Origin of the sequence: Actinomadura craniellae (assembly GCF_003289645.1) — a bacterium.
GTDB lineage: Bacteria > Actinomycetota > Actinomycetes > Streptosporangiales > Streptosporangiaceae > Actinomadura_D > Actinomadura_D craniellae.
This window is the reverse complement of the sequence record NZ_QLYX01000009.1, coordinates 165,912-276,801: the sequence shown is the minus strand read 5'-3', so window position 1 is coordinate 276,801 and position 110,890 is coordinate 165,912. Positions and strand designations below refer to the sequence as shown.

At 72.1% G+C, this 110,890-nt stretch carries 115 protein-coding genes and 1 pseudogene (2 of these 116 only partly in view); 55 read left to right on the top strand and 61 right to left on the bottom strand.

Going from position 1 to position 110,890, the window contains the following annotated elements; genetic code table 11:
- Positions 1 to 521, bottom strand: partial view of an oxidoreductase gene (locus tag DPM19_RS20825; protein WP_111869619.1) — the 5' portion only. It extends 466 nt beyond the left edge of the window; the window shows 521 of its 987 coding nt (coding positions 1–521); it begins with the start codon at positions 519 to 521; the stop codon falls past the left edge of the window.
- A gap of 84 nt (positions 522 to 605) precedes the next feature.
- Here DPM19_RS20825 and DPM19_RS20820 point away from each other — a divergent pair, with 84 nt between their 5' ends.
- Positions 606 to 1,553: an AraC family transcriptional regulator gene (locus tag DPM19_RS20820; RefSeq protein ID WP_233510532.1), complete on the top strand. Its 948-nt coding sequence runs from the start codon at positions 606 to 608 to the stop codon at positions 1,551 to 1,553.
- Between the two features lie 13 nt (positions 1,554 to 1,566).
- Here the strand turns inward: DPM19_RS20820 and DPM19_RS20815 are convergent, their stop codons facing one another.
- The 12 genes and pseudogenes from DPM19_RS20815 to egtA form a co-directional block, all read right to left on the bottom strand.
- A complete protein-coding gene (locus tag DPM19_RS20815; RefSeq protein ID WP_111869677.1) occupies positions 1,567 to 2,331 on the bottom strand; it encodes a nucleotidyltransferase domain-containing protein in 765 nt (254 codons plus the stop codon).
- 177 nt (positions 2,332 to 2,508) lie between these two features.
- Positions 2,509 to 3,021, bottom strand: coding sequence for a hypothetical protein (locus DPM19_RS20810; RefSeq protein WP_146778929.1), 513 nt, complete (start codon positions 3,019 to 3,021; stop codon positions 2,509 to 2,511).
- Between the two features lie 81 nt (positions 3,022 to 3,102).
- A complete protein-coding gene (locus DPM19_RS20805; RefSeq protein WP_199485194.1) occupies positions 3,103 to 4,020 on the bottom strand; it encodes an ABC transporter substrate-binding protein in 918 nt (305 codons plus the stop codon).
- Positions 4,021 to 4,044: 24 nt separating this feature from the next.
- Positions 4,045 to 4,737, bottom strand: coding sequence for an ABC transporter permease (locus DPM19_RS20800; RefSeq protein WP_111869617.1), 693 nt, complete (start codon positions 4,735 to 4,737; stop codon positions 4,045 to 4,047).
- Positions 4,738 to 4,888: 151 nt separating this feature from the next.
- Entirely contained in the window at positions 4,889 to 5,551 is a 663-nt protein-coding gene (locus tag DPM19_RS20795; RefSeq protein ID WP_233510531.1) for an ABC transporter permease, read from the bottom strand.
- A complete protein-coding gene (locus DPM19_RS20790) occupies positions 5,548 to 6,645 on the bottom strand; it encodes an ABC transporter ATP-binding protein (RefSeq protein ID WP_111869616.1) in 1,098 nt (365 codons plus the stop codon). The genes DPM19_RS20795 and DPM19_RS20790 overlap by 4 nt, the downstream gene beginning before the upstream one ends.
- A 189-nt stretch (positions 6,646 to 6,834) precedes the next feature.
- Positions 6,835 to 7,809 (bottom strand): LacI family DNA-binding transcriptional regulator, encoded by a 975-nt coding sequence (locus DPM19_RS20785; protein ID WP_233510530.1) that lies wholly within the window; start codon positions 7,807 to 7,809, stop codon positions 6,835 to 6,837.
- 101 nt (positions 7,810 to 7,910) lie between these two features.
- Positions 7,911 to 9,035 (bottom strand): acyltransferase family protein, encoded by a 1,125-nt coding sequence (locus tag DPM19_RS20780; protein ID WP_111869614.1) that lies wholly within the window; start codon positions 9,033 to 9,035, stop codon positions 7,911 to 7,913.
- Positions 9,036 to 9,101: 66 nt separating this feature from the next.
- The gene (gene egtD, locus DPM19_RS20775) at positions 9,102 to 10,058 is read right to left on the bottom strand and encodes an L-histidine N(alpha)-methyltransferase (protein ID WP_111869613.1); all 957 of its coding nucleotides are present in this window, start codon (positions 10,056 to 10,058) and stop codon (positions 9,102 to 9,104) included.
- A gap of 27 nt (positions 10,059 to 10,085) precedes the next feature.
- Positions 10,086 to 10,823 carry an ergothioneine biosynthesis protein EgtC gene (gene egtC / locus DPM19_RS20770; protein WP_111869674.1) on the bottom strand — a complete coding sequence of 246 codons (738 nt, stop codon included), beginning with the start codon at positions 10,821 to 10,823 and terminating at the stop codon, positions 10,086 to 10,088.
- The gene (gene egtB / locus DPM19_RS35375; RefSeq protein ID WP_199485205.1) at positions 10,823 to 12,148 is read right to left on the bottom strand and encodes an ergothioneine biosynthesis protein EgtB; all 1,326 of its coding nucleotides are present in this window, start codon (positions 12,146 to 12,148) and stop codon (positions 10,823 to 10,825) included. Before egtB ends, egtC begins: the two co-directional genes overlap by 1 nt.
- Before the next feature lie 93 nt (positions 12,149 to 12,241).
- Positions 12,242 to 13,399: pseudogene (egtA, locus tag DPM19_RS35835) on the bottom strand (ergothioneine biosynthesis glutamate--cysteine ligase EgtA); the annotation flags it as partial.
- A 222-nt stretch (positions 13,400 to 13,621) separates the two neighbouring features.
- Here egtA and DPM19_RS20760 point away from each other — a divergent pair.
- Positions 13,622 to 14,776, top strand: coding sequence for an RNA polymerase sigma factor (locus DPM19_RS20760; protein WP_111869611.1), 1,155 nt, complete (start codon positions 13,622 to 13,624; stop codon positions 14,774 to 14,776).
- Here the strand turns inward: DPM19_RS20760 and DPM19_RS20755 are convergent.
- Positions 14,773 to 16,386 (bottom strand): MFS transporter, encoded by a 1,614-nt coding sequence (locus tag DPM19_RS20755; RefSeq protein WP_111869610.1) that lies wholly within the window; start codon positions 16,384 to 16,386, stop codon positions 14,773 to 14,775. The two genes, DPM19_RS20760 and DPM19_RS20755, sit on opposite strands and share 4 nt — an antisense overlap.
- A gap of 166 nt (positions 16,387 to 16,552) precedes the next feature.
- Between DPM19_RS20755 and DPM19_RS20750 the strand changes: the two genes are divergently transcribed.
- The 3 genes from DPM19_RS20750 to DPM19_RS20740 all read left to right on the top strand — a co-directional run bounded on the left by DPM19_RS20750 (position 16,553) and on the right by DPM19_RS20740 (position 18,040).
- Positions 16,553 to 17,182, top strand: a complete 630-nt coding sequence (locus DPM19_RS20750) for a TetR family transcriptional regulator (RefSeq protein ID WP_111869609.1) — start codon at positions 16,553 to 16,555, stop codon at positions 17,180 to 17,182.
- Between the two features lie 88 nt (positions 17,183 to 17,270).
- The gene (locus tag DPM19_RS20745; RefSeq protein WP_111869608.1) at positions 17,271 to 17,462 is read left to right on the top strand and encodes a DUF397 domain-containing protein; all 192 of its coding nucleotides are present in this window, start codon (positions 17,271 to 17,273) and stop codon (positions 17,460 to 17,462) included.
- A 140-nt stretch (positions 17,463 to 17,602) separates the two neighbouring features.
- Complete coding sequence (locus tag DPM19_RS20740) at positions 17,603 to 18,040, top strand: NUDIX domain-containing protein (protein WP_111869607.1); 438 nt, start codon at positions 17,603 to 17,605, stop codon at positions 18,038 to 18,040.
- Between the two features lie 59 nt (positions 18,041 to 18,099).
- Here DPM19_RS20740 and DPM19_RS20735 read toward each other — a convergent pair whose 3' ends face one another.
- Entirely contained in the window at positions 18,100 to 19,077 is a 978-nt protein-coding gene (locus tag DPM19_RS20735; RefSeq protein ID WP_111869606.1) for an aldo/keto reductase, read from the bottom strand.
- Between the two features lie 12 nt (positions 19,078 to 19,089).
- Positions 19,090 to 20,466, bottom strand: a complete 1,377-nt coding sequence (locus tag DPM19_RS20730; protein ID WP_111869605.1) for a helix-turn-helix domain-containing protein — start codon at positions 20,464 to 20,466, stop codon at positions 19,090 to 19,092.
- A gap of 247 nt (positions 20,467 to 20,713) precedes the next feature.
- Here DPM19_RS20730 and DPM19_RS35370 point away from each other — a divergent pair, with 247 nt between their 5' ends.
- The 4 genes from DPM19_RS35370 to DPM19_RS20710 are packed head-to-tail and all read left to right on the top strand — an operon-like array spanning position 20,714 to position 23,703.
- Complete coding sequence (locus tag DPM19_RS35370) at positions 20,714 to 21,151, top strand: ATP-binding protein (RefSeq protein WP_158566842.1); 438 nt, start codon at positions 20,714 to 20,716, stop codon at positions 21,149 to 21,151.
- A gap of 20 nt (positions 21,152 to 21,171) precedes the next feature.
- On the top strand, positions 21,172 to 22,281 hold the full coding sequence (locus DPM19_RS20720; protein ID WP_111869603.1) for a radical SAM protein: 1,110 nt from the start codon (positions 21,172 to 21,174) through the stop codon (positions 22,279 to 22,281).
- The gene (tmk, locus tag DPM19_RS20715) at positions 22,278 to 22,892 is read left to right on the top strand and encodes a dTMP kinase (RefSeq protein WP_111869602.1); all 615 of its coding nucleotides are present in this window, start codon (positions 22,278 to 22,280) and stop codon (positions 22,890 to 22,892) included. The genes DPM19_RS20720 and tmk overlap by 4 nt, the downstream gene beginning before the upstream one ends.
- A gap of 4 nt (positions 22,893 to 22,896) precedes the next feature.
- Complete coding sequence (locus tag DPM19_RS20710; protein WP_111869601.1) at positions 22,897 to 23,703, top strand: endonuclease/exonuclease/phosphatase family protein; 807 nt, start codon at positions 22,897 to 22,899, stop codon at positions 23,701 to 23,703.
- On the opposite strand, the gene cyaB is transcribed toward DPM19_RS20710, so the two are convergent.
- On the bottom strand, positions 23,697 to 24,245 hold the full coding sequence (cyaB, locus tag DPM19_RS20705) for a class IV adenylate cyclase (RefSeq protein ID WP_111869600.1): 549 nt from the start codon (positions 24,243 to 24,245) through the stop codon (positions 23,697 to 23,699). The two genes, DPM19_RS20710 and cyaB, sit on opposite strands and share 7 nt — an antisense overlap.
- A 336-nt stretch (positions 24,246 to 24,581) precedes the next feature.
- On the opposite strand from cyaB, the gene DPM19_RS20700 reads away from it, so the two are divergent.
- Both DPM19_RS20700 and DPM19_RS20695 read left to right on the top strand, forming a co-directional pair.
- Complete coding sequence (locus tag DPM19_RS20700) at positions 24,582 to 25,244, top strand: hypothetical protein (RefSeq protein ID WP_111869673.1); 663 nt, start codon at positions 24,582 to 24,584, stop codon at positions 25,242 to 25,244.
- A gap of 135 nt (positions 25,245 to 25,379) precedes the next feature.
- The gene (locus DPM19_RS20695) at positions 25,380 to 25,685 is read left to right on the top strand and encodes a hypothetical protein (RefSeq protein WP_111869599.1); all 306 of its coding nucleotides are present in this window, start codon (positions 25,380 to 25,382) and stop codon (positions 25,683 to 25,685) included.
- Positions 25,686 to 25,742: 57 nt separating this feature from the next.
- On the opposite strand, the gene DPM19_RS20690 is transcribed toward DPM19_RS20695, so the two are convergent.
- Genes DPM19_RS20690 through DPM19_RS20675 form a run of 4 tightly spaced genes read right to left on the bottom strand, consistent with a single transcriptional unit; the run spans position 25,743 to position 30,494 of the window.
- On the bottom strand, positions 25,743 to 26,903 hold the full coding sequence (locus tag DPM19_RS20690; protein ID WP_111869598.1) for a lipid-transfer protein: 1,161 nt from the start codon (positions 26,901 to 26,903) through the stop codon (positions 25,743 to 25,745).
- Positions 26,900 to 28,192, bottom strand: coding sequence for an OB-fold domain-containing protein (locus tag DPM19_RS36390; protein ID WP_325050266.1), 1,293 nt, complete (start codon positions 28,190 to 28,192; stop codon positions 26,900 to 26,902). Before DPM19_RS36390 ends, DPM19_RS20690 begins: the two co-directional genes overlap by 4 nt.
- Before the next feature lie 8 nt (positions 28,193 to 28,200).
- A complete protein-coding gene (locus DPM19_RS20680) occupies positions 28,201 to 29,373 on the bottom strand; it encodes an acyl-CoA dehydrogenase family protein (RefSeq protein ID WP_111869597.1) in 1,173 nt (390 codons plus the stop codon).
- Positions 29,373 to 30,494, bottom strand: a complete 1,122-nt coding sequence (locus tag DPM19_RS20675; RefSeq protein ID WP_111869596.1) for an acyl-CoA dehydrogenase family protein — start codon at positions 30,492 to 30,494, stop codon at positions 29,373 to 29,375. The genes DPM19_RS20680 and DPM19_RS20675 overlap by 1 nt, the downstream gene beginning before the upstream one ends.
- A 266-nt stretch (positions 30,495 to 30,760) precedes the next feature.
- On the opposite strand from DPM19_RS20675, the gene DPM19_RS20670 reads away from it, so the two are divergent.
- Both DPM19_RS20670 and DPM19_RS20665 read left to right on the top strand, forming a co-directional pair.
- Positions 30,761 to 31,345, top strand: coding sequence for a TetR family transcriptional regulator (locus DPM19_RS20670; RefSeq protein WP_111869595.1), 585 nt, complete (start codon positions 30,761 to 30,763; stop codon positions 31,343 to 31,345).
- A gap of 96 nt (positions 31,346 to 31,441) precedes the next feature.
- Positions 31,442 to 31,669, top strand: a complete 228-nt coding sequence (locus DPM19_RS20665) for a DUF397 domain-containing protein (protein WP_111869594.1) — start codon at positions 31,442 to 31,444, stop codon at positions 31,667 to 31,669.
- Positions 31,670 to 31,693: 24 nt separating this feature from the next.
- Here DPM19_RS20665 and DPM19_RS20660 read toward each other — a convergent pair whose 3' ends face one another.
- The gene (locus tag DPM19_RS20660) at positions 31,694 to 32,641 is read right to left on the bottom strand and encodes an NAD-dependent epimerase/dehydratase family protein (RefSeq protein WP_111869593.1); all 948 of its coding nucleotides are present in this window, start codon (positions 32,639 to 32,641) and stop codon (positions 31,694 to 31,696) included.
- Between the two features lie 253 nt (positions 32,642 to 32,894).
- Between DPM19_RS20660 and DPM19_RS35365 the strand changes: the two genes are divergently transcribed.
- Together DPM19_RS35365 and DPM19_RS20655 are read left to right on the top strand one after the other, a co-directional pair.
- Positions 32,895 to 33,068, top strand: a complete 174-nt coding sequence (locus DPM19_RS35365) for a hypothetical protein (RefSeq protein WP_158566841.1) — start codon at positions 32,895 to 32,897, stop codon at positions 33,066 to 33,068.
- Positions 33,069 to 33,070: 2 nt separating this feature from the next.
- Complete coding sequence (locus DPM19_RS20655) at positions 33,071 to 33,793, top strand: peptidoglycan-binding protein (RefSeq protein ID WP_111869592.1); 723 nt, start codon at positions 33,071 to 33,073, stop codon at positions 33,791 to 33,793.
- A 40-nt stretch (positions 33,794 to 33,833) separates the two neighbouring features.
- Here DPM19_RS20655 and DPM19_RS20650 read toward each other — a convergent pair whose 3' ends face one another.
- Positions 33,834 to 34,997: a cytochrome P450 gene (locus DPM19_RS20650; protein ID WP_111869591.1), complete on the bottom strand. Its 1,164-nt coding sequence runs from the start codon at positions 34,995 to 34,997 to the stop codon at positions 33,834 to 33,836.
- A complete protein-coding gene (locus tag DPM19_RS20645) occupies positions 34,994 to 35,746 on the bottom strand; it encodes a glycosyltransferase family 2 protein (RefSeq protein ID WP_111869590.1) in 753 nt (250 codons plus the stop codon). The genes DPM19_RS20650 and DPM19_RS20645 overlap by 4 nt, the downstream gene beginning before the upstream one ends.
- Positions 35,747 to 35,823: 77 nt before the next feature.
- Here DPM19_RS20645 and DPM19_RS20640 point away from each other — a divergent pair, with 77 nt between their 5' ends.
- The 8 genes from DPM19_RS20640 to DPM19_RS20605 all read left to right on the top strand — a co-directional run bounded on the left by DPM19_RS20640 (position 35,824) and on the right by DPM19_RS20605 (position 45,148).
- Entirely contained in the window at positions 35,824 to 37,023 is a 1,200-nt protein-coding gene (locus DPM19_RS20640; protein WP_111869589.1) for a cytochrome P450, read from the top strand.
- A 27-nt stretch (positions 37,024 to 37,050) separates the two neighbouring features.
- The gene (locus tag DPM19_RS20635; protein ID WP_111869588.1) at positions 37,051 to 38,211 is read left to right on the top strand and encodes a steroid 3-ketoacyl-CoA thiolase; all 1,161 of its coding nucleotides are present in this window, start codon (positions 37,051 to 37,053) and stop codon (positions 38,209 to 38,211) included.
- 19 nt (positions 38,212 to 38,230) lie between these two features.
- Positions 38,231 to 39,229, top strand: a complete 999-nt coding sequence (locus DPM19_RS20630) for an MBL fold metallo-hydrolase (RefSeq protein WP_233510529.1) — start codon at positions 38,231 to 38,233, stop codon at positions 39,227 to 39,229.
- 174 nt (positions 39,230 to 39,403) lie between these two features.
- Positions 39,404 to 40,642: a cytochrome P450 gene (locus tag DPM19_RS20625; RefSeq protein WP_111869586.1), complete on the top strand. Its 1,239-nt coding sequence runs from the start codon at positions 39,404 to 39,406 to the stop codon at positions 40,640 to 40,642.
- A 99-nt stretch (positions 40,643 to 40,741) separates the two neighbouring features.
- On the top strand, positions 40,742 to 41,974 hold the full coding sequence (locus DPM19_RS20620; protein WP_111869585.1) for a cytochrome P450: 1,233 nt from the start codon (positions 40,742 to 40,744) through the stop codon (positions 41,972 to 41,974).
- 12 nt (positions 41,975 to 41,986) lie between these two features.
- Positions 41,987 to 43,276: a glycosyltransferase family 4 protein gene (locus DPM19_RS20615; RefSeq protein WP_233510528.1), complete on the top strand. Its 1,290-nt coding sequence runs from the start codon at positions 41,987 to 41,989 to the stop codon at positions 43,274 to 43,276.
- Complete coding sequence (locus DPM19_RS20610) at positions 43,270 to 44,049, top strand: class I SAM-dependent methyltransferase (RefSeq protein WP_199485204.1); 780 nt, start codon at positions 43,270 to 43,272, stop codon at positions 44,047 to 44,049. The genes DPM19_RS20615 and DPM19_RS20610 overlap by 7 nt, the downstream gene beginning before the upstream one ends.
- Positions 44,039 to 45,148, top strand: a complete 1,110-nt coding sequence (locus tag DPM19_RS20605) for a prenyltransferase (protein ID WP_111869583.1) — start codon at positions 44,039 to 44,041, stop codon at positions 45,146 to 45,148. Before DPM19_RS20610 ends, DPM19_RS20605 begins: the two co-directional genes overlap by 11 nt.
- Positions 45,149 to 45,168: 20 nt before the next feature.
- On the opposite strand, the gene DPM19_RS20600 is transcribed toward DPM19_RS20605, so the two are convergent.
- Positions 45,169 to 45,810, bottom strand: coding sequence for a class I SAM-dependent methyltransferase (locus DPM19_RS20600; RefSeq protein WP_111869670.1), 642 nt, complete (start codon positions 45,808 to 45,810; stop codon positions 45,169 to 45,171).
- Between the two features lie 289 nt (positions 45,811 to 46,099).
- Here DPM19_RS20600 and DPM19_RS20595 point away from each other — a divergent pair, with 289 nt between their 5' ends.
- From DPM19_RS20595 to DPM19_RS20585, 3 genes are all read left to right on the top strand, one after another.
- The gene (locus DPM19_RS20595) at positions 46,100 to 46,291 is read left to right on the top strand and encodes a ferredoxin (protein ID WP_111869582.1); all 192 of its coding nucleotides are present in this window, start codon (positions 46,100 to 46,102) and stop codon (positions 46,289 to 46,291) included.
- 193 nt (positions 46,292 to 46,484) lie between these two features.
- On the top strand, positions 46,485 to 48,317 hold the full coding sequence (locus DPM19_RS20590) for an endonuclease/exonuclease/phosphatase family protein (RefSeq protein WP_233510527.1): 1,833 nt from the start codon (positions 46,485 to 46,487) through the stop codon (positions 48,315 to 48,317).
- 115 nt (positions 48,318 to 48,432) lie between these two features.
- Positions 48,433 to 48,618 (top strand): hypothetical protein, encoded by a 186-nt coding sequence (locus tag DPM19_RS20585; RefSeq protein ID WP_111869581.1) that lies wholly within the window; start codon positions 48,433 to 48,435, stop codon positions 48,616 to 48,618.
- Between the two features lie 289 nt (positions 48,619 to 48,907).
- Here the strand turns inward: DPM19_RS20585 and DPM19_RS20580 are convergent, their stop codons facing one another.
- Positions 48,908 to 51,433, bottom strand: coding sequence for a hypothetical protein (locus DPM19_RS20580; RefSeq protein ID WP_111869580.1), 2,526 nt, complete (start codon positions 51,431 to 51,433; stop codon positions 48,908 to 48,910).
- 138 nt (positions 51,434 to 51,571) lie between these two features.
- Here DPM19_RS20580 and DPM19_RS20575 point away from each other — a divergent pair, with 138 nt between their 5' ends.
- The gene (locus DPM19_RS20575; RefSeq protein ID WP_111869579.1) at positions 51,572 to 52,240 is read left to right on the top strand and encodes a cupin domain-containing protein; all 669 of its coding nucleotides are present in this window, start codon (positions 51,572 to 51,574) and stop codon (positions 52,238 to 52,240) included.
- 9 nt (positions 52,241 to 52,249) lie between these two features.
- On the opposite strand, the gene DPM19_RS20570 is transcribed toward DPM19_RS20575, so the two are convergent.
- The 8 genes from DPM19_RS20570 to DPM19_RS20535 all read right to left on the bottom strand — a co-directional run bounded on the left by DPM19_RS20570 (position 52,250) and on the right by DPM19_RS20535 (position 60,360).
- Complete coding sequence (locus tag DPM19_RS20570) at positions 52,250 to 52,864, bottom strand: GTP-binding protein (protein WP_111869578.1); 615 nt, start codon at positions 52,862 to 52,864, stop codon at positions 52,250 to 52,252.
- On the bottom strand, positions 52,845 to 53,171 hold the full coding sequence (locus DPM19_RS20565) for a DUF742 domain-containing protein (protein ID WP_233510526.1): 327 nt from the start codon (positions 53,169 to 53,171) through the stop codon (positions 52,845 to 52,847). The genes DPM19_RS20570 and DPM19_RS20565 overlap by 20 nt, the downstream gene beginning before the upstream one ends.
- A gap of 85 nt (positions 53,172 to 53,256) precedes the next feature.
- Positions 53,257 to 53,673, bottom strand: a complete 417-nt coding sequence (locus DPM19_RS20560; RefSeq protein ID WP_111869576.1) for a roadblock/LC7 domain-containing protein — start codon at positions 53,671 to 53,673, stop codon at positions 53,257 to 53,259.
- Entirely contained in the window at positions 53,670 to 56,222 is a 2,553-nt protein-coding gene (locus DPM19_RS20555) for a nitrate- and nitrite sensing domain-containing protein (protein WP_111869575.1), read from the bottom strand. The genes DPM19_RS20560 and DPM19_RS20555 overlap by 4 nt, the downstream gene beginning before the upstream one ends.
- A 270-nt stretch (positions 56,223 to 56,492) precedes the next feature.
- Complete coding sequence (locus DPM19_RS20550; protein ID WP_111869668.1) at positions 56,493 to 57,035, bottom strand: GTP-binding protein; 543 nt, start codon at positions 57,033 to 57,035, stop codon at positions 56,493 to 56,495.
- Between the two features lie 40 nt (positions 57,036 to 57,075).
- Complete coding sequence (locus tag DPM19_RS20545) at positions 57,076 to 57,456, bottom strand: DUF742 domain-containing protein (RefSeq protein WP_111869574.1); 381 nt, start codon at positions 57,454 to 57,456, stop codon at positions 57,076 to 57,078.
- A 7-nt stretch (positions 57,457 to 57,463) separates the two neighbouring features.
- The gene (locus tag DPM19_RS20540; protein ID WP_111869667.1) at positions 57,464 to 57,880 is read right to left on the bottom strand and encodes a roadblock/LC7 domain-containing protein; all 417 of its coding nucleotides are present in this window, start codon (positions 57,878 to 57,880) and stop codon (positions 57,464 to 57,466) included.
- A gap of 2 nt (positions 57,881 to 57,882) precedes the next feature.
- On the bottom strand, positions 57,883 to 60,360 hold the full coding sequence (locus tag DPM19_RS20535) for a sensor histidine kinase (protein WP_158566840.1): 2,478 nt from the start codon (positions 60,358 to 60,360) through the stop codon (positions 57,883 to 57,885).
- A 283-nt stretch (positions 60,361 to 60,643) separates the two neighbouring features.
- Here DPM19_RS20535 and DPM19_RS20530 point away from each other — a divergent pair, with 283 nt between their 5' ends.
- Positions 60,644 to 61,507 (top strand): sirohydrochlorin chelatase, encoded by an 864-nt coding sequence (locus DPM19_RS20530; RefSeq protein WP_233510525.1) that lies wholly within the window; start codon positions 60,644 to 60,646, stop codon positions 61,505 to 61,507.
- A 25-nt stretch (positions 61,508 to 61,532) separates the two neighbouring features.
- On the opposite strand, the gene DPM19_RS20525 is transcribed toward DPM19_RS20530, so the two are convergent.
- Complete coding sequence (locus tag DPM19_RS20525; RefSeq protein ID WP_111869571.1) at positions 61,533 to 62,342, bottom strand: enoyl-CoA hydratase/isomerase family protein; 810 nt, start codon at positions 62,340 to 62,342, stop codon at positions 61,533 to 61,535.
- On the bottom strand, positions 62,339 to 63,241 hold the full coding sequence (locus tag DPM19_RS20520) for an SDR family oxidoreductase (RefSeq protein ID WP_111869570.1): 903 nt from the start codon (positions 63,239 to 63,241) through the stop codon (positions 62,339 to 62,341). Before DPM19_RS20520 ends, DPM19_RS20525 begins: the two co-directional genes overlap by 4 nt.
- A 192-nt stretch (positions 63,242 to 63,433) precedes the next feature.
- Between DPM19_RS20520 and DPM19_RS20515 the strand changes: the two genes are divergently transcribed.
- From DPM19_RS20515 to DPM19_RS20505, 3 genes are all read left to right on the top strand, one after another.
- Positions 63,434 to 64,105 (top strand): AIM24 family protein, encoded by a 672-nt coding sequence (locus DPM19_RS20515; protein WP_111869569.1) that lies wholly within the window; start codon positions 63,434 to 63,436, stop codon positions 64,103 to 64,105.
- A 149-nt stretch (positions 64,106 to 64,254) separates the two neighbouring features.
- Positions 64,255 to 67,920, top strand: a complete 3,666-nt coding sequence (locus DPM19_RS20510) for a multifunctional oxoglutarate decarboxylase/oxoglutarate dehydrogenase thiamine pyrophosphate-binding subunit/dihydrolipoyllysine-residue succinyltransferase subunit (RefSeq protein WP_111869568.1) — start codon at positions 64,255 to 64,257, stop codon at positions 67,918 to 67,920.
- A 64-nt stretch (positions 67,921 to 67,984) separates the two neighbouring features.
- A complete protein-coding gene (locus DPM19_RS20505) occupies positions 67,985 to 68,164 on the top strand; it encodes a DUF6104 family protein (RefSeq protein ID WP_111869567.1) in 180 nt (59 codons plus the stop codon).
- Between the two features lie 3 nt (positions 68,165 to 68,167).
- Here the strand turns inward: DPM19_RS20505 and DPM19_RS20500 are convergent, their stop codons facing one another.
- Both DPM19_RS20500 and DPM19_RS20495 read right to left on the bottom strand, forming a co-directional pair.
- The gene (locus tag DPM19_RS20500; protein WP_146778928.1) at positions 68,168 to 68,662 is read right to left on the bottom strand and encodes a hypothetical protein; all 495 of its coding nucleotides are present in this window, start codon (positions 68,660 to 68,662) and stop codon (positions 68,168 to 68,170) included.
- Positions 68,663 to 68,664: 2 nt separating this feature from the next.
- Entirely contained in the window at positions 68,665 to 69,717 is a 1,053-nt protein-coding gene (locus DPM19_RS20495) for a hypothetical protein (protein WP_146778927.1), read from the bottom strand.
- 185 nt (positions 69,718 to 69,902) lie between these two features.
- Here DPM19_RS20495 and DPM19_RS20490 point away from each other — a divergent pair, with 185 nt between their 5' ends.
- From DPM19_RS20490 to DPM19_RS20480, 3 genes are all read left to right on the top strand, one after another.
- Positions 69,903 to 70,742, top strand: coding sequence for a DUF4097 family beta strand repeat-containing protein (locus DPM19_RS20490; RefSeq protein WP_111869564.1), 840 nt, complete (start codon positions 69,903 to 69,905; stop codon positions 70,740 to 70,742).
- Complete coding sequence (locus DPM19_RS20485; protein ID WP_111869563.1) at positions 70,739 to 71,512, top strand: PadR family transcriptional regulator; 774 nt, start codon at positions 70,739 to 70,741, stop codon at positions 71,510 to 71,512. The genes DPM19_RS20490 and DPM19_RS20485 overlap by 4 nt, the downstream gene beginning before the upstream one ends.
- A gap of 153 nt (positions 71,513 to 71,665) precedes the next feature.
- The gene (locus DPM19_RS20480; protein WP_111869562.1) at positions 71,666 to 72,172 is read left to right on the top strand and encodes a P-loop NTPase family protein; all 507 of its coding nucleotides are present in this window, start codon (positions 71,666 to 71,668) and stop codon (positions 72,170 to 72,172) included.
- A 93-nt stretch (positions 72,173 to 72,265) separates the two neighbouring features.
- On the opposite strand, the gene DPM19_RS20475 is transcribed toward DPM19_RS20480, so the two are convergent.
- Genes DPM19_RS20475 through DPM19_RS20460 form a run of 4 tightly spaced genes read right to left on the bottom strand, consistent with a single transcriptional unit; the run spans position 72,266 to position 75,902 of the window.
- On the bottom strand, positions 72,266 to 73,234 hold the full coding sequence (locus tag DPM19_RS20475) for a zinc-binding dehydrogenase (RefSeq protein ID WP_111869561.1): 969 nt from the start codon (positions 73,232 to 73,234) through the stop codon (positions 72,266 to 72,268).
- A gap of 52 nt (positions 73,235 to 73,286) precedes the next feature.
- Positions 73,287 to 74,066 carry an amino acid ABC transporter ATP-binding protein gene (locus DPM19_RS20470; protein ID WP_111869560.1) on the bottom strand — a complete coding sequence of 260 codons (780 nt, stop codon included), beginning with the start codon at positions 74,064 to 74,066 and terminating at the stop codon, positions 73,287 to 73,289.
- On the bottom strand, positions 74,063 to 74,986 hold the full coding sequence (locus DPM19_RS20465) for an amino acid ABC transporter permease (RefSeq protein ID WP_111869559.1): 924 nt from the start codon (positions 74,984 to 74,986) through the stop codon (positions 74,063 to 74,065). The genes DPM19_RS20470 and DPM19_RS20465 overlap by 4 nt, the downstream gene beginning before the upstream one ends.
- Positions 74,987 to 74,990: 4 nt before the next feature.
- On the bottom strand, positions 74,991 to 75,902 hold the full coding sequence (locus DPM19_RS20460) for an ABC transporter substrate-binding protein (protein WP_111869558.1): 912 nt from the start codon (positions 75,900 to 75,902) through the stop codon (positions 74,991 to 74,993).
- 340 nt (positions 75,903 to 76,242) lie between these two features.
- Here DPM19_RS20460 and DPM19_RS20455 point away from each other — a divergent pair, with 340 nt between their 5' ends.
- Positions 76,243 to 77,427, top strand: coding sequence for an NAD(P)-dependent malic enzyme (locus DPM19_RS20455; RefSeq protein WP_111869557.1), 1,185 nt, complete (start codon positions 76,243 to 76,245; stop codon positions 77,425 to 77,427).
- A 209-nt stretch (positions 77,428 to 77,636) separates the two neighbouring features.
- Positions 77,637 to 78,191: a CGNR zinc finger domain-containing protein gene (locus tag DPM19_RS35830; RefSeq protein WP_199485193.1), complete on the top strand. Its 555-nt coding sequence runs from the start codon at positions 77,637 to 77,639 to the stop codon at positions 78,189 to 78,191.
- Here DPM19_RS35830 and DPM19_RS35825 read toward each other — a convergent pair.
- The gene (locus tag DPM19_RS35825; RefSeq protein WP_267900905.1) at positions 78,143 to 78,475 is read right to left on the bottom strand and encodes a S24/S26 family peptidase; all 333 of its coding nucleotides are present in this window, start codon (positions 78,473 to 78,475) and stop codon (positions 78,143 to 78,145) included. The two genes, DPM19_RS35830 and DPM19_RS35825, sit on opposite strands and share 49 nt — an antisense overlap.
- 125 nt (positions 78,476 to 78,600) lie before the next feature.
- Here DPM19_RS35825 and sodN point away from each other — a divergent pair, with 125 nt between their 5' ends.
- From sodN to DPM19_RS20430, 4 genes are all read left to right on the top strand, one after another.
- Positions 78,601 to 79,002 carry a superoxide dismutase, Ni gene (sodN, locus tag DPM19_RS20445; protein WP_111869556.1) on the top strand — a complete coding sequence of 134 codons (402 nt, stop codon included), beginning with the start codon at positions 78,601 to 78,603 and terminating at the stop codon, positions 79,000 to 79,002.
- 77 nt (positions 79,003 to 79,079) lie between these two features.
- The gene (locus tag DPM19_RS20440) at positions 79,080 to 79,553 is read left to right on the top strand and encodes a GNAT family N-acetyltransferase (RefSeq protein WP_111869555.1); all 474 of its coding nucleotides are present in this window, start codon (positions 79,080 to 79,082) and stop codon (positions 79,551 to 79,553) included.
- A gap of 171 nt (positions 79,554 to 79,724) precedes the next feature.
- Positions 79,725 to 80,153: an ATP-binding protein gene (locus DPM19_RS20435; protein WP_111869554.1), complete on the top strand. Its 429-nt coding sequence runs from the start codon at positions 79,725 to 79,727 to the stop codon at positions 80,151 to 80,153.
- Positions 80,154 to 80,190: 37 nt separating this feature from the next.
- Positions 80,191 to 81,006, top strand: coding sequence for an RNA polymerase sigma factor SigF (locus DPM19_RS20430; protein ID WP_111869666.1), 816 nt, complete (start codon positions 80,191 to 80,193; stop codon positions 81,004 to 81,006).
- 33 nt (positions 81,007 to 81,039) lie between these two features.
- Here the strand turns inward: DPM19_RS20430 and DPM19_RS20425 are convergent, their stop codons facing one another.
- Positions 81,040 to 81,441, bottom strand: a complete 402-nt coding sequence (locus DPM19_RS20425; protein ID WP_111869553.1) for a hypothetical protein — start codon at positions 81,439 to 81,441, stop codon at positions 81,040 to 81,042.
- 67 nt (positions 81,442 to 81,508) lie between these two features.
- On the opposite strand from DPM19_RS20425, the gene DPM19_RS20420 reads away from it, so the two are divergent.
- Positions 81,509 to 82,426 (top strand): diacylglycerol/lipid kinase family protein, encoded by a 918-nt coding sequence (locus DPM19_RS20420; RefSeq protein WP_325050267.1) that lies wholly within the window; start codon positions 81,509 to 81,511, stop codon positions 82,424 to 82,426.
- A gap of 290 nt (positions 82,427 to 82,716) precedes the next feature.
- Positions 82,717 to 82,971 (top strand): WhiB family transcriptional regulator, encoded by a 255-nt coding sequence (locus tag DPM19_RS20415; protein ID WP_111869552.1) that lies wholly within the window; start codon positions 82,717 to 82,719, stop codon positions 82,969 to 82,971.
- A 94-nt stretch (positions 82,972 to 83,065) separates the two neighbouring features.
- Here DPM19_RS20415 and DPM19_RS20410 read toward each other — a convergent pair whose 3' ends face one another.
- Positions 83,066 to 84,571, bottom strand: coding sequence for a PAS domain-containing sensor histidine kinase (locus DPM19_RS20410; RefSeq protein WP_111869551.1), 1,506 nt, complete (start codon positions 84,569 to 84,571; stop codon positions 83,066 to 83,068).
- A 90-nt stretch (positions 84,572 to 84,661) separates the two neighbouring features.
- Here DPM19_RS20410 and DPM19_RS20405 point away from each other — a divergent pair, with 90 nt between their 5' ends.
- Together DPM19_RS20405 and DPM19_RS20400 are read left to right on the top strand one after the other, a co-directional pair.
- Positions 84,662 to 85,870: an 8-amino-7-oxononanoate synthase gene (locus DPM19_RS20405; protein WP_233510524.1), complete on the top strand. Its 1,209-nt coding sequence runs from the start codon at positions 84,662 to 84,664 to the stop codon at positions 85,868 to 85,870.
- 83 nt (positions 85,871 to 85,953) lie between these two features.
- Positions 85,954 to 86,625, top strand: a complete 672-nt coding sequence (locus DPM19_RS20400) for a GntR family transcriptional regulator (RefSeq protein WP_111869663.1) — start codon at positions 85,954 to 85,956, stop codon at positions 86,623 to 86,625.
- 51 nt (positions 86,626 to 86,676) lie between these two features.
- On the opposite strand, the gene bioB is transcribed toward DPM19_RS20400, so the two are convergent.
- Together bioB and bioD are read right to left on the bottom strand one after the other, a co-directional pair.
- Entirely contained in the window at positions 86,677 to 87,675 is a 999-nt protein-coding gene (gene bioB / locus DPM19_RS20395; protein ID WP_111869550.1) for a biotin synthase BioB, read from the bottom strand.
- Positions 87,676 to 87,714: 39 nt separating this feature from the next.
- Complete coding sequence (gene bioD / locus DPM19_RS20390; RefSeq protein WP_111869549.1) at positions 87,715 to 88,446, bottom strand: dethiobiotin synthase; 732 nt, start codon at positions 88,444 to 88,446, stop codon at positions 87,715 to 87,717.
- 139 nt (positions 88,447 to 88,585) lie between these two features.
- On the opposite strand from bioD, the gene DPM19_RS20385 reads away from it, so the two are divergent.
- Genes DPM19_RS20385 through DPM19_RS20375 form a run of 3 tightly spaced genes read left to right on the top strand, consistent with a single transcriptional unit; the run spans position 88,586 to position 91,611 of the window.
- Complete coding sequence (locus DPM19_RS20385) at positions 88,586 to 89,410, top strand: hypothetical protein (protein WP_111869548.1); 825 nt, start codon at positions 88,586 to 88,588, stop codon at positions 89,408 to 89,410.
- A gap of 55 nt (positions 89,411 to 89,465) precedes the next feature.
- Positions 89,466 to 91,115, top strand: a complete 1,650-nt coding sequence (locus DPM19_RS20380) for an acetolactate synthase (protein WP_111869547.1) — start codon at positions 89,466 to 89,468, stop codon at positions 91,113 to 91,115.
- Positions 91,108 to 91,611 (top strand): GNAT family N-acetyltransferase, encoded by a 504-nt coding sequence (locus DPM19_RS20375; protein WP_233510523.1) that lies wholly within the window; start codon positions 91,108 to 91,110, stop codon positions 91,609 to 91,611. Before DPM19_RS20380 ends, DPM19_RS20375 begins: the two co-directional genes overlap by 8 nt.
- Before the next feature lie 8 nt (positions 91,612 to 91,619).
- Here DPM19_RS20375 and DPM19_RS20370 read toward each other — a convergent pair whose 3' ends face one another.
- From DPM19_RS20370 to DPM19_RS20335, 8 genes are all read right to left on the bottom strand, one after another.
- A complete protein-coding gene (locus DPM19_RS20370; protein ID WP_111869545.1) occupies positions 91,620 to 92,009 on the bottom strand; it encodes a thioesterase family protein in 390 nt (129 codons plus the stop codon).
- Complete coding sequence (bsaP, locus tag DPM19_RS20365) at positions 92,006 to 92,191, bottom strand: biotin synthase auxiliary protein BsaP (RefSeq protein ID WP_111869544.1); 186 nt, start codon at positions 92,189 to 92,191, stop codon at positions 92,006 to 92,008. The genes DPM19_RS20370 and bsaP overlap by 4 nt, the downstream gene beginning before the upstream one ends.
- A 46-nt stretch (positions 92,192 to 92,237) precedes the next feature.
- Positions 92,238 to 92,450, bottom strand: coding sequence for a biotin/lipoyl-binding carrier protein (locus DPM19_RS20360; RefSeq protein WP_111869543.1), 213 nt, complete (start codon positions 92,448 to 92,450; stop codon positions 92,238 to 92,240).
- A gap of 51 nt (positions 92,451 to 92,501) precedes the next feature.
- The gene (locus DPM19_RS20355) at positions 92,502 to 93,839 is read right to left on the bottom strand and encodes an acetyl-CoA carboxylase biotin carboxylase subunit (RefSeq protein ID WP_111869542.1); all 1,338 of its coding nucleotides are present in this window, start codon (positions 93,837 to 93,839) and stop codon (positions 92,502 to 92,504) included.
- A 150-nt stretch (positions 93,840 to 93,989) separates the two neighbouring features.
- On the bottom strand, positions 93,990 to 95,264 hold the full coding sequence (locus tag DPM19_RS20350; protein ID WP_233510541.1) for an HD-GYP domain-containing protein: 1,275 nt from the start codon (positions 95,262 to 95,264) through the stop codon (positions 93,990 to 93,992).
- A 5-nt stretch (positions 95,265 to 95,269) separates the two neighbouring features.
- Complete coding sequence (locus tag DPM19_RS20345) at positions 95,270 to 96,643, bottom strand: HD-GYP domain-containing protein (protein ID WP_111869541.1); 1,374 nt, start codon at positions 96,641 to 96,643, stop codon at positions 95,270 to 95,272.
- A gap of 266 nt (positions 96,644 to 96,909) precedes the next feature.
- The gene (rsrA, locus tag DPM19_RS20340) at positions 96,910 to 97,209 is read right to left on the bottom strand and encodes a mycothiol system anti-sigma-R factor (protein WP_111869540.1); all 300 of its coding nucleotides are present in this window, start codon (positions 97,207 to 97,209) and stop codon (positions 96,910 to 96,912) included.
- Positions 97,210 to 97,267: 58 nt separating this feature from the next.
- Positions 97,268 to 97,930 carry a sigma-70 family RNA polymerase sigma factor gene (locus tag DPM19_RS20335; protein WP_407642564.1) on the bottom strand — a complete coding sequence of 221 codons (663 nt, stop codon included), beginning with the start codon at positions 97,928 to 97,930 and terminating at the stop codon, positions 97,268 to 97,270.
- Positions 97,931 to 98,221: 291 nt separating this feature from the next.
- Between DPM19_RS20335 and DPM19_RS20330 the strand changes: the two genes are divergently transcribed.
- On the top strand, positions 98,222 to 98,995 hold the full coding sequence (locus DPM19_RS20330; protein ID WP_407642562.1) for a class I SAM-dependent methyltransferase: 774 nt from the start codon (positions 98,222 to 98,224) through the stop codon (positions 98,993 to 98,995).
- A gap of 23 nt (positions 98,996 to 99,018) precedes the next feature.
- Here DPM19_RS20330 and DPM19_RS20325 read toward each other — a convergent pair whose 3' ends face one another.
- On the bottom strand, positions 99,019 to 99,786 hold the full coding sequence (locus DPM19_RS20325; RefSeq protein WP_199485191.1) for an SOS response-associated peptidase: 768 nt from the start codon (positions 99,784 to 99,786) through the stop codon (positions 99,019 to 99,021).
- Between the two features lie 47 nt (positions 99,787 to 99,833).
- Between DPM19_RS20325 and DPM19_RS20320 the strand changes: the two genes are divergently transcribed.
- The 3 genes from DPM19_RS20320 (at position 99,834) to rsgA (ending at position 102,764) form a co-directional block, all read left to right on the top strand.
- Positions 99,834 to 100,415, top strand: a complete 582-nt coding sequence (locus DPM19_RS20320; protein WP_111869536.1) for a DoxX family protein — start codon at positions 99,834 to 99,836, stop codon at positions 100,413 to 100,415.
- Positions 100,416 to 100,500: 85 nt separating this feature from the next.
- The gene (gene aroA / locus DPM19_RS20315) at positions 100,501 to 101,772 is read left to right on the top strand and encodes a 3-phosphoshikimate 1-carboxyvinyltransferase (RefSeq protein ID WP_111869535.1); all 1,272 of its coding nucleotides are present in this window, start codon (positions 100,501 to 100,503) and stop codon (positions 101,770 to 101,772) included.
- On the top strand, positions 101,769 to 102,764 hold the full coding sequence (gene rsgA / locus DPM19_RS20310; protein ID WP_111869534.1) for a ribosome small subunit-dependent GTPase A: 996 nt from the start codon (positions 101,769 to 101,771) through the stop codon (positions 102,762 to 102,764). The genes aroA and rsgA overlap by 4 nt, the downstream gene beginning before the upstream one ends.
- Here rsgA and DPM19_RS20305 read toward each other — a convergent pair.
- The 3 genes from DPM19_RS20305 to DPM19_RS20295 all read right to left on the bottom strand — a co-directional run bounded on the left by DPM19_RS20305 (position 102,761) and on the right by DPM19_RS20295 (position 105,167).
- The gene (locus tag DPM19_RS20305; RefSeq protein WP_111869533.1) at positions 102,761 to 103,657 is read right to left on the bottom strand and encodes a phenylalanine 4-monooxygenase; all 897 of its coding nucleotides are present in this window, start codon (positions 103,655 to 103,657) and stop codon (positions 102,761 to 102,763) included. The genes rsgA and DPM19_RS20305 overlap by 4 nt on opposite strands.
- A 194-nt stretch (positions 103,658 to 103,851) precedes the next feature.
- Positions 103,852 to 104,694 (bottom strand): hypothetical protein, encoded by an 843-nt coding sequence (locus DPM19_RS20300; RefSeq protein ID WP_111869532.1) that lies wholly within the window; start codon positions 104,692 to 104,694, stop codon positions 103,852 to 103,854.
- Positions 104,695 to 104,720: 26 nt separating this feature from the next.
- Positions 104,721 to 105,167, bottom strand: a complete 447-nt coding sequence (locus tag DPM19_RS20295; protein WP_111869531.1) for a winged helix-turn-helix transcriptional regulator — start codon at positions 105,165 to 105,167, stop codon at positions 104,721 to 104,723.
- Between the two features lie 114 nt (positions 105,168 to 105,281).
- Between DPM19_RS20295 and hisN the strand changes: the two genes are divergently transcribed.
- From hisN to lhgO, 3 genes are all read left to right on the top strand, one after another.
- The gene (gene hisN, locus DPM19_RS20290; RefSeq protein ID WP_111869661.1) at positions 105,282 to 106,064 is read left to right on the top strand and encodes a histidinol-phosphatase; all 783 of its coding nucleotides are present in this window, start codon (positions 105,282 to 105,284) and stop codon (positions 106,062 to 106,064) included.
- A 77-nt stretch (positions 106,065 to 106,141) separates the two neighbouring features.
- The gene (locus DPM19_RS20285; protein WP_111869530.1) at positions 106,142 to 106,333 is read left to right on the top strand and encodes a hypothetical protein; all 192 of its coding nucleotides are present in this window, start codon (positions 106,142 to 106,144) and stop codon (positions 106,331 to 106,333) included.
- 13 nt (positions 106,334 to 106,346) lie between these two features.
- Positions 106,347 to 107,519 carry an L-2-hydroxyglutarate oxidase gene (gene lhgO / locus DPM19_RS20280; protein WP_233510522.1) on the top strand — a complete coding sequence of 391 codons (1,173 nt, stop codon included), beginning with the start codon at positions 106,347 to 106,349 and terminating at the stop codon, positions 107,517 to 107,519.
- Positions 107,520 to 107,565: 46 nt separating this feature from the next.
- Here the strand turns inward: lhgO and DPM19_RS20275 are convergent, their stop codons facing one another.
- A complete protein-coding gene (locus tag DPM19_RS20275) occupies positions 107,566 to 108,813 on the bottom strand; it encodes a phytase (protein ID WP_111869529.1) in 1,248 nt (415 codons plus the stop codon).
- Positions 108,814 to 108,892: 79 nt separating this feature from the next.
- Positions 108,893 to 109,285: a DUF732 domain-containing protein gene (locus DPM19_RS20270; RefSeq protein WP_111869528.1), complete on the bottom strand. Its 393-nt coding sequence runs from the start codon at positions 109,283 to 109,285 to the stop codon at positions 108,893 to 108,895.
- A gap of 240 nt (positions 109,286 to 109,525) precedes the next feature.
- Here DPM19_RS20270 and DPM19_RS20265 point away from each other — a divergent pair, with 240 nt between their 5' ends.
- Positions 109,526 to 110,890: the 5' portion of a M28 family metallopeptidase gene (locus DPM19_RS20265; RefSeq protein WP_233510521.1), read on the top strand. 144 nt of this gene lie beyond the right edge of the window; only the first 1,365 of its 1,509 coding nucleotides appear in the window; its start codon is at positions 109,526 to 109,528; its stop codon lies beyond the right edge, outside the window.

Sequence of the window (110,890 nt, the reverse complement as noted above, 5' to 3'; positions counted from 1 at the left end):
AAGTCGATGTCGTCGAACACGACGGGCGAGAGGCGGTGCCCGCGCGAGGACACCGAGACCACCCGCGCCCCGCCGGCCCGGCGCAGGGCGGGCCAGAGCCGCGCCGTGAGCTGGAAGTGCCCCAGGTGGTTCGTCGCGAACTGCGCCTCGTATCCCCGCGCGTCGCGGGCCAGCGGGGAGGCCATGATCCCCGCGTTGTTCACCAGGATGTGCAGGGGGCGGCCGGAGGCGAGGAACCGCTCGGCGAAGGCGTCGACCGAGGCCGGGGCGATCAGGTCCAGCGCCTCGATCTCGACCCCGTCGAGTCCCTTCAGCGCGGCCGTGGCCTTCTCGCGGTCGCGCACCGGGACGACGACCTCGGCGCCCGCGGAGCGCAGCGCCCGCGTGGTCTCCAGGCCGAGGCCGGAGTAGCCGCCGGTGACGATCGCGACCTTGCCGGACAGGTCGATGCCCTCGATGACGTCGGCGGCGGTGGCCGCGGCGCCGAAACCGGAACCGAGGGGCTGCTGCGAAGTGGTCATGGCATGGATCTCCTAGTATCGGACTGTCTCAAATCACCGTACGTCCGGCATTTCGGACGCAGAATGCTCAGGAGTCCGCAGAACTTGCGCGCTGGTACGGATCTGAGCGCCGACCCTCTCTCCGAGACGCTCGCGCTCATCGACGCCCGATGCGTCCTCTCCCGCGGGCTCGTCGCCGGGGGCGCGTGGGCCATGCGCTTCTCCCCGCCGGGCCGGCTCAAGATCACCGCAGTGGTGCGGGGATCCTGCCGGCTGACCCTCGACGGCACGGAACGGACCGTCCCGCTGGTGGCCGGGGACGTGGTCGTGTTCAACGGCGGGAACTCCTTCGTCCTCGCCGGCGGTCCGGCCGCGCGGCCGGTGGACGCGTCGGCGGCCTTCGCGGCCTCCCCCGGCCCCGTGGCCGACCTCGGCCAGGGCCGGGACACCGTCTTCGTCGGCGGCCACATCGACCTGGGCCCGGCCGGCGACGAGCTGCTGGTCCAGGCCCTCCCGCCGCTGATCCACGTCCGCGCCACCGCGGACGAGGCCCCCGTGCTGCGCTGGCTGCTCGACCGGATCCTCCAGGAGATGACGACCGGCCGGGCCGGCTCCGGCTTCGCGTCGGACCAGCTCTCGCAACTCGTGTTCGTCCAGGTGCTGCGCACCTACCTCGCCGACTCGCAGGCGCTCCCCGCCGGATGGCTGCGGGCCCTCGCCGACGAGCGCATCGCCCCCGCCCTGCGCCTGATGCACAGCGACCCGGGGCACCCCTGGCAGCTCGGGGAACTCGCCAGGTCGGCGGCCATGTCCCGGACCGCCTTCGCCACCCGCTTCAAGGCCGTGGCCGGCGTCCCGCCACTGACCTACCTGACCGACTGGCGCATGCGCCTCGCCCGGCGCGCCCTGCGCGAGGAGGACACCCCGCTGTCCGCCCTCGCCCGCTCCCTCGGCTACACCTCCGAAAGCGCCTTCAGCACCGCCTTCAAACGCGCGGTCGGCGTCGCCCCGAAGCGCTACCGCGACACCGCCCGGGGCTCCGGGCGGCAGTGACTCGCCAGGTGGCTCACGAGACGGACGCGAAGAGCTCCTCGGCGCCGGTGATCGAACTTTCCAGCGCCGCGGGATCAGGGCGCAGCCCCGCCACGATGCCGTCGACGCCGCGCAGCCCGGCCCGCCGCAGCAGCGCCTTCTCGTTGGTCGTCCACTCGCCGCGGGCCGCGAGGATCGCGTGCGCCGTCTGCGCCGCCGCGGTGGCCAGGGCGCCGGCCACCTCGGTCAGCCGGCCGTGCGGCGCGTGGTTGGCCTTCGCGTACCCCAGGGTCAGCTGCGCGGCGCCGCGCCAGTACTTCGGCGCCGTCTCGCGCAGCGGCTCCGGGTATCCGGCGGGACGGGGCAGTTCGCCGTGCAGCACCCGGTTGACGGCGAGTTCGGCGACGACCAGGTAGCTGGGGATGCCGGCGAGGTGGAACAGCAGCGGCTCCCAGTGGAACCGCCCCCGCTCCGCCTCCGCGAGCTCGTGCTCGACGACGTCCAGGTCCCGGTAATGGACGTCCACGCGGCGCCCTTCGACGGTCAGCCAGGCCCCGCCGTTGAACACGCCGCCGCCCCAGGCGCCGAGCTCGGAGACCTCACCAGGCAGCCCGAGCACCCGCAGGTCACCGGGCTCGAACCCGCCCCGGTAGTAGATGGCGAGGTCCCAGTCGCTGTCCGGCCGGTGCGTCCCCTGCGCACGCGACCCGCCCAGCGCGACGGCCCGCACCCCGGGCAGCCCGGCAAGCCGATCAGTAAGGCGGACGAGGAAAACCCGATCGTCGTCGGTGACGTTCATGAGAGACCCGATGCGCTGGAAGTACGGCACCCGCGCCGAAAGCGATCACCCACGCCTCGCCGCCGGACCCACAGGTGAGCGGACCCAGCCGAACCTACCGCAGACCACCGCTCACTGACCGTTGAGGATGGGTGGGGTGACAGCCACGCCCGCCCGAGCCGCCGGCCTCCGCCGGGATCAGGCGTTCGTCAGGTCGAAGAGCGCGAGCGCACGGTCCGGATCCAGATAGAGGCGGCGGCTGTCTTCGCTCTGCGGAGGCGCCTGGTCGTACGCGTCGCTGTGCAACCAGCGGACGTCGCCGGGCACGAATTTCGCCAGGGCCGGCCAGACCTGCGGTTCCGACTCCGAGGCCGCTGCCACCGGCCGCCAGTCGTATCGTGCGGCGAGCGAACGCGCGTCCTCCGGGCGTAGCCGGACGACTCCCTGGTACGTCCGGTCCGTCGGCCCGGGCACGCTGCGTGAGCAGGGATTGCCGAGTGCGCGGACCTGCCAGTGGATCTCGACGTACCGTCCCAGGCCGGGCAGCTCCCCGGCGGGTTCCCAGCGGCTGGTCCGCACCTTCGCCTCGCCGGCCTTCAACTGGTCCGCACAGCGCGGATCAGAGGTGGCCATGACCGTTGCAACGATGACGGCCGCCACGACTCCGCCGATCAGCCCGACGGCCACCACGGCCCAACCCAGCCTCGCCACCACACCAGGGTAAAGGTCCGCCGGTCGACGGCGAGGCCCCCGCCGCGGGTGCGGCGGGGGCCTCGGGCCGGGTCGGTGGGGTCAGGCCAGGCCGGCCTTCTTGAGCCACTCGGCGGCGACGTCCTCGGGGTCGGCCTTGTCGACCAGCATCTTGGTGTTCATCGACAGCAGGTCCTGGGTGGTGAGCTTGGCGGAGATCGCGTTGAGCGTCGTCCGGACCGTGTCGTTGACCTTCGCCTTGGCCACCAGGGGGGTCACGTTCTGCGCGGGGAAGACGTTCTTGGGGTCCTCCAGCGCGACGAAGTTGTTCCTGGTGATCGCGGCGTCGGTGGTGAACAGGTTCGCGACCTGGATGTCGCCCTTCTTCAGCGCGTCCACGGTGAGCGGGCCGCCGGTGTCCAGCGGCTTGAACTCCTTGAACTCCAGGCCGTACTTCTCCTTGAGGCCGACCAGGCCGGCCTGCCGGGTCTTGAACTCCGAGGGGCCGCCGAACACCAGGTTCTTGGCCTGGGCCTTCAGGTCCTCGATCGTCTTGAGCCCGTACTTGGCCGCGGTCTCCTGGGTGACGGTGACGGCGTCCTTGTCCTCGGCGGGGGCCGAGTCGAGGATCTCCAGCGCCGGCGGCAGCTTCTGCTTCAGCGCGGCGTTGACGTCGGCGGTCGTCGCCGCGGTGGCCGTCTTGTCGACGTGCAGCAGCAGGTTGCCGTTGTACTCGGGGAAGAGCGTGATCGCGCCCCGCTCGAGTTCCTTGTAGTAGACCTCACGGGTGCCGATCTTGAGCTTGCGCTGGACCTTGACGCCCTTCTTCTCCAGCGCCTGGGCGTAGATCTCGGCCAGTGCCAGGTTCTCGGGGAAGTCGGCGGAGCCGATGACGACGTCGCCGCCGCCTCCCCCGCCGGAGCCGTCGTTCTTCAGCGGGTCATCGCCTCCGCCGCCGCAGGCGGTCAGGGTCAGCGCGGCGGCCAGCGCCAGCGCCGCGCCACGGATCATCCGGGACATACAGGGGTTCCTTCCTCGGGACTTTCAGTGCGAAGCGCTCAGGCGTACCCCGGGTGAGACGGAAAGCCGGTGCAGCCCGGTGAAGATCAGCTGGATCAGGAAGGCCAGCGCGATCACCAGGATCGCGCCGCCCGCCGTGGAGTCGTACTCCTGCCGTTTGAGGCCGTCGATGATGTAGCGGCCGAGCCCGCCGAGCCCGACGTACGCGGCGATGGTCGCGGTGGACACGATCTGGATCGCCGCGGTGCGCATACCGAGCAGGACCAGCGGCAGCGCCACCGGGATCTCGACCCGCCACAGCACCTGGCTGCCGGTCATCCCCATCCCCTCGGCGGCGTCCCGGATCTGCGGCTCGACCTGCCGGACGCCGGTGTAGGCGTTGACCAGGACCGGCGGGACCGCGAGCACCACCAGCGGGACGAGCGTGGGCCCGACACCGCTGCCGGCCAGCAGCACCGCCAGGATCAGCAGGCCCAGCGTGGGCAGCGCCCGGGCCCCGTTGGCGGACGAGACCACGGCGAACCCGAGCGCCGCGGCCGCCCGGCCGCGCCGCACGTGCCCCAGGGCCAGCCCCAGCGGCAACGCGATCACCAGCGTGATCGCGAACGCCAGCCCGGAGTACCACAGGTGCTCCAGCAGCCGCTGTGGGATGCCGTCGGGCCCGGACCACTGCTCGGACTGCCCGAACCACCGCAGTGCGTTGAGGATCGCGTTCATCGGCGGCTCCGGGAAGCGCGCGCCCGCAGACGCCGGGGATCGCCCGTGCTCACCGGCGACGCCGGGCGAGACGCCCGCAGGTACCGAAGGTCACCCGCGCTCACCAGCGGTTCCGGGGGGTACGCCCGCGGACACCGGGGGTCGCCCGTGCTCATTGGCGGCTCCAGGGGGTGAGCAGCCGCTGGACCAGGATGAGCAGGCCGTCGGCGGCCACGGCCAGCAGGATGGTGAGCACCACGCCCGCGATGATCGGGGTCGGGAAGTCGCGGTTGAACCCGTCGGTGAACAGCTCGCCCAGCCCGCCGATGCCGATCAGGGCGCCCACGCTGACCAGGCTGATGTTGGAGACGGTCGCCACCCGCAGCCCGGCCATCACCACCGGTACCGCGATCGGCAGCTCCACCTGCACCAGCCGGCGCAGCGGGCCGAACCCCATCGCGACGGCGGCCTGCCGGACGTGGTCGGGCACCGCGCGCAACCCGTCCACCACCCCGGGGACCAGCACCGACAGGGTGTAGAGGGCCAGCGGGATCATCACGGTGGTGTGGCTCAGCCCGGTGAACGCGATGAGCACCACGAACAGCGCGATGGCTGGCAGCGCGTACAGCAGGCTGGTGACGGCCAGCACCGGCGGGTAGATCCACCGCCAGCGGGCGCAGGCCAGCCCCACCGGCAGCGCGATCACCAGGCCGATCACCACCGGGACCACCGACAGGTAGACGTGGTCGGCGAGCATCCCGCCGATGTCGTCGGCGTTGCGGGCGAGCCAGTCCCAGCGGATCAGCGGCTCGTCGTCCGCGGGCGCGGCGATCACCGCGCGCTCTCCCGGCCGATCGCGTTCGTCAGGTCGAGCGGGCTCGCCACCCCGACCACCACCCCGTCGTCGTCGACGCCGACGGCCAGGCCGGACGGCGACAGGACGGCGGCGTCCAGGGCGGCCCGCGCCGAGTCGGCCCGGACGTTGAACGTGTGCCCCAGCGGCGCCCGCGGCATGTGCTGGAGGGACCGGTCGGTGGCCAGCCCGGACACCGCGACCCAGCCCAGCGGCCGGCGCCCGGAGTCGGTCAGCAGCACCCAGTCGGCACCGGTGGCCCGGGCCTCGGCCACCGAGGCGTTTTCCGGCAGCACGGCGCGGTCGTCCAGTTCCAGTTCGGCGGCCGGGACGAACGACAGCCGCCGGATGCCCCGGTCGTAGCCGATGAAGTCGGCCACGAAGTCGTCGGCGGGGGCGGCGAGCAGGTTCTTGGGCGTGTCGAACTGCACCAGCTTGCCGCCGGTGCGGAACACCGCGATCCGGTCGCCCATCTTGATCGCCTCGTCGATGTCGTGGGTGACGAAGACGATGGTCTTGTGCAGTTCGGCCTGGAGCCGCAGGAACTCGGCCTGCAGCTCGCCGCGGACCACCGGGTCGACGGCGCTGAACGGCTCGTCCATCAGCATGATCGGCGGGTCGGCGGCCAGCGCCCGGGCCACGCCGACCCGCTGCTGCTGCCCGCCGGAGAGCTGGGCGGGGTAGCGCCCGGCCAGCGCGGGGTCCAGCCCCACCCGCTCCATCAGCTCCCGGGCTCGGGCGCGGGCGCGCTTCTTTCCTTCCCCCAGCAGGTAGGGGACGGTCGCGATGTTGTCGGCGATCGTCCGGTGCGGGAACAGGCCCGCCTGCTGGATGACGTAGCCGATGCCCCGGCGCAGCTCGGCGGGCGGCCGGTCGCGCACGTCGGCGCCGTCGATCAGCACCCGACCCGAGGTGGGCTCGACCATCCGGTTGACGGTGCGCAGCGCGGTGGTCTTGCCGCCGCCCGACGTCCCCACGAAGACGGTGATCTCGCCGGTGGCGCACTCCAGGCTGACGTCGTCGAGGGCCACGGTCCCGTCGGGGAAACGCTTGCTGACACCCTCAAAGGTGATCACTTGGTTCACTTCCCCGTGGGCGCCGATGGACTGTGCCGGATGTCAAGATAGCGAACCGATCTTTCCCCTACCTCGCACCAGAAACATAGGAATTTTCCCTATATTACCGACCTGGATAGTTTGCTGGCGACACGCTCACCACCACCGTTCAGCGAATCCAGCGTAGTCCCCGGGTGTGACAGCGGGCCGTCACCAGTTCGGGGCCGGGCCGGTGGAGGGGCGGACGCGCAGGGACGGGGTGCGGACGATCCGGTGGTGGGCGGAGGGCTCGTCGATGGTGTCGACGACCAACTGGACGGCGTCGGTGACGATGCCCTCGATGTTCCAGTCGACGCTGGTCAGCGGCGGGGTGAGCAGGGCGGAGACGGGGTGGTCGTCGTACCCGCAGACCGAGATGTCGCCGGGGACGGCCAGGCCGAGGGCGCGGGTGGCGGCGTAGACGCCGTAGGCGATGGAGTCGGAGAAGCAGAAGACGGCGGTGGGCCGGCCGGGGCCGGCCAGCAGGGCGGTGGCCGCGGCGGTGGTCTGCGGGATCGCCTGGCCGGCGGTGACGAGGGTGGCCTCGACGCCCAGCCGGGCGGCCTCGGCCTCGACGTGGACGTCGGCGGGGCGGTCGGGGGTGCTCGGCCGGGTGGGGGTGAACACGGCGATCCGGCGGTGGCCCAGCCCGTACAGGTGCTCCAGCGCGAGGGTGACGCCGTGCCGGTTGTCGAACACCACCTCGCCCTGGTCGCGGACGCCGGGCAACGCGTCGCCGACCGACACCACCGGCAGGTGCTCGGCGAGTTCGGTCCAGAAGCCCGCCGCGGGGTCGACCGGCTGCACGATCAGCCCGTCCACCCGCTGGTCGCGCAGCCGCAGGGCCAGGGCCTGCTCGCGGGCCGGGTCGCCGGCGGCGTCGAGGATCAGGGCGTAACGGTCGCGGGCCAGCAGCGCCCGCCCGATGCCGACGGCCAGCGACTGCTGCCAGTAGTCCTCCAGCGAGCCGCAGAGCAGACCGACCATGCCGGTGCGCCCGCTGGCCAACGCCCGGGCGATCGGGTGCGCCTCGTAGCCCAGTTCGGCGGCGGCCCGGCGCACCCGCTCCTGGGTCTGCGCCGAGGTCTGGATGCCGCGCAACGCGTACGACACGGCAGCGGGCGACAGGCCCGTGGCCCGTGCCACCTCACGGATCGTCGCACGCTTGGAGCTGCGAGGCACCTTTCCACCCTAAGCCGGGGGTCCGACAGACCCCGCGGCCCGGGTCGCCGGACGGCGGCTCCGGATCAGGGGGCCGCGGCGCGGGCGGGCTCCGGCTCCGCGGGGACGGGTTCGCGGCGCGGCGGCGGGACGGTCGGGAGGGGGTCGGCGCGCAGCCGGTCCAGGGAGGCGAGCAGGCGGGGCCGCATCCAGGCCGTGCCGGGGACCTCGACCAGCCGGTAGATCGCGTACGCCAGCAGCAGGGACGCCGCCGTGAGCACGGCCAGCGCGGCCCACCGGTTCAGCCCCGGGTACACCGCGTCCAGCAGGGGCAGGGCGAGCTGCGCGTGGGTCAGGTACAGCGGGTAGGTCAGCGCGCCGAGCACGGTGAGGCCGCGCCAGCGCAGCCACGACAGCCGGCCGGTGGCGACCAGGATCATGACGATGAACAGCACGGTGATGACGGCCGCCACCACCGGCTCCTCGCCGCGCGACCAGGCGGGGGACGCCTCCACCCGCCAGGCGCCCCAGTGCAGCGACAGCAGCCAGGTCACCGCGACGAAGCCCCACAGCAGCAGCGACGGCCCCGCCCGGTAGATCAGGTAGAGCGCCATGCCCGCGATGAAGTACATGTTCCAGGTGGGGATGAGCATCACCTGGAGCAGCTTGTTGTCGGCCTCGTTGGCGAACAGCCCCAGGAACATCCAGGACGCCATGAAGATCACGCAGGTGCGGTAGGTGAGCCCGATCGCCACCAGCCCGGCGATGAGCATGTAGAAGTGCAGCTCGACCCAGAGCGTCCAGAAGACGGAGTCGATGTTGCCGACGCCCACCCCGGCCTGGAGCATCGTCAGGTTGGGGATCATCCGCGCGACGGTGCCCTGCCCCAGCCCGAAGACCTGGTAGACGAACACGCCGAACAGCACCGCGACCCAGTAGGCGGGCATCAGCCGCACCACCCGGGAGACCCCGAAGGAGCCCAGCCCGCGCCCCCACGCGCTCATCAGGATGACGAAGCCGCTGATCATGAAGAACAGGTCGACGCCCAGGTAGCCGTAACGGGTCACCTGATCCATTCCCGGGAAGGTCTCCGCCGCCGACTCGGGCCAGGGACCCTTGCCCGCGAAGCCGGTGAAATGGAAGAGCAGTACCCCCAGCGCCGCCAGAAAGCGGAGCAGGTCGAGTTCCCGGAGTCGATTTGCCTGAGCCACCCGCGAACACTGCCGAGGTCCCGTGACCGGTTCCCCACGGGGCGGTGACCGAGGGGTTAACGCCCGTCATACGGGTCGGGCCAGAACCACGGAGAAGTCCCCGGCCCGGTCGGTCCACCGGGCCGCCGGGAACAGCCCGGCCGCGCCGAGTTCCGCGGTGAGCCGGTCGGGGCGGAACTTGGCCGAGATCTCGGTGCGCATCTCCTCCCCGGCGGCGAACCCGACCTCCAGGTCGAGCCGGTCGATCCGCACGCTCTGGTCCATGATCGAGCGCAGCCGCATCTCGATCCACTCGTCGGCGGCGTTCCAGAGCGCGACGTGCTCGAAGGCCGCCGGGACGAAGTCGGCCGCCAGCTCCCGGTTGATCACGTGCAGCACGTTGCGGTTGAACTCGGCGGTCACCCCGGCCGCGTCGTCGTAGGCCCGGACCAGCCGCTGCTCGCCCTTGACCAGGTCCACCCCCAGCAGCAGCGCGTCGCCCTCCGACATCGTGGCGGCCAGCCGGGCGAGGAAACCGATCCGGGCCGCCGGGGGCATGTTGCCGATCGTCCCGCCCAGGAACGCCACCAGCCGGTTCCGCCCGGCGGGCAGCAGGTGCAGGTGCTGCTCGTAGTCGGCCGCCACGGGCCGGACGGTCAGCGCCGGGTAGTCCCGGGCGATCTGCCCGGCCGCGGCGGCGAGGAAGTCCCCGCTCACGTCCACCGGGACGTACTCCCGCAGCGTGCCGGCCGACGAGAGCGCGTCGAGCAGCAGCCGGGTCTTCTCGCCCGAGCCCGCGCCCAGCTCCAGCAGGGTCTCCGCACCGCTCAGCGCGGCGATCTCGGCCGCCTGGTCGGTGAGGATCTCCCGCTCCCGCCGGGTCGGGTAGTACTCCGGCAGCCGGGTGATCTCCTCGAACAAGGCGCTGCCCCGCTCGTCGTAGAACCACTTGGGCGGCAGGACCTTGGGGTCGGTGGTGAGCCCGGCGCGCACGTCCTCGCGCAGCGCCTTGTCGAGATCGTCGGCGGTCAGGAAGCGGTCCACGAAGGTCTCCTCGAAATGGTCGGGACGTCACAGCGGGGTGATCTGCACGCCTGTCAGGTCGGCACGGACCAGGGAACGGTCGGGCACCGGCTCCCAGCCGGGGCCGTCGTCGAGCGGTTCGGACGCGATCAGCACCGCCTCCTCGCTCCGGTGGACGAAGAGGGAGTCGCCCCAGGTGGTGGCGGCCAGCGCGGCGCCGTCGGCGGCGAGCAGGTTGTAGCGGCCGGCGGCGAGGGCCGCCACGTCCGCCACCGCGCCGGCGAGCCCTTCGGCCAGCGGTCGGCCGGCCCGCCAGTGCCGGACGGCCAGCCCGAACAGCAACGCGGAGTCCACCGGGGCGCGGGCGTCGGGCACCGTGGCGAGGTCGCCGGCGAGTTCCCGCAACTTGAACTCCACCCCGGGGAAGTCGCGCACCACCCCGTTGTGGCTGAACAGCCGGCCGTCGCAGCGGAACGGCTGGGCGCACGACTCGTCCACCGGGAAGTCCAGCGTGGCCGAGCGGACGGCCGCGACGGCGCAGCCCGCCGCCAGTTCACCGGCCACCTCCTGGAACGACCGGTCCGACCACAGCGGCTGGGCCCGCCGGAACCGCACCGGGGCGGCTCCGGCGGCCGGGTACCAGCCGACGCCGAACCCGTCGGCGTTGAGCAGGTTGCCCTGGGTCATCCGGGGCGCGTACGTCTGGCGTTCCAGCGAGTGCGTCCCCCCGTACACCAGCGCGGCCAGCGTGCGGGGCGGTCCCAGGTAGCCGAGGTGACGGCACATCAGGCGGCGTCCCGGGCGCACCGGAAGCCGGCGAAGATCTGCCGCCTGATCGGGTAGTCCCAGTTGCGGAAGGTGCCCCGGGCGGCCAGCGGGTGGGTCGCCCAGGATCCGCCGCGCAGCACCTTGTAGTCGGCGCCGAAGAACACCTCCGAGTACTCCTTGTAGGGGAACGACCGGAACCCGGGGTAGCCGCGGAAGTCCGAGGACGTCCACTCCCACACGTCGCCGACCAGCTGCCGCACGCCGTAGGCGGAGGCGCCGCGCGGGTAGGCCCCCGCCGGGGCCGGGCGCAGCGCGCGCTGGCCCAGGTTGGCACGGGTGGCGTCCGGCGGGTCGTCGCCCCAGGGGTGGCGGCGCGAGCGGCCCGCGGCCGGGTCCCAGCGGGCGGCCTTCTCCCACTCGGCCTCGGTCGGCAGCCGCCGGCCCGCCCACCGGGCGTACGCGTCGGCCTCATACCAGCACACGTGCTGCACCGGCTCGTCCAGCGGCACCGGCTCCACCCGGCCGAACCGGCGGCGCAGCCACTGCACGCCCTCGCGGAACCAGAAGCCGGGGGCGCGCCGCCCGGACGAGCACCGCCACTCCCAGCCCGCCGGGTCCCACCAGCGCTCGTCGTCGTAGCCGCCCGCCGCCATGAACGCCAGGTAGGCGCCGGCGGAGACCGGAACGGTGTCGATGTAGTAGGCGGGCAGGTCCACGAGGTGGCCGGGCCGCTCGTTGTCGTACGCCCACGGGTCGTCTTCGGCGCCCATCACGAAGGGGCCGGCCTCGACCAGCACCTCGTCCCGGCCGGGCCCGCCGTCGGCCGGCGCGGCGGCCGGGTCGGGGTCGGGCAGGGCGGCGTCCCTGCGCAGCTGGTGGGTGGCCAGCATGGTCTCGTCGTGCTGGTGCTCGTGCTGGACGACCATCCCGTACACGAAGCCGCCCGCGGTCAGCGGGTTGTCCGGGCGGAAACGGACGTCCTCCAGCGTGCCGAGCACCCGGGTGCGGACCTCGGCGATGTACGCCCGGGCCTCGTCGGGGGGCAGTAGCGGCAGCTTGGGCCGCTCGGCCCGGGGGTGCTCGAACGCGTCGTACAGGCCGTCGATCTCCGGGCGCAGCGGGTCGCCGCCGGCGGCGGCGCGCAGCAACCACAGCTCCTCGTAGTTGCCGATGTGCGCCAGGTCCCAGACCAGGGGCGACATCAGCGGGGAGACCTGGGTGAGGAGTTCGGGGGTGGCGAGGACGTCGGTGGTCAGTCCCAGGCTGCGGTCGCGGGAGGCGCTGAGCTCGGCGGCGATCAGCTCCTTCAGCGCGTCCTCGTCCTGGACGGGAGTGGTGGGCACGGCGGTTCCTCCTCTGCTGTGCCGGGCGGGCGGGGTGGTCGGTGGGGTGGTCGATGGGGTGGCGGCCGGGCCCGCGGCCGGACCGGTGGTCGGACCGGTAAGGAGGTCGTCCGCCGGGCAGCGGCCGCGTTCGACGTAGCGGGCGGCGTACTCGTCGACCAGCGGCACCAGGTCGGCCGCGCCCAGCCGGGGCAGCGCCTCCCGGGCCGCGTCGAAGCAGCTCCGGGCGGCGGCGGCCAGGGCAGGGTCGGTCAGCGCGCGGACCGCGGCGGTCCACCACCGGCCCGCCACCGGCTCGGTCGCGGCGGCGGCCGTGGCGGCGGCCCGCGGGTCGTCCAGCAGGGCGGCGGCGACCGCGACCGGAACCGGCCAGTAGCGCTCGGGCAGCGCGTCGATCATCCGCAGTTCCAGCCAGCCGCGCGGGCGCACCGGCGGGAACAGCGTGGACAGGTGGTAGTCCAGTTCCTCGGGGCCGGGTTCCCCGGTGGCCAGCCACTGCGCGAACGTCAGGCCCGGGTCGGGCCGCCAGCCGCCGTCCGGATCGCGGATCAGCATCAGCCGGGCGTCCAGGACGTACCGGGTCCAGGCTTCGACCGGGTCGTCCCCGACGGGCGCCGCCGTGCGGCCCGGGTCGAGCTCGGCCCAGATCGCGTGCCGGGTGGAGCGCAGCCCGGTACGGCGGCCCGCGCGCAGCGGCGAGTTGGCGAAGGCCGCCACCAGCACCGGTCCGAGGGCGTGCGCCAGCCGCCAGCGTTCCCGCAGGCCGGCCTGGTCGGCGCCGATGTCGACGCAGACCTGGATCGAGGCGCTGGTGCACATCATGGCGGGGCCGGCGGGGCAGCCGAAGTAGGCGTCCATGCACCGGTAGCGGTGGTCGGTGTGCTGGAGCAGCGGCGGCCGGACGGGATCGACCCCGTGCCCGGCGAGGGCGAGCCCGGCACCGGCCAGCCGGCCGGTGACCGTGGCGATGTCGGCGGCCAGCGCCCGGTGCAGGGGGGCGATCCCGCCGGGTTGCGGGGCGGAGCTGAGTTCGAGCTGGCCGCCCGGCTCGAAGGTGATCCGGCTGCCGCCCGGCAGCCGGTCGCCGGCCTGGCCGACCAGGGCCCGCACGCGGTCGAGGGGCACGTGCGCGGCGGGGTCTGCGAGGTCCACCACCAGCCACTCCGTCTCGGCGCCTACCGTGCCGGGCGGGCCCGTCTTGAAGCAGACGCCGCGTATGTGGTCGTAGACGTCCTCGACGGTGAGTGGCATCCGGAACCTCCTGTGGGACACGCTCCGATGCCCTTCCCGACTGAACCGGATCAGTAATCCGCCTAAACCAGAAAAACAGGATGAACACGCCCTGCCGTTGTGTGAAATCACAGGCCTAGGCAGGCGTGCCACCGTGCGCTAGCGTCCCGTTTTCCATAGGTTTGGCAGCTCTGCCATGATCTGCTCGGACTCCTCCCGCTCACCGTCGCGACCGGAGGTCACATGAGGGACCCGGAGCGCCTCTACGACGCCCACGCGGACCGGCTGTACTCCTACTGCTGGTCCCTGGTCGGCGACGACGCCGCCGCGGCCGTGGCCGAAACGTTCGCCGTGGCGACGCGGCACCCGCCGCGCGGCGACGCGGTGCTGTGGATGTACGCCCTGGCGCGCGACGTCTGCGTCCGGCGGGGCGCCCTCGACCGGGCCTTCGGCCGGCTCCGGGACCCCGACCCGCTGCTGCGCGCCGCCGCCGCGCTGCGCGCCGACCACCGCGAGGTGCTGCTGCTGGCGGCGGGCGAGTGGCTGGACGTCCCCGACATCGCCCGGGTGCTGCACCTGGCCCCCGACACGGTGCTGCAGATGCTGTACCTCGCCCGGACCCGCCTGGAGCGGACCGTGCTCGACATGCTGATGCGCGGGCCGGTCTCACCGCACCACCACGACGTGATCTCCGCCTTCGAGAAGGGCCGGCTGCCGGCGCTGCTGGCCCGGCGGGCCCCCGGCCGGGCGCCGGCCTGGCTGCGGGCCGACACGGTCGCCGCCTGCACGGCCGCCGCCACGCTGCCGCACACCGCCGTCGACTCCCCGGTGGGCACCGCCACCGCGCCGCTGATCACGATCGGTGCGCCCGCCGCCCGGCAGGGCCGCAAGGCGCGGCGCGCGGGCGAGGTGTTCGGGCTGGCCGCGTGCGTCGCCGCGGTGGCCGGGCTGGCCTCGATCTGGCCGTCCGGCGGGACGGGCTCCCCCGGCGACGCGTTCGGCTCCCTGGTCCCGGGCGGGAACGACGGCGTCACCGAGACGCCCGGCGTGACCCCCACCACGGCCCACTCGGCGCGCCCCCGGCTCAGCCCGCAGAACCGGACGGCCACCACCCCCCGGACCGGCGACGCACCGCCGGCCACCGGGACCGCGCCCGCACCCCCGCAACCGGGCTCCTCCCCCGCCCCGGCCGAGCCTCGGCCCGCCCCGCCGGTCACGGTGGTTTCGCCGGTCCCGCCACCGGTGGCCGGGCCGCCGACCGAGACCCCGCCGCCGGACCCGTCGCAACCGCCGACGGAGTCGCCCGAGCCGACCCCCAGCCCGCCCGGGGAACCCACCCCCACGCCCGAGCCCACCGACCCAGGCGACGACGGCGGGATCTTCCCGCTCCTGCCTTAGAGGATCGGGCCGTCCACCGGGGTGTTCCCGCGGCGGACCAGGAGGGCGAGGCCGGTGGCGGCCAGGGCGACCACGCCGGCCACGGTCATCGCGCCCTGGAAGCCGTCCATGAAGGCCAGGTGGCTGCCCTCGACGATGGCCCGCGCGGCGTCCGGCGGGGTGCCGGGCGGCACCGGGGCGACGCCCTGCGCCACGTACTCGGTGGTGCCGGCCAGGCCCTGCGTGGCGGCCGGTGGGACGCCGGCCTCCGCCAGCCGGCCGGTCAGGACGTCGCCCACCCGGGTGGACAGGATCGTGCCGAGCACCGCGGTGCCGAGCACCCCGCCGACCTGCGAGGCGGTCTGCTGGAGGCCGCCCGCCACCCCGGCGAGGTGGGCGGGGGCGTTGCCGACGATGGCCTCGGTCCCGGCCACCAGCACGAAGCCGAACGCCAGCCCGATGAGCAGGAACCACGGCCAGATCCGGCCGTAGGAGGCGTCGACCCCGATCCCGGACAGGCCGAACAGCGCCGTCGCGGTGAACAGCATCCCGGCGACCAGCGGCGGGCGCGGGCCGTACCGGGCGGTCAGCGCCCCGGCCAGCGGTGAGGCGACGATGAAAACGGCGGTCATCGGCAGCATCCGCACCCCGGCCTCGACCGGGCTCATGCCGTGCACCTGCTGCATGTAGAGCGTGATGAAGAAGATGGTGCCGAACATGGCGAAGAAGCCGAGGACGATCAGGCCGGTCGCGGCCGACAGCGAGGCCGAGCGGAACAGGCTCAGCGGCAGCAGCGGATGCGGGACCCGCTGCTCGTTGACGGCGAAGGCCACGACGAGCACCGCGGCGGCGGCGAAGGAGACCAGCGGGACGGCGGCGCCGAACCCGTCCTCGCCCGCCTTGATCAGCCCCCAGACCAGGGCGAACAGCGCGCCGGACAGCAGCGCCACCCCGGACAGGTCGAACGCTCCGGCCGCCTCCTCGTCCCGCGACTCGCGGATCACCAGCAGGCCGACGGCCAGCGCGACCGCGCCCAGCGGGAGGTTGAGGAAGAAGACCGACTCCCAGTTGACGTGCTCCACCAGCAGCCCGCCCACGATCGGGCCGCCCGCGATGGAGACGCCCACGGTGGCGCCCCAGATGCCGATGGCGGCGTTGAGCCGCTCGGCCGGGAAGGTGTTGCGCAGAATCGCCAGGCTGGCCGGCTGGAGCAGCGCCCCGGCGAAGCCCTGGAGGACCCGCCAGAAGATGACCATGCCGAGCCCGCCGGAGAGGCCGATCAGTACCGAGGAGACGGCGAAGCCGACCACCCCGACGAGGAAGACCCGCCGGCGGCCGAACCGGTCAGCGATCTTGCCGGCGGGGATCAGGGTCACGGCCAGGGCGAGCAGGTAGGCGTTGGTGACCCACTGCAGGCCGGACAGGCCGCCGCCCAGGTCGCGGGCGATCGCGGGGTTGGCGATGGACACCACGGTGGCGTCCAGGCCGACCATCATCACGCCGAGCGCGACGGCGACCAGGGTCAGCCAGGGGTGGCCGCGGGTCCGGCGAGTCCGGCGATGCGCGCCGTGGTGGTGATGGTGGTGGGGTGCCGGGTCGGGCGCCAGGACGGCGCTCGGCGAGTCGGACATGCGGTCTGACCTCTCGATATGCCTCTAACGGTGACGAGACCCCAAAGTGTCATGTACTGACATCTGTCGTCAACAGACTTGAGTCACTGAGAGACTTTAGTCATAGAGCGCACATCTTCATCCGCTGCCTGTTGTCATCGGATGACCCGAGCGTTACACTCCGCCCATGACCGTGACCGAGCCCACGGGACGGCGCGAGCGCAAGAAGTTGCGCACCCGCGAGGCCCTGATCAGCAGCGCCTTCGAGCTGTTCGCCCGCAAGGGCTTCGAGGCCACGACGGTCGAGGAGATCGCCGACGCCGTCGACGTCTCCTCCCGCACGTTCTTCCGCTACTTCGCCTCCAAGGAGGACGTGGCGCTCACGTTCCAGGAGGAGCAGCACGCCGCCCTGCTGGCCGCGCTGGCGGCCCGCCCCGCCGACGAGCCGATCATGACGGCGCTGCGGCGCACCGTGGTAGGCATCGCCCGGGCCTGCGAGCAGGGCGAGCAGGGCTTCGACCCCGACCGGTTCCAGTGCCTGCAGAGCCTGATGGCCAGCAGCTCGGCCCTGCTGGCGAGCAGCCTGGAACACTCCCAGAAGAAGCAGGCCGACCTGACCCGTGCGGTCGCCGACCGGATGGGCCTCGACCCCGCCACCGACCTGCGCCCGCACGTGGTGGCCGCGACCGCCATCTGCACCATGAACGCTGCGGCCGACGCGATGCGCGCCGGCGTCCTCGGCGACGCGTGCCTGGCCGAAACCGCCGACCGCGCCTTCGCCATCCTCGACGAGGGCTGGGACCCGCCGCGAGCCTGAGCCGCACTGAGATACCCCTCATCGGGGACGTTGCCTTGCCCGATGAAGCATCATTGCGCCTGCTCACAGAAACAATGGAGAGGTACTCATGACCGTCTGGAGGAAGTCCAGCCACAGCGGCGGCTCCTCGACCCACTCCGACTGCATTGAGGTGGCCCGACTCAACGGAGTCATCGCGTTCCGCGACTCCAAGGCCCCCGGCACCGGCCACATCACCATCCCCGCCGAGAATTTCGCCGTTCTCGTGGCACGGCTGAAGAGCACCCGGTCGAACCTCTGACGGAACAAAGGCGAGACCAGCCATCTCGTCACCAACAACCACGACTACGCGGTGGTGAGCACTGATGGCGGCGGTGTAGTTCTCCGACCACGCATTGACAACCGCCGCGTGATGATCTGCCCGTTCACTACGGTGGACGGATGGGCGAACCCGGTGAGAACCTGTCCGCCGGAGAACCGCGCGGAGCCGTCGTGATCATCACCAACCGGCGCGGGGAACTCCTGCTCCACCTCCGCGACGACATCGACGGCATCGCCTGGCCCGGCCACTGGAGCCTGCTGGGCGGCGGATGCGACCCCGGCGAGAACCCCACCGACGCCATCGTCCGCGAACTCCACGAAGAAGCCGGACTCACCGTCCACAACCCGGCCAAGCTCTTCGAAACCAAGGACGTCCACGGCTCCGGCCAGCTCATCACCTTCTTCGCCACGACCTGGGACGGCGACGAGACGCGGCTACCACTCGCCGAAGGCGTCAAGCTCCAGTTCTTCGCCCCCGAACACCTCGCCCACCTGACCATTCCCCCCTACATCCGTCAGGGCATCCTCCGCTTCCTCAGCTCCCCACCCGTCCAGTAAGGCTCACCCTGAAAACGGGTGCGACAGTGGACGAGATCAAGGTGGGCGTATGGGGGCGGTCAGGAATGGCCTCGAATGGCGTGCGGCCGGTACGGAGCTTCGAGCCTGGTGGCCTCGTCGGCGTCGAGTTCCACGTCGAGCGCGGCAACCGCGTCGTCGAGATGCCCGGTCCGGCTGGCGCCGATGATCGGTGCCGTCACGCCAGATCTGCCCAACAGCCAGGCAAGGGCGATCTGAGCCGACGGAGTCCGGCGCTTGCCGGCGATCGTGTTCAGCACGTCCACGACATCGAAGTCGGACTCGTCATAGAGCCGGTCCGCGAAGGTGTCGTTGCGGGCGCGGACCGTCTGGCCGCCTTCCCGGGTTCGAGTACCGGCCAGCAGGCCCCGGGCCAACGGGCTCCAGGGGAGGACGCCGATCCCCTGGTCCAGGCAGAACGGGATCATCTCCCGCTCCTCCTCCCGGTAGACCAGGTTGTAGTGGTTCTGCATCGAGACGAACCCTGCCCAGCCATGACGTTCGGCAGTGAAGATCGCTTTGGCGAACTGCCAGGCGAACATGCTGGAGGCTCCGAGGTAGCGGATCTTCCCTGACCTCACGAGATCGTTCAGCGCTTCGAGCGTCTCCTCGATCGGGGTCTCGGGATCCCAGCGGTGGACCTGGAACAGGTCGATATGGTCGGTGTTCAGCCGTCTCAACGAAGCCTCGACGGCGGCGAACAGGTGCTTGCGCGACAGGCCCCGATCGTTGGGTCCCTGCCCCATCGGCGAGTTGGCCTTGGTCGCGAGCACGTAGTCGTCACGGCTCGGGAAGATCTTCGCCAACAGACGGCCCGTGATCTCCTCGCTGACACCCTGCGAGTAGACGTCCGCCGTGTCGAAAAAGATCACGCCCAGGTCGGCGGCCCGGCGGACGATCGGCTCGGCCTCATGCTCGTCGAGCATCCACGGACGCCACTGCTTGGACCCGAAACCCATCATGCCGAGACAGATGCGCGAGACCTTCAGCCCCGAGCCCCCGAGCCGTGCGTACTCCATCTCCCTCCTTCGTCAGACGGCGAGCGCTTGGAACTGATCATCCAGTTCTCTCACGCATGGGAGGGTCTCCCAGTTCGCAGGGAATCTCTGCCTGACCCCCGCCGAACGCTGGATTCCCATGTCGTACCGTTCGGCTGCGGCCAGCTCGATCGACTTCGCGAGCGAGTCGCACGCGGCTTCGGCCTCGCCGGTCTCGACCAGCGCGAGAGCCTGGTGTGCGTGAGTGGCCACCTTGCGGCGCCCGTTGTGCGCGGCCCTCTGAACGGACGCGAACGTTCGGGACGCGTCGTCCGCCTTGCCATCAAGAGCGAGGATGACGCCTTGCACACTGCGCAGGTGGCCACCCATCCCTTGCCCGTAGTTCTGCCGGGAGAAGAAGCCGGTGAGAACGCCCCGATCGCGTGCGCCGAGTTCCTTGGCGGCGGTGTGGGCATCTGCCCGGGCGGCCACCAGATCGCCGAGCGCGGCGTGTTGATCGGCTCGCCAGGTCGCGAGCCAGCCTTTGGTGAAGGGGTCGGTATGCATCGACGGATCGAGAGCCTCGTCCAGGAGCGCCAAGGCGCGCCGGGGTCGGCCCCCTTGACCTCCTCTAGGCGCCGAGGAGTACAGGTAGCTCAAGGCACCGAGAGCACGAGCCCGCAGAGGCCGCTCTCCGCTGAGAGAACCGATTTCGCATGCGGTCGAGAGGTACCTGAGCGCGAGTGTGCTGCGGTGCATGTGGCAAGCCCACAGGCCGACTTGGCAGTGAACCCCGACGATCAGAGAGGTGAGGTCGGCACGAACGGAGTCGCTCATGGGTAGGTCGATGAGCTGGAGCAGGTTGTTGGCGAGGGCGATCGTGGGCGGCATGCTGATGCGCGGGTCGCCGCCACGGTAGAGACCTGCGAGCGTCTCGGCGAGTTCCTCGCTGGCCCTGATCAGGCGCCGGTCGACCCTGGCGGGGATGCCCGACCCGGCGACCCGTTCGAGGGCTTCGAGCGCGTCAGGCGTCGCCGCGTGGGCGAACGCCGTCCAGAACAGGCCCAACGCTTGGCGCCGCTTCGAGGAACTCCCCTCCTCTCCCGCATCGATCCGGTCCAGGAACGCCAGCGCCGCGCGGCGGTCCGTCTCGGCCTCTTGCGCGGCCTGCTCATACTGCCCGGCGAGCAACGTCTCAATCTCGTCGTGTGCCCTCGCGAACTCATCATGGGTGCCGAGCACTCGATCGCAGCGTGCCCAGAAGTCCCGGGCGACGTGCTGACGTCCGGTCTCGACATTGGCGACCGTGCTTCGGCTGTAGCCGGTGAGCGGAGCGAACAAGTTCTGGTTGAGGCCCTTTGACCTGCGCGCAGCGGCAAGGCGTCGTCCCAGCGCGCGGCGGGCCTCGGTCACGGAATCACTCGCGGCCATGCCCGACCTCCGTCCGGCACCTTCAATCTGTCAGCAGATTGTCGCAGATCGTGCGCAAAGCCGCTGGCGACTCGGCAACGGCGGTTTCCTCGACACGGGGCCGATGTCCAGCCGGGCACCGGCACGAACCACGAAGGCGCTTCCGCTCCGCTGCTCTGACCGCACAAACGAGTTGCTGAGCACCCTCGGGAAGCCATCACCCACCCAGGAGACCTCGCATGGCTCCGCGTCCGGATCGGTCAAACACATGCCGTCAGACTTTCGCCCCGGGAAGGGCTGCCCCGACAAGAAAACCGAGAGCCGCAAACTCGTCGCGCTCCCCGCTGCCGCCCGCGAGGCCCGTCTGCTGGTTCGGGACTCCCTTCCCCAATGGGGTCTCACTGCGTTCGCGGACGACTGCGCGGTCGCCGTAAGCGAGTTCGTGACCAACAGCGTGCGGCACGCCCAGCCCCTCGCGTTCATCGGGGTGGCGCTGCGGCTCACCGAAACCCACCTCGTCGCCGAGGTGCATGACGCCTCATTCGCCCAGCCCAAGCCCAGAAAGGCCACCGAAGACGATGAGGGCGGCCGCGGGCTCCCGCTGATCGAGGCGCTGACCGACCAGTGGGGCCACTACCAGACCGATGACGGCAAGGTCTGCTGGGCCGCCTGGAAGCTCGACGGACAACTCTCCGACGAACCCTAGAACTGCATCGGAAGGCCATTGTGAAACGCTCACTGATCATCGACACCAACGCGAACTCCTGCTATTTCCGGACGTCCGTGGCCGGCGATGGGAGGAAGGCTCTCATCCAGATCACCGAACGTTGCAATCTCCACTGCGCCCACTGCTTCGTGTCCTCCGGGCTCAAGGGCACGGACATGTCCTACGAGGACATCAGCATCAAGGTCGTTCCGAGGCTCCAGAGTGCGAGAGTCGAGCGCATCACCCTCACCGGCGGGGAGCCGTTCGTACATCCTCAGATCATGGAGATCTGCCAACGGATCACCAACCTCGGGCTGCCCTTGGGGATCTGCACCAACGCAACCCAGGCCAGCGACGAGCAGATCGAGGAACTCGCCGCCATGGGCAATGTCCATGTCAACGTGAGTCTCGACGGTTTCAGGCCTGAAAGTCACGGCAAGTTCCGGGGCAACGTCGGCTCGTTCGAGACGACCGTCGAGACGACCCGGAAGTTCGCCGAAGCCGGGCTGCTTCAGGGCTTACTCTCAACCCCCAACTCGCTGACAGACGTGGAAGAGTTCACCGCGCTCTGCGAGTTCGCGGTCGAGATCGGTGCCGGATACGTGCTCATGAACCCCCTCTCCTCATTCGGGCGAGGAGTGAAGAGCCAGGGGCGCATGGCCGCCGACGTCGGGAAAATGCGTGCGATCTTCAAGGCCACCGAGCGGTTCCGTGACCGCGGTGTCGACCTCGTACACATCCGGTTTCCGAATGACGACAAGCCGCTCTCAGGGTGCGATGCCGGGAAGCTGATCTACGTCTTCGCGGATGGGCTGACCGCTGTCTGCCCCTACCTCGTCTTCGCCGCACGGACTCCGCAGTCTCAGCACCCCGACTCGGACTTTCTCGTCGGCAACATCCTCGACGGCGAGGTCGCGAACGGCCTCGACGATTACGATCTCGCGGCCACCCTCCAGATGGGCGCCAACGGCAAGTGCGGGAGTTGCGCCCTGGAACCTTCATGCGGGAAGGGGTGCCCTGCTGCGGTGATCTCGCGCGGTCGGCTGATCGGCGAGGTGGACGTCGAGCAGTGCCCCGTTCCCGACAGTGACGATCTGCCCTTGCTTCAGATCGGCCGGCGACCGGTATGAGCGGCGTCTTCCTCGTGATCGAAGGTCCGAACGGCGTCGGAAAGTCCACCGCCGCGGTCTTGCTGGCCAAGCAGTTCCGTGATCGCCGAATCCGTGTCCACCTGACCACTGAACCCTCGGCAACGCCGCTGGGAAGGATGATCCGAGCGAGCGAATCCCAGTTGTCGGGGCGAGCGCTCGCGCTCGCCATCGCCGCCGATCGCTGCGCCCATGTGGAGCGGGAGATCATTCCAGCGCTCAACTCCGGGAAGGTCGTCATCAGCGACAGGTTCGTTCAATCGTCGCTGGTCTTGCAGAGGCTCGACCGTATGGAGTTACCGGAGATCTGGCAGTACAACCGCTTCGTACCGTCTCCCGACCTCTCGTTCTACCTCGAGGACGACCCGAACACGATCACGGCTCGATTGAAGGAACGGCAGAGGCTCTCACGACTCGAACGCACCGGTTCTCCCACCACCGAACTCGACCTGTACGAAGAGGCGTATCGCTTCCTCGGCCGACGCCGCTGGCGGCAGGCCAAGATTGACTGCCGAGGGCTTGCTCCCGACGAAGTCGTCTCCGCAATGATCAACCGGATCGAGCTCCTCGGTCTGCTCGCGAACGTGAGGTAACCCTGTGCTCGACCTTCTGACCGTCAACCTCGGCGCCGCCAGCCGCAAGCGAGCCGAAGGGCTCCTGTCATGGCTTGCCCTGCGGCCCGAACAGGTCTTCCTGCTGACCGAGACCAGCGCCGGGGCCGGCACGTCATACCTGCTCGAACGCTTTCGCCGAGCCGGCTATCACGTCGTCAAGACACCGGACGTCGGTGATCGGGGTGCCGCGCTGGTGAGCAGGGTGTCGGTGGTCTCCGAGCTGACCATGGACGTCACCGTTCCCGGGCGCGTGGCGGCTGCCGTCCTGGACACCGAGCCGAGGATCCTGGCGATCGCGGTGTACGTGCCCAGCCGGGACCGGAGCGTGGAGAAGACGAAGCGCAAGCGGGACTTCCTCGCTTCACTACTCGCCGCGCTCGACGGCATATCCGAGCAGTCGAGGGGCGCCCTCGTGCTGGGTGGCGACTACAACGTGATCGATCGTGACCACCGGCCCCGATATCGAACCTTCCTGCCCTTCGAGTACGAGTTCTTCGAGAGGCTCAGCGCGCGAGAACTCCTCGACGCTCATCTCCATCTCTCGCCGGATGATCAGCCGCACAGCTGGGTTGGTAGAACGGGCGACGGTTACCGATACGACTACTTCCATGTCGATGCAACGCTCGCCGACCGAATCATGGTGTCGGCCTACGTGCACGGTGTACGCGAGGAGCGCCTCACTGATCACTCCGCCGTGAGCCTGGCCCTCGATGCGACCATCCTGAGCATGCTGCACACCACCCGGCCGACCGAGGACAGTGAGCCGATCGAGACACTCCGTCTCTACTGAAGAAGGGCCGCGCGCACGATCGAGTCATAGGTCTCGGTCGTGCGTTCCAGGCGCGCGCCCAATGACCGGGCGAACTCGTCCAGCTCGGCCTGCACGAGTTCGCCGTCCTCGCCCTGGCCGAGAACCTTCTCGATCTCCAGGAAGGATCCCGCGTGCTCGACCTCGTCGAGGCACAGCAACAGCTCGCCGAGCCGCGCCGTCCGCCGGGTCTTCACGATCCGGACGGTCGGGTAGAAGCCCATCAGCTCGACCGCGCGCCGCATCTCCTCGCGGTCGGTGACCTCGCTCTCGTGCTCGATGCACGCCATCTCGTTGGCGACCGGCCGCTTCACGGTGAACAGGTGCCGGCCCGCCTGCGTCCGGAGCCGGGCGAACGGCACTCCGACCTTGCTCTGCCCGTAGCTCCAGCCGCCCTGCGCGAAAGCCTGGTCGTCCTGATGGACCGGTTCGGAGAGGATCACCCCGCGCGCCGCCAGCTCGCGCTCCAGGTCGTCGAGGTCGAAAACCCTGTACTTGACCTCGATCTCCTGCGGTCCGCTCATTCCCGCCCCCGCCCCCGCTCCCACGGCCACCATCCGGAGGAGCCTAGCCCGCGGACCCCTCAGGCGCTGAGGATCAGGCCGCTGGTGGGGACGCCGGTGCCCGCGGTGACCGCGACGTGTTCGACGTCGGCCACTACGAGACGCGGGACCAACCCCCTGGGAGGATCCGCGGCCATTACGGCCTCCAGGGCCTGTCCGACAGGCGGGTTACGGGCCGACCGGTGTATCGTTTTCACCGCTTATGGGCGGGGTTGTTTGACAAATGTTGAGTGGGCGCGGCTGGAGCCACACCTGCGCAAGCATGGAGGAGTGCGTCGGGTGAGCAATGTAATGGCCATGAGGTTTTCCCAGGCGAGCACCCGCGACGGCGCCCCGGCGCAGATCATGGGCGTGGTCGACTTCTCCGACGGATCTGGACCGACCCGGGTGGTCGCGCACGCGGAGCGCGAACTGCCGCCGGGCGGCATACCCGCGTACCTCGAGGCCCGCCGCAGCGGCGCGCGCTCCTTCGTCCTGTGGGCCGACGTGTACCGCAAGGAGCGGGTGGCCACCTTGGTGACCCAGTCGGCCGCCGGCGGTGTCGCGGTGTTTCAGGTGTTCGGTACGCACGGCGAACTCATCGGCACGCTCGTGCGGGAGAAGGCGCTCCGCGGCAGGGGCCTGCGCACCCGCTGGACCGTGTCCCAGCCCGGCGGCCCCGAGGCGGTGGGCTTCAAGGGCCGGATCGTCTGGTGGTGCCTGTGGTGGCTGTCGCTGCCCATGCAGGTGCTGATCCTCCTGGTCACCATTTTCGACAGCATCCCCGGCAATGAGGCTGGTGTCATGCGTCCCCCCCGGCGCATCAGGTGGCGCGCGCGCGGCCGGCTGCTGCTGGAGTTCAGATCCAAAGGCAGCAAGCTGCATCTGCACGCGCCGGAACTGGACTGGCGGCTCGGGGCTGCGCTAATCGTCCTGCTGCGCACCTTCGGTGCCACCTCGTGGGACTCCGGGAAGAAGTGACCGGCCGGTCACGTCCTGCATCGCGGGCACGGCCGCCTCGCCCGTGCCCGTCAGCGGTGAGGTTGGTGTTCCGGGGCCGCACACAGTAGAACTGGGCCCATGTACGACCAGCAGCCAGTCCCTCACCCAGCCCAGATGCCCGGTGCGTACGCGCCACCGCAGGCCCCGGCGGTCAGCGCCGGCTACCGGCGATGGGCCGGCGTTCTCCTCGGGCTCGCGATCATCATCGCGGTCCTCATGGTGGTCGCGTTCGTGGTGAGCATCGTCCTCCTCGCACTGGCGGACGCGGACACGAGGAACGCCGCCTACGGTTACCTCGCCATCGTTCTCTGGGTCGGGATCGCCGCCGCGATCCCGGTCCTGCTCGCGGTCGCCATCCCCGGTGTGGCCATGAGGCGGCGGGTGCGGCAGCAGCGGCGGGCGGGGATCATCCCTTCGTGAGCGCGACGACGCCGACGAACCCGCCGCAGGTGCCGGGAAGGCGGCGGAAGAGCGGGCTCAGGCGCTGAGGATCAGACCGCTGGTGGGCACCCCGGTGCCCGCCGTGACCAGGACGTGCTCGACGCCGGGCACCTGGTTGGCGGCGGTGCCGCGGATCTGGCGGACGCCCTCGGCGATGCCGTTCATGCCGTGGATGTACGCCTCACCCAGCTGACCCCCGTTCGGGTTGACCGGCAGCCGACCATCGATCTCGATCCCTCCATCGGAGATGAAGTCGCGCGCCTCACCCCGGGCACAGAAGCCTAGTTCCTCCAGTTGGATCATGACAAAAGGCGTGAAGTGGTCGTAGAGAATCGCCGCCTGGACGTCGCCCGGCGCCAGCCCGGAGTCCCGCCAGAGGCGGTCGCCGACCACGCCCATCGCGGGCAGCGCCGCCACGTCGCCGGTGTAGTAGCCGAACATCATCATCTGGTCGGGGCCGGTGCCCTGGGCCGCCGCCGCGATCACCGCGGGCGGGTGCGGCAGGTCGCGCGCCCGTTCCACCGAGGTCACCACGACCGCCACCCCGCCGTCGGACTCCTGGCAGCAGTCGAACAGGCGCAGCGGATCGACGATCCACCGGGACGCCTGGTGCTCCTCCAGCGTGATCGGCCGGCCGTGGAACCAGGCCCGCGGGTTGGTCGCCGCGTGCCGGCGCATCGCCACCGCCACCCGGCCGAAGTCCTCGCCGGTGGCGCCGTACTCGTGCATGTAGCGGCGGGCCTGCATGGCCACCCAGGCCGCGGGGGTGGCGAACCCGTAGGGCAGGTGCCAGGAGAACTCCAGGCCCGTGGAGCCGGTGCGCCCGGCCGGGGCCGCCTGGCCGAACCGCTGGCCGGAGCGCTCGTTGAACGCCCGGTAGCAGACCACCACCTCGGCCTGGCCGGTGGCGACCGCCATCGCGGCGTGCGCCACGGTGCCGCACGCCGCGCCGCCGCCGTAGTCCACCCGGGAGAAGAACCGCAGCGCCGGGATGCCCAGCTCGCGCTGCACCGCGATCTCGGCGTTGGCGTCCTGGGTGAAGGTGACCAGCCCGTCGACGTCGGCGGGGGCCAGCCCGGCGTCCCGGATCGCCGCCAGGCACGCCTCCGCGGCCAGCCGCAGTTCCGAGCGGCCCGAGTCCTTGGAGAACTCCGTCGCCCCGATCCCCGCGATCGCCGTCCGGCCCGAGAGCGTCATCGGTTCCCCTCCGCCAGCCGCACGGTGGCGGTCACGTGGTCGCCGAGGGACACCGCGCCGCGCACCTCGACCGTGTGTTCGCCGGTCCGCCGCCCGGTGAGGGTCAGCGTGTCCCCCGCGTAGGCGGGGGCTCCCAGCCGGATCGAGATGCCCGCGATCGCCGCCCCCGGCAGCAGGCCGGTGACGTACCGCTGCACCAGGCCCATGGTGGTCAGGATGTTCAGGAAGACGTCCTTGCCGCCCTGCGCCCGGGCGGCCGCGGGGTCGTGGTGCACCGGCATGAAGTCGCGGGTGGCCAGCGCGGCCGCGATCACGAAGGTGGGGGTGAGCTCGATGGCCAGCGCGTCCGGCGGGACGGGTTCCTCCGCCGCCGGCTCCGGTTCCAGGGCGTCCACCGGGGTCCACTGCGCCAGGACGAGGTCGTCGTCCACCCGCTCGAAGACCGCCCGGACGGGCAGGCCGACCGTCACCTCCTCCGGCGGGCAGCCGACCACGTTCCCGACCATCCGCACCCCCTCGTCCAGGTCGACCAGGGCGACCACGTAGGGCGGGGTGCGGCCCGGCACCGGCGGGTGGTGGTGCACGACGTGGCTGTGCACGCTCCCCCGGCCGGACGCCACCGTGTACCCCCGCTCGGTGGAGTGGCACCGCGGGCACATCGGGCCGGGCGGGTGCCGGAGCGCCCCGCACCCGGCGCAGCGCTGGATCCGCAGCTCCCCCGCGGCCGTGCCCGCCCAGAAGAACTCGGTGTCCCGGCTGGTCGCGGGATGCGGCACCTGCCCGGTGGGCGGCGCCGGCGGGCGGGGCCGGAACTTCAGCACCCGGAACAGCATCTCCCCGACACGCTCGCCGGTCTCGTCGTACCAGGTCTGGTACCAGGTGACGAAGTACCCCTCGCCCAGGGCCGTCCGCTTGGGCCCGGCGATCCCGGCGAACCGGGAGGCCGAGCTCAGGTGCTCGCCGTGCCGCAGCGGGCGGTCGTAGGACTGCTCGCAGTCGGTGGCGACGATGCCGGTGTACCCCTCCTCGTCCAGCAGCCGCAGCAGTTCGTCGGCGGCGCCGCGGCCGTGCACCACGCCCTGCCCGGGCATCGACCAGACCTGGATCATCGCCGGCGGGGCGACCCCCGCCACCGGGTCGAGGTACTCCGGGGTGGTGTCGCCGATCGCCTGCGTCCAGGTGCGGATCGCGGCGAGGCCGATCGGGTCGGGGCAGGGCGCGGGCGGGGACTCGCCCGCCCCGGCCAGCCGCGCCGCGAGCTTCGTCAGCCGTTCGTCCAGGTCGTTCACAGGGCTCCTCACCGGGGGGCGCGCGGCAGGCCGAGGCCGAGCATCGCGATCAGTTCGCGTTGGACCTCGTTGACCCCGCCGCCGAAGGTCAGCACCAGCGCGCCCTTGGCGCCGCGGTCGAGCCGCCGGACGAAGTCGGCGGTGAAGGGGTCGGCCGGGTCGCCGTACCGGGCGACCGCCTCGCCCACGATCCGGCCCACCTCCTGCATGCGCTCCGAACCGTAGATCTTGGTGGCGGACGCGTCCGCCGCGCCCAGCCAGCCCAGGTCCGCGTTGGCCGCCACCTGCCAGTTGAGCAGCTCGTTGACCCGCAGGTACGCGTAGACCTGGGCGAGCGCGCGGCGGACCTCGGGCTCCTCGATCGGCGGCCGGCCGGCCGGGCCGGCCGCGGTGCGCGCCCAGCGGGCGAACCGGTCGTAGGTGTGCCCGATGTTGCCCGCCGGGCCCAGCGTGACCCGCTCGTGGTTGAGCTGGTTGACGATCAGGTCCCAGCCCCGGTTCTCCTCGCCGACCAGCATGTCCACCGGGACGCGGACGTCCTGGTAGTAGGTGGAGTTGGTGTGGTGCTGGCCGTCCATGGTGATGATCGGGGTCCACGAGAAGCCGGGGTCGGCGCAGTCCACGATGAGCATCGAGATGCCCTTGTGTTTCTTGGCCTCCGGGTCGGTGCGCACCGCCATCCAGACGTAGTCGGCGTGGTGCGCGCCCGAGGTGAAGATCTTCTGCCCGTTCACGATGTAGTGGTCGCCGTCCCGGACGGCGGTGGTGCGCAGCGCGGCCAGGTCGGTGCCCGCCCCAGGCTCGCTGTAGCCGATCGCGAAGTGGCACTCGCCGGCCAGGATCCGGGGCAGGAAGAACCGCTTCTGCTCCTCGGAGCCGTATTCCAGGATGGTCGGCGCCACCGAGTTCAGCGTGATGAGCGGGTAGGTCACCTCGGCGCGGGCGATCTCGTTGGCGAAGATCTGCTGTTCCACCGGGCCGTAGCCGCGCCCGCCGTACTCCTTGGGCAGGGCCACGCCCAGCATGCCGTCGCGGCCCAGCCGCCGGCAGTGCTCGATGTAGGGCGGGCCGAACGGGTCGGCCGCGATCGCGGCGCGCTGCTCGGCGGTCAGGCAGCCGGCGAAGTACTCCCGCAGTTCGGCGCGGAGCCTGCGCTGCTCCTCGGTCAGGTCGATGAACATCAGCCCTCCTGGGGCGCCGGCGCGCCGGCGAGCAGGTCGCCGACCGCGTCGAGTTGGGCCTGCGCGCCGCCGAGCAGGTGGCCGAGGTGTTTGGCCCAGGCGAAGTAGCGGTGCAGCGGGTAGGTCACGTCGAGGCCGATCCCGCCGTGCAGGTGCTGGCAGGTGTACAGCGCCCGGATCACCGGGTCGCAGGCGTTGTATCCGGCGATCGCGAGCACCTCGTCGACGTCGTCTTCGGCGGAGACGGCCAGCCGCCAGACGCCCGCCCACATCGCGACGTCGAGCGCCCGCCGGGCGATGTAGGCGTCGCTGATCTGCATCGTCACGGCCTGGAACTGGGCCAGCGCCCGGCCGAACTGCTCGCGGGTCTTGACGTACTCGGTGGTCAGGTCCAGCGCGCCGGCGATCACCCCGGAGGCGGTGGCGACGGCCCCCGCCACGGCGTGCCGGCGCAGCGTCCGCCAGGCGGCGCCGTCGGCGGTCCCGCCGAGCAGCGCGTCCGGGCCGGCTCGGACGCCCGCCAGCCCGATCCGGTACATCGGCTCGCCGGTGGCGGCCAGGTGCGGGGTCAGGTCCAGCGTGGACGGTTCCACCAGGAAGACCCCGACCCCGGCGCCGGCCACCCGGGCGGGCACCAGGACCAGCGCGGACTCCGCGGCGTAGGGCACGAAGGTCAGCACCCCGTCGAGCACGTGCCCGTCCCCGTCGGGCCGGGCGGCGGCGACCGGGTCGCCCGCGCCCGGCGCGCGGAACGCCCCGGTCATGATCGCCTCGCCCTCGGCCAGCGGGCCCAGCAGGGCGCGCTGGGCCGGGGTGCCGTGCCGGGCGATCGGTGCCGCGGCGAGCGCCAGCGCGGGGTAGGCCGGGAGCGGGGCGGCACGCACGCCGATCTCGCGGAGGATCACCGCGAGCTCCACCGCGCCGAGCCCCGCCCCGCCGGCCTCCTCGGGCAGGCAGACGCCGAGCAAGCCCGCCTGGGCCAGCGCCTTCCAGGCCGCCTGGTCGTAGGGGGCGTTGCTCTTCTCGTGTGCCTCCAGCCGCGCGGTGGTCGCCTCGCGGGTGAGCAGCCCGGCGGCGAGCTCCCGCAGGTCGGTCTGGGTCTCGTCGAGGTCGAAGTCCACGCGTCCGCTCCTGTCAGGCTCGCTGCGTCGTCGCACGCCTCCACGGCGAAAAATAGAACAGATTCTAGTAAGTGTCCAGAGCAGGCGGGCCAGCGCGAGCGATCAGGAACAACCGCCTCTGTCAGGGACTACTAACTGGAACGTGATGTCTTGCACACGATCGAGGCGGCTTCAGGAGATAACGCGTTCTCGCCGGCCCGGTAGGCTAGGGAACAGGAACCGGCCACCCGGCCGGCACGGGAGGGGACGTGTCCGCAGAGCCGTCGATGGCACCACCGCCGCAGGGGGTGCGCTCCCGCAGCCAGCACCAGCGCCGCAAGCGCATCGTCCAGGCCGCCGCCGCACTGGCCTCCCGGGGCGGTGTGGAGGCGATGCAGATGCGCACCGTCGCCGAGCGCGCCGGGGTCGCCCTGGGCACCCTATACCGCTACTTCCCCTCCAAGATGGACCTGGTCGTCGCGGTCGTCAGCGAGGAACTCGACATCCTCGAAGGCAGCATCGAGCGCCGCCCGCCCCGCGCCGGAGCCCCGGCGCAGCGCGCCGTCGAGGTGCTGATGCGCGCCACCCGGGGGCTGATGCGCGAGCCCGAACTGGCCGAGGCGCTGATCCGCTCGCTGCTGCTGTCGGACGTCAAGACCGACTTCGGCGACCGGCTGGCCGCCATGCTGCTGCGCGCCGCGCTCGGCTCCGACGAGCAGGTGCCCGACGACGACCAGCGCCAGGTGGTGGCCCGGGCGCTGTCCGGCATCTGGACGATGGAGATGATCGAGATGCTCCGCGGCCAGGCCACCGCCGAGCGCATCCAGACCCGGCTGGAGATCTCCGCGGCCCGCCTGCTCGCCGACTTCTGACCGCTGAACGCGCTCCGGGTGTGCTGATCGCAGGCCGGTCCGGTGGCTCCGCCGATACCCTGAGTGTCGTCCAGTGACAGGAAAGAAGGGCAGTCAGTGAACGAGCCTGAGAGCGGCGAGGGCGTCATCATCGAGTTCATCGATGGCAAGGACGTCCCCGTGGGGCACAAGGACTTCGGCGAGCGCGCCGTCGTCATGCGGGAGGCCAAGAACCCCGAAGGTCCGGTCCTCTACTTCACCGAGGCCGAGTGGGACGCCTTCGTCGGCGGCGTCAAGGACGGCGAGTTCGACGACCTCCTCGAGGAGCCCCCCGCGGCAGAGTGAGCCGTCCACCGGCCGGGGCCCGCGCTACGGCCAGGTGCGGGCCCCGGCGAACGAGGTGGGCGCCGGGGCGTAGCCCAGGTCACGGCGGGCGGCCGAGATGTCGAGGGTCCGCTCGACCGCCAGGTGGCTCAGGGCGTACCGGGTGAGCCGGGGCGGCTCCGGTCGGCCGGCCAGCAGGAAGACCCCCTCCACCGCGGCGGCGACCGGCCAGGCCGCGCGCCGCGGCAGGTAGACCGGCCGGGCGCGGATTCCCCGCTCGGCCAGGACGGTGCGCAGCGCGTCGTCGAGCACCACGGGTTCGGCGTCGGTGACGTTGTAGACGCCCTGGTTCCCGCGCGGACCCCCGTCCACCGCCAGCAGGCAGGCGTCCACCAGGTTCCCGATCGAGGTCAGGCTGATCCGCTGCCGGCCGGTGCCCGCCGCGGGCAGCAGCGGGCCGCGCACCGCCGCCAGCACCCGGGGCAGCAGGGTGGTGTCCCCCGGCCCGTAGACGGCGTGCGGGCGCAGGATCACCGCGGGCCGGTCGCGCATCGCGGCGAGCACCACCCGTTCGGCGGCGGCCTTGGATGCACCGTAGGCGTTGAGGTAGCGCCGCACCGGCGCCTGGTCCTCGGCGGCCATCACCTGCGGCCGGTACGGGTCGTACACGCTGGCCGTGCTGACATGCACGAACCGCGCCGCCGGGAAGGCGGCCAGGGCGTGCCGCGTCCCGGTCAGGTTGGCGGCGAACAGATCGCGCACCGGGCCCCAGTCGGTCACCGACCCCGCGCAGTGCACCACGGCGTCCACCCGGGGCGCGCCGGGCGGCGGCCCTGCGGTGAGGTCCCAGGACCGGTACTCCGCCCCGCCCACGTGCTCGGCGGCGATGTGCGCCCGCCGCCCGTAGGCGAGCACGTCGGCGCCCCGTCCGGTGAGTGCGCGGCACACCGCGCCCCCGACGAAGCCCGAGGCCCCCGTCACTGCCACCCGCATCCGCGCTCCCTTCCCCGGTTTCACTCTCGCCGGGGACGGGGGCTCGCGTCCAACCGGCGGGCGGAACGACCAGAGGGTTACCACGAGGACACAGAATGACGACGAATAACGCCCAATCCTGCGTAGCGCAATCAATATCACCAAAGATAAGCAAGTGAGGCGACTGGGGATTGAGTAGATCAAATGGCACGGGGAAGCATCCGCTTTTGCCTGATCGCTCAAGCCGAACCCACAAAAAAGGATGTCCGAAATCATGAACGGCACCACGAACTCCGAAGAGACACCCGAACTGGAAGTCCATCAGCTGGTGGTGGAGAACGTCGACCGGAACGACCCCGGCGCGACCGAGGAGGACGAGCTGGCGGTCCTCGAAGAACTGTACGGCCCGATGAACGCCGACGGCGTGTACGACGGCGAGGAGAAGTGACCATGGCCGGTGTCGGCGACATGTTGAACGAGGCCCGCAATTCCCTCGGCCTGGGCGAGCCCAACAAGATCCACAGGTGGTACGCCACACGGAACGGCTCCGCCTTCGCGGCCGGTTCCACCCCCTGGTGCGACATGGCCATCACGTACTGGGCGTTCCACTCCGGCAACCACCGGGCCGTGTGCCCCCAGGGCGACCGCGCGTACACCGTGTGGCACGCCCAGGACTTCCAGCGGCTGGGCCGCTGGCACTCCGGCACGGACGCCAGCGTCCGGGCGGCCAAGCCCGGCGACATCGTGTTCATCGACTGGAACGGGAGCAACTCCGTCGGCGCCATCGACCACGTCGGTGTCGTGGAGAAGAACCTCGGCGGCGGGCGGGTCCAGACCATCGAGGGCAACACCGACAACCGGTGCCTGCGCCGGGTGCGCGCCGCCGACGTGATCGTGGGTTACGGTCGGCCGGCGTACAGCGGCGCCTCCTCCGACGTCGTCAGCGCGCCGAGCGGCTCGCCCCTGCTGCGCCGGGGCGCCGGCGGCGACCGGGTCTTCCAGCTGCAACGGGCCCTGCTCAAGGCCGGCGAGAAGCTCCCCACCTTCGGCGCGGACGGCGACTTCGGCGCCGAGACCGAGGCCGCCGTCAAGTCCTTCCAGCGGAAGGCGGGGATCACCGCGGACGGGATCTACGGCCCGCAGACCGCCGCCAAGCTCGCCGCGGCGCTCTGACCCGGCACCGGCCGGGGCCCGCGACCCGGCCGGCCGGGTGTCACTCCCCCGCCCGGGGCGCCGCGCGGACCGTGAACTCGCGGTAGGCCGGCAGCAGGACGCCCCGGGCCGCCCGCCGGCGGACGATCTCCAGCGGGGCCGCCGCCAGCAGGGTGCGGGCGATCAGCCGGGCCTCCGCCATGGCCAGCGGGTAGCCGATGCAGAAGTGCGGCCCCGCGCCGAACCACAGCCGGCGCAGCTCCGGCGGCCGGTCCAGGTCGAAGGGGCCGTGCGCGCGGCAGCAGTTGTGCGTGACGATCAGGACCCGGTCGCCGGGCCGGGCCGCCGCCCCGCCCACCCGGGTCGTGGCGTGGACGCTGCGGAGCATGACGGGCGTGGGGGTGGTAACCCGGGACGCCTCGTCCAGGGCCCGGTCGAGCAGGCCCGGGTCGGCGGCCACCCGGTCGAGTTCCCCGTGGTCGTGCAGCAGCGCGACCAGCCGGGGCACCAGGGTCGCGACCGTCTCGGTGCCGGTGAGGAAGAACGCCCCGGCCGCACCCCGTGCCTCCTCCTCCGACAGGCCGAGGGCGCGCATCCGGCCCATCACGGTGCTCTCGTCCCCCGCCGCGTACGCCCGGGCGGCGATCTCCCCGACCGGGTCGAGGACGGCCCGGGCCCGGGCGATCTGCCGCGGGGACAGCCGGCGGGTGCGCAGGCTCACCATCGCGACCACCCGCTCGCCCTGCTCGAAGAACCGCCGGTAGTCGTCCTCACCGCGGGCCGCCAGCCCGACGACCCGGCAGATCACCGCGCCCGCCAGCACCTTCATGGCGGCGACCAGGTCCACCTCGGCGCCGCGGGCCAGGTCCGCGGCCAGCCGGTGCAGCGGGTCCGCCAGGACCCGGGCGCACAGGTCCTCGGCGTACCCGGGGGTGAACAGGTCGGTGAGCCGGCGGCGCAGCGCGCGGTGCGCCGCCCCCTCCATGTTGAGCAGCACCGAGGGGCCCAGCACCGGGGTCCACAGCTCACCCGGCGACCCGGGCCCGTCCTTGCGGAACGTCTCGCCGTCGAGCAGCACCTCGCGGGCCGTCGCCGCGTCGTTGACCACCACCCCCAGGCCCGGGACCCGGACCGCCGGCCCGCACCGGGCCAGCCCGCGCAGCAGCGGGTACGCGAAGGGGTGCGCGGTCAGGTAGAGCCGCCGTTCCCAGTTCGGCCCCGTCACCGGATGTCCACGACGTCCGGGGTGTAGCGGTGGTCGGCGTACCAGGCGAGGGTGCCGACCAGGCCGTAGGCGCGCAGCCGGCGGACCGAGCCGTAGACCACCATGTCCCGGCGCAGGCCGTAGTCGCGCGTCAGCCGGCGCACCCGGTTGACCAGGGCGCGGTCCTCGTGCATCTCCTCGATCCGGGTGCGCGGGAAGCCGCCGCTGCGCTCGTACAGGCCGGCGGTGATCGCCACGTTGCAGCCGGGCATCATGAGGTACGGCCCGAGGTGGGCCGGGTCCCGGTTGCCGGGCCGGAACCGGCCGAACAGGGCCGCGCCCGACACCACGGCGGGCAGCAGCCGGCGCTCCCACAGCCGCAGCCGGAACTCGTCGGTGCGCGGGCGCAGCGGCCCGCTGACCATCTCCAGCCCGTCGGCGAAGGCACGCTTGACGGCCGCGACCCAGTCCACGTGCGGCAGGCAGTCGGCGTCGGTGCGGGCGATGTGGGTGGCGCCCCCGGCGATGGCCCGGCGGACCCCGGTGTCGGCCGCCGCGCCGGTGCCCTTCTGCGGCTCGGCCACCAGCCGGACGTCCGTTCCGGGATGCTCGGCGGCGAACCGGCGCACCACCCCGGCGGTGTCGTCGGTGCTGCCGTTGTCCACCACGAGCAGCGTGAAGTCGCCGTCGGACTGCCCGGCCAGCCGGCGCAGGGTCGCGCCGATCGACCGCTCCTCGTCGTAGGCCGGGATGACCACCCACAGTTTCACTCGTGCAAGGTATACAACAGCCGGCGTTCAGGGACTTACCTGGACAGTCACCTATTGTCCGGGAGAAACGGGGACGGATGAATCTCGCGGAGCGACACGAGGCCAGGCTGCTGTGGGCGGGGAACCGCGGGCTGTACGCCCTGCTCCAGGCGGCCCGGCACACCGCCCCGATCCAGCGGGTGCCCCGGCTCGGCTGGATCGTCACCGATCCCGTGCTGGCCCGGAAGGTGCTGAACGACCACGCGAGCTTCACCCTGGCCGGCGAGGGCGGGGTGGGGCATCTGTGGGCCCAGCTGTTCGGGCCGGAGATGGGGGCGCTCTTCGGCGGCGCCCGGCACACGGAACTGCGCACCCGGGCCCGTGACCTGTTCACCGAGGGGAGCGCCCGCGTCCTGGTGGAGCGCGCGCAGGGCGCCCACCTGCGCCGGCTCGGCGACCGGCTGGCGGCGGGCGGGACCGTGGACGTGGCCGACGCCACCCGGGTACTCGCCGGGCGGATGGTCGCCGACCTGCTGGGGCTGTGGCGGGGGGACGACGACGACGCGTACCGGGCGGTGTTCCGCGCCGGGGAGCGGCTGGCCGGGCTGGCGGTCGGCACCGCCGCCTCCACCGTGCTCGCCCCCGAGGTGATCGGGCGGGCCCGGGCCATCGTCGACGAGATCACACAGGGGGTCGAGGAGGGCTATCGCACGGCCGGCCCGGACACCGTCCTGGGCCGCTGCCGCGCGATGGGGCTGGGCGTCGACCTCGCCCGGGGGCTGGTCACCCTGCTGGCCATCGCGGGCACCGAGACCGGGGCTTCGGGCACCTCCCGCACGGTGGCGCTGCTGCACGACACCGGCCAGCAGCACCTGCTGCGCGCCCAGCCGCAACTGATGGAGAACGCGGTGCGCGAGGGGCTGCGGGTGGCCACCCCCGCCCCGGTGATCGGGCGGCACGTCGCGCGGGACGTCACGGTGGCCGGCCGGCGGCTGCGCGCCGGTGACCGGATCATGCTGCTGACCTACCTGGCCGACAACGCGGTGGGCCCGTTCGACGTGCGGCGCGAGTATGTGCCCGAGACCCGGCAGCTGTGGTTCGGCGCGGGCCGGCACCTGTGCCTGGGCAACGCGGTGGCGCGCGTCCAGGTGACCCGGATGGTGGAGACGCTGCTGGGCGCGGGCCGGCCGTACCGGATCGTGTCCCGGCGGGCGGCCCGCCGGGTGCTGGTGCCCACCTACACCGAGCTGTACGTGACCCTGATCACCTCCGATAAAACAAGAACAGGTTACAGTTAATACCGAATCTTGTTCGAGGAGGAGCTCATGGGCAGCCCAGTGATCGTCGAGGCGGTGCGCACGCCGCTCGGCAAGCGGAACGGATGGCTCGCCGGCGTCAAGCCGCAGGCCCTGCTGGCCCACGCGCTGGGCGCGGTGGTCGAGCGCTCGGGCGTCGATCCCGCCGAGGTCGGCCAGGTCTTCGCCGGCTGCGTCACCCAGGCCGGCGAGCAGGGCGGGCACGTGGGCCGGTACGCCTGGCTGTACGCGGGCCTGCCCTGGCAGACCGGCGTCACCACGATCGACGCCCAGTGCGGGTCCAGCCAGCAGGCCACCCACCTGGCGGCGGCGATGGTCCAGGCCGGCGTGGTGGACGCCGCGATCGGCTGCGGGGTCGAGGTGATGAGCCGCGCCCCGCTCGGCAGCAACGTGCTGCCCAGCAACCCCCGGCCCGACGACTGGTCCATCGACATGGCCGACCAGTTCGAATCGGCCGAGCGCATCGCGCGGCGGCGCGGGCTGACCCGCGCCGACACCGACGCCTTCGGCGCCCGGTCCCAGCAACTCGCCGCCAAGGCGTGGGCCGACGCCCGGTTCGAGCGGGAGATCGCGCCGCTCGACGCCCCCGTGTACGGCCCCGACGGCGAACTCACCGGCGAGACCCTGCGCGTCACCCGCGACCAGGGCCTGCGCGAGACGACCGCCGACACCCTGGCCCGGCTGAAGCCGGTCATGGGCCCGGACGCGCTGCACACCGCGGGCACCTCCTCGCAGATCTCCGACGGCGCCGCGGCCGTGCTGGTCATGTCCGAGGAGCGGGCGCGGGCGCTGGGGCTGCGCCCCCGGGCCCGGATCCGGGCCCAGGCGCTGGTCGGCGGCGAGCCCTACTACCACCTGGACGGCCCGGTGCAGGCCACCGAGCGGGTGCTCACCCAGGCCGGGATGACCATCGGTGACCTGGACATCTTCGAAGTGAACGAAGCATTCGCCTCGATAGTGCTGTCCTGGTCGCAAGTGCACGAACCGGACATGGATAAAGTCAATGTCAACGGCGGCGCGATCGCTCTAGGTCATCCGGTCGGTGCCACCGGTGCCCGACTGCTCACCACCGCGCTGCATGAGCTGGAGCGTCGCGACGGGGCGACCGCACTGGTCACCATGTGCGCGGGCGGCGCGCTGTCGACCGCCACGATCCTCGAACGGATCTGACTGCGAAAGCGAGCCCCCTGTGCGCGTACGACCTGAACCGGAGAACCTCGGCGGCGGCCTGTGGAGCGTTCCCGTCCCGATTCCGGGCAACCCGCTCGGCTACACCCTGGTCTACGCACTGGAGAGCGAACGCGGTCCGGTCCTGGTGGACGCGGGCTGGAACCATCCGGACGCCTGGGAGGCGCTGAGCGGCGGGCTGGGCGCGGTGGGGCTCGACGTCACCGACGTGTACGGGGTGGTGGTCACGCACTTCCACCCCGACCACGCCGGGCTGGCCGGCCAGGTGCGCGAGGCGTCCGGCGCGTGGGTGGCCATGCACCACGAGGACGCCGCGCTGATCCGCCGGATCCGGACCGAGGGGAGCAAGGTCGACGAGGCCTGGATGATGGCCGAGATGCGCCGGGCCGGGGCCGGCCCCGCCGAGCTGGCCGAGCGCTTCGAGCACGGGCGGATGCCCCCGCCCGCCGACCCCGACCGGGAGCTGTCGGACGGCGAACTCGTCGACCTGCCCGGCCGCAAGCTGCGGACGGTGTGGACCCCGGGCCACACCCCCGGCCACATCTGCCTGCACCTGGAGGACGGCGACCGGATCTTCACCGGCGACCACGTGCTCCCCCGGATCACCCCGCACATCGCGCTCTACCCCTACGACGCGCCGGCCGACGTCGACCCGCTGGGCGACTTCCTGGCCTCGCTGGAACGGGTGGCGGAGGTGCCGGCGGGCGAGGTGCTGCCCGCCCACCAGTACCGCTTCGCCGGGCTGGGCGACCGAGTCCAGGAGATCATCGACCACCACGAGGAGCGGCTGACGTCGCTCATGGAGATGCTCGCGGCCGGGCCCGCCACGCTCTGGCAGTTGGCCGCCGGCATGCCCTGGCGCGACCCGTGGGACCAGATGCCGCTCGGCTCCCGCCGGATGGCGACGGCTGAGGCCGCCGCGCACCTGCGCACGCTGGAGCGGCGCGGGCTGGTCCACCGCCAGGGGTCGGACGACGTGATCGGCTTCGCGCGCGGCTGACGCATGACCGGCGCGGGCCCGGGGGGACGTCCCCCCGGGCCCGCGCCGTTTTTCTCGGGGAGAGATGGGTCACACCCCCCAGGACACTTGTTGAGACTCCAGTCTCATGTTAGAACGTGTTCTAACAAAGTGCATGCTCAACGGCGCGGCAGCCCCGCCCTGGAGGGATCGATCATGGCTCCGAAGATCGATGTCATCGACCCGATCGGCTACGAGCGGAACGGCGTCCCGCACGAGCAGTTCCGCTGGCTCCGCGCCAACGATCCGGTGCACTGGCACTACGACCCCAACGAGCGGGTCCCCGGCTTCTGGGCGATCACCCGGCTGGAGGACATCATCTACGTCTCGCGGCACCCGGAGCTGTTCTCCTCGCACACGCGCACCTCGATGTTCGAGGAGATGAGCGACGCGGACCTGGCCGCGCACCAGCAGATGATGCTCTTCCTCGACCCGCCCGAGCACACCCGCAAGCGGAGCATGGTCAACCGGGGCTTCACCCCCCGGATGATCAACCAGCTCACCGACCACGTGCACGAGATCTCCCACCAGCTCGTCGACGAGATCTGCGAGCGCGGCGAGGCCGACTTCGTCGCCGACATCGCCGCCCCGCTGCCGCTGTACGTGATCTGCGAGATGGTCGGCGCCCCGCTGGCGGACCGCAAGCGGATCTTCGACCTGTCCAACCAGCTCGTCGGCTTCGACGACCCGGAGCTGAACACCTCCATGGAGACCGCGCAGGAGGCCTCCGCGGAGATCTACATGTACGCCCACCAGATCGCCGAGGCCCGGCAGGCCGAGCCGCGCGACGACATCGCCACCAAGCTGCTCCAGCCCGACGCCGAGGGGAACGTCCTCACCCAGGAGGAGTTCGACCTGTTCTTCCTGATGCTGACGATCGCCGGCAACGAGACCACCCGGACCGCGGCGGCCGGCGGCATGCTGACCTTCTTCCAGCACCCCGAGCAGTGGCGGCGGCTGCTGGCCGACCGGTCGCTGCTGGACAGCGCGGCCGAGGAGATGGTCCGCTGGGTCACCCCGATCAACCTGTTCCGCCGCACCGCCACCCAGGACGTCGAGCTGAACGGCAAGAAGATCAAGGCGGGCGACAAGGTCGTCCTGTTCTACGCCTCCGCCAACCGCGACGAGAGCGTCATCGACGACCCCGACACCTTCGACATCGGCCGCCTGGCCAACCCGCACATCGGCTTCGGCGGCGGCGGGCCGCACTACTGCCTGGGCACCCACCTGGCCCGGCTGGAGCTGAGCGTGCTGTTCGAGGTGCTGACCGAGCGGATGCCCGACCTGGAGCTCGCGGGCGAACCGCGGCGGCTGCGCTCCAACTTCGTCAACGGGCTGAAGGAACTGCCCGTCCGGTTCACCCCGTCGCCGCGGCGAAGCCGAGCCTCCCACTGAGCCGGACAGAGCATTCCCCACGGGCCGCCTGGCTGACACGATCGAGGACCGGCCGGTCTCCCGTCCGGCCGGTCCCGCCCGGCGAGGAGGCATGTGGCGATGGCGCTTCTGGAACCCGTGTACGAGATCGTCGACCCGGACCTGTACGAACGCGGCGGGATGCCGCACGACCGGTTCCGCGCGATGCGGGAGCGAGCCCCGGTGTACCGGCACCACGGCCACCCCGACTTCTGGGCGGTCACCCGGTACGAGGACGTGGTGCACGTCTCGCGGCACCCGGAGCTGTTCTCCTCGCACGAGCGGCTGGCGCTGTTCCCCGAGGTCGAGCCCGAGGCCCGGGCCCTGCAGCAGATGATGATGCTCAACCAGGACCCGCCCGACCACACCCGCAAGCGCTCCATCGTCAACCGGGGCTTCACCCCTCGGGCGATCAACGCGCTCACCGACCACATCCGCGACATCTGCCAGGACCTCGTCGGCGAGGCCGCCGGGCGTGCCCGCGCCGGGGAGGAGATCGACTTCGTCCACGAGATCGCCGCCCCGCTGCCGCTGTACGTGATCTGCGAGCTGCTCGGCGCCCCGGTGGAGGACCGCGACAAGATCTTCGACTGGTCCAACAAGCTGATCGGCGGCGACGACCCCGAGTTGCAGTCCGACCCCGAGGTGGGCGCGCAGGCCGCCACCGAGCTGTACTCCTACGCCAACGAGCTGGCCGCCCGGCGGCGCGAGGACCCGCGCGACGACATCGTCACCCGGCTGCTCCGGCCCGGCCCGGACGGGAGCGAGCTGAGCGGCAACGAGTTCGAGCTGTTCATCCTCCTGCTGTCGGTGGCCGGCAACGAGACCACCCGCAACGCCGCCTCGGGCGGGATGCTGGCGCTCTTCGAGCACCCCGACCAGTGGGCCCGGCTGCTGGCGGACCCGTCGCTGCTGCCCCGCGCGGTGGACGAGATCGTCCGCTGGGTGACCCCGGTCAACATGTTCCGCCGCACGGCCATGCAGGACACCGAGCTGGGCGGCCAGGAGATCGCGGCGGGCGACAAGGTGGTGGTCTTCTACGGGTCGGCCAACCGGGACGGGGAGGTCTTCACCGACCCCGACACCTTCGACGTGGGACGCGACCCCAACCCGCACATCGGCTTCGGCGGCGGCGGGCCGCACTTCTGCCTCGGTGCGCATCTTGCCCGACTTGAGTTGACTGTGCTCTTTCAAACACTCTTGGACACCATGTCCACCATTAAACTCACGGGTAACGTTCGCAGGCTAAGGTCTAGTTTCATCAATGGAATCAAGGAGATGCCGGTTCGTCTCGAACCGCACTCCCATGGCTGACAGGGGTGGTGCGTGAGCAGGGTCGACGACGGGCCGTTGCGCGTGGCCCTGCTTTCGTACCGGAGCAAGCCCCACTGCGGCGGGCAGGGCGTGTACCTCCGGCACCTGAGCCGGGAACTCGCGGCCCTCGGCCACCAGGTCGAAATCTTCTCCGGCCAGCCCTATCCCGAGCTGGACCGTCCCGACATCGTCCTCACCAAGGTCCCCAGCCTGGACCTCTACCGGGACGAGGACCCCTTCCGGAACCCGGGGCTGGGCGAGTACCGCGACTGGATCGACGTGCTGGAGTACGCCCACATGCGGACCGGCGGCTTTCCCGAGCCGCTGACCTTCAGCCTGCGGGTGCTGCGCGAACTGCGCCGCCGCCGCGGCGACTTCGACGTCGTCCACGACAACCAGGTACTCGGCCTGGGCAACCTGGGCATCCCGCGGCTCGGCCTGCCGCTGGTGACGAGCATCCACCACCCGATCAGCGTCGACCGCCGGATCGAACTGGAGGCCGCCCGCGGCATCAAGGAGCGCCTCGGCAAGTTCCGCTGGTACGGCTTCGTCGGCATGCAGGCCCGGGTGGCCCGCCGGATCGGCCCGGTGCTCACCGTGTCCGAATCCTCCAAGGTCGACATCGTCAAGGACTTCCGGGTCCCGGCCCGCGACATCGAGATCCTGCCGCTGGGCGTCGACACCCGGATCTTCCACCCGCGCGGCGAACGCGTCCGCGGCCGGATCGTGGCCGTGGCCAGCGCGGACGCGCCGATCAAGGGCGTGGCCACGCTGCTGCGGGCGGTGGCCAAGCTGGCCACCGAGCGGGACGTCCACGCCGTGGTCGTCAGCAAGCCGCAGCGCAACGGCCCGACCGAGAAACTGGTCCGCGAGCTGTCGCTGGGCGAGCGGGTGAAGTTCGTCAGCGGCATCAGCGACCAGGAGATCGGCGAGTTGCTGGCCAGCGCCGAGATCGCGGTGGTGCCCTCGCTGTACGAGGGGTTCTCGCTGCCCGCCGTCGAGCACATGGCCTCCGGCACCCCGCTGGTGGCCAGCCGCACCGGAGCGCTGCCCGAGGTGGTGGGCGACGCCGCGGTGCTGGTCCCGCCCGGCGACGTCGAGGAACTCGCCGCCACCCTGCACCGGTTGCACGACTCGGCGCAGGAGCGCGCCCGGGTCAGCGAGGCGGGCCTGCGCAGGGTGCAGGAGCGCTTCGCCTGGCCGACGGTGGCACGGGCCACCGTCGAGCACTACCGGGCCGCGATCGAGGCTGGGAAGGCCGGTCACCGGCCGTCCCGTACGGAAGGAGCATCGCCCTGCTGACCGTGGATTTCCAGCGGTTCCCCGTCGCTCTCGGGGACCGCGTCCTCGACATGGGGTGCGGCGCCGGACGGCACGCCTTCGAGCTCTACCGGCGAGGCGCCCAGGTGGTCGCGTTCGACCTCGACGCCGACGAGCTGGCCGGGGTGGAGAAGATGTTCGGGGCGATGCGCCTGGCCGGCGAGCCGCCGGAGGGGGCGACCGCCGAGACCGTGCGGGGCGACGCGCTCAACCTGCCGTTCCCCGACGACCACTTCGACAAGATCGTCGCCTCCGAGGTGCTGGAGCACATCCCTGACGACATGCGCGCCATGGGCGAGCTGCTGCGGGTGCTCAAGCCCGGCGGGCAGCTCGCGGTGACCGTGCCGAGCTGGCTGCCCGAGCGCATCTGCTGGGCCCTGTCGGAGGACTACCACACCGCGCCCGGCGGGCACGTGCGCATCTACACCCGCGCCGAGCTGGAGGCCAAGCTGAAGGCCACCGGCTTCCGGGTGGACGGGCACCACCACGCGCACGGGCTGCACGCCCCCTACTGGTGGATCAAATGCGCGGTGGGCGTCGAAAACAACGACAACCCGCTGGCGCAGGCGTACCACAAGCTGCTCGTCTGGGACATCGTGCAGCGCCCGCTGGCCACCCGGCTGGCCGAGCGCGCCCTCAACCCGCTGATCGGCAAGAGCGTGGTCGTCTACTTCACCAAACCCTCCAGGCCACCCGCAGCCCGCGTCCCCGGCGCCCCGGCCACCGCCGGGCAGGAGGCCGCGGATGCGGGTTGAGTCACCGCTGCCGTCCGTGCCGGGCGTGCTGACCGCCGAAGACGTCGCCGCCACCGCCCGCAGCATCGCCCGGCAGCAGGAACCGTCCGGTGCCGTCCCCTGGTTCGCCCCCACCGGCGGCGTGCCCGGTCATGTCGACATCTGGAACCACGTCGAGTCGGCGATGGCGCTGACCGTCGCCGGGCTGCGCGAGGAGGCCCGGCGGGCCTACGACTTCGTCCTGGCCACCCAGCGGCCCGACGGCTCGTGGCCGGCCAAGTGGGTGCTGGGCGAGGTCACCGAGGCGGGCGGGGAGTCCAACCACGCCGCGTACGTGGCGGTCGGCGTCTGGCACGAGCTGGTGATGACCGGCGACGAGGCGTTCGCGGAGCGGATGTGGCCGGCGGTGCGCCGCGCGATCGACTTCACGCTGGGCCTGCAGACCACCCGCGGTGAGGTGCTGTGGATCCGGCACCCCGACGGTGCGGCGGCCGACCACGCGCTGCTCACCGGCTGCTCCTCGATCTACCAGTCGCTGCGCTGCGCGGTCGCGTTGGGCGAGCGGCTGGGCCGGCCGCAGCCCGACTGGGAGCTGGCCGCCGACCAGCTCGGCCACGTGGTGGCCGCGCATCCGGAGGCGTTCGCCGACAAGAGCCGCTGGTCGATGGACTGGTACTACCCGGTGCTGGCCGGCCCGGTGCGGGGCGAGGCGGCGCGGCTCCGGCTGGAGTCCGGCTGGGACACCTTCGTGGTGCCCGGGCTGGGCTGCCGGTGCGTGTCGGACCAGCCCTGGGTGACGGCGGCCGAGACCAGCGAGCTGGTGATGGCGCTGGACGCCGCGGGCGACCGCGACCGGGCGCTGGAGCTGTTCACCCGGATCCAGTTCCTGCGGCACCAGGACGGGTCGTACTGGACGGGCTGGCAGTTCGCCAACCAGCGGCACTTCCCGGGGGACCGCTCCACGTACACGGCCGCCGCGGTGATCCTGGCGGCCGACGCGCTGGCCGGCGGCACCCCCGGCGCCATGATCTTCAAGGAGATCGCCGGCAGCGCGCTGGGCCCCGCCGAGGCCGCCGACCCGGCGGCCTGCGGCTGCCTGCTCACCCCCGTCGGCCCCTGACCCGCGCCCCGCCCCCGTGATCAGCGGGCCAGGGGGTCGCCGTCGGTGACGCGTTCCAGGACGCGCAGGGAGCCGATGGCCCGGCGCTCGGTGAAGACGCCGCTGTCCAGGGCGCGCTGGTGGACGTGGTAGGGCGCCTGGCCGCCGTCGGCCGGGTCGGCGAAGACGTCGTGGATCACCAGCGCGCCGCCCACCGCCAGCCGGCCCGCCCAGCCCTCGTAGTCGCCCTGGGCGAACCGCTCGGCGTGCCCGCCGTCGATGAACAGCAGGGCGAGCGGAGCGCGCCAGAGCCGGGAGACGGTCGCCGAGGTGCCCACGATCGCCACGACGTGATCCTCCAGGCCCGCCGCGGCGATCGTCCTGCGGAAGACCGGCAGGGTGTCCATCCGGCCCGTCAGCGGATCGACCAGGGACGGGTCGTGGTGCTCCCAGCCCGCCTGGTTCTCCTCCGAGCCGCGGTGGTGGTCGACGGTGATCACCACGGTGCCGGCCTGCCGCGCCGCCGCGCCCAGGTAGATGGCGGACTTGCCGCAGTAGGTGCCGATCTCCAGGAGCGGGCCGAGCCGGCCGTACTCCAGGGCCGTCTCGTACAGTGCGAGCCCCTCGTCCGGGGGCATGAAGCCCTTGGCCGCCCGGGCGGCCCGGCGCAGTTCCACCGGCATTTCGGGCCGCTCGCCGGGGGGCTGCGGGCCGGCCGCGATCTCAGTCACCGGGGCACCCTATCTAGCCGGGACGAACCGGTGGAGACCGCCCGTCGAACACACTTGTGACCCCCTGGTAGAACGTGTTCTACTTCCGCGGTGAGCAGGCGCATCCGCCGGGCGAGCGTGCGGGGCCGGCCCTGCCGGGGCGCATCCCGGGGGGCCGTGCAAAAAAACCGAACCTGTTTCGTTAGGTTGGTCGTACCCGGCACGGCCGACGGGACAGTCCCAGGCGAGGAGGACGGACGCGATGAGAGTACGAGTCGACCCGCTGGTCTGCGAGGCCAACGGCGTGTGCTCAGGGCTCGCTCCCGAGGTCTTCGACCTCGACGACGACGACATGCTGCACATCCTCCGGCCCGACGTCCCCGCGGAGGACGTCGACCTCGTCAGGAACGCGGTGCGCTCCTGCCCCAAGGCCGCGCTCGCCCTCGAAGACTGACCGGCACCCGCCGGCGCATCCGGTCCGGGCATCCCGGCACCACCGTGCGGGCGCCGCGCGCCGGCTGAAGCGGCCGGGCGGCGGTTCCGGCCCGGCCGGGTCCGTCGCTTCCGGACTTCCTGATCGAGTCGCCCACGGGCGCGCTTCATGCTCCAATAGGGATCTCCCGATCCCCGCCCACCATGGAGCCTGGGTGAGCCGTGCACGACGACCGTCCCGCCGGGGTCGGGCCTCCTTGCTACTCGCGGCCGTGCTGCCGGCCCTCGCCGGCGCGCCTCCCGCGCTGGCCGAAACCGGCCACCGGATCCACGACGTCCAGGGGGCCGGGCACCGCTCACCGCTGGCCGGCGCCCGGGTCGCCGGGGTGCCCGGCGTGGTGACCGCGGTGACCGGCAACGGTTTCTGGATGCAGGACCCCCGGCCCGACCGCCACGTCGCCACCTCCGAGGGCGTCTTCGTGTTCACCCGCACCCGGCCCGCCGTGGCGGTCGCGGACTCCGTGCGGGTCGACGGCCGGGTCGGCGAGTTCCGGGCCGCCGGCGCCGGCTCGGCCGACCTCGGCCGTACCGAGATCGACGCCACCGCGACCCGGGTGCTCGCGCACGGCGCGCCGCTGCCCGCGCCCATCGTGCTCGGGCCCGGCGGCCGCCGCCCGCCAGACCGGGTGATCGACGGCGGTTCGGGCAGCCGCGACATGGAGGCGTCCGGCCGGTTCGACCCCGCCGGGGAGGGCGCCGACTTCTACGAGTCGCTGGAGGGGATGCTGCTCGCGCTGGACGACGCGGTCGCGGTCGGGCCCCGGTCCCAGTACGGCGAGGTCCCGGTGGTGCCCGCCGCCGGAGCCGGGGTGCGCACCCGGCGCGGCGGCATCGCGCAGCGCACCGCCGACCCCAACCCCGAGCGGGTGATCCTCGCCGGCGCCCTGGCGGGTATCCCCCCGATGAACGTCGGCGACCGCCTGGCCGGCCGTACCGGCGGTGTTCTCGACTACGGCCGCGGCGAGTTCAGGCTGCTCCCGACGGCCTCCCCGCGGGTGCTTCCCGGCGGGCTGCGCCCGGAGCACACCCGGGAGCCGCGACCCGACGAGCTCGCGGTGGCCACGGTCAACCTCCAGGACCTCGACCCGGACGACCCGCCGTGGCGGTTCGCCTCCCTCGCCCGGGGGATCGCCGGAGCGCTGCGCTCGCCCGACCTGATCTGCGTCCAGGAGGTGCAGGACAACAGCGGGCCGCACGACGACGGCACGGTGGCCGACGACCAGACCGTGTCCGAACTGATCGCGGCGATCAGCGCCGCGGGCGGGCCGGCGTACGAGTGGCGCTCGATCGACCCCCGCGACGGCGCCGACGGCGGCGAGAGCGGCGGCAACGCCCGGGTCGGCTTCCTGTTCCGCACCGACCGGGGGCTGGCCTTCACCGACCGGCCCGACCCCGCCGCCGGCCCGTCCGGCGGCGGGGTCGCCGCGGTGGTCAGGGCCGGCGGGAAGGCCCGGCTCCGGGTCAGCCCCGGCATGATCGGGCGGAACGACCCGGTCTGGGCCGGTACCCGCAAGCCGCTCGCCGGTGAGTTCACCTGGCGGGGCCGGCCGCTGATCGCGGTGGCCAACCACTGGAGCACCGCCTCCGGCGACGACCCGCTCTACGGCCGGTACCAGCCGCCGCGACGGTTCGCCGAGTTCCGGCGGGAACGGCAGGCCCAGGCGGTGGCGCGCTTCGTGCGGTCGGTCCGCACGGCCGAGCCGGGCGCCCTGGTCGTCGTGGCCGGCGACCTCAACTCGACCGAGGACTCCCCGCCGCTGCGGGCGCTGACCGGCGGCACCGGGCTGGTGAACCCGCTGACCCGGCTGCCCCTGGCCGACCGCTACACGCACCTGGCCGACGGCAACTCCCGGGCGCTGGACCACGTCCTGCTGAGCCCGGCCCTGGCCGGGCTGCCGCACGAGGTGGACGCGGTGCACATGAACGCCGAGTTCGCCGCACAGTCCACCGACCATGACCCCGTGGTGGTCCGGATCCGGCTCGACTGACCCTGGAGGAAAGGGATTTATCCCCCTTTAGGTACTTGCCGAAATCAGGGCGACGTTTTCTTCCCGCTCCAGCGGGGATCCCCGGGCCGCAACACGAGACCCCCCGGAGGACGCCATGTTCCGCTATCGCTCGGGCATCAGCCTGATCGGGCTCATATACATCATCATCGGCGTGTTCGTCGCCTGGGACCGCGACTACATCGACGTGGAACTGCTCCGCAGGGTCGGCAGCGCGCTGCTCGCCATCTTCCTGTGGTTCCTGGTCCTGCTCGGCATCGACATGCACATCGACGCGGACTGACCCTGCCTTCCAGGGTCCCGACGAGGCAGGGTCGGCCGGTCTCCGCCCTACCCCCCGCCGGCCGGCCCGCGAGCCCCTGCCCGCCCGCGGGCAGGGGCTCCTCCGGTCATCGGTCCTTCATCGCGGTGGCCGGAATGTTCACGCCCCGCTCTCCGAGAGAGCAGGAGCACTGGCCACAGCCCGGCGTTCCGGTCCGAACATCCATGTGAACTCCTCTCCTTGCCCGGAGGGTACGCCGGACGAGCCCCACCGCCTAGAGCCGCCAAAGGCCGCTTCCGGTCCCTACCGCTCAGGGCAGGGTCGTGCGCCACAGCGTCGGCGCCTCGCCCCGGGCGTCCACGGTGACGCCGGTGAGCACCAACTCGCCGCCGAGCGGGGCCGCGGCGGTGAACCACTGGTCTCCGGGACCGTCCAGGTGGGTGCCGCGCGGGCGGACCTGCCGCCACGCCCGGCCGTCCACCGAACTCCACAGCGCCGCGTCGCCGGCGCCCGGGGCTCCGGTGGCGCCCGTGACGACGAAGCCGCGGGAGGTGGCGACGATCGCGGTGGCCCGCCCCCCACCGGGCAGCGGCTGCGCCTGCCAGGTACGCCCGGCGTCCGCCGACACCGCGACGAACGGCACGTTCTGGCCTGCCTGGACGGCATGGCCCAGCGCGACGAGCACGCCGCCGTGGGCGGCCACCCGGGTCAGTTCGCCCGACTCCGCCCCGGCGGGCAGGCCGGGTGCGGTCCCGGCGGTCCACGCCCGGCCGTCCGGGGAGGTCCACACCCCGGGCGTCGCCTTGCCGTCCCGGGTGAACGCGCCGACGGCCGCGTAACCGCCCGGGCCCGCGGGCACCGCGGCCACGCCCAGCGGCCGGGCTCCCGTGCCGAAGTCTCCGGTGCCGCGCGTCCAGGTCCGCAGGTCGGCCGAGTGCCAGCCGGCGCCCGCTCCGCCCGCCGTGCCGACCACCACGTAGCCGGCCGGGCCGTGCGCCGCCGCGCGCGGGGCCGATCCCGGCTCGCCCGGGAAGCCCGGGGCCGGGGCCCAGGTCGCGCCGTCGGTCGAGGTGCGGGCCAGCGGACGGGCCGGGTCGCCGTCGTGCCGGCCGACCGCCAGCCAGCCCTGCGGGCCGGCCACCGCTCCGGTGAGCGTCTGCCGGCCGTCCCCGCCGAGTTCGCCGCCCTGCACGCGGGCCCACGCCCGGCCGTCGGGCGCCGTCCAGATCGCCGCGTCGCCGCCGGACCCGCCGACCGCGACCAGCCGGCGGCCCGCCGGGACGAGGGCGGCGATCGTGCGCTCGGGCCGGATCGCGCCGGGGATCCGGGCCACGTCGACGTCGCCCGTCCCCGCGATCGTCAGGCGGGCGTCGTCGCCCTGCCGGCCGGCCAGCACCGGCCCGGCCGGCAGCACCGCCAGCCCGCTCGGGTCCGGCTCGGCGACGTCCTCGGGGGCGCGCTGCCAGCTCCGGCCGTCGGGGCTGCGCAGCAGGGCGAGCCGCCCGCCGCCGACCCGGATCAGGGCCGCCAGCCCCGCGGCCGAACCGGCCAGCCGGTCGAGCCCGGCGTAGTCGGCCGAGCCGATCTGCCCGGCCGGTGCCCAGGCGGCGCCGTCGGCGGAGCGGAAGGCCACGGCGTACCGGGTGACCTTGCGGGCTCGGCCCCGGCCGGTGGCGCGCTCGGCCTCCCGGGCCAGGGAGAACCCGCCCGGCCCGGCGACCGGCCCGCGCAGCGCCCCCCGCGCGCCCTGGTCCTGCGGGACCGCGCCGCGGGTCCAGGTCCGGCCGCCGTCCGCGGAGCGCCACAGGGCGGGCTCCTGCACCGTGACGGCGACCTTGCGGTTGCGGTTCCCGCGGCGGACCGTCCGGGTGGTCCGCCGGGTGGTCATGCCGGTCGCGACCGCGACCGCGCCGGACGCCGCCACCCGGTCCAGCCGGACCCCGCCGGGGGGCGCGGCCCGCTGCCAGGCGCGCCCGTCCCCGCTCGTCCACGCCGCGGCGGTGCCGCCGGCCGCGCCGACCGCCACGAAGCCGGTCCCGGTCGCGGCCAGGCCGTGCACCGTGCCGCCTGCGAAGGCGGGCCCGAGGTCCACCCGGGTCCAGGTGACCGCGTCCCCGCCGACCCAGCCGGCCGTGACGGACCCGGCGGCCTCGGGGGACCCGCCGAGCGCGACCCAGCCGCCCGGGCCGCCCGCCAGCAGCCGGGGGTGTTCGCCGGGGGGCGCCTCCGCCCCGCCCGGGGCCTGCACCCGGGCGGCCCGCCAGACGCGGCCGCCGTCGGCCGTGCTCAGGAACCAGGCCCGGTCACCGCCGCCGCCGGTCTCGGACCCGGCCGCCACGGCGACCGGTCCGGCCACGGCCACCGCGGCCAGGTCCTGGACCCGGCCGTCGGCCGCCGCCGGGTCGAGCGCGAACAGCCGGTCGGCGCGCGTCGCGCCCGGAGCCGGCGGGCGCGCCTCGTGCCCGTCGTCGAGTACCGCGTACAGCCCCACCGCGGCCAGCACCACCGTGGCCGTCCCCAGGATCAGCGGGGTCCGGGCGAGCCGCGGCGGCCGGATCCGTGGCCGGGACGGCGCGGGCGCGGCGGACGCGACCGGGGTGTCGCCGGCGGCCGGCCGCACCCAGTCGACCCCGCCCCGGTGCCAGACCGCGTGCGAGCGCTGCCAGGGCGAGAACTCGGGCGTCCCGCCGACCCGGCCGTTGCGAGCCGGTCCGGATGGCGGCTCGGCACCGGTCACCCGGGCGAACGGCTCGGTGGGATGCTCGGGGCCGCCGTCGATCTCGACCTCTCCGGGAGGGCGCCCGGTACCTTCCTGGCCTGGGGTCCTTGCCGCCACGCCCGCTCCTTACTCACCCGTCCGGCGCCGCGTGCGCGCCGGAGACTTCTCATGAAACCGCGCCGGATCCGGGCGCGGGGCGGGATTCACCCGATCGGCATTTCGAACAAATCGGGCATTTCCTATAAAGTCGGTCGGATGACGCTGCTCCTGACGACGGCCGAGGCATGGCACGACCGGTTCGATCCGGCCACGGCGCCCTGCGGCCGGGCGTCCGGCGACACCGAGGCGCTGGCGGTCGCCGACGCCCTCTTCCCCGCGGGCCAGGTCGTCGCGGTGACCCTCGATCCGGCGGACGGCGACGGCCCGATCGACCCGTCCCGCGCGGTCGCGGTGCGGTACGCGCGGCGCGGCCCCGACGGCCGGCACGTGGCGCTGCTGGCCCGCCCGGCCGCGGCCGAGGCGCTGGACCTGGCGCCGCATCCCGAGGGCGGCTGGTTCCGCGAGACATGGGCCACCTCGGTGCGGCTGAACCCGCCCGACCGGCCGGGCGAGCGGGTCAGCGCGACGGGCATCTACTTCCTGCTGCCGCCCGGCGAGGAGTCGATGTGGCATGTGGTCCGTTCCGACGAGGTCTGGCTCTGGCACCGGGGTGGGCCGCTGACCCTGCTGCTGGGCGGCTCCGGGCACGCACCGGCCGAACCGCGGGAGATCGTGCTGGGCCCCGCGATCGAGGCCGGCCAGCGCCCGCAGGCCCTCGTGCCCGCGGGCGTCTGGCAGGCCGCCCGCCCGGCCGGCCCCGAAGAGGTCCTGGTGAGCTGCGTGGTGTCACCGGGATTCGACTTCGCGGACTTCCGGGTACGGTGAGCCGGGCCGTCAGCTCCGGGCCGCAGCGGCCCGGCGCTTGGTGGTCCGGCTCAGCACGTGCTCGACCAGCTTGATCAGAACGGCCTTGCCCGACTCCCGGTCGCGGACGTCCCCGTCGATCACGGGGATGTCGCCGTCGAGGTCGAGCGCCGCCCGCAGGTCGTCGGCCGTGTACCGCTTGGCGCCCGGGAAATGGTTCACCGCAATGATGAACGGCACCCCGCGACGCTCGAAGTAGTCGATCGAAGCGAAGCAGTCGGCCAGCCGGCGGGTGTCGACCAGCACCACCGCGCCCAGCGCCCCCTGCGACAGCTCGTCCCACATGAACCAGAACCGGTCCTGGCCGGGCGTGCCGAACAGGTAGAGGACCAGGCCCGTCGGCAGGGTGATCCGGCCGAAGTCCATCGCGACGGTCGTGGTGGTCTTCTGCTGCACTTTGGAGGTGTCGTCGACGCCCACGCTCTTTTCGGTGAGCTGCTCCTCGGTGCGCAACGGCCGGATCTCGCTGACCGAAGCGACCATGGTCGACTTCCCGACGCCGAAACCACCGGCGACCAGGATCTTCACCGTGAGTGAGGCCTCGTCGCCCGCGTTCCTCGCGGGTTCAGAGCGCACGGAGTCCATCGATCACATCCTTGAGTACGCGCTCGTTGGGGAACTGCGCCACCGGCGCGGGCCGGCGCACCTCGATGAACCCGGCGTCCAGCAGGTCGCCGAGCATCACCCGGACCACTCCCAGGGCGAGGTCGAGTTCGGACGCGACCTCGGCCACCGACAGCGGTGTCCGGCAGACTTGCAAGATCGTCTCATGTTCCGGGGCCAGAGGGGACGTCTCCTCGGGTAGGGACGCGGAGGTTTCGACGACCGCGATCAGATCGAGATCATCGCGGGCGATGGCGGTCCGCCCGCCAACCAGCGCGAACGGGCGCACGACGGGCCCCGCCGCCTCGTCTGCCCACTCATGAGAATGCCGGTCCCCGCGGCGGGAGTCCAGACTCCCGCCCCTGTCGCCCCCATCATCCATCGCGCTGGGCCGCCACCCTCGGATTCGCCGACAGATGCCGCCCCACCCGGGTGACGAGCATGGCCATCTCGTAGGCGATGACGCCCACATCGGCCTCGGCGTCGGCCAGCAGCGCCAGGCAGGCCCCCTGACCAGCCGCGGTCACGAACAGGAAGGCCTCGTCCATCTCCACGATGGTCTGCCGGACCTTGCCGCCGCCGAACTCCTCGCCGGCGCCCCGCGCCAGGCTCTGGAAGGTGGCCGAGACGGCGGCCAGCCGCTCGGCGTCGTCGCGGCCGAAGCCCTTCGAGGAGGCGATGCGCAGGCCGTCGCTGGAGAGGACCACCGCGTGCCTGACCTGCGCCACCCGCTCGACCAGGCTGTCGAGCAGCCAGTTCAGCTCGCCGGTCTGGCTCGCTACATCCGTCATGTGCCGTCCTCCTCTGTCCCCGATGCTGCCTTGTCCTCCGCCGCGGACTCCCCGGCCTCTCCGTCGGAGATCCCCGCCCTGCGGGCCTCCAGCCGCCCGCGCTGCCAGCCGCGCTGCATGGCGGCCATCCTGGTCCGCAGGACCTCCGGCCGCCGCTCGTCCTCCTCGGCCGGCCCCGGTACCTCGCCGGTCCGGTCCGCCTGCCGCCCGGGTGCGGGCGATGCCGGCACCGGTGCGCCCAGCGGGACGGGCCCGGCAGGCTCCTCCGCCGATGCGGCCCGGGAGACGCGTCGCCGCGGCAACTCGTCGGGAGCCCCGGCCTGCGCGCCCGGCACCCGGTCCTGCCGCGTCCGGCGCGGCAACTCTTCAGGGGCCCCGGTCTGCGCGCCCGGCTCCCGGCTCTGCCGCGTCCGGCGCGGCAACTCTTCAGGGGCCCCGGTCTGCGCGCCCGGCTCCCGGCTCTGCCGCCGACGGCGGGGCAGGGCCTCCTGCTCACCGCTCAGCGCCATGGCCAAGTACGGCTCGGGTGCCGGCGCAGGCGGGGTCGGGGCTGGGGACGGCACGGGCTCGGGCCGGCGCACGGGCTCCGGTTCGGGAACTCCGACGCCCAGCCCGGGCGGGGTCACCCGCAGGTCGCCCGGCACCCGGCCCTCGGCGGCGGGCTCGACGATCAGTGCGGACGGGACGAGCACGATCGCGGTCGTCCCACCGTAGGGCGAGGCGCGCAGCGAGACGCGCACGTCGTGCCGCCGGGCCAACCGGGCGACCACGAACAGCCCGAGCCGCGCCATGTCGGACAGGTTGACCTCGGGCGGGTCCAGCAGCCGCTGGTTGATCTCCGCCAGCGCCTCCGGTTCCAGGCCCAGCCCGCGGTCCTCGATCTCGATCGCGTAACCGCTGGACACGACCTGGCCGCTGATCTCGACGGGCGACTGCGGCGAGGAGAACAGGGTGGCGTTCTCCACCAGTTCGGCAAGCAGGTGGATCATGTCCGCGACGGCGGTGCCCGAGAGCGCGGCCCCGGGCATCGGCAGCACCCGGACCCGGGTGTAGTCCTCCACCTCGGCCACGGCGCCGCGCACCACGTCGATGAACGGCACCGGGGTGCGCCAGGTCCGGCCGGCGGACTTGCCGGCCATGATGACCAGGCCCTCGGCGTGCCGGCGCATGCGGGTGGCCAGGTGGTCGAGCTGGAACAGGTCCGTCAGCTCGGCCGGCTCCTCCGTCCGGCGTTGCATGCTGTCGAGCAGGTTGAGCTGGCGGTGCAGCAGCGCCTGGCTGCGCCGGGCCAGGACGACGAACACCTCGTTGATGGCGCGGCGGGCCTCGAGCTCGTGCTTGGTCGCGGCGATGACCTCGCGGCCGGCCGCGGTGAACGAGGCGGAGATCCGGTCGATCTCGGTGATGGTGAGGTGCGGGCTGGGGATGGCCCGGTCGAGGTCGATCGGCTCGCCCTTGCGGACGCTGTCGGCCAGCGCCGGCAGGTAGTGGCCGGTGAACTCGGTGACCGCGTCGGCCATGGTGCGGCTCTCGGTGACCATCCGGCGGGCGATCCGCCAGGCCACCGCGGCGGAGACCAGGAACGCCAGCAGGCCGAGCCCGGTGGCCAGCCCGAGCCTGGTGAAGACGCCGATCGCGGTCTCCCGGGACCGCCGCGTCGTGTCGGCCAGCGCCTGCCGCTCGAACTCCCGCAGGCTGACGATCACCGCTTCGGAGGCGGTGTGCCAGGTCCCGGCGTCCACCGGTATCGGGCCGCGGCGCCCCTCGAAGGCCAGCAGCCGGTTCTCCAGGGTGCGGTAGCGGCTGTACTGCGGGCTGGTGACGAAGTCCTGGTAGCGGTCGCGGTCCCGGGCCTTCAGGCTCGGCTCCAGGTCCGCGTAGTAGTGCCGGTAGGCGGCGGTGAGCTGCTCGAACTGCTCGAACTCGGCGGCGGTGAACCGGCCGTGCAGCAGGGCGCCGGTGGCCAGCGAGTCGGCGCGGCCGAGGAGTTCCCGGGCGGCGCCCAGCCGGAGCAGGTTGTCGAGGTCCTGCGCGATGCCGGCGTCCTTCGGCGGAGGTGTCCCCTTGTAGACGTTCAGCGCCACGTCCACGAGCGAGCTGTAGTCGGCGAGCGCCCGGGGCCGGCCGACCTGGCGGGCGTCGATCTGGGCGCGCAGCGTGTCGACCTCACCGAGCCTGCGCCTCAGGTCGTCGAGCCGCCGCCGGGTCCCCTCGTCGACCACCTCGCGGGCCTGCGCGCCGGTGCTCCCGCGGATGTAGGCCGCCCGGGCGCGGTCGGTGGCGGCCCGCTGGGCGAGGAAGCCCGACCGGTCCAGCGAGGAGTCCCCGCCCAGGAAGGCCACGGACATCCGGCGTTCGTGCTGGAGGGCCACGATCAGTTCCTGGGTGGGCCGGACGAGGTTCTGGTCGAAGGTCCGGGCCCGGAGCATCTGCACGCTGTCGGAGTAGGTGGTCACCGCCACGTAGGCCCACAGCCCGGTGAACGAGACGAGCGGCACCACCAGCAGAATGACGATCTTGGTGCGGATCGACTGGGTGCGGGAAGCCATCACGCCTCGCGGAAACTCATGGCGGGTCCCCTCCCGTACGACATGCCAAGCGGGGGAAGGGAGCTTACTACGCCCACTATGCGTCTGACGTGATCATTCACTCCGCAACCGACAAATATCGTTGCGAGCGCGTTACTAGGGTAACTCTAGGCACATCTGACACTAGGCGCATACCGGTAGAAATAATAACTTCCATCACAACCATCGTCGATAGCGGACAGAACTTACCTTCTGCCTCTCTCTGCCCCACTACCGGACCTCGGGCCGCCCTCAGCCCGCCGGGGCGGTCTCACCCGCCTCCACCCGCAGCACGTGCTCGACGAGCGTCACGAGCACCTCCTTCACCGACTGGCGGTCGCGAGCGTCGCAGATCACCAGCGGCACCTGCGGATCCAGGTCCAGGGCGATGCGGACATCGGCCGGATCGTGGGAATCGGCGTCGTCGAACCTGTTGACCGCCACCGCGAACGGGATCTGCCGGCCCTCGAAGTAGTCGATGGACGCGAAGCTGTCGGCCAGCCGGCGGGTGTCGGCCAGCACCACCCCGCCCAGCGCCCCGTGCGACAACTCGTCCCACATGAACCAGAACCGGTCCTGCCCCGGCGTACCGAACAGGTACAGCACCAGCCGCTCGTGCAAGGTGATCCGGCCGAAGTCCATCGCCACGGTGGTGGTCGACTTGCCCTCCACCCCCGCAGTGTCGTCCACCCCGATGCTCCGGACGCTCAGCGGTTCCTCGGTGCGCAGCGGCCGGATCTCGCTGATCGCCCCGACCAGGGTCGTCTTGCCGACCCCGAACCCGCCCGCCACCATGATCTTCGTGGCGACCAGCGGAGGGCGTTCGGTGGAACTCTCAGAGCGCTCGAAGGCCACTGAGCACCTCCCGCAGCACGCCTTCCCTGGACATCAGCTCGCGCCGCAGCGGAGCAGTCAAAACGATCATCCCCTCGTCACGCAGGTCACCCAGCAGCACCCGGACCACCCCCAGCGGGAAGCGGACACCGGAGGCCACGTCCACCACCGACATCGGCCGCCGGCACAGCTCCAGCAGCTCGAAATGCTCGGGTCCCAGCCGCAGCCGGTCGTAGGCCACCCGTCCGGTGGCCTCCACGATGGCCATGAGGTCCAGCTCCGCGTCGTTGCGCGGCCGGGTCCGCCCTCCGGTCATGGCGTACGGGCGCACGATCGGCCCGGCCTCCTGGTCGAGCCACCTGTCGTCGTTCTGCCGGTTCATCCCAGGATCACTCCCATGCCAGTACCGGCCCCGGAACACGGGGATTGGCCCGGAAATGTTCACCGACACGCTTGACCAGCACCGCCATCTCGTAGGCGACCAGCCCGGCGTCCGCGTCGGACGACGTCAGCACCGCCAGGCAGGTGCCGTGCCCGGCCGCGGTGACGAAAAGGAAGAACGAAGCCGTCTCGATGACGGTCTGGCGCAGCTCGCCACCGCCGAAGTGCATGCCCGCCCCACGGGCCAGGCTCTGCACCCCCGCGGCCAGCGCCGACAGGTGCTCGGCGTCCTCCCGCTCCAGCGACCGGGACGCGCCGACCGCCAGCCCGTCCCGCGACAGGACGACGGCCTGTCGGACCACCGGCACCCGGTCGACCATCTCGTCGAGCAACCAGTTCAGCTCGGGTGTCGTGGTGTCAGTCATGATCATGTACCCCTGTTCCCGTTCCGATCAGTGGGCGTCTCCCGCCCACGCAACCAGCCCTCTTGCATCGAAGCCATCAGCGACCGTGCCTCCTCCGGCGATCGCACGACCTCCGTGCCGGGGGCGGCGGGCGGCGGCGGCGCGGCCTTGCCCTTCCGGCGCAGCTGGGGCGCCAGGTTCGCCTGGCGCGTCCGCACGGGCAGCCCGGCATGGGTCGGTCGCGGCGGAGCGGGAGGCCCGCTCTCCGGCTTCGGCTCCGGCTCCGGCCGGCGGTGCGCTCCGGGTCTCGACGGGCCGCCCCCGGTGGAGCGGCCACCCGGCGGGGTCGTCTGCCAGGATCCCGAATCGCTCGGCCCCGGATGCGGCGCGGTGTCCTCGGCCCGGGGGCCGGGCGGCTCGGGGGCCCGCGGCGGAACCGTCTGCCAGGACCCCGAATCGCTCAACCCCAGGCGCGGCGCGGTGTCACCGGCCCGGTGACCGAGCTCCTCGGGGACGCGTGGCGGAACCGTCTGCCAGGACCCCGAGTCGCTCAGCCCGGCCCGCTCCCGCTGGACGGAGGCGGGCTGCTCGCTTCCGTCGTACGCCGCGAAGTCGCCCTCGGGCACCACCACGGAGTGCGGGAGCAGCACGATGGCCAGGATCCCGCCGTACGGCGACGGCCGCAGCACGACCTTGATGTCGTGCCTGGCCGCCAGCCGGGCGACCACGAACAGGCCGAGCTGGTCGGTGTCGGCCACGTCGAACTCCGGCGGGTTCTCCAGCCGCTCGTTGCACTCGGCCAGCTTGGCCTCGCTCATCCCCAGCCCGCGGTCCTCGATCTCCACCGCGAACCCGGTGCCGACGGTCTCCGCCCGGACCACGACCTCGGTGTTGGGCGGGGAGAAGGAGGTGGCGTTCTCCAGCAGCTCCGCGAGCAGGTGGATCACGTCCGCGACGGCGCCCCCGACCAGCCCCTCGCGCGAGTCGTTGCGCACCTTGACCCGCTTGTAGTCCTCGACCTCGCCGGCGGCGCCGCGGAGCACGTCGATCATCGCCACCGGATTGCGCCAGCCGCGCCCGGGTGCCGCGCCGGACAGGATGATCAGGCTCTCGGCGTGCCGCCGCATGCGCGTGGTCAGGTGGTCGAGCTTGAACAGGTCGTCGAGGTCGTCGGGAGCGGCACGGTGCTCCAGCTCGTCGAGCATGGCGAGCTGGCGGTGCAGCAGCGACTGGTTGCGCCGGGCCAGCTTGAGGAAGATGTCGCCGACGGCCTTGCGCAGCTCGGCCTGGCCGACCGCCGCGCCGATCGCGGTGCGCTGCACCGACGAGAACGCCTGCGCCAGCCGGGCCACCTCCGTGGTGCTGCCGTGCCGCAGCGGCGGCGCCTCGGCGTCGACGTCCACCTCCTCACCGCGGCGGAGCCGGTCGACGACGCGGGGCAGCCGCCGGTCGGCGAGCTCGGTGGCCTCGGTCTGCACGCCGCCCAGCTCGCGGGACAGTCCCCGGCCGAACCGGACCATCAGGAACACCGAGAGCAGCAGCAGCACGAGCCCGAGCCCGCCGGCCAGGCCCAGCCGGATGTAGATCGACCGGTTCGTGTTGGCGGCCTCGTCGTTGATCGCCGCCTCGCCGTGCCGCGACCCCTTGAAGCCCGCCTGCGCCATGGCGAGCAGGTTCTGCTGCCACAGCCGCGGGTCGACCGCGAGCCGCGCGCTGCGGGAGGCGACGACCTGGTTCTCCAGCGCGTCCAGCCGGGCGCGGGCCGGCGACCCGAAGGCCGGGGCGTAGGCCTCGCGCAGCTTGAAGTCCACCATCTGCCCGTACGCCTCGTCGAGCAGGAAGCGCCGGTTCGCCGCCATGCTCTGGAACAGCCGGCGCTCGGCCTCGGTCATCCGGCCCCCGGAGGCCATGACGGCACCGAGGATCGACGCCTGGCGGCCGGCCATCTCCATGCTGCGCTCGAAAGTGATCATCGCCGCGGCGGGCCGGTAGAGCGTGACCTTGTCGCGCATGGACATGAACGTGGTGAGCCGGAAGAGCGAGTCGCTGAGGGCGTTGAACTCCTCCATCACCTTGAACCGGCTCGCCCCGCCGGAGTCGATCGCCTGCCGGATCTCGCCCAGCCGGGCGAACCGCTGGAAGGTGTCGTCGATGTAGATCCGGGAACCGCTGGTCGGGAACAGGGACAGGACGTCGTCCCGCCGGAACAGCGCGCTTGTCTCGGCCACGATGGCGTCGGTCCGCCTGCGCTGGGCGTCCATCGTGGCCCGGCCGTTCCCCGCGGCGGGGCCGGCACCGGCGGCGGCGCCGGCGGCGCCGGCGAACATGACGGACTCCAGTCGCTCCTGGGCGGTCTCCCGGAACATCCGCTGGAGACGCTCGCCCAGGGTTCCCTCATGTTTCTCCCAGTTGCGCTGGTCGACCGCGGCACCGAATGTTTCGTTGGCCGCGAAGCCCCACAGCGCGGTGAGGGTGATGAGCGGGACGAGAAAGAGAGCCAAGACCCTGAAGCGGATCGAACGCGTGCTTTTACGCATGGAACCTCGTAACGAGCAGACGCCAGGTGGCAGGGGGCGGGCGGCGTGATGCTAGAGAGTATGCCTTCCTTATGAAGAAAGTCACTTTCTACCGAAAGTAACCTCCCGGCGGGCACAAAACATGCCCGCCCCCTCCGCCCCACGCGCCTCACGGCCCTCCGCCGGACACCCCGCGGAACCTCAGGATGCGGGGCCAAATGTCCGCCTTCGCGCTTGCCGTCCCGCTGGAGCGTCTACGATGCGGGCCGTGACCATTGACAGCTCCCCTGACCCTGAAGGCCCTGGAAACCTGCCCGTGCGGCGCCGCGCGCGCCGCAGCGGACGCCACCGCGGAGCGGAGTCGTTCGCCCTGCCGCCGGACGCTCCCGCGCTGGTCCTGGCCGTTCCCGGACCCGAGGGCGGTCCCGGCGCGGCCGTCGCGGCGGAACTCGGGCTGCTCACCGAGACGGCGCACACCGGCCGCCCGGTCTGGATCGGTCATCTGGAGGGCGACCGTAACCCCCTTACGGACGTGCTGGCCGCCGCGGTCGCCGACCACGCCGTCGCCGAAGGGTCGCCGGCCGCCGTGGTCGTCCCCCTGCTGGTCGGCCCCCACCCCGCGGTCGACAAGACCCTCCAGGACTCGGTCGGCACGGCGCCCGGCCCCGTCGTCGTCGCCCAGTCGCTGGGCCCCCACCCGCTGATCGCCCAGGCGCTGCACGAGCGGCTCGCCGAGGCCGGGCTGGCCCGGGCGGACCGGGTGCGGATGGTGAGCATGGTGAGCGCCGCCGGAGGCATCGTCGTGGCCACCGCCGGCGGCGAGGGCGCGGTCCGTGACGCCGAGATGAGCAGCGTGCTGCTGGCCTCCCGGCTGGCCGTGCCCGTCGTCACCGGCTCGCTGGACGGCGTCCCCACGATCCGCGACGCGGCGGCCCAGTTGCAGCGCACCGGCGCCCTGCGGATCGCGATCGCTCCGGCCGTGATCGGGCCCGAGGTGGACGCCGGGCTGGCCGGCGCGGCGGTCGCCGAACTCGGCGTCCAGTCCGCCGGACTGCTGGGCGCCCACCCGGCCCTGGCCCAGCTCATCGCCCTGCGCTACGTCGAGGCCCTGGAACGGGCGCTCACCGGCTGAGCCGAGGGACGGGCGGCGGCGCCCGTCAGCGGTTCTTGAACTCCGGGCGCCGCTTCTCCAGCGTCGCGGACATCCCCTCGACCAGGTCCTCCGTGAAGAAGGCCAGGGCCTGGGTGCGGGCCTCCAGGGCGAGTTGCTGGCGCAGGCCGGGCGCGTCCAGCGCCAGGTTCAGCAGTTCCTTGGTGTGCCGCAGCCCGTACGGCGAGCGCGCCAGCAGTTCGTCCGCCAGGGCCAGCGCCCCGGCCAGGTCCCCGCCCGCCTCGGTGATCTCGGTGAGCAGGCCGAGTCCCCGGGCTTCGTCGGCGGAGAGCCGGCGCGCCCGGTAGAGGATTTCCGCGGCGGGCGCCGCGCCGGCCAGCCGGGGCAGCAGCCAGGACAGGCCGCAGTCGCCGCCCGACAGGCCCAGGTCCAGGAAGGGGACCACGAACCTGGTGGTCGGGTCGGCCACCCGCAGGTCGCAGGCGAGTGCCCAGGAGACGCCCATACCGGCCACCGGCCCGTGCAGCGCGGCGATCACCGGCTGCGGGATCTCCCGCAGCCGGGCGGTGACCTCGCCGCCGCGGGCGATGCCCCGGTAGAGCCGCTGGGCGCGTCCCTCGCCGGTGTCGCCGCCCGGGTCGCCGGACTGGATGTCCATGCCGGCGCAGAACCCGCGCCCGGCGCCGGTCAGCACCACCACCCGGGTCTGGGTGTCGCGCATGAGGTCGTTGAGGACGTCGTGTAGTTCCTCGGTCAGTGCCGCGTCGACCGCGTTCAGCCGCTCGGGCCGGGACAGGGTGATGACCAGCACCCCGTCCCGGCTCCGGTCGAGCAGGAGCGGGCTCGGGGTGCTCACTGCAGGGCCTGGAAGAGGGCCATGGTCTGCTCGCCGATGTTCTTCGGCACGGTGTAGGAGGTCCCGTCGTTGACCTGCTCCCAGTGGTCGCGGACGTCCTCGGCCGTCTGTTCGCCCTTCTGGACCCAGCCGTCGGTCTCGGCGACGAACACCCGGGCGATCTTGCCGCCGCCGACGGTGTAGATCTCACCGGTCGTCTCGTTGCTCTCGTGCGCCAGGTAGGTGACGAGCGGGGTGACCTTGTCGACGCCGAGCTGGTCGGCGAAGTCGGCCGGGATGACGTCCTCGGTCATCCGGGTCCACGCGATCGGGGCGATCACGTTGGCCTTGATGCCGTACTTGGCGCCCTCGGCGGCCAGCGTCCTGGTGAGGCCGACCAGCCCCATCTTGGCGGCGGAGTAGTTGGCCTGGCCGAAGTTGCCGAACAGGCCGGCCGGCGAGGAGGTGTTGACGACGCGGCCGTACCCCTGGTCGCGCAGGTGGGACCAGGCGGCCCGGCTCACCAGGAACGAGCCGCGCAGGTGCACCGCGATGACGGAGTCGAACTCCTCGGGCGACATGTTCCGGAAGGACCTGTCGCGCAGGATGCCGGCGTTGTTGATGACGATGTCGATCTTGCCGAACGCGTCGATCGCCGCCTGCACGATGGCCTCGGCCCCTTCGGGGGTGGCCACGTTGTCGGGGTTGGTGACGGCCTCGCCGCCGGCCTTGACGATCTCGTCGACGACCTGCTGGGCCGGCCCGCCGGAGGCCCCGCCGCCGCCGTGCCGGTCGCCGCCGAGGTCGTTGACGACCACCTTGGCACCGCGCCCGGCCAGTTCCAGGGCGTGCTGCCGCCCCAGGCCGTGCCCGGCCCCCGTCACGACCGCCACCCGGCCGTCGAACCTCAGTTCCGACATCCCTGCCTCCTGATCGATCCCGCCTGCACGTCATAGGTAAGCACTCGATTCCCCCCAGTGGTACCACTCGACCGAATCTCGTTCGGACACCGGCCCGCGCCACCGAACACCGCTCGGATGTCATCGCAGGTCGTTATGCTGACCGGCGCCGATACCGGACTTACTCCCAAGCTCCCACCGAAAGGCTCGACCATGCGCAGTTCGTTCTTCGGAAACATGGACCAGGGGCAGCAGCTGCCCGGGCACTTCGCTCTGCAGAACTCCAAGATGCTGCGGGTCCACCTGAACGGCGAGGCGCTGGCCCGGCAGGGCTCCATGGTCGCCTTCCAGGGCCAGATGGAGTTCGACTACGAGGGCTCCGGCGGGGTCGGCCGGTTCATCAAGAAGGCGCTGACCGGCGAGGGCACGCCGCTGATGCGGGTCCGGGGGCAGGGCCTGCTGTTCCTCGCCCACGACGCCGACGACATCCACCTCTTCTACCTGGAGAACGAGGCGCTGACCGTCAACGGCTCCAACATCCTCGCCTTCGACCCCACGCTGAGCTGGGACATCCAGCGGGTGCAGGGCGCGGGCATCGCGGCCGGCGGGCTGTTCAACACCACCCTGCAGGGCCAGGGGTGGGTGGCGCTCACCGCGCACGGCACCCCCGTGATGCTCGACACCGGGCGCGCCCCCACGTTCGTGGACGGCCAGTCCGCAGTGGCGTGGAGCGCCGGCTTGCACGTCGGGGTCAACCGCACCTTCAAGGCCGGGGCGCTGATCGGCCGCGGCAGCGGCGAGGCCATGCAGCTGGCCTTCCAGGGGCAGGGGTTCGTCCTCGTCCAGGCGAGCGAGGGGCCGACCGTCCCGACGCACACCCACTAGTCACGTTCGGTCACCACCAGTACAGTCGGTGGCACGGTCTCCGACACGGCCACCGAACCGGCTACCTCCTGACGACGCGCCGCCGCCGCCAGGCGAGTAGCCTTGACTCGGTTAACATTCGCGAGCTGCGGAAGAGGGCGATCTCCGCCGTGTCGACAGAGTCGTCGCAGACCAGGGCCGACCTTAAGCACACAGATTTCGGCGCCAACGAGTGGCTGGTCGACGAGCTGTACCAGAAGTACCTCGAAGACCCCAACTCCGTTGACGAAGCCTGGTGGAACTTCTTCGCCGACTACCAGCCGGACTCCCGGCCGGCGGCGCAGGCCACCCAGGCGGGGCAGAACGGCGCCCAGGTGGCTCCGCCGGCCGCGCCCCCCGCCAAGCCGGCGGCCAAGCCCGCTCCGGCGAAGGCCGCCAAGCCCGCCAAGGCCCCACAGCCGAGCGTGCCGGCCGGCGCCGAGGAGGTCCGGCTGCGCGGGGTGGCGGCGCGCACGGTCGCCAACATGGAGGCCAGCCTCGAGGTGCCGACCGCGACCAGCGTGCGCGCGGTCCCGGCCAAGCTGCTGATCGACAACCGCATCGTCATCAACAACCACCTCAAGCGCGGCCGGGGCGGGAAGATCTCCTTCACGCACCTGATCGGGTACGCGATCGTGCGCGCGCTGCACGCGATGCCGGCGATGAACGCCAGCTACGCCGAGGTCGAGGGCAAGCCGGCGCTGATCCGGCCCGAGCACGTCAACTTCGGCCTGGCCATCGACCTGCAGAAGGACGACGGCCAGCGCCAGCTGGTGGTGCCGAACATCAAGGCCGCCGAGACCCTGGACTTCCGGCAGTTCTGGGCCGCCTACGAAGAGATCATCCGCAAGGCGCGCAACAACAAGCTCACCCTGGACGACTACCAGGGCACCACGATCAGCCTGACCAACCCGGGCACCATCGGCACCGTGCACTCGGTGCCCAGGCTGATGCCGGGCCAGGGCGCCATCATCGGCGTGGGCGCCATGGAGTACCCGGCCGAGTTCGCCGGCGCCTCCGCCGAGACGCTCTCCCGCATGGGCATCAGCAAGGTCATGACGCTGACGTCCACCTACGACCACCGGATCATCCAGGGCGCCCAGTCGGGCGACTTCCTGCGGGTGGTGCACCGGCTGCTGCTGGGCGAGGACGGCTTCTACGACGACATCTTCGAGGCGCTGCGGATCCCCTACGAGCCCGTCCGCTGGGTCCAGGACATCTCCGCCAGCCACGACGAGGACGTCGCCAAGATCGCCCGGGTGCACGAGCTGATCCACGCGTACCGGGTGCGCGGCCACCTGATGGCCGACACCGACCCGCTGGAGTACAAGCAGCGCCGGCACCCCGACCTCGACATCCTCAAGCACGGCCTGACCCTGTGGGACCTGGAGCGCGAGTTCGCCACCGGCGGCTTCGGCGGCCAGGCCACCATGAAGCTGCGCGACATCCTCGGCGTGCTGCGCAGCTCGTACTGCCGCACGGTCGGCATCGAGTACATGCACATCCAGGACCCCGAGGAGCGGGCCTGGATCCAGGCCCGCGTCGAGGTCCCGCACGACAAGCCGTCCCGCGAGGAGCAGTTGCACGTCCTCGGCCGGCTGAACAGCGCGGAGGCGTTCGAGACCTTCCTGCAGACCAAGTTCGTCGGCCAGAAGCGGTTCTCCCTGGAGGGCGGCGAGTCGCTGGTCCCGCTGCTGGACTCGGTGATCTCGGCGGCGGCCCACGACAACCTCGACGAGGTCGTCATCGGCATGGCCCACCGCGGCCGGCTGAACGTGCTGGCCAACATCGTCGGCAAGTCCTACGCGCAGATCTTCGGCGAGTTCGAGGGCAACCTCGACCCGCGCAGCGCCCAGGGCTCCGGTGACGTGAAGTACCACCTGGGCGCCGAGGGCGACTTCGTGGCGGCCGACGGCTCCAAGATCCGCACCTCGCTGACCGCGAACCCGTCCCACCTGGAGGCCGTCAACCCGGTCGCCGAGGGCGTCGTCCGCGCCAAGCAGGACATCCTGGACGTCGGCGAGGCCGGCTTCACCGTGCTGCCCGTGCTGATCCACGGCGACGCGGCGTTCGCCGGGCAGGGCGTGGTGGCCGAGACGCTGAACCTGTCGCAGCTGCGCGGCTACCGCACCGGCGGCACCGTGCACGTGGTGGTCAACAACCAGGTGGGCTTCACCACCGCGCCGGAGTACTCCCGGTCCAGCGTCTACAGCACCGACGTGGCCCGGATGATCCAGGCGCCGATCTTCCACGTGAACGGCGACGACCCCGAGGCCTGCGCCCGGGTGGCGCGGTTCGCCTTCGAGTACCGGCAGACGTTCAAGAAGGACGTCGTCATCGACATGGTCTGCTACCGGCGGCGCGGGCACAACGAGTCCGACAACCCCTCGTTCACCCAGCCGCTGATGTACGACCTGATCGACGCCAAGCGCTCGGTGCGCAAGCTCTACACCGAGGCGCTGATCGGCCGCGGTGACATCACGGTCGAGGAGGCCGAGCAGGCGCTGCGCGACTACCAGGACCAGTTGGAGCGTGCCTTCACCGAGACCCGCGAGGCGGCCAAGCGCCCGCAGGAGCCGGGTTCGGTGGTCAAGCCCGAGGCCGAGGAGCGGATCCCGATCGACCACGCGTCGGCCGGGTCGGCGATCCCACACGAGGTGGTCAAGCGCGTCATCGACTCGCAGGTCGGCCTGCCCGAGGGCTTCACCGTCCACCCGCGGCTCCAGCCGATCCTGCAGCGCCGCGCCCAGATGGTCGAGGACGACGCCATCGACTGGGCCACCGGCGAGCTGCTGGCGTTCGGCTCGCTGCTGATCGACGGCCACCCGGTGCGGCTGGTCGGCCAGGACAGCCGGCGCGGCACCTTCGGCCAGCGGCACGCGGTGCTGGTCGACCGCAAGACCGGTGAGGAGCACACCCCGCTGCGCCAGTTCGGCCAGGGCGTGTCGAAGTTCTACGTGCACGACTCGCTGCTCAGCGAGTTCGCCGCAATGGGCTTCGAGTACGGCTACTCCCTCACCCGGCCGGACGCGCTGGTGCTGTGGGAGGCCCAGTTCGGCGACTTCGTCAACGGCGCCCAGTCGATCATCGACGAGTTCATCTCGTCCGGCGAGCAGAAGTGGGGCCAGCACTCCTCGGTCGTGCTGCTGCTCCCGCACGGCTACGAGGGTCAGGGGCCCGACCACTCCTCGGCGCGCATCGAGCGGTTCATGCAGCTGTGCGCCCAGGACAACATGACCGTGGTCTACCCCACCTCCCCGGCGAACTACTTCCACCTGCTGCGCTGGCAGACGCTGTCGGACCGGCACAAGCCGCTGGTGGTCTTCACGCCGAAGTCCCTGCTGCGGCACAAGCAGGCCACCTCGCCGGTGTCGGCGTTCACCTCGGGCGCCTTCCAGCCGGTGATCCCCGACACCACGGTCACCGACCCGGCGGGCGTGCGGCGGGTCGTGCTCACCACCGGCAAGATCTACTACGACGCGGTGGCGGCCCGGGAGAAGGCCGGCGACACCACCACCGCGATCGTGCGGATCGAGCGCCTCTACCCGCTGCCGATCGACGAGATCAAGGCCGAGCTGGCCAAGTACCCGGCCGACGCCGAGGTCGTGTACATGCAGGACGAGCCGAAGAACATGGGCGCCTGGCCGTTCTTCGCGCTGACGCTCCCGGCGTATCTCGGCGGCCGTGAGCTGCGGCGGATCTCCCGCCCGGCGAGTTCCTCGCCGGCGGTGGGCTCGGCCAAGCAGCACGAGCTGGAGCAGCGCAGGCTGCTGGAGTCGCTGTTCGGCGACCGGTAGGACGACCGCGAGGACCCCGGGGCACTCGTGCTCCGGGGTTCTCCTCTTGATGGGGGTTTCCACCATGTACTTCACCGATCGGGGCATCGAGGAGCTGACCGACCGCCGGGGCGCCGAGGAGGTCACCCTGGGCTGGGTGGCCGAGCGACTGCGGGAGTTCGTCGACCTCAACCCCGAGTTCGAGACCCCGGTCGAGCGGCTGGCCACCTGGCTGGCCCGGCTCGATGACGAGGACGAGGAGTAGGGCTCAGCGCCGCCCGAGCGCGTCCGGCATCTCGACCAGCGCGACGCCGTCCAGTTGGAACCGTTCGAGGTCGTCGAACCAATCGGGGTGCCGGCCGCGGCGGGTGAAGAACTTGACCGTGGTCCCCGATTCCAGGAACTCCTCGTCGATGGGAGTGCTGACGACGGCTGCCAGCAGGTCGGCGCCTGGCAGCCCGGCGGCCCGTTCCATGGCGCGCAGCGCGAAGGTCAGGCCCCGGGCGGCGGCCCGGGCGGGCAGACCCTCGTCCACCGGGAGGTCGGCGGTCGAGACGTGGATGTCGTTGATCTCGTACTCGTAGGCGCCGACGTCGGCCTCGCCGACCTCGGGATTCCAGCGGTCGCGGTACTGGACGGCCAGCAGGAGCGTCCCGGCGGGCCCGGTCGTCCAGCCCGCCTCGACGATCTCCCGGAGGTCGCCGGGCAGGTCCGGGGCCGCCTGCGCGGCGAGGAGGTCGTGCATCGGCGCGTTCGTTCGCATGGCTAGAGCCCCAGCAGGTTGAGGGCCTTGGTGATCGCGGACTGCGGGATCTGCCTGGCGATCCGGCCCGACAGCACGGTACCGGTCTCCGACACCCAGGTGCCGTCGCTCGGGTTGTAGTAGTACTTCGTCGGGTCGGCGCCCCGGCCCATGAACTGCACGTGGATCTGGGCGGCTCCGTCCTTGCCGGGGACGGGGTTCTCGACGTCGATGCGCAGCTTCCCGTTGTTGTACACCGTCTTGCTGGTGAACGCCGGGGAGGTCGGTGTGGAGGTCAGCCGGCACGCGTCCGGTGGGGCCCTGCGGACCAGGACGACGTGATCGCCGGCGCCCGGCGGGTGGACGTACGAGGCGGTCCCGGTGAAGCGCGCCGGCCGGATCGGAACACCGGGCGAGAGGCCCCTGGGCACCGGTATCGGGCAGGCCAGCGGCGGCTTCTTGCGGTCGAGGGCTTCCCTGGCGCGGCGCAGGGCGTCCTGGGCGTCGTCGCGGCGTTTGCGGGCGGCCGAGACCCGGTCCCAGATGTTCTTGAGGCGGTTGGCCAGCTTGATGGCTTTGGGGAGGGTCTTGAGGAGTTTGAAGAACTTGCCCCATGGCACGGCGGTGGCCACCAGTTCCAGGCAGGCGACGATGTCGCCCTCGCCCAGGCAGTTCTCCAGCGCCGCCAACCCGATCAGGTCCTTGAGCAGGTTGATCAGCTCGTCCTTGGCCCCGCCCCACTCGCCCTCGGCGTTCCGTAACTCGAGGTCGGCCGCGTTCGCCTCGTTCACCGCGTTGTTGTAGGCGACCACCGCCGGGTCGTCGGCCGGTAACCCCTCGGTGGGGGGCGGCGCCTCGGGCGAGGGGGCGCCCGGTAAGGACGCACCCGGCGTGGGGGACGCACCCGCCGCAGGATCGCAGTTCTCGTCGGTGACCCGGCAGATCCCCGACTCCACCCCCGCCGCGATCTTCTGCGGTAACCCCGCTACGGTCGCTGTTGCTAACACCGCGCCGATCAGCACGATCACCACGATGTAGTTGATCGCGCCTTCACCACGCTCACCGCGCCAGTGCACCGATGCCCCCAATCGATGACGAACTGAGTATTGAAACCGCTCATGAACGGTGGCGCATAGGTCCACGGACCCAATGTGGGACCCAAATCCTCACACCAGCCCCAACTCGCGATACATCTTGACTTTAGATTTTCGCGTCATATCGTGTATCCAGGAGACAGCTCCCGGGCGAAAGGGCCGCCGCGATGGCGCAGTGGACGATCGACGAACCGACCACCCTCGGTTTCGACGGGGTGGTCGCCCTGAAAGCCACGCTCGTCGCGGGCGGCGTCTCCGTCCTCGCCGGCGACGGCCCGCCCTCGCTGGAGATCACCGAGGTGGCCGGCCCGCCCCTGGTGGTGGCGCACGAGGCCGGCATGCTCTCCGTCACGCACCAGAACCTGTCGCCCGACGGCCTGCTGAAATGGCTGCGGGAGCAACTGGCCGAGGGGGTGGGCGCGGGCCGCGCGGTCATCACCGTGACGGTCCCCCACGACTGCCCCGTCCAGCTCAACCTGGGCGCCGCCGACGCGGTCGTCACCGGCCTGACCGCCCGCACCTCCATCCGGAGCGCGGCGGGCGACATCACCCTCGACGGCGTGACCGGCCGGATCGACGCGTCCACCGTCTCCGGCGACGTCGCGGCGCAGGGGCTGGCCGGCGCCGTCGGCTTCACCTCGGTCTCCGGCGACCTGGCGGTGGCGGGCGGCTCGGTCGACAAACTGACCGCCCGCACCGTGAGCGGCCGGATCTCCGCCGACATCGACCTGGTCGGCGCCGGGCAGGTTCAGGTGCACACGGTGTCCGGCGAGGTCGCCCTCCGGCTGCCGGAGTCCGCCTCCGCCGACGTCGACCTGAACTCCGCCGCCGGAGAGATCGACACCTCGTTCCCCCGGCTCGAACCGGTCGAGCGTCCCCTGCTCAAGGGCGTCGCCGGCCGGCTCGGCACCGGTTCGGGACGGCTGTCGGTGACCACGGTCTCGGGCGGCGTCACCCTGCTCAGTCGGCCCGCGGACCCCCCGCGCGCCGAGATGGAGGAACATTGACCCCCGTTTTCGGCCACGGCCGGCTCAGGTTGTACCTGCTCAAGCTGCTGGAGGAGAGCCCCCGGCACGGCTACGAGGTGATCCGGCTGCTCCGCGACCGGTTCATGGGGATCTACTCCCCCTCCCCCGGCACGATCTACCCCCGGCTGGCCCGGCTGGAGCGCGAGGGGCTGGTCACGCACGAGGTCGTCAAGGGCAAGAAGGTCTACTCGATCACCGACGACGGCCGCGCCGAACTGGACCGCCGGATGGACGAGCTCGCCGAACTGGAGGCCGAGATCTCGGCCTCCGCCCAGCAGTTCGCCCGCGAGGTCCAGGAGGACGTCCGCGAAACGGTGCGCTCACTGCGCGAGGAACTGACCCGCGCCGTCCGCGAGGTCCGCGAGCAGGGCCCGCTGGCCGCCGAGCAGACCCTCCGGGACGGCGCCCGCCGCCAGAAGGACGAATGGCGCCGGCAGAAGGACCAGTGGCGCCGGCACCAGCAGGAATGGCGCGGCCACGGCCGCGACTGGAAACGCCAGTGGCAGGAGCAGCGCCAGGCCTGGCAGCAGAGCTGGGACGACACCTGGCAGGCCGCCACCGGCACCGACGAGGAACGGGCCCGCCTGGAACTCGACGAGCTGCTGCACTCCTTCGTCGAGGAGATCCGCCAGACCGCCAAGGACCACGGCCGCGTCGACACCGAAACCCTCACCGCCGCCCGCACCATCCTGGAGGAAACGGCCGACCGCCTCTTCACCGAACTCTTCCGCCGCCGCGACCCCTCCTGATCCCTCAAGACGTACTTGACCACCACATGGAGGTCGCTTGAACCCTCAGCCAAGGTGGCGGCAACTGCGTCGAGTTGGCCCGGCTCAAGCGGGCAGGGTGAGTGCGAGCCCACGTTCGTGCAGGTGAGCCGGACGGCGCGGCAGCATGGGGACATGCAACGGGTGCTGGTCCTCGGCCGGGGTGGTGCGGGCAAGTCGACCCTCGCCCGCCGTCTCGGTGAGGTGACGGGGCTGCCCGTCGTCGAGTTGGACGCGCTGTTCTGGGAGCCCGGGCTCGCGGGGACCGCCCCGGAGCGGTGGGCGGCCGTCCAGCAGCGGCTCGTCGGGCAGGACTGCTGGATCCTGGACGGCGACCTCGGCCCCTACGACCATGCCCTGGACGTCCGGCTGCGCCGGGCCGACACCGTCGTCCTCCTGAACTTCTCCTTTCCGCGGTGCGCGTGGCGGGCGATCCGCCGGGGCCGCGAGCGCGCCGACTTCTGGCGCTGGGTGTGGTCCTACCGGCGGCGCAGCCTGCCCCGGCTCACCCGGGCCATCGCCACCCACGCCCCGCACGCCGACCTGCACCTGCTGCGCGACCCGCGGGCGGCCCGGCGGTTCCTCGAGCGCAGCACCCATGATCCTTCAGCATCCAGGGCGCCCCAGCACCCCGGATGCTGAAGGATCACGTCCCGGAGGCCACTGCTCCTTGATCCTTCAACTTTCGGTGCGCCATGGCGCCTCGGATGCTGAAGGATCACCGAGGAGAGGGGGTCAGAGGGTGAAGACGATTTTGCCGAAGAGGTCGCCCTGGGCCATGGCGGCGAAGCCGTCGCGGGCCTGGGCGAGTGGCAGGGTGCGGTCGATCAGGGGGCGGACGCCGGTGGTGGCGCAGAAGCGGGCCACCCGGACGAGTTGTTCGCGGGTCCCCATGGTGCTGCCGACCACCGAGAGCTGGAGGAAGAACACCCGGGTCAGCTCGGCGGGCGGCATCGACCCGGTGGTGGCGCCGGAGATCACGATGCGGCCGCCGGGGCGCAGCGACTTCACCGAGTGCGCCCAGGTGGCCTCGCCGACGGTCTCCATGACGGCGTCCACCCGGTCGGGCAGCCGGGCGCCCATCTCGAAGACCTGGTCGGCGCCGAGTTCGAGGGCGCGCTTGCGCTTGGCCTCGCTGCGGCCGGTGACCCAGACGCGGTAGCCGGCCGCGGCGCCGAGCGCGACCAGCGCGGTGGCGACCCCGCCGCCGGCGCCCTGCACCAGCACGGTCGAGCCGGGCTGCGCGCCGGACTTGTCGAACAGCATCCGGTACGCCGTCAGCCAGGCGGTGGGCAGGCAGGCCGCGGCCTCGAACGACAGCTCGGCGGGCTTGGGCACCAGGTTGCGCCGGGGCACCACGAGCTTCTCCGCGAAGGTCCCGTCGTGGATCTCCGACAGCAGCGACCGCTTGGGGTCCAGGGTCTCGTCGCCGCCGCCCCGGTCCGGGTCGCCGATCACCGAGTGGACGATGACCTCGTTGCCGTCCTCGTCCACCCCGGCGGCGTCGCAGCCGAGCACCAGCGGCAGCTGGTCCGGGCGCACGCCCACGCCGCGGAGCGTCCACAGGTCGTGGTGGTTGAGGGAGGCGGCGCGCACCGTGACGGTGGTCCACCCGTCGGGGACGGCCGGGTCCGGCCGCTCTCCGAGCTCGAGTCCGTTCAGTGGGTTGTCGGCGTCGATCCGGGCGGCCGTGACAGCGAACATACGGCCAACCCTAAGTCGCGGCCCCCGGCAACTGATCACCGGGGGCCCGCGCTCAGAGGACCTTGGACAGGAAGTCCTGGGTGCGCGGGTGGCTGGGGTCGTTCAGCACCTCGCGCGGGACGCCCTTCTCGACCACCACGCCGTCGTCCATGAAGACCAGCGAGTCGCCCACCTCGCGGGCGAAGCCGATCTCGTGGGTGACCACGATCATGGTCATGCCGTCGAGGGCCAGCGACTTCATCACGTCCAGCACCTCGCCGACCAGTTCGGGGTCGAGGGCGGAGGTGGGCTCGTCGAACAGCATCAGCCGCGGCTCCATGGCCAGCGCCCGGGCGATCGCCACTCGCTGCTGCTGCCCGCCGGACAGCTGCCCGGGGTAGTTGTCGCACTTGTCGCCCAGCCCGACCCGCTCCAGCAGCGCGAGCGCCTTCTCCCGCGCCGCCGCCTTGGGCTCCTTCTTCACCCGGAGGGGCGCCTCCATGACGTTCCCCAGCGCCGTCATGTGCGGGAAGAGGTTGAACCGCTGGAAGACCATGCCGATCTCGCGCCGCTGGGCCGAGACCTCGCGGTCGCGCAGCTCGTAGAGCTTGCCGCCCTTCTCCCGGTACCCGACCAGGTGGCCGTTCACCCACAGCCGGCCGGCGTCGATCTTCTCCAGGTGGTTGATGCACCGCAGGAAGGTCGACTTGCCCGAGCCGGACGGGCCGATGACGCACATCACCTCGCCGGAGCGGACCTCCAGGTCGATGCCCTTGAGCACCTCGGTCCGGCCGAAGCTCTTGTGCACCTGCTCGGCCCGGACCATGGGGCCGGAATCATCGATGACCGTCATGCGGCACCGCCCTCACCTCTGCCCAGCCCGCGCAGCCGGGGCCTGCCCCGCCGGCCGCCGGCGTCACGGTCGCTGCGGCCGAAGTGCCGTTCCAGGTAGAACTGCCCGATCATCATGATCGACGACAGGAACAGGTACCACAGGCAGGCCATGATCAACATGGGAATGATCTTGTATGTGGAGGCGTAGATGGTCTGCGCGGTGAAGGTCAGCTCCAGGTACGGGATGGCCGCCACCAGCGAGGTGTTCTTGAGCATCGAGATGGCCTCGTTGCCCGTCGGCGGCACGATCACCCGCATCGCCTGCGGCAGGACGATCCGCCGCATGGTGAGCAGCCGGGACATGCCCAGCGCGCTCGACGCCTCCTGCTGCCCCTTGTCCACCGACACGATCCCGGCCCGGACGATCTCGGCCATGTACGCGGCCTCGTTGAGGATCAGCCCCAGCGACGCCGCCAGCGCGGCGTTGACCAGCTTCTGGGTCTCCCAGGTCTGGAACTCGGGCCCGAACGGGATGCCGACGCCCACCGAGGGGATGAGCGCGCCGATGGAGCCCCAGATCAGCAGCTGGGTGTAGAGCGGCGTGCCGCGGAAGAACCACAGGTAGAGCCAGGCGGCGCCGTTCAGCAGCGGGTTGGGCGACAGCCGCATCAGCGCGAGCCCGACGCCCAGCAGCACGCCGCCGACCATCGCCGCCGCGGTCAGCCAGATGGTGTTCCGGACCGCCTTCAGCACCGGGTCGGAGAACAGGTACTTCCACTGCTCGGCCCAGTCGAAGGCGGCGTTCGTGATCAGGAAGTGCACGAACATCGCGGCCAGTACCAGGACGACCGCGGCGGACGCCCACCGCCCGGGATGGCGGACGGGGACGGCCCGAATCGCTTCGGGCCGTCCCTTCTCCGCGTCTGGGGTGACGGTCATCGGGTCAGCTCTGGGCTCCGTTGATCACCGGAGTGGTGATGGCCCCGGTCGCGACGCCGTTCTTGTCCAGGATCTGCTTGTAGGTGCCGTCCGCGATCAGCGCCTTGAGGGCGCCCAGCACCGCGTCCTTGAACTGGCCGGACTGCTTGGACAGGGCGTAGCCGTACGGGGCGGTGTCGTAGATCTGACCGATGATCTCCAGCTTGTCGCCGGTCTTCTTCACCGCGTCGCCGACGATCGGCGAGTCGGCGAGCATGCCGTCGATCTTGCCGGCGACCAGGTCGTTGTTGACCTCGGTCTGCTGCTTGCGCACGACCTGGTTGATGGCGGGCTTGCCGGCGTCGGTGCACTTCTTGCTGCGCGCCTTCAGGTCGTCCACCTGGACGGTGCCCTGCTGCACGCCGATGTTCTTGCCGCAGGCGTCGTCGGGGTTGACGCCCTTGGGGTTGCCCTTGAGCGTCGCCCAGGAGGTGCCGGCGGAGTAGTAGGTCACGAAGTCGACGACCTGCTCCCGCTCCTTGGTGTCGGTGAACGAGGAGACCCCGACTTCGTACTTGCCGGACTGGATGCCCGGGATGATCGTGTCGAAGCCGGCGTTCTGGAACTCGACCTTCAGCCCGAGCTTGGCCGCCACCGCGGTGAACAGCTCCACGTCCCAGCCGACGATCTTCTGGGTGGCCGGGTCGATCGACTCGTTGGGCGGGTAGGAGGCGTCGGTGCCGATCACCAGCTTGCCGTCGCTCTTGATGTTGGCCGGCACCATGGCGGAGAGCGCGGCGTCGGCGCCGCCCGCAGGGGTGACCGTGTCGTCCCCGGCGTCACCGTCGTCGCCGCCACAGGCCGACAGCACCAGGGTTCCGGTCAGGGCAAGGGCGGCCACCGCGACGGCCCGGCGGCGGAGAGAACCAGAGGTCACAAGTTCCCCTTAGATAGTTTTTCGGTTCTTCACCGAACAGCGTATTTGCAGGACATCTTCCGCCATAACCGACATGTTCTCGGTTAAGGCCATGACACGATCGGACAACAGGTCCCCAAGGGCGGGGGCTTCGCAGACCGCCAGGTGACCGGGTGGCCACGCTGTGCGGCGGGAAGAGTGCCGCACCTCACACCCTGCTCAATCCCTCACGGCCCTGTGACACAATCAGGAAACGGGTGACCCCCGTGTGTCGAGAGATGACCACCCCGGCGACGGCCACACCGACCGCGCCCTTAGCACTGGCATCTGCCCGAAACCGCGCTACCGATCAGGGGTCGCTATGGCTGCTCAGTTCACCTCACCGTCCGATTACGACAATGATCCGGCTTTTGTCCTGCACCGCGGCGGCAAACTCGAGGTCCGTTCCACCGTCCCGGTCCGTGACGCCGACGACCTGTCCCTCGCCTACACACCGGGCGTGGCCCGCGTCTGCACCGCGATCGCCGAGCGCCCCGAACTCGCCCACGACTACACCTGGACGTCCAAGGTGGTCGCCGTGGTCACCGACGGTACCGCCGTCCTCGGCCTGGGCGACATCGGCCCGGCCGCCTCGATGCCCGTCATGGAGGGCAAGGCCCTGCTGTTCAAGCAGTTCGCCGACGTCGACTCCGTGCCGATCGCGCTCGACTGCACCGACACCGAAGCCATCATCGAGACCGTGATCCGGCTCGCACCCAGCTTCGGCGGCATCAACCTCGAAGACATCAGCGCACCCCGCTGCTTCGAGATCGAAGACCGGCTGCGCGCGGCACTGGACATCCCCGTCTTCCACGACGACCAGCACGGCACCGCCATCGTGGCGCTGGCCGCGCTGCGGAACGCGGCCCGCCTGATCGGCAAGCCGCTGTCCGACCTGCGCGCGGTGGTCGCCGGAGCCGGCGCCTCCGGGGTCGCCGTCACCCGCATCCTGCTGAACGCCGGCATCGGGGACATCGCGGTCTCCGACAGCAAGGGCCTGATCTACGCGGGCCGCGACGGGCTGAACCCCATCAAGCAGCGACTGGCCGCCGACACCAACCGGGCCGGGCTGAAGGGCTCCACCGAGGAGGCGCTGCGCGGCGCCGACGTCTTCATCGGGCTCTCCGGCAGCACGGTGCAGGAGTCCTGCGTCGCCACCATGTCCGACGACGCGATCGTGTTCGCGCTGTCCAACCCGACCCCCGAGGTCCACCCCGAAGTCGCCCGCCGGCACGCCAAGGTGGTCGCCACCGGCCGCAGCGACTTCCCCAACCAGATCAACAACGTGCTCGCCTTCCCCGGCATCTTCCGCGGTGCCCTGGACGTGCGGGCCCACTCGATCACCGAGGGCATGAAGCTCGCCGCCGCCGACGCGCTGGCCGACGTGGTGGGTGACGATCTGAGTGCCGAGTACGTGATCCCCAGCCCCTTCGACGAGCGCGTCGCGCCCGCGGTGGTCGCCGCGGTGGCCGCGCAGGCCCGCGCCGAGGGCGTCAACCGCATCTGAAGTCGCGGTCCGGCGGCCCGTGCCCCCGCAAAATGCACGAGCCGCCGGACCGAACATGAAATTTCTCCGGATTAGCCCGCTTTACCAGCGAAGTCACGTACTCAACGGCCGAACTCGGCCCATTCCTTTCGCCCTGTCCTGTCGCTCGCCGTGTCATACTCGATACGGGAAAGAACTTTCACGATCAGGTCGGTCGCGAAGGAGTGCCGGTGGATCTCGCCTCGTACGCCGACCTGGTGATCGAGCTGGTGAACACCCAGGACCCGGCCGAAGACTCGCTGCGCGATCTCGACGCCCTGCATGAACTGCTGAAGATCAGGCCGCATCTGAGCGGCCGGATCACCCGCCGCGACCTTGACGCCATGCGCGAGCTCCGCGCCGAACTGCGCGCGATCTTCGTGTCCGCCACCGAGGGCGACGAGGAGGCCGCGATCGACCGGCTCAACTCGCTGCTGATCCAGCATCCGGTGCACCCGCAGATGTCCGGCCACGACGGGCAGCGCTGGCACCTGCACCTCACCGAGGGCGGGTCGGTGCCCGACCGGTACGCGGCCGGGGCCGCGATGGGGCTGGCGGTCAAGATCAGCGACCAGGGCATCGACCGGCTCGGCATCTGCCGGGCCGCCTCCTGCCGCAACATCTTCTTCGACACCACCGCCGACGGTTCGCGCCGCTACTGCTCCGACCGCTGCGCCGGGCGCGCCACCGAGGCCGCCTACGCGGCCCGCCTGGCGAACACCGACCAGCGCGACGGCGGCCAGTAGCGCGCCACCACCCGGCCCACGATCAGCTCGTCCGGCACCGCGTCGAAGTCCCAGCTGTCCTGCCGGCCCGGCGCGCCCTGGTTGTCGCTCTCCAGCCACCAGCCGCCGGGCGTCCGGCGTACCGCCCGCTTGACGATCAACTGCTCCGGCCGGCCGGGATGCCGGGCGACCACGATGTCACCCTCCCCCGGGTCCGCCCCCGCGCGCACCAGCAGCCAGTCGCCGGGCCGCAGCGCGGGCCGCATCGACTCGCCCGCGACCGCCGCCGTCCGCCATCTCTTCACCGGACGGATACTCGCAGATCCGCTGGGCAGGGGCCGATCGGGCCACCTGGCCGCGCGATCGGGCCCGCGCAAGAGTAATGTCGGCGGCGAGAGCATGATCCGATACGAGGGAAGGGACGAAGCAGGTGCTCGCTAAGCTTCTGCGCCCGAAGACCACCGTCTCCGCGCACTGCGACCTGCCGTGCGGCGTGTACGACCCCGCGCAGGCCCGCATCGAGGCCGAGTCCGTCAAGGCGATCTGCGAGAAGTACGCGGCCAACGAGGACCCCGTGTTCCGGGCCCGCGCCATCAACATCAAGGAGCAGCGCTCCAACCTGGTCAAGGAGCACCTCTGGGTGCTGTGGACCGACTACTTCAAGCCGCCGCACTTCGAGAAGTACCCGCAGCTGAACACCCTCTTCAACGAGGCCACCAAGCTCGCGGGCGCGGCGGGCACCAAGGGCAGCATGGACGTCGGCGTCGCCGACGAACTGCTGGGCAAGATCGCCGAGATCGACAAGATCTTCTGGGAGACCAAGCAGGGCTGACCTGCACGGGTTCTCGATTCGGGGCCGGTTCCCTCCGGGGGTCGGCCCCGTGCCGTGCCCTGGGTAATCTCCGGGACATGATCCGGTATGCCACCGTCGAAGACGTCCCCACGATCCTGCGGCTGATCCGCGAGCTGGCCGAGTACGAGCGCGCCCTGCACGAGGTGCGGGCCACCGAGGACGACCTGCGCCGCAGCCTGTTCGGTCCCGAGCCCAAGGTCTTCGCGCACGTGGTCGAGCACGAGGGCACGGTGGCCGGGTTCGCGCTGTGGTTCGTCAACTACTCCACCTGGACCGGCCGGCACGGCATCTACCTGGAAGACCTCTACGTGACCCCCGAACTGCGCGGGAAGGGGTACGGGCGGGCGCTGCTGGCGGAGCTGGCCCGCATCGCCGCCGAGCGCGGGTACACCCGGTTCGAGTGGGCGGTGCTCGACTGGAACGAGCCCGCCATCGGCTTCTACCGGGCGCTCGGCGCGCTGCCCCAGGACGAGTGGACGGTGCAGCGGCTGTCCGGCGCCGCGCTGCGGGCGCTGGCCGAGGAGGCCTGAGAGCGGGCCGCACGCTGCCAGGCGTGGCCTTTCCCTCATCCGGCAAAGGTTTGACCGGCGGAATGCACGGACGTTCCCGTCCTATGCCGCAAGCAGGGCGTGCCGGACGCGCGAAGCCCTTCCGCCAGGCGGTAGTTTCGAAGCAGCGGATCGTCTCCGGTAGGGAGTGACGTGACTGAGGAAACCGCTGCCATGCCGGCGAGTACGAAAACGACCCTGCGCGACGTGGTGACCGTACGGTTGCCCGCCGCCAGCGCGTACCTGTCCGTGCTGCGCACCGCCACCGCCGGCCTCGCGGCCCGGCTCGACTTCACGCTCGACGAGATCGAGGATCTACGGATCGCGGTCGACGAGGCGTGTGCCATGCTGCTCGCCCAGGCGGTCCCCGGGACCGACCTGGAGTGCGAGTTCGAGCTCACCCGGGACGCGATGCTGATCGCCGTCTCGGTGCTCACCGTCGACGGAGAGCTGCCCAGCCGCGAGACCTTCGCCTGGACCGTGCTCTCCTCACTGGCGGGTGACGTCGACGCCCGGGTGGGCGCCGACGACCGAGTGACCGTGGTGCTCCAGAAGCGCCGCGGTGCTGCGGGGGCGCCGTGAGCACGATGAACCGGCCGACCCGTGCCGAGGTGGCGCCGTGACCGAGAAGACGACCCTCGCCGACAGCACCGGCAACGAGCGGACCGAGAGCACGGTCCCCGACCGCGCGCGGGCCCGCGCGCTGTTCGAGCGGCTCAGCCAGCTGCCCGAGGGCGACCCGGAGCGCCAGCGCATCCGTGACCAGCTCGTCGAGCTGCACCTGCCGCTGGTGGAGTACCTGGCCCGCCGGTTCCGCAACCGCGGCGAGTGGCTGGACGACCTGATCCAGGTCGCCACGATCGGGTTGATCAAGTCGATCGACCGGTTCGACCTGGAACGCGGCGTCGAGTTCTCCACGTACGCGACCCCCACCATCGTGGGCGAGATCAAGCGGCACTTCCGCGACAAGGGCTGGGCCGTCCGGGTTCCGCGGCGGCTGCAGGAGCTCAAGCTCTCGCTGACCAAGGCGATCAGCGAGCTCGCCCAGCGCGAGGGGCGGGCGCCCACGGTCAGCGAGCTGGCCGCGCACCTGCAGATGAGTGAGGAGGAGGTGCTGGAGGGCCTGGAGTCCGCCAACGCCTACTCCACGGTCTCGCTGGACGCGCCCGACTCCGGTGACGAGGACGCCCCGGCGGTGGCCGACTCGCTGGGCATGGTGGACGACTCCCTGGAGGGAGTGGAGTACCGCGAGTCGCTCAAGCCGCTGCTGGAGAAGCTGCCGGCCCGCGAGAAGCGCATCCTGCTGCTGCGTTTCTTCGGCAACATGACCCAGTCGCAGATCGCCGCCGAGCTGGGGATCTCGCAGATGCACGTGTCGCGGCTGCTGGCCCGCACCCTGGCCCAGCTGCGCGAGGGGCTGACCGCCGACGAGTGATCGGGGGCCGGCCCGGCCGGCTCCCGGTTCCCGTCAGTCGCCGTCCCGGCCCGGGCGCCCCACCAGCACGTCGGTGGTGCGCCCGTAGAGCATCAGGATCAGCGCGACGACCGCCGCCACCAGCAGCGGAACGCCATAGCCCCGCTGGTCGCTGTTGATCAGTGACACCGCCACCGGCAGCGCGAACAGCTGGGTGAGCACGGCCGGGGCCCGGCTCCATGGCTCCATCCGGTACAGGCCGCGGGCCACCGCGAACATGCCCGCCGCGCCCAGCAGCGCCAGCACGGTGACGCCGATCGCGCTCATGATGTCGACCGGGCTGCCGGTGATGGTCTCCCAGCCGACGAAGAGCCCGAAGGCGAGGGCCGCGGCGCCTTCGAGCGCCTCGATGGCGGTGGCGCCCCGCAGGCTGAGAGGTCGAGATTCGTCGGACACACCTCGGAACCCTACTCGCCCGGCCGGTCAGGTCGGAGGCGGTCGATACCCTGGCGCCGTGCGCGCCATGCTCATCGCCAACCCCAAGGCGACAGCGTCCTCCCTGCGAGCCCGCCACCTGCTCGTCCGGGCCTTCGCCGACGACCTCGATCTGGAGATCGCCGACACCGGCCACCGCGGGCACGCCACCCAGCTCGCCCGGCGGGCCGTGGACGAAGGTCACGACGTGGTGATCGCGCTCGGCGGCGACGGCACGGTCAACGAGACGGTCAACGGGCTGCTCGCCTACGGGCCGGACGTCAAGGGGCCGGCCCTGGCCGTGCTGCCCTGTGGCAGCACCAACGTCTTCGCCCGGGCGCTGGGCATCCCCAACGAGCCGATCGGCGCCACCCGCCTGGCCCTGGACGCGCTGCGCGCCGGCCGGTACCGCAGTGTGGGGCTCGGCCTCGCCGACAACCGTTACTTCACCTTCTGCGCCGGAATGGGGCTCGACGCCGAAGTGATCCGGGCGGTGGAGACGTACCGCCTCGCGGGAAAGCGCTCCGATCCCGCGCTCTATGGCCGCGCAATCGTCCGGCAGTTCTTCTCCGGTACGGACCGCAGGCGCCCGGCGCTGACCCTGGAACGCCCCGGACTGGCGTCCGTTGAAGATCTTTTCATGGTGCTCGTGGGGAATACCTCGCCGTGGACTTATCTCGGCCGGCGGCCGGTGAATCCCACTCCCCGCGCGCACTTCAACACCGGGCTCGACCTTTTCGGGGTGCGTTCCCTCGCGCTGCGCCCGGTACTGCTGACGGCGGCCCGAATGCTGCTCCCCCGGACGAACCCGATCCACGGCGCCGACCTGGTCAACGTGCACGATGCGACGGAGGTCACAGTGCGGTCCAGCCGTCCCATCGCCTTCCAGCTGGACGGTGACTACCTGGGAGAACGCGAGAGCGTCACCTTCCGCTCCGCGCCCAGGGCGATACGGGTGGTCATCTGATCTTCTGATCAAGTGTTATTTACAACAAAGCAACAGTCACGACCCATCAATGTGACACATGCGACATCCAGACCTTGAGAAACGTTTCTTCAAGGCCTTGCGCGGCCCCACGGCGCCCTGACACGCTCAAAGTGCGCCAGCCGACAGAGAGGCCCTTTCGACGGCCTCCCGTCCGATAGCGCCACAGAACCAGCCCCCGAGACCCGTCCGTTCGGGGCTCGGCCCGGACGCGACATGTGAAACCGTTCACAAGTGGAGTCACCCCTCCACACCGACGAAGGAGTGACCGCATGGACTGGCGCCACATCGCCGCCTGCCGTGACGTGGACCCCGAGCTGTTCTTCCCGATCGGGAACACCGGCCCGGCGCTGCTGCAGATCGAAGAGGCCAAGCAGGTATGCCGACGGTGCGACGTCACCGACGCCTGCCTGCGCTGGGCGCTCGAATCGGGCCAGGACTCGGGCGTCTGGGGCGCCATGAGCGAGGACGAGCGGCGCGCGCTCAAGCGGCGCAACGCCCGGGCCCGTGCCCGCGCCAACGCCTGACCGGCCCGACACCCACCACCGGACCCCGCTCCCGCGCTACCCCGGAGCCGAAGAGCGAACGCCCGCATCGACGCCCGTGGCCCCGCCACGGGCGTCAGGCGTTGGGCGGCTTGCCCTCCTGCACCAGCGGGACGTCCACGACGACCTCCGTGCCGCCGCCGAGCCGGGCCCGGAAGTCCAGCCGCCCGCCGAGCTCGCCGACGATCAGGGTGCGGACGATCTGCAGCCCCAGGCTGGTGGCCGCCTCGACGTCGAAGTCGGGAGGCAGCCCGACCCCGTCGTCGGCCACCACCACCTCCAGCCGCTCCTGATCCCGCGCGGCACGGACCTCCAGCAGCCCCCGCCGGTGCGGCAGCCCGTGCTGGAGGGCGTTCTGCAGCAGTTCGGTGAGCACCATGGCCAGCGGGGTGGCGATCTGCGCGGGCAGCACGCCGAAGCTGCCGCGGCGCTCGGGAACCACCTGGGTCTCGGCCGCCGACACCTCCCCCGCCATCATGATCACGCGATCGGCGATGTCGTCGAAGTCGATCAGCTCGTCCGGGGTGTGCGACAGCGTCTCGTGCACGATCGCGATCGAGCCGACCCGGCGGACCGCCTCGTCCAGCGCCGCCCGCCCCTCCGGCACCCGCAGCCGGCGGGCCTGCAGCCGCAGCAGCGCGGCCACGGTCTGCAGGTTGTTCTTCACCCGATGGTGGATCTCCCGGATGGTGGCGTCCTTGGTCATCAGCTCCCGGTCGCGCCAGCGCAGTTCGGTGACGTCACGCAGCAGCACGATCGCCCCGATCCGCGCCTCGTCCACTACCAGCGGGATCACCCGGAGTTGCACCACCGCGCCGTTGGACTCCACCTCCGCCTCGCGGGGGGCGCGCCCGCCGAGCAGCGCGGTGAGCGACTCCTCCCGGGGTTCACCGGTGTCGCACAGCACCGCCGTGGTGGAGCCCAGATGTTCCCCGGCCAGGTCGGTGGCCAGGCCGAGCCGCCGGTACGCCGACTGGGCGTTCGGGCTGGCGTACGACACCCGGCCCGCCCGGTCGAGCCGGATCAGGCCGTCGCCGACCCGCGGGGAGCGCAGCAGGTTGGGTTCCTCCCCCGGCACCGGGAACCGGCCGTCATTGATCATCTGCGCGAGGTCGCTGGCGCTCTGCAGGTAGGTCAGCTCCAGCCGGCTGGGCGTCCGGGCCGAGCTGAGGTTGGTGCTGCGCTGGATGACGCCGAGCATCTTGGGCCCGCGCCGGACCGGGATCGACTCCTCCCGGACCGGGATGCCGCTGCCCCACTCGGGGTCGCCCTCGCGGACGATGCGCCGCTCCCGCCAGGCGACGTCGATCAGGCCGCGGCGGCCCGTCCGCACGACCCGGCCGACCAGGTCGTCGGGGTAGGCCGTCGGGCCGGTGGTGGGCCGCATCTGGGCGATGGCCACCCAGCCCTCCACCGGGCCGGACCGGGGGTCGGCGGCGTCCCGCAGCGGTACCCAGAGCACCAGGTCGGCGAAGGAGAGATCGGCCAGAAGCTGCCAGTCCGACACCAGAGCGTGCAACCACTCCAAATCGGCATCGTCCAGATCTGTCCGACCCCGCACTAGATCAGTGAGCGTAGGCACCCGACCATCATGGCAGGCCGGTTCTCCTGCGAAAATGCGACGATCGTGAGCCCACGGTGTCCCCGGCGGGCTCGGGAAAGGTGAGGTGACGTGGTGAGGGACCCCCTGGCACGGCTGCGCGAGGCCACCGGACGCCGGACCGACGCCGGGCTGCGCCGCCGGCTACGCCCCCGGACCCCCGACCACGACGGGCTGATCGACCTCGCCTCCAACGACTACCTCGGGCTGTCACGCGACCCCCGGCTGATCGAGGGAGCGGTGGCCGCCGCCCGCGAGTGGGGCACCGGCTCGACCGGTTCGCGGCTGGTCACCGGCACCACGGAGCTGCACGCCGAGCTCGACCGCAGGCTGGCCGCCTTCACCGGCAGCGCGGCCGGGCTGGTGTTCTCCTCGGGTTTCCTGGCCAACCTGGGCGCCGTCGCGGGGCTGTCCGGGCCCGCCGCCCTGGTCGTCTCCGACCAGGTCAACCACGCCTCGATCGTGGACGCCTGCCGGCTGTCCCGGGCCCGGGTGGTGATCACACCGCACCGGGACGTGGCCGCGGTCGAGCGCGCCCTGGCCGAACGCGACGAGGAGGACGCGCTGGTCGTGACGGACGCGGTGTTCTCCGTGGACGGCGACCAGGCCCCGCTGGCCGAACTGCACACGGTCACCCGGCGGCACGGCGCCCTGCTGGTGATCGACGAGGCGCACGCGCTGGGCGTGGTGGGCGACGGTGGACGGGGGGCCGCGCATGCCGCCGGGCTGAGCGGGGAGCCCGATGTCGTGCTCACCCTCACCCTGTCCAAGTCCCTGGGCGCCCAGGGCGGCGCGGTGCTCGGCGCGCCCGAGATGATCGAGACCCTGGTCGACACCGGCCGGTCGTTCATCTTCGACACCGCGCTGGCGCCGCCCGCCGCCGGCGCCGTACTGGCCGCCCTGGACGTGCTGGCGGCCGAACCCGGGCTGCCGGCGCTGGCCCGCGACCGGGCCCGGCGGATCGCGTCGATCGCGGCCGGGCTGGGGCTGCACACCTCGTCGCCGGCCGCGGCGGTGGTGCCGGTGGTCCTGGGCGAGCCGACGGCCGCGGTGCGCGGCGCCGAGATCTGCGCCGAGCACGGGGTGCGGGTCGGCTGCTTCCGGCCGCCGTCGGTGCCCAAGGGACGGGCCTGCCTGCGGCTCACCGCCCGGGCATCGCTCACAGAGTTCGAACTCACAACCTTGGAAGGTGCCCTTGCCGCCGTCGCGGGGCAGGTCGGGCCTTACTCTGCTTGCGTGACGTCCGGGCCACGTGGCCGTGAACGTGAGGAGAGCGCGTGACGGCTGAACGAGTACCGCTGAGCGACTTCGACCCGCCCCCAGTACAGACGCCCCGGATCCCCAAGTACTACCGGCTCAAGGAGATGCTGATCGAGCTGACCCGGACGCTGAGCCCGGGCAGCCCGCTACCGCCCGAGCGGACGCTCGCCGAGAAGTACGGCACGTCCCGCACGACCGTCCGGCAGGCGCTAGCGGAACTCGTCGTCGAGGGGCGGCTGCACCGCATCCAGGGCAAGGGCACCTTCGTCGCCAAGCCCAAGGTGGCCCAGGAACTGCAACTGGTCAGCTACACCGAGGACATGCGGCATCACGGCCTCCAGCCGGAGACCAAGATCCTGGAGATCGGCTACGTGAGCGCCGACGAGCGGCTGGCCACGCTGCTGGGCATCCGGCCGGGCGGCCGGGTGCTGCGGATCCACCGGCTCCGGCTGGCCGACGGCGAGCCGATGTCGATCGACACCTCCCACCTGCCGGCCCGTCGCTTTCCCGGGCTGCGCCGCGAGCTGCCCCGGCACCTGTCGCTGTACGAGACGCTCGCCACCGCCTACGACGTGCATCTGGCCGAGGCCGAGGAGACGATCGAGACCGTCCTGGCCACCCCGCACGACGCCCAGCTGCTCGGGGTCGACGTGGGGCTGCCGATGCTGCTGCTGTCGCGGCACGCGTTCGACGACGCGGGCGAACCGGTCGAGTGGGCGCAGTCGCTCTACCGCGGCGACCGCTACAAGTTCCTCACCCGGCTACGCCGGCGCTGAACCGCCCGGGGCGGGTCCCGTACGGGCCCGCCCCGGCGGTGCTCGTTCCGCTCAGAGGGTCTGCTGGAGCGCCTTGATGGGCATCTGCAGCTCGGTGAGCAGGTCGAGGTCCTGCTCGGCCGGACGGCCCAGGGTGGTGAGGTAGTTGCCGACGATGATGGCGTTGACGCCGCCGAGCATGCCGGAGCGGGTGCCCAGGTCGCCCAGGGTCAGCTCCCGGCCGCCCGCGTAGCGCAGGATCGTGCGGGGCAGGGCCAGCCGGAACGCGCCGATGGTCTTCAGCGCCTCCGCGCCCTCCACCAGCGGGTACGTGGCGAACGGGGTGCCCGGCCGGGGGGTCAGGAAGTTCAGCGGGACCTCGTCGGGCTCCAGCTCGGCGAGCTGGCCGGCGAACTCGGCGCGCTGCTCGACCGTCTCGCCCATGCCGATGATGCCGCCGCAGCACAGCTCCATGCCGGCCTCGCGGACCATCAGGCAGGTCTCCCAGCGCTCCTCCCAGGAGTGCGTGGTGACGACGTTGCCGAAGTGGGACTTCGCGGTCTCCAGGTTGTGGTTGTAGCGGTGCACGCCCATCGCCACCAGCTCGTCGACCTGCTCCTGGGTCAGCATGCCCAGCGAGCAGGCGATGTTGATCTCCACGGCGTCGTTGATGGCCTTGATGCCGTCGCGCACCTGGGACATCAGCCGTGCGTCCGGGCCGCGTACCGCGGCGACGATGCAGAACTCGGTGGCGCCGGTCTTGGCGGTCTCCTGGGCGGCCTTCACCAGCTCGGGGATGTTCAGCCACACCGACCGCACGGGGGACTCGAACTGGCCCGACTGGGAGCAGAAGTGGCAGTCCTCCGGGCAGCCGCCGGTCTTCAGCGAGATGATGCCCTCGACCTCGACCTCGGGACCGCACCACCGCATCCGCACCTCGTGGGCGAGGGCCAGCAGGTCCTCCACCCGGTCGTCCGGCAGCGTCAGGCACTCCAGGGCCTGCGCGGCAGTCAGCCCCTTGCCCTCCTCCAGCACCTGGCGGCGGGCCACTTCCAAGATGTCGGTGCTCACGCGCGCACTCCCCTTTTCATTGGTTTCCCCGGCCGTAGATCACGGATTCTCCGTGGTCAGGGCATGTTCATCACGGAACGTAGCAGCGTCGAAGGTGCCGCCGAACGGCGGGGAGAGCGCGGTGCGGGCGGCGAGCAGGAACTCGGCGGGATCAAGGGCACCCGCGCCCTCGGGCAGCGCGCCGGCCAGCGGCCGGGCGGCGATCGTCTCCAGATCGCGGAGGTTGCTGCGCATGGCGAGGTCGGGTTTCTCCGGCCACTCCCCGATCACCACCCCGGCGAGCTGCACGCCCCGGTGCGCCATGGCCTCCAGGGTGAGCGCGGTATGGTTGAGGGTGCCCAGGCCGGCCCGGGCCACCACGACCGTGGCGGCGCCCAGCCAGCGGGCCAGGTCCGCGATGGTGCCGCCGTCCTCGTCGTAGCGGACCAGCAGGCCGCCCGCACCCTCCACCAGCACCAGGTCCCGGGTCTCGGCGATCTCGCGGACGCGCCGCGCGACCTCCGACAGGTCCAGCGGCGGCAGCCCGGAATAGCGGGCCGCGGCGGCGGGCGACAGCGGGTCGGGGTAGCGGGCGAACTCGTGGACGTCGTCGAGGCCGGCCAGCCGGCGCACCTCGTCGAGGTCGCCGGGCTCCGCGTAACCCACCCCGGTCTGCCCGGGTTTGACCACGGCCACGGAGGAACCGCGGGCCATGGCCAGCGCGGCCAGAGCCGCGGTGACGACTGTCTTGCCGACACCCGTACAGGTCCCGGTCACCACGAGCACGCTCACCTGCCGCAGGTTAGTACGGGCCCGCGGCGCGGTCCCCCACCGAACCCCACAGTCTTCGGGTGGGGAGATTTGTACACACCCGCCCGATCATCCTGACCAGCCGCGGAACCCCCGCCCGGATCCGGCTCGTTCACCCCGTATGCCGAGGTTCGACGCCGCCGCGCGGCGAGACGGGCCGCTGAACGGGCCGCGGTCCCTGCTCGGCCCGGCCCTGGCGGTGCTCGTGACGGTGCTCGTGACGGTGTCCGCGGGGTGCGCCACCCTCGGGAACACCGAGCCCACGCCGATGCCGCCGGGGGTGTCCGGTGCGGCGTCCGACCAGATGGTGCTGCGATGGCGCCGGACGGGCGGGATCGCCGGGCGGGGCCACGGCGGCGAGATGCCCGACTTCTCCCTGTACGGGGACGGCCGGGCGATCGTGCCGGGCGACGACCCGATCGAACCGCGCGAATACCGGCTGACACCCCCGGCGCTGCGCGGGCTGCTGGACGGCGCCCGCGCGGCCGGGCTGGGCCGGTCACGCACGGCGGAGCGCGACGACGTCGCCGACGCGTTCACCCTGGAGATCACCTTCGGCCGGGCCGTCACCCGCGTGGAGCACCCCGAGGACTCGCCCGGCGACCCGGCCGTCCGGTTCTGGAAGCGGCTGGCCCCGGCCGGCTGGGCCGCCGGCGACCAGGCCGCCCCGCCGCAGCCGTACGCCTTCCCCCGATTGGCGATCCTGTCCGGTGAGACCGCGGACGAGGGCGGCCGGTCCTGGCCACTCGTCCCGCTGGGCGCGGGCACCCGGCTGCCGGGCGGGCTGTGCTCCGTGGTCACCGGCCGCGACCTGCCCCGGGCCGTCGCGCTGGCCCGCACCGCCGCACCCGAAACCCGGTGGCGCAGCGAGGGGAGGACCTACTCGGTGCGCTGGCGGCCCATGCTCCCCGGCGAGACCACCTGCGCCGACCTGGGCCGCCGGTGATCCTCGCCCGGAACAGAGCTGCACACCGCATATGACCCGTTGGTAACGTTCGGGCATGGAACAGCAGCACGCCGGCGACGTCGCGGTCGCCGTCGCCCGGGAGCACTCCGTCGACACGATGTTCACGCTGTCGGGAGGGCATGTCTTCCCCCTGTACGACGGGGCGGTCAAGGCCGATCCGCCGATGCGGATCCTCGACGTGCGCCACGAGCAGACCGCCGTCTTCGCCGCCGAGGCGACCGCCCGGCTCACCCGGCGGCCCGGGCTGGCGGTGCTGACCGCCGGACCCGGGATCACCAACGGCGTCAGCGGCGTCGCCACCGCGCACTTCAACGGCTCCCCGGTGGTCGTGATGGGCGGCCGTGCCCCGCACTCGCGCTGGGGCAGCGGCGCCCTCCAGGAGATGGACCACCCCCCGCTGTTCGAGACGATCACCAAGCTGGCGACCACCTCGACCGGGCCCGACACCGTCGCCCGGGACGTGGCCCATGCCTTCGAGGTGGCCACCGCGCCGCACCGTGGCCCGGTCTTCATCGACTTCTTCATGGACCACCTGTTCGGCCCGGCACCGGCCGACCGGCCCGCGGCCGCACCGGCCGCGCCGGTCGAGCCCGACTCCGAGGCGCTGGCCGCGATCGCGGGCCTGCTGGCCGGGGCCCGGCGGCCGGTGCTGGTGCTCGGCTCGGACGTGTGGACCGACGGCGCCGAGGAGGCCGCCCGCGCCTTCGCCGAGGAACTGCGGCTGCCGGTGATCCCCAACGGCCAGGGCCGGGGCATCCTGCCCGCCGGTCACGAACTGCTGGTCACCCGGGCGCGGGGACTGGCCTTCAGCCGCGCCGACCTGGTCGTCGTGGCGGGCACCCCGCTGGACTTCCGGCTCGGCTACGGCATGTTCGGTGGGAAGGAGGGGGCGCCCCTTGCCAAGGTCGTCCATCTGGCGGACGCCCCGTCCCAGCTCGCCGCGCACGTCGGCACCGCCGGAGCCGCCGCGGGCGACCTCTCCACCGTCTTCCGGGAGCTGGCGGCCGCCGCCGCCAAGGCCGGCGTCTCCCCCACCGCGTACGCCGGCTGGACGGGCGAGCTGGCCGAGGCCGCCACCGCCGCGATCGCCGGGGACGCCGCCCTGCTGGCCGCCGACGCCGACCCGATCCACCCGATGCGGATCTACGGCGAGCTGGCCCGGGTGCTCGACGACGACGCCGTGGTGATCGGCGACGGCGGCGACTTCGTGTCGTACGCGGGCAAGTACGTCGAGCCCCGGCGGCCCGGCTGCTGGCTCGACCCGGGCCCGTACGGCTGCTTGGGCACCGGGCTGGGCTACGCCATCGCCGCCCGGCTGGCCCGGCCGGCGGCGCAGGTGGTGCTGCTGCTCGGCGACGGCGCGGCCGGCTTCTCGCTGATGGACGTCGACACACTCGTCCGGCACGGCCTTCCGGTCGTGATGGTCTGCGGCAACAACGGCATGTGGGGGCTGGAGAAGCACCCCATGCAGATGCTCTACGGCTACGACGTGGCCGCCGAACTCCAGCCGCAGTGCCGCTACGACGAGGTGGTCCGGGCGCTGGGCGGTGCCGGCGAGCTGGTCACCCGGCCCGGCGAGCTCGGCCCGGCACTGCGCCGGGCGTTCGACGCGAACGTGCCCTACCTGGTGAACGTCATGACCGACCCCGAGGTCGCCTACCCCCGGGCCACCACCGGTGTCTGAGACCATGCCGGAGATCATCGTGCGGGCGGTGCGGCCCGCGGAGTACGAGCGGGTCGGCGAGCTGACCGTGGCGGCCTACGTGGCGGGCGGGCTGATATCGCCGGACTCCGACTACGTCGCCCGGCTGCGGGACGCCGCCGACCGCGCGGCCCGGGCCGAACTGCTGGTCGCCGAGGTCGGCGGCGAGGTCGTGGGGGCGGTGGCCTACTGCCCGCCCGACAGCCCGTACGCGGAGCTGACCGGGCCCGGCGAGGGCGAGTTCCGGATGCTGGCCGTGGATCCGCCCGCCCGGGGCGGCGGGATCGGCCGGGCGCTGGTGCTGGCGTGCCTGAACCGGGCGGAGGCCACCGGGATGAGCGCGGTCCGGCTGTCGACCCAGCCCGACATGCTCGCCGCGCACCGGCTGTACGAGCGGCTGGGTTTCGTCCGCACCCCCGAACGGGATTGGTTCCCCGAGCCCGACACCGAGCTGATCACCTATGTGCTGAAGCTGTGACCTCGGGGTCAGACCAGCCGGGCGAGGAACTTCTCCCGGTCGACGACCACGCGTTCCACCCAGCCGGTGGCGACCACCGTCCCGTCGGCCCGGTGCTGGGCCTCGACGGTGAAGACCAGCCGCCGGCCGTCGGCCTCGGTCAGCTCGGCGGCCGCGACGACCTCGGCCCCGATCGGGCTGGCAGCCTGGTGCACTAGGGCCACCGAGGTGCCGACGGAGGTCTGGCCGGGGCCGAGCCGGTCACCGAGCGCCGCCACGGTCGCGGCCTCCACCAGGGCCAGCAACCTGGGCGTACCCAGCACGGGAACGTCGCCGCTGCCGAGGGCGATCGCGGTGTCGCCCTCCCCCACCACCAGTACGGACTCGGCGCACAGGCCGGTCTCGACCGTGGCGGTCATGCGGAGGTCAGCACGCCGTGCTCGACGCACCGGGCGGTCCAGCCCAGGGGGCTGACCTGGACGACCATCCGGCGGCGGCACCGCGTGCAGTAACGCGGCGGTTCCATCCGCCGGGCCGCCCGGCATGCCTGGTGGTCGGTCGCGGCGGCCGGTTCCCCGCAGCGGTCGCAGTAGGTGTCCACGGCGGAAGAGTACTCCTGTCGGTACGGGGCCGGCCCTCGGGACGCCCTACTCGATGACGGCGATCAGGTCGCCCTCCTGGACGACGTCGCCCTCGGACACGTCGAGCCGGGCGACCACACCGTCGTCTTCGGCCAGCACCGGGATCTCCATCTTCATGGACTCCAGGATCACGAGGGTGTCACCGTCCTCGACCTGGTCGCCCTCGGCGACGACGACCTTCCACACGTTCGCGACCATCTCCGCGCGGACCTCGGCCATGGCGGTATTCCTCTCTTGTACTGTTCTGCCTCGCCCGTTCCCCGTGCCTGGTCAGCGGGCCCGCATCCGGTCGACCAGACCGGTGTCGTAGGTGCCCGCCGTGAACTCGGCGTCGCCGAGCAGCTCGGTGAAGAACGGGAGGTTGGTCTTCAGACCCTCGATCCGGAAGTTGTCGATCGCCGCCTGGGCGTGGCGCAGCGCGGCGGGCCGGTCGGCGCCGTACACACAGAGCTTCGCCAGCAGCGGGTCGTAGAACGGGGTCACCGTGTTGCCCTCGGCATAGCCGGCGTCGATGCGGACGCCCTCGCCGACCGGCTCCTCCCAGACCTTGATCTCGCCCGGGCTGGGCAGGAAGCGCTGGGGGTCCTCGGCGTACACCCGGAACTCGATCGCGTGGCCGCGCGGCTCGGCCGAAGTGAACGACACCGGCTCGCCGGCCGCGATCCGTAGCTGCTGCTCCACCAGGTCGATGCCGGTGACCAGTTCGGTGATCGGGTGCTCGACCTGGAGCCGGGTGTTCATCTCCAGGAACACGAAGTCCTGCGCCGCCGGGTCGACCAGGCACTCGACGGTACCGGCCCCGCGGTAGCCGACCGCCTCGCCGGCGCGGACGGCCGCGGCCAGCATGCGTTCCCGCAGTTCGGCGCCCACCCCCGGAGAGGGGGTCTCCTCGACGATCTTCTGGTGCCGCCGCTGCACCGAGCAGTCGCGCTCGCCGAGGGCGATCACGGAGCCGTCGGCCAGCCCGAGGATCTGGATCTCCACATGCCGGGCCCGCTCGACATAGCGCTCCAGCAGGATGTCGGGGTTGCCGAAGAAGCGTTCGGCGCGGGTCCGGGCGGTCTCGTAGGCCTTGCGCACCGCGGCCTCGTCGTGGGCCGCGCTCATCCCGATGCCGCCGCCCCCGCCCGCGGCCTTGACCATCACCGGGTAGCCGATGCGGGCGGCCTCCTCGACGGCGGTGTCGGCGTCGGGCACCGGCTCCCAGACCCCGGGCGAGACGGGCACACCCGCCTCGATCATCAGGTTCCGGGCATTGATCTTGTCGCCCATCCGGGCGATGGCCAGCGGGTCGGGACCGATCCAGAGCAACCCTGCGTCGATCACTCGCTGGGCGAACTCGGCGTTCTCGGCCAGGAACCCGTAGCCCGGGTGCACGGCCTGGGCGTTGGTCCGCCGCGCGGCCTCCAGAACGCGGGCCTGGTCGAGATAGCTCTTGGCGGGCTGGGCCGGACCGAGCAGGATCGCCTCGTCCGCCTCGGCGACGAACGGCAGCTCGGCGTCGGCCTCCGAGTAGACGGCGATGGCCTTGAGCCCCATCGCCCGGACGGTGTGGATCACCCTGCTGGCGATCTCGCCCCGGTTCGCCACCAGCACGGACTCGAACACGCTACGGGCCCTCCTGTAGGAATGCGGTGACCGAATGCCGCCGACACTAGTGGGAGCGTCCCACCCGCACCGATCTCTTGAACGACAAATACCGAACCGTAGATTTGTGCGGACGGGAACCGGAACGTAGCCCGCGGGCCTCAAGCCCGGCTAGAACCGGACAGGATGCCGGTCCACCGCGCGGCCCAGCGCCTCGACCACGGTCGGGTCGTACTCGGCCGCCGAGTCGAGCCGCAGCCGCTCCAGCACGGCGGCGCCCCGGTCGCGGTCGGTGGAGTCGCCGACCAGGTCGTCGTAGGCGTTGGCCGCCTTGATGATGCGGCTGGCCAGCGGCGGGGCCGGCTGGTCGGCCGACCGGTAGGGGTCGCACTGCCGCTCGACGATGTAGGCCACCCGGTCGAGCACCCCCGTCTGTTTGATCACCTCGGCGCCCAGCTCGGCGATCCGCCGCTGCTCGCGCGGGGAGGCGAGCACGGTGGCGCCGCCCGGAATGGGATCGCCCAGCGAGAGCTGCCCGATGTCGTGCATCAGCGCCGCGTACTCCAGCTCCAGCAGTTCCTCCTCGGACATGCCGAGCTCGCGGCCCATCGCCACCGACAGCCCGGAGACACGCCGCGAGTGCCCCGTCTCGACGTAGCCGCCGACCTCGGTGACCCGCGACAGCGCGCGCACGGTCTGCAGGTAGGTCGCGCGGATCCCGGCGTACCGGCGGAACGCGAACTGGGTCACCAGGATCGGTGCGGTGAAGATCAGCAGCGCGGCCAGCCCCATCACCGACGTCGCCACCGCGATCAGCATGGCCGTCGCGCCGGTCGCCGCGCAGAGCGGGAGCTTGGCACCGATCTCGTCCCGGAGCACGATGCCGAACCGGGCCCGCACCGCGCCGGACCGGATCACCGCGGCGACCGTCACGTCCAGGAAGCAGGACGCCACCACGGCGCAGCCCATCAGCACCAGCACGGGCCCCCAGCCGAGCCCGGAGTCGGCCACCGGCCGGAAGCAGAGCGCCACCAGGGCGATGATCAGCAGCCGCCGGGCCATCTCGTCGAGCCGCGGTGCCCCGCCGACGGCGAAGTGCGGCAGCGAGCCGGCGAACATGCCGATCGCGACCACCGCCACCACCTGGAGCGGCGACTGGTGCGCCGGGACGCCGCCGACCGTGTCGAGCAGCGCATAGCCCAGCGCCCCCGCGGTGGCGATCGGGGCGACCTCGCGGTTGCCGGGCATCACCATGCGGAACAGCTCGCCCAGCGCGACCAACACCCCGAAGACGACCGCCGCCTCGGGGTCGGCCGGGCTCGCCGTCGTCATCCGGGTGACCGCGACCAGCACGACCAGCCCCGCCAGGGCGACGAGCAGCAACTGGAGCGTGTCGAGGCCCTGCCAGAGGTTTCCCGGGTGCCGGTGCGCGGGCCGCTCCTCCAGGGAGTTCACGCCCGCCCCACCTCGCCGGCGACGCGGAGCGGCACGGTCGGGTCGTCGTGGTCCTGCTGGGTGGTCTCGACGACGTCGTCCTCGGGCAGGGTGACGGGCTTGGGGGGATCCCAGCCGACGGAGTCCAGCGCGCGCACGAAGGCCTCGACCATCATCGGGTCGAAGTCCTCGCCCGCGCAGCGGCGCAGCTCGGCGACGGCCTCCTCGATCGACCGGGCGCCCCGGTAGGAGCGGTCGGAGGTCATGGCGTCGAAGGCGTCGGCCACCGAGATCACCCGGGCGAACTCGGGGATCTCCTCGCCGGCCAGGCCCATCGGGTAGCCGCGGCCGCTCATCCTCTCGTGATGGTGCATGATCCCGGCCAGCGCCTCGTCGAGGAAGCCGATCTCACGCACGATCTCCAGCCCCCGCATGGGGTGCAGCTGGATCGCGGCGAGCTCCTCCTCGGTCAGCGGCCCGGACTTCTGCAGCACCTTGGTGGGCACCCCGAGCTTGCCGACGTCGTGGAGCATCCCGGCGTACCGGATGGCCTCGACCCGGTCCGAGCGCATCCCGATCTCCTGCGCGATCATCACCGAGCCGCGGGAGACCCGCTCGCTGTGCCCCCGGGTGTAGTAGTCCTTGGTCTCCACCGCCTGGCAGAGCGCCGCCAGCGTGGCGCCGTGCGCCTGCTGCTGGGCCCGGGTCTGCTCGAACGCCCAGCGGGCGACGAACAGCGGCAGCAGCACCAGCACCGCGGCGAACCCGTTCACCGCCGGCCAGAGCCCGGCGATCAGCAGGCCGAACATGCCGTACCCCAGGAAGCCCGGGGCGAGCTGGGCGCCCTCGCGCAGCATCTCGCGCCAGGTGGCCTGCCGGCTGAGCAGCAGCACCCCGGTGATCAGCAGCAGGTTCACCACCACGAACGTGACCAGCGCGCCGACGAACGGGCCGATGGACTGCTCGACCCAGTCGGAGTGCCCCGGGCGGACCCGGTCGCCGCCGAAGCACTCGAACACCATCCCGGCGGCGTAACCGCTGAGCGCGAACTGCGCCCCGTTGAACAGCCGCTTGACCGGCGCCAGGATGCGCTGCCCGGTGACCACGGCGCACGCCCCGATCAGCGCCGCGCCGAGCGGGCCGAGCAGCACCACCGAGGCGAGGCTGGCCGAGAAGCTGAGGGTCACCCGCGCGCGCTCGACGTTGAGCAGGGCGGGCGCCGAGTCGCAGACCAGGAAGAGCACGGCCAGCACGGCCAGCGCCCGCCAGTCGAGGCTCGCGAAGGACCCCGTGACGATCAGGGCCGTCGCCACCGCGACGACCCCGCCCACGTACGCCCATGCGGCGAGGGGTAGTCCACCACGTAGTCCGCCACGCAGCCCACCACGCATTGCCGCCCCCTTGGGAGTCGACGAAAACGGGCGGGCCGGTTCAAGGTTCGGGCCCGGGACACGCCCTCGGACGTGTCACCAGCGGCGCCGCCGGACGCACGGGGCGGCTCCCGGCCGTCATCAGGAGTTCTCCGGACCGACGGAGGCCCCCCGGCTCCCCGCCGCTGCGTGACGGGCACCAGAGTAACGTGGAACACCTGGCCACCACAGCCAAGCGCGGAACGCGGCCGGGCGGATGCCCGAAACCGCCGTGAAGATCCGGGGGGTCAGCCGGCCGGGCCGGGCTGGGTCACCTGTTCGGTCTCGCCGACCTCGGCGCAGATCTCCTGGATCCGGTCGAGCACCTTGGCCCGCAGGTCGCCGGGGACCGGCTCGCAGCCGCACGACTTGCCGACCAGCTTCTTGACGACCTCGTCGAGCCCGTACTCCTCCAGGCAGGGGCCGCACTCGTCGAGGTGCTCCCGGATCTCGGCGCAGTGGCCCGCGTCGAGCTCGCCGTCCAGGTAGGTGTAGACCCGCGCGAGCACCTCGCCGCAGGGAGTCTTGTGCGGGTTGCCGCAACTCATCGCCCGCTCACCCTCTCCACTCGCCGCACGAACGGGGTGCGGCGGCATCGCCGCCGGTTCATGCCGACCCCGTCAGGCCGCGCTCGCGAGCGTAATCCTCCAGCATGGTCCGTAGCTGCCTGCGCCCCCGGTGCAGGCGTGACATCACCGTACCGATCGGAGTGCCCATGATGTCGGCGATCTCCTTATAGGCGAACCCCTCGACATCGGCCAGGTACACGGCGATGCGGAACTCTTCGGGCAGATCCTGCAGCGCGCGCTTGACGTCCGAGTCGGGCAGGTGCTCCAGTGCCTCGGCCTCGGCGGACTTCAGCCCGCTCGAGGTGTGCGACTCGGCCCGGGCGAGCTGCCAGTCCTCGATCTCCTCGGTGCCGGACTGCTTCGGCTCGCGCTGCTTCTTGCGGTACGAGTTGATGAACGTGTTGGTCAGGATCCGGTACAGCCAGGCCTTGAGGTTGGTGCCCTCCCGGAACTGGTGGAAGGACCCGAAGGCCTTGGCGAAGGTCTCCTGGACGAGGTCTTCGGCGTCCGCCGGGTTGCGTGTCATGCGCAGCGCGGCGGAGTAGAGCTGATCCAGGAACGGGAGCACATCGCGCTGGAACCGCTCCGTGCGCTGCTCGACCGTCTCCGTCGTGCCCGTGACCCGACTCACCTCCTCGCGACCCCCTTCAAGACCGGTGTCGTATGACTCCGACGATATCGGGCCGCGGGGACGGACGATGACGGCGCCCTGACCCGGGGCCGAGGAACGGTCCGCGACAACGGCTGTCGTCATGTGGGGCACCTCTTTCTCCGCGATCACGCCGATCGCGGCCGGCCGAAACCAGCGAACAAAACGGTGCAACAGCGCGACACCCCCGTCGATTCCCTGACCGCGAGGCGCGAAGTGAGGTAAGCATGCCGGGCGCTCTCTACCGGGGGCGTCGATTGAATATGACAACCCGGACGGAGGGTGATGCACGGGTCTGAACGGGGAAAGTACCCCCCTACACGGCCAGAACAGGAGCCACCGTTGCTGCCGCTGCCGGCAAGACCCCCGACGCCCTCCGTCGCCAGCCTCAACCGCGATTGCGGAAACGACGGCGAGGACGAACTAGCCACCTACTGGACCTTCTACTGGGCCGTCGCGGCCGCCCAGCTCGAACGCTGGCTGCCCCGCCGCTCGGCCCGGGTACTGGACATCTCCGGCGGGCGCACGCACAGCGCCGCCCAGGCCGCCGCGGCGGGGCACACCGTCCTGGAGGTGGTCGGCCCGGGGGCCGCGGCGTCACCCGTGCACCGCTCCGTGCGCCGGGTCGTCGCCGACCCCGCCTCGCTCGGCTTCCTGGCCGACGGATGCGTCGACGCGGTGATCGCCGAGGACCGGGTGCTCTCCCGGCAGCTGGTGACCGAGACGACCATCGCCGAGATCGCGCGGGTGCTGCGGCCCGGCGGGCGGGTGCTGCTGTGCGTCGACTCGCTGACGCTCGGCATGGCGATCCTGGCGGAGCAGAAGTTCTGGGCCCACCTGTCCGACGTGCCCAGCGCCGAGGTCGTGCTGGTCCCCTGGCCGGACGGGGTCATCACCCGCTGCTTCTGGACCGACCAGCTGCGCGAGGTGCTCTCCGACGTGGGCCTGGAGGTGGAGTGGATCAGGCCGCGCACCGTGCTCTCACCCTCGACGATCGAGCACGTGCTCGCCGAGGACCCGCGCGCGCTGCCCCACCTCGTCTCCACCGAGCTGTCGGCCCCGGTGCATGACGACTCGCTGGGCATCCACCTGCTCGCCAGCGCCTGCCGGACCTGAGGCCCGGACCTCTCGGAACGGGCTCAGAACAGGGCGGCCGGATCGTCGTCTGTGGGCAGCGGGCGAATCAGCTCGGGGCCGTTGTTGCGAACGTTGCCCACGGCCGGCGAGACGGGGTGTGCCTCCATGGTGCCCGCCATCGCGGGCACCAGCAGTGACCGCACCTCGTCGGGGTCGGTCAGGCCCGGGTCGAGCCAGGCGTCCCAGCGGGAGGGCTCGACCACCATGGGCATCCGGTCGTGGATCCGGCCGACGTCGTCGCTGGCCTCGGTGGTGATCACCGTGCAGGTCCACAGCCACTCTCCGTCGGGCTCCCGCCACAGCTCGTACAGGCCCGCCATGGCCATGAGGGAGCCGTCGGCGGGATGGATGAAGTAGGGCTGCTTGCGGGGCTTGCGGCCCTCTTCGGTCTCCAGCTTGTACCACTCGTAGAAGCCGTCCGCGGGGAGCAGGCAGCGCCGCCGTTTGAAGGCCCGGCGGAAGGACGGCTTCTCGTGCACCGTCTCGACCCGGGCGTTGATCAGCCGGCTGCCGATCCCGGGGTCCTTGGCCCACGAGGGCACCAGCCCCCAGCGCACCGTCCGCAGCTCGCGGGCGGGCTCCTGGGCTTCCCCGGCCGCCTCTTCTTCCTTGGGTTCCTCCTTGGGCCGGTGCTCCAGCACCACCGGCACCTGCTTGGTGGGCGCGACGTTGTAGTCGGGTTCCAGGACGCCTTCGGTCGCGTCGATCTGGACCTGGAACGCGTCCAGCAGTTCCTGGCGAGCGCGCGCCGTCGCATATCTACCGCACATGCCTCCCATCCTTGCGTGACCTTCCTTCCGGTGGGCATGAGGGCTGCATGCGACCCATCAGATTCCTCGCTCGCCCGCTCGTGGCCGCCCCGTTCGTGGTCCACGGCCTGGAGGCGCTGCGTGACCCCCGCGTCCGGGCCGAGAAGGTCGGCCCCACCCTCAAGACGGCGGCCGACCGGCTCGACTGGCTGCCCGCCAAGGACCCCGAGACCCTGGTCCGGCTCCAGGGCGCCCTTGGCGTCGGCGCCGGAGCCCTGCTGGCGATCGGCCGGCTCCCCCGGCTCACCTCGCTGCTGCTCGCCGCCCAGCTCGTCCCGACCCTGCTCGCCGAGAACCGCTACTGGTCCGAGGACGACCCGGACCGGCGGCCGAGCGAGCGCGCGCACCTGCTGAAGAACGCCGGGCTGTTCGGCGCGCTGCTGCTGACGGCGACCGAGCCGCGCCGGCACCCGCACGCCGAGGCGCTGCGCCGGCAGATGCGGGAGACCAAGCTGCGGACGAACGCCGAGGCCAAGCACCTCAAGTCCGAGCTGCGGCACGCCCGGCGGGAGGCCGCGCTGCAGTCGCGTGGCGCCCGCAGCGAGATCGGCCGGCGCGCGGAGCGGACCCGCCGCCGCGTCGCCCACTGAGCCGCGGGAGTGGACGTGCCGGGATGAGCGTGGTGAGCGCCGCTGACCGGCGCCCGGCTGCGCGTTCCTCGATAGCCTTGCGGGCATGACGTCCACCCAGACCTGGCCGGCTCCCGTCGCCGCCGGACCGGTCGATGCCACCGTGGCCCTGCCGGGCTCCAAGTCGATGACGAACCGGGCGCTGATCCTGGCCGCCCTGGCCGATGGGCCCACCCTGGTCGAGGCCCCGCTGCGCAGCCGCGACACGCTGCTGATGGCGGCGGCGCTGCGGGCGCTGGGCGTGGACGTCGAGGACGAGGGCGCCGACTGGCGGGTGCGGCCGGGCGCGCTGCGCGGCCCGGCCGCGGTGGACGTGGGCCTGGCCGGCACGGTCATGCGGTTCCTGCCGCCGGTGGCCGCGCTGGCCGACGGCGAGGTGACGATCGACGGCGACCCCCGGGCCCGGGAGCGGCCGATGGGCCCGCTGCTGACCGCGCTGCACCGGCTGGGCGCCGAGATCAACGACGGCGGCCGGGGCGCGCTGCCCTTCACCGTGCGCGGCCGGGGCGGGCTGGCGGGCGGCCCCGTCACCATCGACGCCTCCGGTTCCTCCCAGCTGGTGTCCGGGCTGCTGCTGGCCGCGCCCCGCTTCGAGAAGGGCGTGGAGGTCCGGCACGAGGGCCCGCCGGTGCCCTCGGCGCCGCACCTGGCGATGACCGTGGCGATGCTGCGGGCCGCCGGAGCCTCGGTCGAGACGGGCACGGACCTGTGGCGGGTGGCGTCCGGACCGGTGCGCGGCGGGGTGACGGCGATCGAGCCCGACCTGTCCAACGCGGCCCAGTTCCTGGGCGCCGCGCTGGTGACCGGCGGCCGGGTGACGGTGCCGGGCTGGCCGGCCGAGACGACCCAGCCGGGCGACGCGCTGCGCGGGCTGCTGGCCTCGATGGGCGCCGAGGTGACCGACGGTCCCGCGGGGCTGACCGTGCGGGGCACCGGCGGGTTCCGGGGCATCGACGCGGACCTGCGGGAGGTGGGCGAGCTGACGCCGGTGCTGGCGGCTCTCGCCGCGCTGGCCGATTCCCCGTCCCGGCTGACGGGCATCGCGCACCTGCGCGGGCACGAGACCGACCGGCTGGCCGCGCTGGTCGCCGAGCTCAACGCGCTCGGCGGCGACGCCCGGGAGCTGCCCGACGGGCTGGAGATCCGGCCGCGCCCGCTGCGCGGCGGGGTGTTCCGCACCTATGACGACCACCGGATGGTGATGGCCGCGGCGGTGCTCGGCCTAGCAGTTCCCGGCATTGAGGTAGAAAACGTAGCAACCGTGGGCAAAACCCTCCCAGGGTTCACCGGTCTGTGGACCGCGATGTTGGAGGGATGACCCTGGCCCGCAGCAGGCACGACTACGACGAGGACGACGTCCGGGTCCGCCCCGGGCGCCGCGGCTCCCGCCCCCGGACCCGGCGGCGGCCGGCGCACGAGAGCGCGGCCGCCGGATTCGTGACCGCGGTCGACCGGGGCCGCTACCGGTGCCTGGTGGACGGCCACCAGGTGACCGCGATGCGGGCCCGCGAACTGGGCCGCAAGGGCGTGGTGGTGGGCGACCGGGTGGCCCTCGTCGGCGACATCTCCGGCGAGCCCGACGCGCTGGCCCGGATCGTCCGGGTCGAGCCGCGCCGCTCCGCGCTGCGGCGGACCGCCGACGACACCGACCCGTTCGAGCGCATCGTCGTGGCCAACGCCGACCGGCTCGTCATCGTGACCGCGCTGGCCGACCCCGAGCCCCGCCCCCGGATGATCGACCGCTGCCTGGTCGCCGCCCACGACGCCGGCATGGCGCCGCTGCTCTGCCTGACCAAGGCCGACCTGGCCGCTCCGGGCGACCTGCTGGCGGTCTACGCGCCGCTGGAGGTGCCCTCCACCGTGACCCGGCGCGGCGAGGACCCCGCCGAGCTGCGCAAGCTGCTGGCCGGCCAGGTCAGCGTGCTGGTCGGCCACTCCGGGGTGGGCAAGTCCACGCTGGTCAACGCGCTGGTGCCGGAGGCGTCCCGGGCCGTCAGCCAGGTCAACGCCGTCACCGGGCGGGGCCGGCACACCTCCTCGTCGGCGATCGCCCTGGAACTGCCCGACGGCGGCTGGATCATCGACACCCCGGGCGTGCGCAGCTTCGGGCTGGCCCATGTGCCGCCGGACGGGCTGGTGGCCGCCTTCCCCGAACTCGCCGAGGGCGCGGTGCACTGCCCGCCCAACTGCGACCACCTCCAGCCCGACTGCGCGCTCGACAACTGGGTGGCCCAGGGGCACGCCTCGCCCGGCCGCCTGGACTCGCTGCGCCGGCTGCTGGCGGGCCGGGACGAGGACCCGGCCGGCTAGCCGGCCCGGCCGGCGACGCCGATGAGCTCCAGGATGGAGTCGTCGTCGCAGGTGGACCAGAAGACCCCGGCGACGTCCTCCAGGTGGTTCAGGGACTCGGCCCGGAACAGCACGTCCTGGTACTGGGTGATGTCGTAGTGGGTGGTGCCCATCACCGCCAGGTCCAGCGGCCGGATGTCCATGTGCCGGAACTCCTCGATCTCCCCGTAGGAGGACAGGATGCCGGCGCCGTACGCCTTGAGCTCGCCGCCCTCCTGCATCACGCCGAACTCCAGGGTGAACCAGAAGACCTTGGAGACGAACTCCAGCGCCTCGGTGCTCTCCACCCGGCGGGCGGCCTGCCCGGCGGCCCGGTACAGCGCGGCGAGGCGGTCGGAGGCGAGCGTGTTGCCATGCCCGACCACCTCGTGGATCACGTCCGGCTCGGGCGTGTAGAAGGGCGTGCTGTGGTGCCGGATGTACTGGGTGGAGTGGAAGTAGGAGTCGGCCAGCGACCCGTAGAACTCGCGCAGCGGGACGAGCCCGGCGGCGGGCAGGTAGCGGAACCCGGTCAGCGGCCGGAGCATCCCGGAGACCTCTTCGAGCTGCGGGATGCGGTCGGCGGGTAGCCCGAGGCGGGCCTTGGCGGTCAGGAACTCGGTGATCGCGTACCGCTCGTGCTTGCGGTCGAGCTCGCGGCTGACCACCCGCCAGACCTCGTGCTCCTCCTCGGTGTAGCCGACCTCGGGGATGGGGTCGCCGCGGTGGTGGTCGAGGGCCAGCCGGGCGATCTCGTCACGCCGGGACCGGTAGACGGGATCGGCGAAGCCCGGATGGTTCCGGGCCAGTTCGACGGTGACCCGCCCCTGTGCGTCGCGGCGGACGGGCGCGAAGTACTGCCCTTCCTCGAACATATGGATCGCCTCCTCGTCGAGACGGGGAGGTGAACGACGCTCGCCTTGGTGTGGGAGGTGCCGTCCATCCCCCGAAGTCTGGGGTTCTCCCAGAAGATGGTGAGAACAGCACATATACCCTGATTCGCCAACCCTGCGCAGGAGCGATTCTCAGGTAAAGAATGTTTTCTGCCGATCATGCCTACGGCAAATGATCATCCGCCCCCGATCCGGTCGATCAGGGCCATCGCCCGCGCCTCGGCGTCGTCCAGCATCTTGACGTGCACCGGAGCCAGATCCGCCACGCATCGGGTCATCTCGGCGGTGACCTGGCTGAACGCGGTCTCCTCGGCACCGCGCAGCGCCGCCCGCACGGTCGCCGACCGGCCGCCGAACGCCGCCCACTCCAGTTCCAGCCGGCCCATCGCCTCGTCGAACGCGGCGGCCGTGGCATAGGACTCGGCCCGCAGGTCGGCCGGGATCTCGTCGTGGCCGGCCTTGCGCGCCCGGCCCGACAGCCCGGAGATGCGCCCGGCGAGCTCCAGCCCCTCCCGGGCCCGCGGCAGCACCTCGTGGATCAGGTCGGTGACCACCGTGGCCAGCTCCTCGACCCGGGTCAGCAGCGTCTCGGTCGCCGTGTCGAGCGCGCCGGAGGTACGGTCGGCGACCTGCTCGGCCACCGCCCGTTCCTGGCGGCGCAGCTCCGGCACCACGTCGTCGCCCAGCCGGCGGCGCAGCTCTGCGTCGAGCTCGTCGCCCGCGCCTCGCTCGCACCAGTTCGCCCAGATGCGCTCGATGCGCTGCCGGCCAGAGGCCTCGATCTCGCCGGTAATCTCTCCCAGCGCCTCGTTCGACCGGGCTTTCAGCCGTTCCACCCGGTCGTACAGCGCCTCGCGCTTGAAGGGTTCGTTGATCTCGTGCAGCACGGCCTGCAACCGCCTGGACACGTCGATGGCGTGCTCGGCCAGCGGGACGAGCCGGTCGGCCAGCTCATCGGTCGTCCGCGCGCGTCGAGGATCGGTGAGTTCGGCGACCCACCCGGGAAGCTCTTGCGGCATGGGGCCATATTCCCACCCAAGGTCCCTCAGCGGCCCGCAACGCCCCGACCGGTCGGCGAGTGCACCCGATCACGGGTCGGTTCGCCGCAGTGCCGGCAGGTCACCACCGCCTCCAGATGCTCGCCGCAGGAGTGCAGCCAGCGCACCGGCGGATCCTCCGGGTTGAGGTGGGTGTCACCCCATCTGGCCAGGGCGAGGAGCACGTCACCGAGTTCCCGGCCCGCGCGGGTGAGGTGGTACTCGTAGCGGGGCGGCCGGTCGCTGTAGCGGGTGCGCGACAGGATCCCGGCGTCCTCCAGCTTGCGCAGCCGGATCGTCAGGAGGTCGCGGGACGCCCCGGTGTTGTAGGCGATCCCGTCGAAACGATGGACCCCGTGGAACAGTTCGCGGATCACCAGCAGCGTCCAGCGCTCGCCCACCACGTCGAGGGTGTCGGCCACCGAGCACGGCCGCGGGTTCGCATCCTTGGGCATGCGCACAGCCTAGTTATCCGGGGCCTGGATATGCCCATACCCCCGGACCCGGTCATAGCGGTGTCACTCCGGCATGGCCCCCGGACCCGGCCCGGTCGCGGTAGCGTGCAGGCCGTGGCGGACTATTCGGATGACCTGCGGCTGGCACACGTGCTGGCCGACGCGGCCGACGGCATCACCACCCAGCGGTTCCGGGCCCTCGACCTGCGGGTCGAGACCAAGCCCGACCTCACCCCGGTGAGCGACGCCGACCGGGCGGTCGAGGAGCAGATCCGCGGCACCCTCAAGCGCGCCCGGCCCCGCGACGCCGTGCTGGGCGAGGAGTACGGCCTGAGCGGCTCCGGCGCGCGCCGCTGGGTGATCGACCCGATCGACGGCACCAAGAACTTCGTCCGCGGGGTGCCCGTCTGGGCCACGCTGATCTCGCTGATGGAGTACGACCGGGTGGTGGTTGGGCTGGTGTCGGCCCCCGCGCTGCAACGGCGCTGGTGGGCGGCGCGCGACGGCGGGGCGTGGACCGGCCGCAGCCTGGCCAAGGCCACCCGCTGCCAGGTCTCGTCGGTCGCCAGGCTGACCGATGCCTCGCTGTCGTTCTCCAGCCTCAGCGGGTGGGAGGAACGCGACCGGCTCGACGCCTTCCTCGACCTGACCCGGGCCGTCTGGCGCACCCGGGCGTTCGGCGACTTCTGGTCGCACATGCTGGTCGCCGAAGGGGCCGCCGACATCTCGGCCGAGCCGGAGGTCTCGCTGTGGGACCTGGCCGCGCTCCAGGTGATCGTGGAGGAGGCCGGCGGGTCGTTCACCGACCTGTCCGGCGAGCACCGGGCCGACGGGGGCAGCGTGGTCTGCACCAACGGCGCGCTGCACGATGAGGTGCTCCACACGCTGGGTGGCTAGATTTTCGCGATATATCGTGGTGTTACGGAACCACTCGTCCCGAGCGGCCGTTTTCCAGGTAGTGGAGGTGGTCGTTGATGTCCAGTCAGGCCAAGGTCGCCGTCGGCGGCGTCGTCGTGGCGATCCTCGCGCTGATACTGATCCCCACGTTCATCCTCAAGCTGATCGTTCTCGGTGTCATCGCGATACCGGTGGCCGGCTACCTGATGCTCGACCCGTCGCAGCGCCGCCGGGTGCGGGCCCAGGGACGCAAGCGCCTGGGGAGCTAGTACCTTTCCCCAGGTGAACGGGCTTCGGGTCGGCGTGGTGGGAGCCGGCATCCTCGGACTGGCGGTGGCCCGGCAACTGGCCGGCTCCGGCGCCCGGGTGACCGTCCTGGAGAAGGAAGATCGGGTCGCCGCGCACCAGACCGGCCACAACAGCGGTGTGGCGCACGCCGGGCTGTACTACCCGCCGGGCTCGCTGAAGGCCCGGCTGTGCCGCCGCGGGCTGGGCCTGCTCCGGGAGTACTGCGCCGAGCGCGGGCTGCCGTACGTCGAGTGCGGCAAGGTCGTGGTGGCGCGGAACCCCGCCGAGCTCGACCGGCTGGCCGAGATCGAGCGGCGGGCGCGGGCCAACGGGGTGCCGGGGCTGCGGCGGCTGACGGCGGACGGGCTGCGCGAGGTCGAACCGCACGCCGCGGGGGTCGCCGCCCTGCACTCGCCGCGGACCGCGATCGTGGACTTCGCCGCGGTGGCCCGGGCGATGGCCGCCGAGTTGGACGGCGCGGTGCGCACCGGGACGGCGGTGACCCGGATCCGCCGGTCCGGCGACGAGGTGGTGGTCAACGAGGAGTTCGCGTTCGACCGGCTGGTGGTCTGCGCCGGGCTGTGGTCCGACCGGGTGGCCCGGCTGGCGGGCGACTCGCCGGGGCCGGCGATCGTCCCGTTCCGGGGCGAGTACCACCGGCTGGTGCCCGGGCGCACCGACCTGGTACGGGGGCTGATCTACCCGGTGCCCGACCCGCGCTACCCGTTCCTCGGGGTGCACTTCACCCGGCGGGTGGACGGCGGGGTCGACGTGGGGCCCAACGCGGTGCTGGCGCTGGCCCGGGAGGGCTACCGGCGCCGCGACGTGCGCCCGGCCGAGCTGTGGGAGACGCTGCGCTGGCCGGGGTTCCGGCGGCTGGCCGCGCGGCACTGGCGGACCGGGCTGCGGGAAATGTACGGCTCGGCGGTCAGGCGCGCCTTCGTGGCCGAGGCCCGCTCGTTCGTCCCGGAGCTGCGGGTCGCCGACGTGACGCCCGCACCGGCCGGGGTGCGCGCCCAGGCGGTCGACCTGGACGGCTCGCTGGTCGACGACTTCCGCATCGGCCGGATCGGGCCGGTGATCACCGTCCGCAACGCTCCCTCACCGGCCGCCACGTCCTCCCTGGCGATCGCCGAGCACCTGGCCGAGCAGGCCGCGCTCGACTGAGCGCGACCTGCCCGGCGCTAGGCAACCAGCCTAGTTACTGGCAGGGTCACCGCACGACCAGGCCCAGCGGGCGGGCCACCGCGTCCCAGCGCACGAACTTGAAGTTCGTGTTCTCGCGGGGTTCGCCCGACGGGTCGGTCACCACGGGGGTGTTGTCCCCGTCGTGGACGACCAGCAGGCCGCGGGGGAAGGCGGGGCCGAGCGGGCCGTCGAACACGGCGGCGCCGTCGCTCTCCTGGACGCCGTCCAGGCCGTTGCCCGCCCCGATCTTGAAGCTGCGCAGGTAGCGGCCGTCGCGCCGGTCGTAGATCACGAACGTGTCGTCGCCCTGGCCGGAGGCGATCAGGTAGCCGCCGCCGTAGTGGATGGTCAGCCCCTCCACGTCGGCCGCCAGCCGCCGGCCGCCGAAGCCGGGGTCGGCGCCGGGGACGCACTCCTCGGTGCCGGGGTCGTAGACGCCCGGCACCCCGAACTCGCGGACCCGGTCGACCAGCTTCGGCTCGCCCCGCAGGGTGGCCGGCAGCCGCCAGATGCCCACGGTCTCCTGGGCGGCGTACAGCACGCCCGTGCGGGCGTCGACGACCATGCCCTCGACCTGCGGGTCCTCGCCAGGCTCCAGGCAGGGCGTCCAGGAGGTGCCGTCGGGCAGCCGGAACGCGGTCGGCAGCTCGATCGTGCGGACGGTCCGGTAGGTGTACCCGGCACGGGTCCCGAGCAGTTCCACCAGCGCGAGGGTGCTGGTGCCGGCGCGGCTGACCACCGCGTACGCCCGGCCCTCGCGGGTGAAGACGGCCAGGCCGTAGGGGGTGCGCTGCTCGTTGACCTCGTCCTGGGTGCGGTTGAACAGCAGCGGCACCGCGGGGTCGGTCACGTCGGTCACGCCCGTGCCGGAGACCCGGTAGAAGCGGAGCGTGTCGCGGCCCCGGTCGGTGACGACGGCGAGGTCCCGTCCGGGCACCAGGTCGACGTTGTTGAACCGCCCGCTCTCGTCGTCCGGCCCGGGGGCCGGGGGTGCGGGCACGTGCTGGATCACCCGGCCGTCCAGCGCGTACACGTGCAGCCCGCCCTCCTTGGCCGTGCCGAGCACCAGGCTGCGCGCCGGGTCGCCGGGGTGCCGCCAGACGGCGGGGTCGTCGCCGTCGGCGTTGCCGCCCGCGTCGTCGTCGAAGAGCGCCGGGGTCTCCACCGCCGGGGCGGCGGACGGAACGGAGGGCGCGGTTCCGGCCCGGGCCGGAACCGTGAGGCCGGCGGCGAGGCAGGCCGCGAGGAGGGTCAGGGGCAGGGCGCGGGGCATCGGGCGGCTCCTGGAGGTGGGGTACCGGCCCGATCTCACCGCTGGTGGGCGGCGACCGGGTGACGGGCCGGGAACGGGCTCACGACTGCTTGATGAGCCCCGGGCAGATGTAGGTCTGGGTGGCCTTGAGGATCTGCTGGGCCTTGGCGTCCTCGGTGACCGCGTAGCTCCGCTTCACCCGGTCCAGCAGTTCGGCGCCGGACTTCCCCTGCTGGATGTCGGTGCAGGTCTCGACCGCCTTGATGAGCATCATCCCGCCGTCGGCCGCCAGCTTCTTATCCACCTGGGTCAGCGCCTGGATGAACTTGGTCTGGTCTTCCGGCTTGACCTCCGGCTGGGTGCCGGGGGACGGCGGCGCCAGCGTGGTGGGCGGAGGCGGTGGGGAGGAGGCGGCGGACGACGGGTCGCCCTCGGACGAGCAACCCGCCAGCAACGCGAGGGACAGGATGATCAACGGCATCTTGGGAGACATGAGGCCGCAGCGTAGGGCGCGTCTCCGCGCCGGAACAGACGCCCGCCGCCGAACGGGGCGATCGCACACCCGATCCCGTCCGCACGGCCCGCGATCCTGTTCGCCGGGACAGTAACCATTGCGAAAACCGGCTGACGGGATGTCCGTTAGCGGCCACCCGGGTTGCCCCGGGAGGGAATCAGGACAGAACCTCGCACAATCCCAGAAAGGCTCATTCCACCCGGCTCGATGGAGGTACAGATGCGCGGAATCCCTCGCCGGGGCGTCGCCCTGGCGGCGGCCGTGATCCTGCCGCTCACCCTCGCCACCCCGGCCCAGGCCACTCCACTGGGCGACCTCTTCGTCCGCAAGGCCGTCCACGCGGTCAACGGGAAGAACCTCACCGAACACCTGAAGCGCTTCCAGCAGATCGCGGACGCCCACGGCGGCACCCGGTCCCGGGGCACCCCGGGATACGACGCCTCCGTGGACTACGTGGCCGGAAAGCTGCGCAAGGCCGGCTACCGGGTGCGCACCACCGCCGTGGAGTTCCCGCAGAACTGGACGGAGCTGTCCCCGCCGGTGCTCAGCCAGACCGCTCCGGAGGCCACGACCTACACGAACCCGGCCGACTACGTCACAGTGGTCTCGTCGGGCTCGGGTGACGTCACCGCGCAGGTCCAGGGCGTGGACCTGGTGATCCCGCCCGCGCCCACGCCCAACACCTCCACCAGCGGCTGCCAGACCGCCGACTTCGACGGGTTCGTCGCGGGCCGGATCGCGCTGATCCAGCGCGGCACCTGCCCGTTCATCGACAAGGCGCGCAACGCCAAGGCCGCCGGCGCGGCCGGAGTGATCTTCTTCAACGAGGGGCAGCCGGGCCGGACGGACCCGTTCGCCTTCGACATCGGCGAGTGGCGGCTGGGCTTCCCGGTGGTGTTCGCGAGCACGGCGACCGGGCTGGACCTGGCCGACCCGGCGGGCACGACCGTCCGGCTCAAGGTGGACGCCCGCACCGAGGTCGGCACCACCCGCAATGTGATCGCCGACTCGCCCCGGGGCCGCCCGGACAATGTCGTGATGGTCGGCGCCCACCTCGACAGCGTGCCGGAGGGCCCGGGCCTCAACGACAACGCCACCGGCAGCGCCGCGATCCTGGAAACCGCACTCAAGATCGCCAAGTTCCCGGTGCGCAACCGGGTGCGGTTCGCGTTCTGGGGCGCGGAGGAGGCCGGGCTGCTCGGCTCCACGCAGTACGTGGAGGGCCTGCCCACCGCCGAACGCAACAAGATCAGGCTCTACCTGAACTTCGACATGGTCGGCTCGCCGAACTACGCGTACAAGATCTACGACGGTGACGACTCCGACGCCACCGGCTCCCCCGCCGGGCCGCCCGGCTCCGCGCAGATCGAGAAGGTCTTCGAGAAGTTCTACGACCAGCGCTCGCTGGGGCACGTCGGCACCGACTTCGACGGGCGCTCCGACTACGGCCCGTTCATCGCCATCGGTATCCCCGCCGGCGGGCTGTTCACCGGCGCCGAGGGCCTGAAGACCCCCGCGGAGGCCCAGCTGTTCGGCGGCCAGGCGGGCGTGGCCTACGACGTCTGCTACCACCTGGCGTGCGAC

Bases quoted from the DNA above. Each gene is read 5' to 3' on its own strand.
- DPM19_RS35365 (WP_158566841.1), top strand. From the start codon at position 32,895: ATGAACGGCACCACGAACTCCGAAGAGACACCCGAACTGGAAGTCCAT.
- DPM19_RS20370 (WP_111869545.1), bottom strand. From the start codon at position 92,009: ATGACCGCCACGGTCGAGACCGGCCTGTGCGCCGAGTCCGTACTGGTG.
- DPM19_RS20515 (WP_111869569.1), top strand. From the start codon at position 63,434: ATGCGCAGTTCGTTCTTCGGAAACATGGACCAGGGGCAGCAGCTGCCC.
- DPM19_RS20605 (WP_111869583.1), top strand. From the start codon at position 44,039: ATGCGGGTTGAGTCACCGCTGCCGTCCGTGCCGGGCGTGCTGACCGCC.
- DPM19_RS20750 (WP_111869609.1), top strand. From the start codon at position 16,553: ATGACCGTGACCGAGCCCACGGGACGGCGCGAGCGCAAGAAGTTGCGC.
- DPM19_RS20360 (WP_111869543.1), bottom strand. From the start codon at position 92,450: ATGGCCGAGGTCCGCGCGGAGATGGTCGCGAACGTGTGGAAGGTCGTC.
- DPM19_RS20285 (WP_111869530.1), top strand. From the start codon at position 106,142: ATGTCCAGTCAGGCCAAGGTCGCCGTCGGCGGCGTCGTCGTGGCGATC.
- DPM19_RS20585 (WP_111869581.1), top strand. From the start codon at position 48,433: ATGTTCCGCTATCGCTCGGGCATCAGCCTGATCGGGCTCATATACATC.
- DPM19_RS20745 (WP_111869608.1), top strand. From the start codon at position 17,271: ATGACCGTCTGGAGGAAGTCCAGCCACAGCGGCGGCTCCTCGACCCAC.
- DPM19_RS20505 (WP_111869567.1), top strand. From the start codon at position 67,985: ATGTACTTCACCGATCGGGGCATCGAGGAGCTGACCGACCGCCGGGGC.
- rsgA (WP_111869534.1), top strand. From the start codon at position 101,769: ATGACCCTGGCCCGCAGCAGGCACGACTACGACGAGGACGACGTCCGG.
- DPM19_RS20740 (WP_111869607.1), top strand. From the start codon at position 17,603: ATGGGCGAACCCGGTGAGAACCTGTCCGCCGGAGAACCGCGCGGAGCC.
- DPM19_RS20595 (WP_111869582.1), top strand. From the start codon at position 46,100: ATGAGAGTACGAGTCGACCCGCTGGTCTGCGAGGCCAACGGCGTGTGC.
- DPM19_RS20575 (WP_111869579.1), top strand. From the start codon at position 51,572: ATGACGCTGCTCCTGACGACGGCCGAGGCATGGCACGACCGGTTCGAT.
- DPM19_RS20570 (WP_111869578.1), bottom strand. From the start codon at position 52,864: ATGGACTCCGTGCGCTCTGAACCCGCGAGGAACGCGGGCGACGAGGCC.
- DPM19_RS20755 (WP_111869610.1), bottom strand. From the start codon at position 16,386: ATGTCCGACTCGCCGAGCGCCGTCCTGGCGCCCGACCCGGCACCCCAC.
- tmk (WP_111869602.1), top strand. From the start codon at position 22,278: ATGAGCGGCGTCTTCCTCGTGATCGAAGGTCCGAACGGCGTCGGAAAG.
- DPM19_RS20550 (WP_111869668.1), bottom strand. From the start codon at position 57,035: ATGGTGGCGGGCGGGTTCGGGGTCGGCAAGACGACCCTGGTCGGGGCG.
- egtC (WP_111869674.1), bottom strand. From the start codon at position 10,823: ATGTGCCGTCACCTCGGCTACCTGGGACCGCCCCGCACGCTGGCCGCG.
- DPM19_RS20465 (WP_111869559.1), bottom strand. From the start codon at position 74,986: ATGACCGTCACCCCAGACGCGGAGAAGGGACGGCCCGAAGCGATTCGG.
- DPM19_RS20275 (WP_111869529.1), bottom strand. From the start codon at position 108,813: ATGCCCCGCGCCCTGCCCCTGACCCTCCTCGCGGCCTGCCTCGCCGCC.
- DPM19_RS20490 (WP_111869564.1), top strand. From the start codon at position 69,903: ATGGCGCAGTGGACGATCGACGAACCGACCACCCTCGGTTTCGACGGG.
- DPM19_RS20805 (WP_199485194.1), bottom strand. From the start codon at position 4,020: ATGTCCCGGATGATCCGTGGCGCGGCGCTGGCGCTGGCCGCCGCGCTG.
- DPM19_RS20660 (WP_111869593.1), bottom strand. From the start codon at position 32,641: ATGCGGGTGGCAGTGACGGGGGCCTCGGGCTTCGTCGGGGGCGCGGTG.
- DPM19_RS20695 (WP_111869599.1), top strand. From the start codon at position 25,380: ATGCCCGGTGCGTACGCGCCACCGCAGGCCCCGGCGGTCAGCGCCGGC.
- DPM19_RS20520 (WP_111869570.1), bottom strand. From the start codon at position 63,241: ATGTCGGAACTGAGGTTCGACGGCCGGGTGGCGGTCGTGACGGGGGCC.
- DPM19_RS20730 (WP_111869605.1), bottom strand. From the start codon at position 20,466: ATGGCCGCGAGTGATTCCGTGACCGAGGCCCGCCGCGCGCTGGGACGA.
- rsrA (WP_111869540.1), bottom strand. From the start codon at position 97,209: ATGAGTTGCGGCAACCCGCACAAGACTCCCTGCGGCGAGGTGCTCGCG.
- DPM19_RS20600 (WP_111869670.1), bottom strand. From the start codon at position 45,810: ATGCCGGTGGAACTGCGCCGGGCCGCCCGGGCGGCCAAGGGCTTCATG.
- aroA (WP_111869535.1), top strand. From the start codon at position 100,501: ATGACGTCCACCCAGACCTGGCCGGCTCCCGTCGCCGCCGGACCGGTC.
- DPM19_RS20320 (WP_111869536.1), top strand. From the start codon at position 99,834: ATGCGACCCATCAGATTCCTCGCTCGCCCGCTCGTGGCCGCCCCGTTC.
- DPM19_RS20555 (WP_111869575.1), bottom strand. From the start codon at position 56,222: ATGGCTTCCCGCACCCAGTCGATCCGCACCAAGATCGTCATTCTGCTG.
- DPM19_RS20640 (WP_111869589.1), top strand. From the start codon at position 35,824: ATGAATCTCGCGGAGCGACACGAGGCCAGGCTGCTGTGGGCGGGGAAC.
- DPM19_RS20420 (WP_325050267.1), top strand. From the start codon at position 81,509: ATGCTCATCGCCAACCCCAAGGCGACAGCGTCCTCCCTGCGAGCCCGC.
- DPM19_RS20545 (WP_111869574.1), bottom strand. From the start codon at position 57,456: ATGAACCGGCAGAACGACGACAGGTGGCTCGACCAGGAGGCCGGGCCG.
- cyaB (WP_111869600.1), bottom strand. From the start codon at position 24,245: ATGAGCGGACCGCAGGAGATCGAGGTCAAGTACAGGGTTTTCGACCTC.
- DPM19_RS20455 (WP_111869557.1), top strand. From the start codon at position 76,243: ATGGCTGCTCAGTTCACCTCACCGTCCGATTACGACAATGATCCGGCT.
- DPM19_RS20325 (WP_199485191.1), bottom strand. From the start codon at position 99,786: ATGTGCGGTAGATATGCGACGGCGCGCGCTCGCCAGGAACTGCTGGAC.
- DPM19_RS20440 (WP_111869555.1), top strand. From the start codon at position 79,080: ATGATCCGGTATGCCACCGTCGAAGACGTCCCCACGATCCTGCGGCTG.
- DPM19_RS20690 (WP_111869598.1), bottom strand. From the start codon at position 26,903: ATGACGCTCTCGGGCCGGACGGCGATCGCGGGGATCGGGGCGACGGAG.
- DPM19_RS20625 (WP_111869586.1), top strand. From the start codon at position 39,404: ATGGCTCCGAAGATCGATGTCATCGACCCGATCGGCTACGAGCGGAAC.
- DPM19_RS20345 (WP_111869541.1), bottom strand. From the start codon at position 96,643: ATGCGTGGTGGGCTGCGTGGCGGACTACGTGGTGGACTACCCCTCGCC.
- DPM19_RS20760 (WP_111869611.1), top strand. From the start codon at position 13,622: ATGAGGGACCCGGAGCGCCTCTACGACGCCCACGCGGACCGGCTGTAC.
- DPM19_RS20635 (WP_111869588.1), top strand. From the start codon at position 37,051: ATGGGCAGCCCAGTGATCGTCGAGGCGGTGCGCACGCCGCTCGGCAAG.
- DPM19_RS20300 (WP_111869532.1), bottom strand. From the start codon at position 104,694: ATGCCGCAAGAGCTTCCCGGGTGGGTCGCCGAACTCACCGATCCTCGA.
- DPM19_RS20470 (WP_111869560.1), bottom strand. From the start codon at position 74,066: ATGACGGTCATCGATGATTCCGGCCCCATGGTCCGGGCCGAGCAGGTG.
- DPM19_RS20385 (WP_111869548.1), top strand. From the start codon at position 88,586: ATGCCGAGGTTCGACGCCGCCGCGCGGCGAGACGGGCCGCTGAACGGG.
- DPM19_RS20480 (WP_111869562.1), top strand. From the start codon at position 71,666: ATGCAACGGGTGCTGGTCCTCGGCCGGGGTGGTGCGGGCAAGTCGACC.
- DPM19_RS35370 (WP_158566842.1), top strand. From the start codon at position 20,714: ATGCCGTCAGACTTTCGCCCCGGGAAGGGCTGCCCCGACAAGAAAACC.
- DPM19_RS20800 (WP_111869617.1), bottom strand. From the start codon at position 4,737: ATGAACGCGATCCTCAACGCACTGCGGTGGTTCGGGCAGTCCGAGCAG.
- DPM19_RS20655 (WP_111869592.1), top strand. From the start codon at position 33,071: ATGGCCGGTGTCGGCGACATGTTGAACGAGGCCCGCAATTCCCTCGGC.
- DPM19_RS20415 (WP_111869552.1), top strand. From the start codon at position 82,717: ATGGACTGGCGCCACATCGCCGCCTGCCGTGACGTGGACCCCGAGCTG.
- DPM19_RS20670 (WP_111869595.1), top strand. From the start codon at position 30,761: ATGGCACCACCGCCGCAGGGGGTGCGCTCCCGCAGCCAGCACCAGCGC.
- DPM19_RS20295 (WP_111869531.1), bottom strand. From the start codon at position 105,167: ATGCCCAAGGATGCGAACCCGCGGCCGTGCTCGGTGGCCGACACCCTC.
- DPM19_RS20500 (WP_146778928.1), bottom strand. From the start codon at position 68,662: ATGCGAACGAACGCGCCGATGCACGACCTCCTCGCCGCGCAGGCGGCC.
- DPM19_RS20560 (WP_111869576.1), bottom strand. From the start codon at position 53,673: ATGACGGATGTAGCGAGCCAGACCGGCGAGCTGAACTGGCTGCTCGAC.
- DPM19_RS20700 (WP_111869673.1), top strand. From the start codon at position 24,582: ATGAGGTTTTCCCAGGCGAGCACCCGCGACGGCGCCCCGGCGCAGATC.
- DPM19_RS20475 (WP_111869561.1), bottom strand. From the start codon at position 73,234: ATGTTCGCTGTCACGGCCGCCCGGATCGACGCCGACAACCCACTGAAC.
- DPM19_RS20270 (WP_111869528.1), bottom strand. From the start codon at position 109,285: ATGTCTCCCAAGATGCCGTTGATCATCCTGTCCCTCGCGTTGCTGGCG.
- DPM19_RS20680 (WP_111869597.1), bottom strand. From the start codon at position 29,373: ATGTTCATCGACCTGACCGAGGAGCAGCGCAGGCTCCGCGCCGAACTG.
- DPM19_RS20400 (WP_111869663.1), top strand. From the start codon at position 85,954: ATGCTGATCGAGCTGACCCGGACGCTGAGCCCGGGCAGCCCGCTACCG.
- DPM19_RS20540 (WP_111869667.1), bottom strand. From the start codon at position 57,880: ATGACTGACACCACGACACCCGAGCTGAACTGGTTGCTCGACGAGATG.
- DPM19_RS20620 (WP_111869585.1), top strand. From the start codon at position 40,742: ATGGCGCTTCTGGAACCCGTGTACGAGATCGTCGACCCGGACCTGTAC.
- DPM19_RS20815 (WP_111869677.1), bottom strand. From the start codon at position 2,331: ATGAACGTCACCGACGACGATCGGGTTTTCCTCGTCCGCCTTACTGAT.
- DPM19_RS20380 (WP_111869547.1), top strand. From the start codon at position 89,466: ATGGAACAGCAGCACGCCGGCGACGTCGCGGTCGCCGTCGCCCGGGAG.
- DPM19_RS20305 (WP_111869533.1), bottom strand. From the start codon at position 103,657: ATGTTCGAGGAAGGGCAGTACTTCGCGCCCGTCCGCCGCGACGCACAG.
- DPM19_RS20735 (WP_111869606.1), bottom strand. From the start codon at position 19,077: ATGGAGTACGCACGGCTCGGGGGCTCGGGGCTGAAGGTCTCGCGCATC.